Genomic DNA, 113,523 nt, shown 5'->3' with positions numbered 1-113,523 from the left:
AACCGGCTGATCGACGACGGGGTGATCCGGGGGTTCAGTGCCAGGGTCGACCATGAACGGGCCGGTCAGGGGGCTTCCGCGTACATCACGCTGAAGATCGTCCAGAACTCCTGGCGCACGGTGCGCGAGCAGCTCCAGCAGTTGCCGGGGGCCACCCATATCGCTCTGGTCAGCGGGGACTTCGATGTCCTGCTGCTGGTGCACACCGCGGACAACAGGACCCTGCGCGAGCTGGTGCTGACGCGGCTCCAGTCGATTCCGGAGGTGCTGTCGACCCGTACGCTGCTGGTCTTCGAGGAGACGGACCTGGACCCGGGGGCGGGGGCCGGAACGGGCACGGCCGGCGGCGTGGCGGAGGACGGCCTGCCGCCCCTCTAGCGGTGCGGACGTACCCGGGTATCGGGGGAGGACGTACGCGGCCCGCCGCTAGGACGTCCGCAGCCCGTCGAAGGCCAGCCGTACGACGGCGTCGGCGACCTGGTCGCGCCCGTAGCCGCCGGCGGCGTGCGGCCGGTACCACTCCACCAGGGAGTTCACCATCCCGAAGAGCAGCCTGGTGGCCAGCTTGGTGTCCACATCGGCGCGCAGATCCCCCTCGGCGACGGCGGCCCTGAGGAGTCCGGCGACCCGCTGGTCGAACTCCCTGCGCCGTTCCATGGCCCAGCGTTCGGTCTGGGTGTTGCCTCTGACCCGCAGAAGCAGCGTCACATAAGGCAGCTCGGCGATGAGGACCCCGACCATGCGCCGGGTGACGTACTCCACCCGGTCCACGGCCCTGCCGCGCGTCGCGCCCTCCTCCTCAAGGATGCCGAAGAGACCGTCCAGGGCACGGTTCACGGCCCTGCGCAGCAGCTCCTCCTTGCCGACCACATGGTGGTATATCGAGGACTTGGAGATTCCGGCGGCCTTGGAGAGGTGCTCCATGGAGGTGCCGTCGTAGCCGCGTTCGTTGAAGACCCGGACGGCCACGGCCAGCAGCGTCTCCGGTGTGTAGGTGTCGCGTTTGGCGGTGGTCATGAACGCCCCTGCTTCGCTTCGGTGTCGGCACGGCGGGTCAGTGCCGTGGACGGGGCGTACCGGCCGCCGGGATACACGCCGTCCATGGCCGACAGGAAGGACCGGACCCACCGGGAAGTGAGCCGGTCGCACCACTCGCCGGGTCCGCCAGGGTAGTTCACGCCGAGCTTCATGGCGGTGTCGATGTCCCGCGCACCGGCCACGGAGCGGCCGGCGGCGTCCTGGGCCAGGTCGACGACGAGGGCGACGGTACGGGCGACGATCATGCCCGGGATGTCCTCGATGACGCTGACCCGCTTGCCGAGCCGCTGGAAGAGCCCGACGGCGGCCCGCAGATCCATGGGGTCGGCGTCGGCGCCGGGCGCGAGGGCGATCCGGGTGCAGGCGCGGTAGTCGAGCGCGAGGTCGACATGGACGGCGGGGCCGGCGGGGTCGGAGGTCGCGCTCGCGCCGCCGGTGAGCCGCAGCGCCGTTCCGCCGGGCAGCAGAAAGCCCCCGGCCGCGTACGGAGCACACCGCTCGTGGCCGCCGTGACCGCGTTCACCGGCGCGTCCCCGGCCCCGTTCACGGTCGCGTTCCGGGGTGACCTTGACGCCCGCCTCCTCGATCATGTCGCGCAGCACGGCGGCGGGCCCGAGATCCCCGTACGCGCCGACCTCCTCCGGCGCCTCGCGGGGCTCCTCGGTGCGCGGTACGGGGGCGGTGGCGCCGTCCCCGTACGGGAACCACCCCCGGCCCGTCTTGCGGCCGAGCCGGCCCGACTCCACCAGCCTCCGCTGGGCGAGCGACGGCGTGAACTTCGGGTCGTGGAAGAAGGACTCCCATACGGAGCGCGTCACGGCCTCGTTGACGTCCTGGCCGATCAGATCGGTCAGCTCGAACGGGCCCATCCGGAAGCCGCCGCACTCGCGCAGGACCGCGTCGACGGTGGCGGGGTCGGCGGCGCCCTCCTCGTACACCCGCAGCGCCTCGGCGTAGAAGGGGCGCGCGACGCGGTTGACGATGAAGCCCGGCGTATCGGCACAGCGCACCGGCGTCTTCCCCCAGGCGCGCACGGTCTCGTACGCGCGGGTCACGGCCTCCGGGCCGCTCGCGTGGCCGCTGACGATCTCCACCAGGGGCAGGAGCGGCGCCGGGTTGAAGAAGTGCGTGCCCACCAGGCGTTCCGGGCGACGCAGCGCGCCAGCGACGGCCGTGACGGAGAGGGAGGAGGTGTTGGTGGCGAGCAGGCAGTCGTCGCCGACGACGTCCTCCAGCGCCGCGAACAGCGCGCGCTTGACGGGCAGGTCCTCCAGGACCGCCTCGACGACGAGCGCGGCGTCGGCCAGCTCGGCGAGGTCCGCGGCGGGGAGCAGCCGGGCCGTGGCGGCGTCGCGCTCCGCCGGGTCGAGCCGGCCCTTGGCCACCAGCCGGTCCAGCCGGCCCGTGAGGGTGGCGGCGGCCCCCGCGGCCCGGCCCGGCACGGCGTCGTGGAGCCGTACGGGGTGGCCGGCGACCAGCGCCACCTGGGCTATCCCCTGGCCCATCGTGCCGCTGCCGACGACCGCGACGACGCGGCCGGGCTCGATTGCTGTCATGGCCGCAATCCTCCTGTGTCGACGGCGGGCGGGTTATCCACAGGATCGCCCGCCTCCCCTTGTCCCGACCGATCGTTCGGTTACTCTAACTCTGTCCGGGGGCGCCTGTCCCCGCGTTCCACGCACCCCTCTCCATCCGCGGGTGCGCCCGCACACGTCCGACGGCTCGACCGATCCGATCGACCCGACTGATCCGATTGACTCGATGAGGAGTTGGTCCACGATGGCCGCCCAGCTCAGCCCCCAGCAGCTCGCCGAGAAGCACCGGCCCACGCTCGACCGGGCCCTGGAGACGATCGGGTCGCGCGGCTACTGGTCCCCACACCCCGAGCACCCCAAGGCGTACGGCGAGAGCGCGCCCGCCGACGGTCTCGCCGCGTTCGACGCGCTGCGCGACACCCGGTTCGAGCTGGACCAGCCCGGCACGGACGGCTGGACCGGCGGCGAGGTCTCGCCGTACGGGCCCGCCCTGGGGATCGAGTACCCGCACGCGGACCCGGACGTCCTGCTGCCCGCCCTGCGCGCGGGCATGGGCGCATGGCGCGCCGCAGGGCCGGAGACGCGGGCCCTGGTCTGTCTGGAGATCCTGGCCCGGATCAGCGCGCGGACCCACGAGTTCGCGCAGGCGGTGATGCACACGAGCGGCCAGGCGTTCATGATGGCGTTCCAGGCGGGCGGCCCGCACGCCCAGGACCGGGGCCTGGAGGCGGTGGCGTACGCGTACCAGGAGCAGACGCGCACGCCCGCTTCGGCCGCCTGGTCCAAGCCGCAGGGCAAGCGCGGCCCGCTGGAGCTGGCGAAGACGTTCACCGCCGTGCCGCGCGGGGTGGCGCTGCTGATCGGCTGCAACACGTTCCCCACCTGGAACGGGTATCCGGGGCTCTTCGCCTCCCTGGCGACCGGCAATCCGGTGCTGGTCAAGCCGCATCCGCGGGCGGTGCTGCCGCTCGCGCTGACGGTACGGGTGGCCCGCGAGGTGCTCGCCGAGGCGGGCTTCGACCCGAATCTGGTGGCGCTGGCGGTCGAGCGGCCCGGCGAGGGCATCGCCAAGACCCTCGCCGTCCGCCCGGAGATCCGGATCATCGACTACACCGGGTCGACGGCCTTCGGCGACTGGCTGGAGACCCACGCGCGCCAGGCCCAGGTGTACACGGAGAAGGCGGGCGTCAACACCGTCCTCGTGGACTCCACGGACGACTACCAGGGGATGCTCGCCAACCTCGCCTTCTCGCTCTCCCTCTACAGCGGCCAGATGTGCACGACCCCGCAGAATCTGCTGATCCCCCGGGGCGGCATCGCGACGGACGCGGGCGAGAAGGCGTACGAGGAGGTGGTGGCCGACCTGGCGGGCGCGGTGGCCGGCCTGCTGGGCGACGACGCCCGGGCCAACGCGCTGCTGGGCGCGCTGGTCAACCCCGATGTGAAGGCCCGCCTTGAGGCGGCCGACACGCTCGGGGAGACCGCGCTCGCCTCCCGGGAGATCGCCCACCCGGACTTCCCGGACGCCGTGGTCCGCACCCCGGCGATCGTGAAGGCCGACGGCGCCCGCAAGGTCTGGGAGCGGGCGGGGGAGGGCGGCGAGGAGGTGGCGTATCTGACGGAGTGCTTCGGCCCTGTCTCGTTCGCGGTCGCCGTGGACTCCACGGAGGACGCGCTGGAGCTGCTGCGCCGCACGGTGCGCCACCAGGGCGCGATGACGGTCGGCGCGTACACGACGTCACCGGAGACCGAGCGTGCGATCGAGGAGGTCTGCCTGGAGGAGTCCGCGCAGCTCTCCCTCAACCTCACCGGCGGGGTGTACGTGAACCAGACGGCGGCGTTCTCGGACTTCCACGGCTCGGGCGGCAACCCGGCGGCGAACGCGGCACTGTGCGACGCCGCGTTCGTCGCGAACCGGTTCCGGACGGTGGAGGTGCGCAGGCAGGCCTGAAGTCCGCCGGAGCCCCTTCCGCCCGTACCGGGCCCCAGGCGCGCTGTCTGCCTAGGGCCTGTCTGACAATTCCCGTCGTCGCCCGGAGGGCGGCCTCGCGGCGTCAGGTGCGTGCTCTCGGCGTGCCGGGCCCTGACCCACGTACTGGACGTACTTGGGTCAGGGCCCGGTGCGGCGAGAGTGCGTGCATGGCGTCGCGAGGCAGGCGGGAATTGTCAGACAGGCCCTAGAGCCCGGGCGGCGGGATCTCCGCGTACCGCTGGATCCAGGCGTGCATGGCGATGGCCGCGGCGGCCCCCGCGTTGATGGAGCGGGTGGAGCCGAACTGGGCGATCGAGCAGACCATGGTGGCGTGTTTACGGGCCTCCTCGGTCAGCCCGGGGCCCTCCTGGCCGAAGAGCAGGACGCAGCCGCGCGGGAGCTCGGTCCGCTCCAGCGCGACGGCGCCCGGCAGGTTGTCGATCCCGATGATCGGCAGCCCCTCGTCCGCCGCCCACGCCGTCAGCTCGGCGGTGCCGGGGTGGTGGCGCACATGCTGGTACCGGTCGGTGACCATGGCACCGCGCCGGTTCCAGCGCCGCTTGCCGACGATATGGATCTCTTTGGCGAGGAAGGCGTTGGCGGTGCGGACCACGGAGCCGATGTTGAAGTCGTGGCTCCAGTTCTCCACCGCCACATGGAAGTCATGGCGCCGGGTGTCGAGGTCGGCGACGATCGCCTCGCGCGTCCAGTACCGGTACCGGTCGGCCACATTGCGCCGGTCGCCGCCCGCGAGCAGCTCCGGGTCGTACCGCTCGTCCACGGGCCAGGGCTCGCGGTGCGGCCCGACCCCGACCGGGGGCCCGAAGCCGTCGTCGTACTGGACCGGCTCCTGGCCCGTGTCCTCCTGGCCCTCGTCCGGTGTCTCGCTGATCACCTACACGAGGGTACGTGCCGGGTCGGGGCTCTCCTGCGCCCGCCCGGCCGGGGGCGCCCCGGCGGGCGCCCGCTTCCGGCCGGGAAGCCGCGCGCGCAGCCGGTCCCGCGCCCCGGTGACCCGGGCGCCGAGCCACACCAGGAAGACGGTCGGCAGGAAGACGGCGTCGGCGGCGATCATGGCGAGGGAGAAGAACGGCAGTCCGAGCAGGACGGCGATCCCGCCGTGCTCCAGCATCATCGCGACGAGCAGGACGTTCTTGACGCGCCGGTTGAAGAGCGTGAACGGGAAGGCGACCTGCACGATGACCGTGCCGTACGACAGCACCATCACGAGGAGCGCGCTGGACGCGAAGAGGCCGGAGAACGCGGGCCAGGGCGAGAAGTAGTCCAGCTTGAGCGGGTAGTAGAGGGCGGTGCCGTCCTGCCAGCGCGAGCCCTGGATCTTGTACCACCCCGCGGTGGCGTAGATCAGGCACACCTCCGCCATGATCACCACGAGCGCGGCGTTGTGGAGGAGGTTCGCCAGAACGTCGAGCAGCGCGCGGTGTCCCCGCCAGGCCGCGCGGCGCCCGACGGTCCACCAGAGCCACTGGGCGACCCACGCGCCCCAGAACAGGAGCAGCAGCCAGGTCTTGATCTCGACCCGGTCGGTGACGGTGCCGATGAACAGCACCGCGCCGCAGACCCCCCACAGCACCGGGCCGACCCGGTCCCGTACCACCGGGGCCCCGGACTCCCGCGAGGCGGCGCGCTCCGTCGCGCGGGCGGCTCGGGCGGCGCGGGCGGCCCGGCGGGCGTCGAGGGACCAGACCTGTCCGCACCGCGTCAGGACGAGGTAGATCGCCATGAGGTGGATGACGTTGTCGCCGCCGTCCCCCATGAAGATGCTGCGGTTCTGGAGCGAGAGCACCCCGAACATGAAGAGCACGGACATGGTGCGGGTACGCCAGCCGACCATCAGCAGCGCGCTGGAGAGCACGGCGACGGCGAAGACGATCTCGAACCAGACCGTGCTCTCCGACCACATCAGCCCGGAGAAGGCGCTGTTCTCCGCGATGAGCTGCTGGGCCATTCCCCAGCTCCAGGGCCCGTCGGGGCCGTACAGCTCCCGGCGGTGCGGCACCTCGCGCAGGAGGAAGAGCAGCCAGGTACCGGCGAAGCCGATCCGTATGACGGCGCTCTGGTACGGGCCGAGGGCGTGCCCGGTGACGCGCTGGAGCCCGTCCGCCAGCCACCGGTCGAGGGCGCGTCGCGGGGGGTGGGCGGGGGACGGCGTGGACAGCGTGGGCGGCGTGGGCGCTCCCGGCGCCGGTATGGATGCCTCTGCCGGTACGGGCACGGGCGCGCGCCCGGCGGCGGACACCGGACCGGCGGGGGCCGGGGCGGCGGGGGCCGGGGCGGCGGAGGGGGGCTCGGGACAGAGGTCGGGGCAGAGCCCGGCGCGGGCGTCCGGTTCGGGGGACTCCGCGGGGTGTTCGCGTTCGCTCACCGGGCCGCCTCCGCGGTGCCGTTCCGTACGCCGCCGGGAAGGTCGGAGGCGTTCACCGTCCACCAGGGATAGATCCGGTAGGAGGGCTGTGTGCTGACTTTCTCCGTGCTCCAGGACGGCGAGGCGACGGCCCGGGTGACCGACCTGACCTGGATGCGCTCCACCGTTCCGCCCAGGTCGTGGTCGGCGAGCCGCAGCATCACGATCCGGCGGACGTAGCTCTCGGAGAGGCGGCCGCGCAGCCCGTTCGGGCGGTTCTGGTCGTCGTGCGATCCGGCGAAGAAGTCCCAGCCCCGGCGCAGCTCGTTCTGGTCGACGTGGCTCGGCAGGGGGTTCCCCTGGATCGCGGCGCCGTCCTCGGCGGAGAGGTCGATCCACGCGGTGGTGGTGCGCGCGCTCCCGCCGGAGCCGACCTCGGCGCGCGCCTCGACGGCGATGTTCTGCTGGAGCGGGTTGGGCGCGAAGAGCTTCCAGTTCTGCTCGAACTCGGGGTAGATCCACGCGTCGACGGCCTTGCCGTGCTGCTTGGTGAGCGTGTTCGACGGGGCGACGTGCAGGAAGACCATCCCGAGGTGCACGCAGGCCAGCACCCCGATGACCGCGAGCGACACGGCGGCCACCACCTGATGCCGGAAGGAGAGCCCGGCTATCCCCGTCCCGGGTGGCGGTCCGGCCTTCCCACCCTGGTCGTCGTACGAATCCATCCCGCCCCGATCCCCGTCGTGTCCTGGTCAGTTGAGCCGGTTGTCCACGGTCAGTTATCCACAGGGTTGACACCCTACGGGCCCCCGCCCCACCATTGAAGTCCACAAACCGAACGATCGGTCGGTAAGGGTCCGCGTGACGGCCGTGACCACGGGGGCCGCGGGGGCAGCCGCGGAGACGGCAGAGGAGGCGACGATGCAGGAGACGGCGGTAGGGGGCACGACAGCGCGAGGGACGGCGACACGGGGGACGACCGCACCGGAGACGGCGCAGTCCTTCGAGGCGGCGTTCGACGCGGCCGTGGCCGCCGACGAACGGATCGAGCCACGCGACTGGATGCCGGAGGCCTACCGGGCCTCGCTGGTCCGCCAGATGGCCCAGCACGCCCACTCCGAGATCATCGGCATGCAGCCGGAAGCCAACTGGATCACCCGCGCGCCCTCGCTGCGCCGCAAGGCGATCCTCATGGCCAAGGTCCAGGACGAGGCCGGACACGGCCTCTACCTCTACAGCGCGGCCGAGACGCTGGGCACGAGCCGGGACGAGCTGCTGGACAAACTGCACAGCGGCCGGCAGAAGTACTCGTCGATCTTCAACTACCCCACGCTGACCTGGGCAGACGTCGGCGCTATCGGCTGGCTGGTGGACGGCGCCGCGATCACCAACCAGGTCCCGCTGTGCCGCTGCTCCTACGGCCCGTACGCACGGGCGATGGTCAGGATCTGCAAGGAGGAGTCGTTCCACCAGCGCCAGGGGTACGAGCTGCTGCTGGCCCTGAGCAACGGCACCGAGGCGCAGCACGCGATGGCGCAGGACGCCGTGGACCGCTGGTGGTGGCCCTCACTGATGATGTTCGGCCCACCGGACGACGAGTCGCCCCACTCGGCGCGCTCCATGGCCTGGAAGATCAAACGGCACTCCAACGACGAGCTGCGCCGGCGCTTCGTGGACATCTGCGTCCCCCAGGCCCGAGCCCTGGGCCTGACCCTGCCCGACCCCGAGCTGCGGTGGAACGAGGAACGGGGACGGCACGACTTCGGGGCGATCGACTGGACGGAGTTCCACGAGGTCCTGAAGGGCAACGGCCCCTGCAACGAGGAACGCATCACCCAGCGCCGCCGAGCCCACGAGGAGGGCACCTGGGTCCGCGAGGCCGCTGCCGCCTACGCGGCGAAACACCACCCGGGGACCCCCAGGACGGAGGCGACGGCATGACCGACGGCACGCGAGGCACGGACGACTGGCCGCTGTGGGAGGTGTTCGTACGGTCCCGGCGCGGACTCTCGCACACCCACGCCGGAAGCCTGCACGCCCCGGACGCGGAGTTCGCCCTGCGGAACGCGCGGGACCTCTACACCCGGCGCGGGGAAGGCGTCTCGATCTGGGTGGTGGAGTCCGCGGCGATCACCGCCTCCTCCCCGGACGAGAAGGACCCGTTCTTCGAGCCGTCCGCCGACAAGCCCTACCGGCACCCGACCTTCTACCAGATCCCCGAGGGGGTGAAGCACCTGTGACCGGCACCCCGACCCCCACACCGACCACAACGGCGGACGACACGACAACGGCGGACACGCCCCCCGCCCACCGGACGGACCACGCCGAGACGCACCGGCCCCCGCACCACACGGCGGCGCTCGCGCTCGGGGACGACGCGCTGGTGCTCTCGCACCGGCTGGGGGAGTGGGCGGGGCACGCCCCGGTCCTCGAAGAGGATGTCGCGCTCGCCAACATCGCACTGGACCTGCTCGGCCAGGCCCGGTTCCTGCTCTCCCTGGTCGGGGACGAGGACGAGCTGGCATATCTCCGCGAAGAGCGGGAGTTCCGCAACCTCCACCTCGTCGAGCGGCCCAACGGCGACTTCGCGCACACGATCGCCCGCCAGCTCTACTTCTCCACCTACCAGCTCCTCCTCTACCGCCGGCTCGCCACCGGCGCGAGCGAGTTCGCCCCGCTCGCCGCCAAGGCGGCCAACGAGGTCGCCTACCACCGGGACCACGCGGAGCAGTGGACGCTCCGGCTCGGGGACGGCACCCCCGAGAGCCATGAGCGGATGGCGCGGGCCTGCCGGGCGCTCTGGCGGTTCACCGGCGAGATGTTCCGGCCCGTCGCAGGGCTCGACATCGACTGGACGGCGCTGGAGGAGAGCTGGCTCGCCTCCGTCACCGATGTGCTGCACCGGGCCACCCTGCCCGTGCCGGACGGGCCACGCAGCGGCGCCTGGACGGCGGGCGCGGGCCGCCAGGGAGTGCACACGGAGGCGTTCGGCCGCATGATCGCCGAAATGCAGCACCTCCACCGCAGCCACCCGGGGGCGTCATGGTGACCGACCAGGCCCCCCGACCGGCCCCGGCGACAACGGCACGGACCGGGGAAGCCGCCCGGACGGCCAGGTCCGCGCACCCAGCGGAGACGACACGGACGGCGGGGGCGACGAAGCTGGAGGAGGAGCTGCGCGCTCTGGCCGGCGCCGTACCCGACCCCGAGCTTCCGGTCGTCACCCTGGCCGAGCTGGGCGTGCTGCGCGGGCTGCGCCTAGCGGGCCCCGGGCGGGTCCGCGTCGAGCTGACCCCCACCTACACCGGCTGCCCGGCCATCGGCGCCATGTCCGCCGACATCGAACGCGTCCTGCACGAACACGGGGTGCCCGAGGTCTCGGTCGTCACCGTCCTCGCCCCCGCCTGGTCGACCGACGACATCACCGCCGAGGGCCGCCGCAAGCTCGCCGACTCCGGCATAGCCCCACCCCGCCCGCACCGCCAGGACGGACCCGTGGAGCTGACCCTCTCCGTACGCTGCCCGCACTGCGGCTCGACCGGCACCGAACTCCTCAGCCGGTTCTCCTCCACCGCCTGCAAGGCGCTGCGCCGCTGCACCGCCTGCGGTGAGCCGTTCGACCACTTCAAGGAGGTGTAGATGTTCCATCAGCTCCGGGTCAGCGCGGTCGAACCGCTCACGGACGACGCGGTCGCCCTCACCCTCGCCGTCCCCCCCGAACTGCGCGAGGCGTTCCGGCACACCCCCGGCCAGCACATCGCCCTGCGCCGCCGCACCGCCGACGGTGCGGAGATCCGGCGCACCTACTCGATCTGCGCCCCCGCCGGGCCCGAGCCGGTGGTGCGGGTGGGGATCCGGCTGGTCGAGGGCGGCGAGTTCTCCACGTACGCCTTCAAGGAGCTGGCCGTGGGAGACACGGTCGAGGCCATGGCGCCGACCGGCCGCTTCGTCCTGGAGCCGCGCGCGGGGCACTTCGCGGCGATCGTCGGGGGCAGCGGCATCACCCCGGTCCTCTCGATCGCGGCCACCCTCCTGCTCCGCGAACCCACGGCCCGGTTCACCCTGATCCGGAGCGACCGCACCGTGGCGTCCACGATGTTCCTGGAAGAGGTCGCCGACCTCAAGGACCGCTACCCCGACCGCTTCCAGCTCGTCACGGCCGTCTCCCGGGAAGAACGGCAGAGCGGGCTGCCCTCCGGCCGGCTGGACCGCGAACGGCTGACCGGACTCCTGCCCGCACTGCTCCCGGTGACCGAGATCGACGGCTGGTACCTCTGCGGGCCGCTCGGCCTGGTCGCCGGCGCCGAGCGCGCGCTGCGCGGCCTCGGGGTGCGGCGGAACCGTATCCACGAGGAGATCTTCCACGTCGACGAGGCACCCGCCACCGCCGCGACGCCCCCGCCCGGCGCCCGGACGCCCGCGCACACCACCCTCACCGCCACCCTGGCGGGGCGCTCGGGCGCCTGGCCGGTCCAGGACGGCGAATCCCTGCTGGAGACGGTGCTCCGGGCCCGCGCGGACGCGCCGTACGCCTGCAAGGGCGGCGTCTGCGGCACCTGCCGGGCCTATCTGGTCGCGGGCGAGGTACGCATGGACCGCAACTTCGCGCTCGAACCGGAGGAGACCGACGCCGGATACGTGCTGGCCTGCCAGTCCCATCCGGTCACAGCGGAAGTCGAGCTGGACTTCGACCGCTGACCCCTCGCCCCGGCCCCCGGCCACCCGACCGCCCGGCGGTCAGAGCACGAAGGCCGGGGTGTCGTTCTCGGCGACCATCGGGCGCCCGGCGCCGTCCCAGGCGAGCATGCCGCCCGACACATTCACCGCGTCGATCCCCTGCCCCACCAGATACTGGGTGACCTGCGCGGACCGACCGCCCACCCGGCACATCACAAACGCCCTGCGCCCGTCGGCGACCGCCTCCGTGACCTCACCGAAGCGGGCCGCGAAGTCGCTCATCGGGACGTGCAGCGCGCCCTCGACATGACCGGCCGCCCACTCGTCGGCCTCCCGGACATCCAGCACCAGGCCGTCGGAGGGCACGGCCGCGGCGTCCACGGAGGGCAGCGGGGCGAAATTCATGGGCATGGCCTTCTCTCGTACGGAACCGGGGGCGGCACCGGGTCGGGCCCGGACCGGGCCCCGGAAATCTACTGCACCAGTGTGGCAAGCTCCGCCTCACGTGCGGAGACCTCCGCGAGAAGCTGCTCGGCGATCTCCTCCAGCAGCCGGTCCGGGTCGTCGGGCGCCATCCTGAGCATCGCCCCGATCGCGCCCTGCTCCAGTTCGTGGGCGACCAGCGTCAGCGACTCCTTGCGCTGCGACAGCCACTCCAGCCGCGCGTACAGTTCCTCGCTCTCGCTCAGCTCGGCCGGCCGGGGCGCGGGCCCCGCCGCCCACTCGGCGGCCAGCTCCAGCAGTTGGGGCTCGTCGCCCCGCCCGTAGGCGGAGTTGACCCGGGTGAGGAACTCCTCGCGCCGCGCGCGCTCCGTATCGTCCTGGGCGAGATCCGGGTGCGACTTGCGCACCAGATCGCGGTAGATCCTGCGGGCCTCGTCGCTCGGCCGGACCCGCTTGGGCGGCCGGACGGGCCGGTCGGTCAGCATCGCCGACGCCTCCGGCGAGAGACCGTCGGAATCCAGCCAATCGTGGAACAACTCGTCCACGCCCGGCATCGGCTGCACCATCGCACGGGCCTCCCGCGCCTTGCGCAGGTCCTCCGGGTCCCCCGAGCGGGCCGCGCGGGCCTCCGCGATCAGCGCGTCCAGCTCGTCCAGCCGCGCGTACATCGGGCCCAGCCGCTGGTGGTGGAGGCGGGAGAAGTTCTCGACCTCGATCCGGAACGTCTCCAGGGCGATCTCGAACTCGATCAGCGCCTGCTCGGCGGCGCGCACGGCCCGCTCCAGGCGCGCCTCGGGCCGCGCGTCGAAGGCCTTGGCTTCATCCAGCGCGTCGCGCACGTCTCGTACGTCCTGCTCGTCGTCGTTACGGATCGTCGGCTCCCCAGGGGCGTCGTGCATCACCCGCCCAGCGTACGGGCGATCGCCCCACCCCTGCTTCTTCCGGCCTCTTACGGGGGGCTTCCCCCCTCCCCTCCCCTCCCCTCCCCCTCCCCTCCCCTCCACCCCCTTTCCTTTCCGCCCCGCCCCAGGCCGCCGCCGCCTCGCTGACTCCCGCTCCTCCTCGCCGACCTGCGGCGTGTGTCCCGGCGCATGTCGTGGCGCGTGTTCCGGCGTATGTCGCGGCGTATGTCGTTTGTCGTGGCGTATGTCGCGGCCGGCTCGGCGGTGCCGTCGGCTCAGACGCCCAGTTCGGCCGGGATGCGGCCGGCGCGTATCGCGGTGAGCAGGTCCGCGTGGTCCGCTTCCGTGCGGTCCGCGTAGGCGACCGCGAACTCCGCTATCGCCGCGTCCAGTTCCTCGTTCTTGCCGCAGTAACCGGCCAGCAGCCGTGGGTCCGCGCTGTGTGCGTGGGCCCGGGCGAGCAGCGCGCCGGTCATCCGCGCGTAGTCGTCCACCTGGTCCGCCGGAAGGGCCGTCGGGTCCACGCTGCCCTTGCGGTTCCTGAACTGCCGTACCTGGTAATGCCGGCCCTGGACCGTCGTCCACCCCAGCAAGTTGTCGCTCACCACCTGCATCCGCTGCTGCCCGAACACCACCCGGCGCCCCTCGTGCTCCTCCTCCGGCGGCTGGAAACCGACGGCTGGGAGATACGGCAGCAGGGCGGACGGCCGCGCCTCCTTCACCTGGAGCACCAGCGGCTGGCCCCGGTGGTCCAGGAGCAGCACCACATACGAACGGGTCCCCACACTGCCCGTACCGACGACCCGGAACGCCACGTCGTGGATGGCGTACCGCGCCAGCAGCGGCAGCCGGTCCGCCGGGAGGGTGGTCAGATACTCCCCCAGCGAGGCGGCCACCGCCGCGGCCTCCTCGTCGGGCACCCGGCGGAGCACCGGTGGCGCGTCCACGAAGCGGCGCCCGGCGGCGCGCTTACCGGCGGCCCGGGCGCTGTCGGGGCCGCCGGCCGGGGGCGCCTCGCCCGTGCCGTCCACCGGCTCGGTGGAGCGGGCCGCGAATCGTGCGCTGGTGTTCCTGCGGGCCTTCTCCGAGACCCGTTCCAGCGTGCCGGCGAGATCACGGGCGTCCGTGTGCGAGACCAGTTCCTCGTCGGCGATCGCGTTCCACGCGTCCAGCGCCGGGAGCTTCGCCAGCAGCCGCATCGTCCGCCGGTACGCCCCCACCGCGTCGTACGCCCCGCCCCGGCATATGTCCTCGTCCGCCCCGGCCTCCCGCCCGGCCAGCACCAGCGAGACGGCGAGCCGCTTCAGGTCCCACTCCCAGGGGCCGACCACCGTCTCGTCGAAGTCGTTGAGATCGATGACCAGTCGGCCGCGCACGTCCCCGTAGAGCCCGAAGTTGGCCGCGTGCGCGTCCCCGCAGAGCTGCGCGCCGACCCCGGTGACCGGGGTGCCCGTCAGGTCGTGCGCCATCAGGCCGGCCGAGCCCCGGAGGAAGGCGAAGGGTGTCGCGGCCATCCGCCCGACCCGTATCGGTGTCAGCCGCGCGACCCGGCCCCGCCCGGACTCCTCGACGGCCCGCAGCGCGTCGGGCCGCCCGGTCACCGGCACCAGCCCGGCATGCGCCGACCGGGGCACCAGCTTCCGCAGCGCGCGCCCCCGCGCCTTCGGCGCCGGCGTCCCGTCCGCCTCTCTCGGGGCCGCACGCGGTGCGAACCCCGGCACCTCCGGGATCCGTACCGCCCCGGTCAGGGCCCCCGGCCCCGCCGTCCCCCACATCGTTTCCTGCCCGACTCCGCCCATGGCGCGCCGCCTCCCCCGCTGCTCATCGCCCGCACACCCCGCCGTGCGAGATCACGAGATCAACTGATCGGTCTCTGTTGGTCGGTCCCTGCTGATCGATCCGTCATGACCGTACCGCCGGATCAGAAAGGCCGTCGGAGCCTGTGGATAACTTCCCGGCGCCCCCGCCCGCACCTCGGCGGCACCCCCGCCCGCGCTCGGCGGAACTCCGCTGCGGAGAACGATAGGCGCGGCCTATACGGGGCATCGGTTTTTGGTCGTGGACCCCCGCCGGGTCCCCCGGTTCACTGTGGCGGAAGCCGGCACGGGCCGATCGGGCCCGGTACCGCGCGAACAGGGAGGGCTGCAATGACGCATACCCCGGGCGGCGGACGGGCCGAGCAGGCCGTGCGGATCGCGGCGACGCCGTGGTACCGGCAACTGTATGTCCAGGTGCTGGTGGCGATCGTGATCGGCGTCGTGCTGGGCTGGCGGTGGCCGGATCTGGCCACCGCCATGGAGCCGATCGGCACGACGTTCATCACCGCGATGAAGATGCTGATCGGACCGATCGTCTTCCTCACCGTCATCGGCGGCATCGCCGGCGTCGCCGACCTGAGGAAAGTCGGCCGCACCGGCGTCAAGGCCCTGGTCTACTTCCAGGCCGGCACGCTCGTCGCCCTGCTGACCGGGCTGGTGGCGATCAACCTCTTCCGGCTCGGCGACGGCGTGCACGCCGACCCGGCGGCCCTCAGGACCTCCGGGGACGCGAGCCGGTACATATCCGAGGGCGAGCACCAGCACTGGTGGCAGTTCCTCACCACCATCGTGCCGGACAGTTTCTTCGGCCCGTTCGTCGAGGGGAACATCCTCCAGGTCATCTTCCTCGCCGTCGTCTTCGGCATCGCCGTCAAGCTGGTCGGACAGACCGGCGAGCCGGTCACCGCGGCCGTCGGGCGGCTGACCGAAGTGGTCTTCAAGGTCCTCTCCTTCATCATGAAGGCCGCGCCGCTGGGCGCCTTCGGCGCGATGTCGTACGCGATCGGAAAGTTCGGCCTGTCGACGCTGACCAGCCTCGGCTCGCTGATCGTGCTGTTCTACGTCACCTCGGCGCTCTTCGTCGTGGTCCTGCTCGGCGGGGTGCTCGCCCTGTACGTACGGCTGAACATCTTCCAGCTCTTCCGCTACTTCAAGGAGGAGTTCTGGCTGATCCTGGGCACCTCCACGGCCGAACCCGCCCTCCCCGGGCTGATGCGCAAACTCCACTTCCTGGGCGCGGAGCGCTCCACGGTGGGCCTGGTCGTGCCGACGGGGTACAGCTTCAACCTGGACGGGGCCGCGATCTATCTCTCGCTGGCCACCCTCTACATCGCCCAGGCCACCGACACCTCCCTCTCCCTCGGTCAGCAGCTCGGGCTCCTCGCCGTCATGCTGCTGACGTCCAAGGGCGCGGCGGGCGTCGCGGGCGGCGGGTTCATCGCGCTCACCGCGACCCTGTCGACGGTCGGCTCGGTGCCGGCCGCGGGCATCATGCTCATCTTCGGCATCGACAAGTTCATGTCGGAGTGCCGGGCTCTGGTGAACTTCTTCGGCAATGCCGTCGCCACCCTTGTCGTCGCCAGGTGGGAGCGCGGCCTGGACCTGGAGCGGGCCCGCGCCGTCCTCTCGGGCCGGGAGGGCGAGCCGCCGGCCCAGGCCCCTGCCCAGGCCCCCGACGACGCCACGCAAGTCCCCGCCCAGGCCCCCGTACAGGCCCCCGGCCAGGTCCCCGCCAGTGCCGTCCAGGTCCCCGTACAGGACGCCCAAGCTCCCGCTCAGGACGCCCGAGCCCGGACGGACACCGACAAGGCTCTGGACACCCGATAAGTTGGCCCCGCCCTGGTGGAGAGAGCGATCGGCGGAGGCACGGTGGACGCTCGGCAGTTGGAGTACTTCCTCGCCATCGTCGAGCACGGCGGCTTCAGCAAGGCCGCCGCCGCCCTCCATGTCGCCCAGCCGTCGCTCTCCCAGGCGATGGCGAACCTGGAGGCCGATCTCGGGCTCGCCCTCTTCCACCGGGTCGGGCGCGGCGTCGTGCTCAGCGAGGCGGGGCGGGAACTGCTGGAGCCGAGCCGGCGCGCGCTCCGCGATCTGACGGCGGTACGGGACACCGCCGCCGCCCTCACGGGGCTGCACGGCGGCACCGTAGAGGTCGCCACCATGCCCTCGCCCGGCATCGAGCCGCTGACCACCCTCGTCCACCGCTTCGCCGGGCTGCATCCGTCGGTGACCGTGAGCACGCACGCCGCCTTCACCCCGGACGAGGTCATCGCCCTGGTGAGGGGCGGCTCGTGCGAGCTCGGCCTGCTGGGCGCCGCGGCCCCCGTACACCCGGCCGGGCTGGATGTCCTGCACGTCGAGGACCAGCCCTTCGTCGTCGTCGCCATGCCGGGCGGGGCCTTCGAGGACGACGTCCCGATCCGGCCCGACGGACTCGCCGGGGAGAAACTCATCGCCTCCCGTACCGGCAGCCTCATGCGTCACATCGTGGACGACATCACGGCGGGCGGCGCAGGCACCGAGATCGTGACGGTCGTGGACCACCGCACCTCGATCCTGCCGCTGGTCCTCACCGGGGTCGGGGTCGCCGTCCTGCCGTCCTCCTGGACCCGGCTGGCCCGCCGCTGCGGTGCGGTCGTCGCCCCCATCGAGCCGACCGCGCATCTCCATGTGGCCATGGTCAGCCTCCCCGCGCACCTCACCCCGGGCGCCCGCGCCTTCCGCGCGCTGACCGAGTCCCTCGCCCGCCGTCGGACCCGCGACGCCGGATCCGCGGACGCCGGATCCGCGGACGCCTGACGCGGGACCCCTGCCCCGGGGCCACTGACGCGCGACGCCTGACCCGCGGTCCCTGACCCGCGGTCCCTGACCCGCGGTCCCTGACCCGCGGTCCCTGACCCGCGACGCCTGACGCGGGACCTATCGGCCGTGCCTATATGTCGCATCGGAAGCAGGTCTTGGACGCCTGACGACCACCCTGTGTTGACTCGGTCGCGTTCCCACCCAGCGAGCCGGAGGCACCACCCATGACCAGCGACGCACCCCGGACACCCGCCGCGCCCCCCGCGTCCCCCACACCCCTCGTGTCCCCCTCTCCCCCCACTCCCCCCACGCCCAGCGCGCCCCGTACGTTCCGTATCGCCGCCATCCCCGCCGACGGTGTTGGCAAGGAGGTCGTCGCTGCGGGGCGCGCCGTTCTGGACGCCCTGGCGGCGGACTCCGGCGGGGCGTTCGCGTTCGACTGGACGGAGTTCCCCTGGGGGTGCGAGTACTACGAACGTACCGGCAGGATGATGGACGAGGACGGTCTCGACCGGCTCAAGGACTTCGACGCCCTCTACTTCGGCGCGGTCGGCTGGCCCTCCGTCCCCGACCATGTCAGCCTCTGGGGGCTGCGCCTGAAGATCTGCCAGAACTTCGACCAGTGGGCCAATGTCCGCCCCGTCCACTTCCTCCCCGGGGTCCGCAGCCCGCTGCGCAAGGCCGACGACACGGAGCTCGACTGGGTCGTCGTCCGCGAGAACAGCGAGGGCGAGTACGCGGGGCTCGGCGGCCGCAACCTCTCCGCGCGCGGCCGGGGCGGCGAAGTCGCCGTCCAGTCCGCGCTGTTCACGGAGGTCGGCTGTGAACGCATCATGCGCTTCGCCTTCGAACTCGCCCGTACCCGGGCGCACAAGAAGGTCTCCTCCGTCACCAAGAGCAATGCCCAGCAGTACGGCATGGTCCTGTGGGACGACGTGTTCCGGCGGGTCGCCGCCGACTACCCGGATGTCGGGACCGAGAGCGTCCTGGTCGACGCCATGTCCGCGAAGTTCGTGCTGCGGCCGGAGGAGCTCTCGGTGGTCGTCGCGTCCAACCTGAACGCCGACATCCTCTCCGACCTCGGCAGCGCGCTCGCCGGCAGCCTGGGCCTGGCCGCCAGCGCCAACCTCAACCCCGAGCGCCGCTTCCCGAGCATGTTCGAGCCCGTCCACGGCTCGGCCCCGGACATCGCGGGCCAGGGGCTCGCCAACCCGGTCGGCGCGGTCGGCAGCGCGGCCCTGATGCTGGACCACTTCGGCCTGCCCGGCCAGGCGGCCCGCCTCCACCGGGCGATCGAGGCCACGACGGCCGCCGGGATCCTCACCCGCGACGTCGGCGGCACCGCGTCCACCGAGGACGTCACCAAGGCCCTCATCGACGCCCTGGGCGCCTGACAGCGGCCTCGCAGCGCCCGACAGCGGCCTGCCGTACTGCTTGCGCTGGCGCGCCCGGAGCGTCCGCCACGTCCGCCGCATCCGGCGTGTCCGGCGTGTCCGGCGCGCCCGGAGCGTCCGCCGCATCCGGCGCGTCCGGCGCGTCCGGACCGGCGAAGCAGCCGGACCGGCGAACCGGCCGGAGCGCCCGCTGAGCCGGCTGTGACGTCGCGTCTACGCCGGGCGGCGGGTGTTCTGGTGGCGGTAGTCGCTGGGTGGGAGGCCGTAGGCGGTGCGGAAGGCGCGGCTGAAGCCTGCGGGGTGGGTGAATCCCCAGCGGGTGGCGATGGTGTGGATGGGGGTGTCGCGCAGCAAGGGGTCGGTGAGGTTGTGGCGGGCGCGCTCCAGGCGCCGGCGCCGGATCCAGGAGGTGACCGTGGTGTCCTCTTGCTGGAAGAGGCGATGCAGGTAGCTGAGGGAGATGTGGTGTGCGGCGGCTATCGAGCCCGGGGTCAAGCCGGGGTCGTGCAGGTGCTGCCGGATGAACGCCTGAATACGCAGGGTCAGAGCTCGCCGACGGGCTTCCGGCGTCAGAGAAGTGTCGGTACCGAGCGTATGGGAGAACAGCGCGGCGACCAGCTCGACCGCCACCGTCCCCAGCCGGGGCGCGTCGTCAGGGGCGTACTGGCCGGTGTCACTGGTCAACTGGGTCAGGAACTGGGCCAGCAGCGCGCCTATGCCGTCCCTCGCCGACATCCGCCGCCCGATCACCCGGTCGGCCCGGCCTCTCGACAGGGGCAGGTGCGTCTTGGGGAACTCGACTCCGACGATCCTGGTCTGCTCCTGGCCGGTCCATGTCTCGGACGGCCGCGAAGAGTCGTTGGAGTGGAACTCGTAGGCATCGCAGGTCACTTCCTGTCCGCCCAGGCTGTGTCTCCCGCTGCCTTTCAGGACGAGGGTGAGCTGGTAGACCTCGGGATCGGACTGCCGGATCAGCTTCGGCGTCCGCCGGAAGACCAGAGGCTGGAATTCACCCGGCCACACCGACACCGGACCGAGCCCGATCAGACGCTGGTGCGCCCGGAAGTCCGGCGCATGGTCGCTGCTCAGCTCCATCGGCGCGTAGGCCCGGTTCATGAGTTCCCGATAGCACTCGAACCGGTCCGCCGCCGGCACGTCCTCACTGCGGAACACCGTCTCGCCCAGCATCTCCCCACACCATCCTTCATCGAGTCCGCGACCGGCTGGCACGCGTCTCCCGCTTCCTCGGACGACAGACCGGTCGGCCGGTAGTCGAACGGGTCGGTACGGCCGGTCCCGGCAGGCCAGACACTATCGACGCAGGGTCCGACGGCCACAAGGAAGAGCACCCGCTTTCTGCGTTCGGGGGCCATGTGCTGCCGGCCCTCGGGCGGGGGCGGGGGGGTAGGGGCTGGATCCGGCGGAAGTACGACGGCGAGCGCCTCCAGCGGGTCGGCGCCCGCCCCGCCGTACGTCTCGTGCCGCTACGCGAAACCGACCAGGGCTTCGAAGCCTCCTACGCGTGCGCCCGCCGCCTGTGCCATACATTTCTCGCCAAAATCGATCCCTCACCTCTGCCGAAGGATCACCGGCCGGTCTTCGACGACCGCACCGACCGGCTCGGCACCCAGGCCGGACGCTCCCGCGCCCTCATGATCGAACAAACCGCGCGGTCCCGGCACCGGAGCGCGTCTCCCGCTCGCCGGCCCCGAGCCCACCCCGGCCGGCGTCTGAAACCTCACAAAAAACAACCGGAACCCGGCCTCCGCAAACGCCAGACCCCACACGCCAACCGCCGGCCCGCCCGGACGCCGGCCACCCCGCCCCCGCCGGTGCCACCGGTCCCACCAGAGCCCCAAGAAAACGAAAAGGTGCCTCTGCTCAGCGACTTTCGTCACTGAGCAGAGGCACCTTCCGTCGGTGCTTCGCTGTGCGCGAGGGGGGAGTTGAACCCCCACGCCCTTTCGGGCACTGGAACCTGAATCCAGCGCGTCTGCCTATTCCGCCACCCGCGCATTGGGTGTGCCGTCCGGTGCTTCACCTGCTCTGTTCCGCTGGTGTGCGCTCCTGGCGACATCGAGAAGATTAGCACGCCGCAGGGGGTGGGATCACATCCGTTTGTTTCGACGGTTCGCGGCCGGAACAGGGAACGGACAGAGGTCGCCACCCACTCCTCCTGAGTGCACCCGGGGTGCGGGACACTGGCGTGACGCCGCCTCTACGATCCGTGTGAGAGGTGACACTCATCGACGGGGCAGACAAGGGGAACCAGCCGATTTCCCGACGCGTGGATACGATCAGTAAGCAGTACCAGGACGGCAACGACGGAGGAGGTGCCCCATGGGAGTCATGAAGCGTTTCGAGCAGCGTCTCGAAGGTCTGGTCAATGGCACCTTCGCGAAGGTGTTCAAGTCCGAGGTCCAGCCGGTCGAGATCGCGGGTGCCCTCCAGCGCGAGTGCGACAACAACGCGACGATCTGGAACCGCGAGCGGACCGTCGTGCCCAACGACTTCATCGTGGAGCTGAGCACGCCGGACTACGAGCGGCTCAGCCCGTACTCCGGGCAGCTCGGCGACGAACTCTCCGGGCTGGTCCGCGACTACGCGAAGCAGCAGCGGTACACCTTCATGGGGCCGATCAAGGTCCACCTGGAGAAGGCCGAGGACCTCGACACCGGGCTCTACCGGGTCCGCAGCCGCACCCTGGCGTCGAGCACGTCCCAGGACGGCCCCGGCGGCCCCGGCGGCCCCGTGGGCGTCGCCGGCCACGCCGCGGCCCCCGCGCCTCCCCGGGGCGCCCCCGGCGGCTACGGCTACCCGCCGAGCGCCGTGCCCCCCATGCCGTCCTCCGCGCCGCCCGGCGGCCCCGTCGGCGGCCGCGGCCCCGGCACGATGCCGGGCGGCCAGACGCGCCGCTGGATCGAGATAAACGGCACACGCCACCAGATCTCCCGCGCCACCCTCGTCCTGGGCCGCAGCACGGACGCCGACGTACGGATCGACGACCCCGGAGTCTCGCGCCGGCACTGCGAGATCCGGGCCGGATCGCCCTCCACGATCCAGGATCTCGGGTCCACCAACGGCATCGTGGTAGACGGACAGCACACCACCCGCGCTACGCTCCGCGACGGCTCGCGGATCGTCGTGGGCAACACCACCATCGTTTTCAGGCAAGCCGAAGGGTGAAGCGGGGGCAATGTCAGAGCTGACCCTGACGGTCATGCGGCTAGGTTTTCTGGCCGTTCTGTGGCTGTTCGTGATCGTGGCCGTACAGGTCATCCGCAGCGATCTGTTCGGAACACGCGTCACCCAGCGCGGCTCACGCCGCACCGCGGACGCCCGTCCCCAGCAGGGACGCCAGTCCGCGCCGCCCCAGCAGCGACAGCAGCAGGGCCAGGGGGGAAGGCAGCGCAGGGGGGCGCCGACCAAGCTGGTCGTCTCCGAAGGGTCCCTGACCGGCACCACGGTCGCGCTCCAGGGTCAGACGATCACGCTGGGCCGCGCCCACGATTCGACCATCGTGCTGGACGACGACTACGCGTCCAGCAGGCATGCCAGGATCTACCCGGACCGTGACGGTCAGTGGATCGTCGAGGACCTCGGGTCCACCAACGGCACGTATCTCGACCGGACCCGGCTCACAACCCCGCAGCCGATCGCACTGGGCGCTCCGATCCGCATCGGAAAGACCGTCATCGAGCTGCGGAAGTAGTACGACAATGAGCGAGCGGAGCGAGCGAGCCACGACGGTTCCCCCAGCGGACCGCAGCAGGCTCCCGACCGGAGGGTGGGCAGGGTGGCTCGACAGTCGACCGGCGAGCCGACGGGCGAGGTGCGCATGAGTCTTTCTCTGCGCTTCGCCGCCGGCTCCCACAAAGGAATGATCCGCGAGGGCAACGAGGACTCCGGCTACGCCGGCCCCCGGCTGCTCGCCATCGCCGACGGAATGGGCGGCCAGGCCGCCGGTGAGGTCGCCTCGTCCGAGGTGATCTCCACGCTCGTCCAGCTCGACGACGACGTGCCCGGCTCCGACCTGCTGACCTCGCTCGGTTCCGCCGTACAGCGCGCCAACGAACAGCTCCGCGTCATGGTCGAGGAAGACCCCCAGCTCGAAGGCATGGGCACCACGCTCACCGCCCTCCTCTGGACCGGGCAGCGCCTCGGCCTCGTCCACGTCGGCGACTCCCGCGCCTACCTGCTGCGGGACGGCGTGCTCACCCAGATCACCCAGGACCACACCTGGGTGCAGCGCCTCGTCGACGAGGGGCGGATCACCGAGGAGGAGGCCACCACCCACCCGCAGCGCTCCCTGCTGATGCGCGCGCTGGGCAGTGGCGACCATGTCGAGCCCGATCTCTCCATCCGCGAGGTACGGGCCGGCGACCGCTACCTGATCTGCTCGGACGGCCTCTCCGGCGTCGTCTCGCACCAGACGATGGAAGAGGCCCTCGCCGGCTACCAGGGCCCCCAGGAGACCATCCAGGCCCTCATCCAGCTCGCCCTGCGCGGCGGCGGACCCGACAACATCACCTGCATCGTCGCCGACGTCCTCGACGTCGAGGCCAACGACACCCTGGCCGGGCAGCTCAACGACACCCCGGTCGTCGTCGGCGCCGTCGCCGAGAACCAGCTCCCGCTCAGCTCGGCGGAGAACGCCGCGGCGATGCAGACCCCGGCCGGACGCGCCGCCGGACTCGGCCGCTCCGTCCCCCAGCAGACCGGCGCCTTCGGCCCGCCCGGCAGCGGCGGCGACACCGACTACGGGTACGGCGGCGCGACCCCCTCGGGGGGCGGCTTCGGCGCGTACGACGACAGCGGCGAGACCTTCCTCAAGGAGCGCCCGCGCCACCGCTGGCTCAAGAGATCCCTGTACTCGGTGCTCGCCCTCGCCGTCGTCGGCGGCGGTCTGTACGGCGGCTACCGCTGGACCCAGACCCAGTACTACGTCGGCGCCAACGACCAGCACGTCGCGCTCTACCGGGGCATCAGCCAGGACCTCGCCTGGGTCTCGCTCTCGAAGGTCGAGAAGGACCACCCCGAGATCGAACTCAAGTACCTGCCGCCGTACCAGCGCAAGCAGGTCGAGGCCACCATCGCCGGGGGCAGCCTCGCCGGCGGCCAGCGGAAGATCCAGGAACTCTCGGTCCAGGCGTCGGCGTGCAAGAAGGAAGAGCAGCGCCGCACCGCCGACCAGCAGGCCGACGTGGTCACGGGCGAGGGGCAGGCCGGCGGAGCCTCCGGTACCGCCACCCAGAAGCCGGACGCCGGTGAGAACCCGTCCGCGGACCAGACCTCGACCGCGGACCAGACCTCGACCGCGAGCCGGGCGTCGGCCGCGAGCCACATCTCGACCGCGACCCACACGTCGACCGCCGTCCACCCGAAGGCCGCGACGCCCACTCCGGGCCCCAGCCTCTCGGAGGACGAGCAGAAAGTCGCCTCGAACTGCGGTAAGCAGTAAGCCGGCCGTAGGGGGCCCTTCACCACCATGAGCGTAGTCACCAACACGACGACCATCGGCGCGATCGAAGCACCGAGCCGCCGCAACACCGAACTGGCCCTGCTGGCCTTCGCCGTCGCCATCCCCGTCTTCGCCTATCTGAACGTGGGGCTCGCCCTCGACGGCAAGGTCCCCGCGGGGATGCTCGGATACGGGGCCGGGCTCGCCCTCCTCGCGGGCATCGCACACCTCGTGGTGCGCAAGTTCGCGCCGTACGCCGATCCGCTGTTCCTCCCCCTGGCCACGCTCCTCAACGGCCTCGGCCTGGTGCTGATCTGGCGCCTCGACCAGTCGCCCCGGCTGATCCAGCGCGCGGAGAACCTGTACGGCGCCTACGTCCCCGACGCCCCCAACCAGCTCATCAACTCCGCGATCGGCATCGCGCTCTTCGCCGCCGTCATGGTCCTCCTCAAGGACCACCGGATCCTCCAGCGCTACACGTACATCTCGATGGCGCTCGCGCTCTTCCTGATCATCCTGCCGATGTTCTTCCCGGCCCGTAACGGCGCGAAGATCTGGATCAGCCTGCCCGGTCTCGGCTCCATCCAGCCCGCCGAGTTCGCCAAGATCATCATCGCGGTCTTCTTCTCCGGCTATCTGATGGTGAAGCGCGACGCCCTCGCGCTCGCCAGCCGCCGCTTCCTCGGCCTCTACCTGCCGCGCGGCCGCGACCTGGGCCCGATCCTGGTCATCTGGGGCATCTCGATCCTCATCCTGGTCTTCGAGACCGACCTCGGCACCTCGCTGCTCTTCTTCGGCCTCTTCGTCGTCATGCTGTACGTGGCCACCGAGCGCACGAGCTGGATCGTCTTCGGTCTGCTGATGTCGGTCGGCGGGGCCGTCGGCGTCGCCTCCTTCGAGTCGCACGTCCAGGCCCGTGTCAACGCCTGGCTCGACCCGTTCTCGTGTTACGAGACGAGCAACGCCTGCGAGCAGATCGGCCAGGCGCTGATGTCCTTCGGCTCCGGCGGCACCCTCGGCACCGGCCTCGGCCAGGGCAACTCCGACCTCATCATGTACGCCGCCAACGCCGACTTCATCCTCACCACCGTCGGCGAGGAGCTGGGCCTCGCCGGCACCATGGCGTTCCTGATGGTCTACGCGCTGATCATCGAGCGGGGGGTGCGCACCGCGCTCGCCGCCCGCGACCCCTTCGGCAAGCTCCTCGCGATCGGCCTCTCCAGCGCCTTCGCCATCCAGGTCTTCGTCGTCGCCGGCGGCGTCATGGGCCTCATCCCGCTGACCGGTATGACCATGCCGTTCGTCGCGTACGGCGGCTCCTCCGTCCTCGCCAACTGGGCCCTGATCGGGATCCTCATCCGTATCAGCGACACCGCGCGCCGGCCCGCACCGGCGCCCGCACCGTCCCCCGACGCCGAGATGACCCAGGTGGTCCGACCGTGAACAAGCCCCTGCGCCGTATCGCCATCTTCTGCGGGCTGCTGATGCTCGCCCTGCTGATCCGGGAGAACTGGCTCGGTTTCGCACGCGCCAACGAGCTCTCCAGCCAGGAGCACAACCGGCGGGTCCAGATCGAGCGGTACAGCAACCCGCGGGGCAACATCATCGTCGACGGGAAGCCCATAACGGGCTCCACGAAGACCGAGAGCACGGACTTCGCGTACAAGCGCACCTACACCGACGGCCCCATGTGGGCGCCCGTCACCGGGTTCGCCTCGCAGGCCTTCGGCGCCAACCAGATCGAGTCGATCGAGGACGGCGTCCTCACCGGCAACGACGACCGGCTCTTCTTCGACCGCACCATGTCCATGTTCACCGGCGGCGACAAGAAGGGCGGCAACGTCGTCACGACGCTCAGCACCGCCGCCCAGAAGGCCGCCTACGAGGGGCTCGGCAAGAAGAAGGGCGCCGTCGCCGCGATCGACCCGTCGACCGGCAGGATCCTCGCGCTCGCCTCCACCCCCAGCTACGACCCGTCGTCCTTCGCCGGCAACACCAAGAACGACACCAAGGCATGGGTCGCGCTCGGCAAGGACAGCAACCCCGACGACCCGATGCTCAACCGGGCGCTGCGCGAGACCTACCCGCCGGGCTCCACCTTCAAGGTGCTGACCGCCGCCGCAGCCCTGGAGCACGGCAAGGTCACCGACGTCGACGCCAACACCGACACGCCCCTCCCCTGGATCATGCCGGGCACCACCACCCCGCTCCCCAACGAGGGCAACATCCCCTGCAAGGACGCCACCCTGCGGGTCGCCCTGCGCTACTCCTGCAACACGGTCTTCGGCAAGCTCGGTGCCGACCTCGGCAAGGACAAGATGCTGGAGACCGCGAAGAAGTTCGGCTTCAACGAGGAGCAGTTCGTCCCGGTCCGCGCGGCGGCCTCGGTCTTCCCCGAGGAGATGAACACCTCGCAGACCGCGCTCTCCTCCATCGGCCAGTTCGACACCCGCGCCACGCCCCTCCAGATGGCCATGGTCGCCGCCGCGATCGCCAACGACGGCAAGCTGATGAAGCCGTACATGGTCGACCGGCTGGAGTCCCCCAACCTCGACGTGCTCAGCAAGACCGAGCCCGAGGAGCTGAGCCGGCCGCTCACCCAGGAGCACGCCCAGGCGCTCCAGAGCATCATGGAGACGGTCGTCCAAGAGGGCACGGGAACCAACGCGAAGATCCCCGGCGTCACAGTGGGCGGGAAGACCGGCACCGCCCAGCACGGCGAGAACAACAGCAAGAACCCGTACGCGTGGTTCATCTCGTACGCCAAGACGGGTGACGGCTCCCCGGTTGCCGTCGCCGTCGTCGTCGAGGACAGCGACGCCAGCCGTCAGGACATTTCCGGTGGTGGTCTCGCGGCCCCCATCGCGAAGGACGTGATGCGGGCGGTCCTCGACAGCAAGAAGTGACCCCGGCAGCGGAAGTGACGCCCGTCACGACTCACGTCCATACCCGCACAATGCGATACCGGTCGTATATCAGCTCACCGTTACGGGCCAACCCCGTACGGCGTGCCCGGTAGCGTAGGCGCGAACAGCACACCGCCGGACCACTCGCCGGTGCGGTCGGGACTGACGGAGAGGGCTGGAACGTTATGGAAGAGGCGCGTCGCCTCGGCGGCCGGTACGAACTGGGCTCGGTGCTCGGTCGTGGTGGCATGGCGGAGGTCTACCTCGCCCATGACACCCGTCTCGGCCGGTCCGTAGCCGTCAAGACGCTCCGGGCCGATCTCGCCCGGGACCCGTCGTTCCAGGCCAGGTTCCGCAGAGAGGCCCAGTCGGCGGCCTCCCTCAACCACCCGGCGATCGTCGCGGTCTACGACACCGGCGAGGACTACGTCGACGGGGTCTCCCTCCCGTACATCGTGATGGAGCACGTCGACGGCTCCACCCTCCGGGAGCTGCTGCACTCCGGGCGCCGGCTGCTGCCCGAGCGGACGCTGGAGATGACCGTCGGCATCCTCCAGGCGCTGGAGTACTCGCACCGCAACGGCATCGTCCACCGTGACATCAAACCGGCCAACGTCATGCTGACGCGGACCGGCCAGGTCAAGGTCATGGACTTCGGTATCGCCCGTGCGATGGGCGACTCCGGCATGACGATGACGCAGACGTCCGCCGTGATCGGCACCGCCCAGTACCTCTCGCCGGAGCAGGCCAAGGGCGAACAGGTCGACGCCCGCTCCGACCTCTACTCGACCGGCTGTCTGCTCTACGAACTCCTCACGGTCCGGCCGCCGTTCATCGGGGACTCGCCGGTCGCTGTCGCGTACCAGCATGTCCGGGAAGAGCCGCAGGCGCCCAGCGTCTTCGACCCCGAGATCACCCCCGAGATGGACGCGATCGTCCTCAAGGCGCTGGTCAAGGATCCCGACTACCGCTACCAGTCGGCCGACGAGATGCGCGCCGACATCGAGGCGTGCCTCGACGGGCAGCCGGTCGCCGCGACCGCCGCGATGGGCGCGGTCGGCTACGGCGGCGGGTACGGGGACGGCCAGGCGACCACCGCGATGCGGGCGGGCGACGCGGCGGGCCAGACCACCATGCTGCCGCCCGCCAACTCGGACGACGGCGGTTTCGGCGGCTACGACGACCGCCCCGCCCGCCGCCGCCAGCAGCCGAAGAAGTCCAGCCTCTCCACCATCTCGCTCGCCATCGCCGGGGTGCTGGTGCTGGTCGGCGCGATCCTCATCGGCAAGTTCATCTTCGACAAGAGCGGCAACGACGCGAACTCCAAGGTGGCCGCCCCGCAGCTCGTCGGGCAGACCTTCGCCGAGGCGCAGAAACTCGCGGACAACGCCTCCGTGAAGGTCGCCCAGTCCAGCTCGGAGCGGTGCGACCAGCCCAAGGGGTCCATCTGCAGCCAGAACCCCGAGGCCGGCCAGGAGATGGCGAAGGACGAGACGATCAATGTGGTCGTCTCCGAGGGCTCGCCGCAGATCGAGGTCCCGGACGTCACCGACAAGCAGAAGGACAAGGCGGCCGTCCAACTGGAGAACAAGGGCTTCAAGGTCAAGTACAAGGAGGAGGAGTCCGACCGGGACCCGGGCACCGTCATCGACCAGGACCCCGCGGGCAACTCCCAGGCCGAGAAGAACTCCACGGTCACGCTGACGATCGCGACGAGCACGCTGATCAATGTCCCGCCGGTGACCGGCAAGTCCGTCGACGAGGCCGAGGCTCAGCTCAAGACGCTCGGTTTCCAGGTCGTACGGAACGATGTCGACTCCGACCAGCCCGCGGGCACCGTCGTCAAGCAGGACCCGGCGGGCGACAGCAAGGCCGCCCAGGGCGCCACGGTCACCCTGGACGTCTCCAGGGGCCCGCAGCAGGAGAAGGTGACCATCCCCAACGACATCCTGAGCAAGCGGCTCGGTGAGGTCAGGGGCACTCTCCAGGGCCTGGGCCTGAACGTCTCCGTCGCGGGCAACTCCAACGACGACAACTCCATCGTCATCAACAGCGACCCGCGCCCCGGCACCGAGGTCAACAAGGGCGACACCGTCACCCTGAACACCTTCGGCGGCGGGAACGGCGACAACGGGGGCAACAACAACGGCGGGGGCAACAACAACGGGAACAACAACGGCGGCTTCTTCGCCGGCGTCAACGGGGCCTCGTACCGTAACGAAGGCGAGTAACGCCGTACGGCGCGGAAATGCCCCTGGCCCCCATCCCGGTGGGGGCCAGGGGCATTTCCGCGCCCTGTCGTGCCCTGTCCGCGCCCTGTCGTGCCCCTGAGGGCCGGAGGAGGCGCCTTGAGGGACCGCGGGCCTCAGCCGCCCTCAGGCCGCCCCCAGGGCCGCCCTCAGCCGCGCAGCTCCGCCGGCGGGGTGCGGTCCTTGTCGACCTTCTCCGTGCGCTCCAGCTCCGCCCAGACGATGTAGCGGAAGTCCGAGGTGTAGACCGGCGTGCAGGTCGTCAGCGTCAGATAGCGGCCGGGCTCCGTCTTCCCGGACTCCTTCGGCACCGGGTCCAGCACCTCCACGTTGTACTTCGAGGTCTGCGGCAGTTCCTTGAAGACCTTGTAGACGTACCAGGTGTCCCGGGTCTCGAAGACGACCGCGTCGCCCGTCCTGATCTTGTGGATGTTGTGGAACCGCGCCCCGTGCCCGTCCCGGTGCGCCGCCAGCGTGAAGTTGCCCTGCTTGTCCCAGGGGAGCGCCGACTTGACCGGTTCCGTGTAGTACCCGGCGACGCCGTCGTTGAGCAGGGACGTCCCGGTGCCCTTCTTCACCAGCACCTCGCCCTCGCCCATCGCCGGTACGTGGAGGAAGCCGATGCCGCCCGCCGCGTCGAAGGTCTTGGGGTCCGAGCCGGTCGCCTCGCGCGCCCAGTCGCGCCGTACGTCGTCGCTCTGCCGGCCCGCCGCCCGGTCCGCCAGTACGTTCGTCCACCAGAGCGAGTAGACGACGAAGAGGCCCAGCACCAGCCCCACCGTGATGAGGAGTTCGCCGAAGACGCTGACGGCGGCGGCGATCCGGCCCCGGGGGCGGCGCGCGGGGGCGGGGGGCGGTCCCGGGTCGGCGGCGGGATCCCCGGGCGGCGCGTACGGCGGTGCGCCGGCCCGTTCGGCCTGCCCGGTCCGTCCGGCCCGCCCTTCGTGCCCGGTACTCGCTGCCACGGCGCCCGCCCCGTCCTGTCGTGGGTTCCGGCCGGACCCGCTCCGTACGTACGTCGCGTACGTCCTCTGGACGCACGTACGTACGTGCTCGGGTCCCCGTCGGTCTCAGCCGACGAGCGCGTCGGGCTTCCCCTTGCTGCGCGGCCGCTCGTCCACCATCTTGCCCCACACGATCATCCGGTAGGTACTGGTGAATTCCGGCGTGCATGTCGTCAGGGTGATGTATCGGCCGGGCTTGGTGAAACCGGACCCCGGGGGCACCGGGGTGATCACGCTGACATTGGAGGGCGGGGTCTGCGGCAGGATGCTGGTCATGTCGTACGTGTAGTACGCGTCCTGGGTCTCCACCACGATCTTGTCGCCCGGCTGGAGCCGGTTGATGTAACGGAACGGCTCCCCATGGGTGTTGCGGTGCCCGGCGACCGCGAAGTTCCCCTGCTTGTCGGAGGGCATCGCCGTCTTGAGGGAGCCCTCCGCGTAGTGGCCGACCATGCCGTTGTCGAGCACCTTGGACTTGCTGATGCCCTCGGCGATCGGCACGACGACATCGAGCTTCGGGATGTACATGAGGGCGAAGCCCTGTCCCGGCTGGAAGGCGTCCGGCTTGCGCCCCTCCGCCCAGCTGCTCTGGATCTTGTCGGCCTCTTTGCCCGCGAACTGTCCGGCCGCCACGTTCGTCCACCAGAGCTGGTAGGTGACGAAGAGCAGCATCAGCACACCGACGCTGATGAAGAGTTCACCGATCGCCCGGCTCGCGATGACGGCGGGGCTCTCCTTGGCGGCGCGCGCCGCGCGCCGTGCCTCCATCCGCGAGAGCGGCCGGCCCGTGGGGGCCCGTACGCCGTCCTCCTGGGGCGTCCCGGCGGCCTCGGGGGCCTCGGGCGGCTCCGTGGCCGTCTCGCCCCGTCTGCGGCCCCTGGCGCCCCCCTTGGCCGCTCTGCGCCGCTCGGCCCGGCCGCCGGCCGGGGGCGGGAGCTCGGGCGCGCGCGGGGCACGGGGCCGGGGCACGGCGGCCGGGGCGGGCGCCGTCGCCGGCTCCGCCTCCAGGTCGATCACCGGCATGGGCTGCGTCGCGAACTCCGCCGGGGCGGCCGGGGAGGCGGCCCGAGGTATCCGCGCCGGGGCGGGCTCGGCGGGCGGCGGCGGACCGGGGTGCGGGCCCGGGTGGGCCGGTGGCGGCAGGGGCGCCTGGACCGGCGACTGCGGCTGGGCCGGTGGGCGCGGCTGGACCGGCCCCTGCGGCGGTACGGGCGCGGGCGGGGCCGGGGTCTCGCGGCTCGGGCCCCGGTGCCGCCCCGGGCGCCGTACGGGCGCCTCCGGCGGCTCGGTGCCGGGCAGCGGGTCGGTCAGCGGGTCCGCGAGGCCGCTCACCGCCGCCTCGAACGCGGGGTTCCGGTACGTCCCCGGCTCGGGGCCCTCCGGGCGGTACGGCGCCGGGGCGTACCCCTCGGGCCCGTACCCCTGCCGTCCGTAGCCGTCCTGGCCGTACGCCTCAGGGGCGTACGGCTCGCTGCCGTACGTCTCGCTCCCGTACGCCTCGGCCGCGTACCCCTGCGGCTGGTACGCGCCCGGTTCGTACCGTTCCGTCTGTTCCGGTTCGTACGCGCCCCCGTAACCGGCGTCGTGCTCGGGGCGCAGCGCGGTCACGCGAGCGCCTTGCCCACCACCGGCGCCAGCCCCGTCGAGCGGTCCACAGCGCCCGGATCCCCGCACCGCGCCAGCCAGTTGGCGAGCATCAGGTGGCCGTGTTCGGTGAGGACCGACTCGGGGTGGAACTGGACGCCTTCGACAGGCAGTTCACGGTGGCGCACCCCCATGATGATCCCGTCCTCGGTCCGCGCGGTGACCTCCAGCTCGGCGGGGAGCTCGGCGGGCTCGGCGGCGAGCGAGTGGTACCGGGTGGCGGTGAACGGCGAGGGCAGCCCGGCGAAGACGCCCTGGCCCCCGTGGGTGACCAGGGAGGTCTTGCCGTGCAGCAGTTCGGGGGCGCGGCCGACGACGCCGCCGTACGCGACGGCCATGGACTGCATGCCGAGGCAGACGCCGAAGACGGGCAGGCCGGCCGTGGCGCAGTGGCGCACCATCTCGACGCAGATCCCGGCCTCTTCGGGGGTGCCGGGTCCGGGGGAGAGCAGGACGCCGTCGAAGCCGTCCCCGGCGTGTGCGAGGGTCACCTCGTCGTTGCGGAGGACCTCGCACTCGGCGCCGAGCTGGTAGAGGTACTGGACGAGGTTGAAGACAAAGCTGTCGTAGTTGTCCACGACAAGAATGCGCGCGCTCATCGGGCGGCTCCGGCTCCGTCGACGGTCACATCGTTGAACGGAAGCAGCGGCTCCGCCCAGGGGAAGACGTACTGGAACAGCAGATAGACGACGGCGAGCGCCAGTACGAGCGAGATCGCCGCCCGTACGAACACGTTGCCCGGCAGATGCCGCCAGATCCAGCCGTACATGCTGTCCCTTCCGTTGGATGCCGCACCAGGCGGCACGGGATCCAGAGTAAGGGTCGGCGGGGACGCGTGGGCGGTGCATGGACGAGGTGCGCACAGGTTCGGACTTGGTCTTGGTCACTCCCCGTGGAGGACGCGCCGCGCCCGTACCGCCCCGTGCCGTGTCCCGTGCCGTGTCCCGTGCCGTGGACCGTCGGGTCAGCCGGCGGGCTTGGCGTCGTGCAGGTCGATGGTGCCCGCGTAGCCGGGCAGGGTCTCTTTGCGCAGCTCATCGACTTTCCAGCCGAGGCCGTACGCCTTCACGTAGAGCAGGTAGTTCTGGATCGCGGGGGAGTCGTCGAGCGCCTTGCGGAGCGTGTCGCGGTCGCCCACAGCGGTGATCTTGTACGGCGGCGAGTAGACGCGGCCCTGGAGGATGAGGGTGTTGCCGACGCAGCGGACGGCGCTGGTGGAGATCAGCCGCTGGTCCATGACGCGGATGCCCTCGGCGCCGCCCTGCCAGAGCGCGTTGACCACGGCCTGGAGGTCCTGCTGGTGGATGACGAGGTCGTTGGGCTGCGGTTCGGGGTAGCCGGGGTTGGCGGTGGCGTCGGGCGGGGCGTCGTCGAGGGTGACGGTGAGTCCTGGGCCGGTGACCTTCTGGGTGCCCGCGGCGTCCGCCAGCTCGCGCAGGGTCCGTTCCTCGGCGTCCGTGGCGCCGTGGTCGCGGCTGACGAGGCGGTCGTTCGCGGCGCGTATCTCGGCGGTGGTGGCGCCGAGTTCGGCGTTCTTGCGGTCGCGCTCGTGGATGAGGTCGGAGAGCTTGAGCAGGGAGGCGTCGGTCCGGATGTCGGTGCCCTTGGCCGTGTTGAAGCTGGTCACGAAGATCAGCCCGGCGAGGGCGAAGACGGCGCCGGTGAGGAGCCGGGCGGGGCGCGGGGCGTGGAACCGGTCCGGCCGCCGGGCCTGCCGGTGCTCCGGCCGGTCGACCGGCCCTGGGGGAGAGTCGGCTGAATTGCTCAACGTACCCTTATCTCCTTAGGCGCCGCGGAAGCACTACGCTAACGGACGCCCGCGGGCGGCGGTTCCCCCTGCTCTCCGCCCCGGGACCCGGTAGTCAGTTCCCTGCGCGGTAACGCAGCGCATCGACAGGAGAGTCCCTCGTGCCGAAGTCACGTATCCGCAAGAAGGCCGATTTCACGCCGCCCCCCGCGGCGCGGCAAGCGACGGCCATAAGGCTCACCAACCGGAGCTGGGTGGCTCCGGTCATGCTCGCCATGTTCCTGCTGGGGCTGGCGTGGATCGTCGTCTTCTATGTGACCGAGGGCGATCTCCCGGTGCGGAGCTTCGGCAACTGGAACATCGTGGTCGGCTTCGGCTTCATCGCCGCCGGCTTCGGCGTCTCCACTCAGTGGAAGTAGCCCCCTCGACCACAGACCGTCAAGCTCTCCCCATGCTTGTCCACATTGTTATCCACAGGCAGGGGAAAAGGTCAGAAGATCTGTGGATAACCCCACGGGTCGTTGACGCCGGTGTGACAGATCCTGCCACCCCGATGATGTGATTGCCCCTTGTCTCCGCTGGTCAGACCCATACCGGCGACAAGGGGCACACACGTTCCCAGCGCCGTGCACAAGATCCCGTATGCCTGTGGACAACTGTGCGGACAGCACCCGCGCGCCCGGCTAGCCGAGCTGCATCGTCCGTACGACGATCAGCCCGATGGTCACCAGCAGCACGACGGCACAGGTCCCGGACTGCACCAGGGTGCGGTGCTCGCGGGGCGCGTGGACCATCGCCATGGCGATCGCGACCCCCGCCACCAGCCCTCCCACATGCGCCTGCCAGGCGATGCCGCTCCAGGTGAAGGTGAAGAGCAGGTTGAGCGCGAGCAGGGCGAGGACCGGGCGCATGTCGTAGTTGAGCCGCCGCATCAACACGGCGGTGGCGCCCAACAGGCCGAAGACGGCGCCGGACGCGCCGAGGGTGAGCTGGTTGGGCGCGGCGATCAGATAGGTGAGGGCGCTGCCCGCCAGTCCGGAGATCAGGTAGAGCGCGAGATAGCGGGCCCGGCCGAGGGCGGCCTCCAGGGGGCCGCCGAGCCACCACAGGCCGAGCATGTTGAAGGCGATGTGCCAGATCTCCTCGTGCAGGAAGACCGAGGTGAGCAGCCGGTACCACTGGCCGTCCGCGACGCCGATGAGCTGGCCGTCGTCGTCGTACGCGATGCCGATCAGCCCGAGGTCGAGGGCGAGCCGGTCGTGTTCGCCGACGGCGAGGACGGCGAGGAAGACCGCGATGTTGATGCCGAGCAGGATCTTGGTGAGCAGCCGGGGGTCCTCGGCGATGGTGCCGCCGGCGAGGGTGCGCGGCCGGCTCGCGGTGGCGCCGTGCCCCGTGCCGGATCCCTGCCGGACGCATGCCGGGCACTGGAACCCGACGGCGGCGCTGATCATGCACTCGGGGCAGATGGGCCGTTCGCAGCGGGTGCACCGTATGCCGGTCTCCCGGCCGGGGTGGCGGTAGCACTCCGGCAGGGCGTCGGTGGCGGCGGTCTGGTCCTGGCCTCCGTGGCTTCCAGGCGGATGGTCCATCGGTCCCCTCGGTTTCCTGCGTGGCGGCGGGCCGGACGCGGCGCACCGCCCCGCCCGCCGGGTATGTAACCACTACGGACGGGCGGGGTGCGAAGGTTCCCGTACGGCTGACCGGCCGGTCAGCGGGTCGCGACGACGACCGTTTCGATGACGACGTCCTGGAGCGGCCGGTCGGTGCCCGGATGGGTGGGGACGGCGATGATCGCGTCGACGACCTTCCGGCTCGCGGCGTCGGCGACCTCGCCGAAGATGGTGTGCTTGCGGTTGAGCCAGGCGGTCGGCGAGACGGTGATGAAGAACTGCGAGCCGTTGGTGCCGGGACCGGCGTTGGCCATGGCGAGCAGATACGGCTTGGTGAAGGCCAGCTCGGGGTGGAACTCGTCGGCGAAGGTGTAGCCGGGGCCGCCGGTGCCGTTGCCCAGCGGGTCGCCGCCCTGGATCATGAAGTCCTTCATGACGCGGTGGAAGACGGTGCCGTCGTAGAGCGGCCTCGTGGTCTTCTCGCCGGTCGCCGGGTCGGTCCACTCGCGCCCGCCCTGGGCGAGTTCGACGAAGTTACGGACCGTCCTGGGCGCGTGGTACGGCAGGAGCCGCAGCTCGATGTCGCCCTGGCTGGTCTTGAGGGTGGCGTAAAGCTGCTCGGCCACAACGTGCCTTCCGTGAGTCGTCGCTGACGCTCACGATCCTCGCACGGGCATGCCGGAGCGACGGACGTCCGGGATGACACGGATGCCCGTAACGCGTGCCGGGTCCGTCACCGGCAGGCATGATTCCGGAAAGGGTGGACAGGCGACATACCGAACGCCACCGAGGAGGATGATCCTGTGACTCGCATGAACAACGTGCGTGCCGCTACGAGTTCGGCGAAGGAGAGCGCGCGGCAGGCCGCGGTAGCCGTGGCCCCTTATGCCGACACGGCGAAGGAGCAGGCCGCCGTGGCGAAGGAGCAGGCGGCTCTCTACGCCCGCGAGGCGCGGGTACGGCTCGCGCCGGCCGTGTCGAAGGCCGCGGAGCAGGCTCGTGTGCAGTACGGCGCCTATGTGGCGCCCCGGGTACCCCCGAAGATCGATGACGCGGCGCACCGGGCCGCTGTACGGACCCGCAAGGCCGCCCGTCAGGCGGCGGATTACACGGTGCCACGGGTGGAGCTGGCGGTGGCCACGGCGCAGCCGGTGGCGGAGCAGGCCGCGGCGCGCTCGGCGGCGGCGCTGGCGGCGCTGCGCGGGCAGGTGACGGCGGAGGAGATCCGGAAGCTGGTGCGCCGGAACGAGCGGCGGGCGAGGGCGGGCCGGGCGGTCAAGGGGCTCGCGCTCCTCGGCGTGCTGTCCTGCGGCGCCTTCGCGGCGTGGAAGTGGTGGGACAAGCAGGCCAACCCGGACTGGCTGGTGGAGCCGCCGGCCGCGACGGAGGTCTCCGAGCGCTCCCCGCTGACGTCGGTGGACGGGAGTCCGCTGGAGGGCAGCCATGTGGCCGATCCGCTCGACCCCGAGGTACGGGCGAAGCAGGCGGAGGCGGAGGAGCGGGCCGCCGAGCGCGACCGGAACCGGGGCGACCTGCCCTGACCGGGACGGCCGGGAACGGGACGGCCTGGATCAACGGACCGAACGTTCCGAACGGGCCGACCGGGACCGTACGGGCGCCTCACGCGGCGGCGAGGGCCGCGTCGGCGGCCGGGGTCCTGGCCGGGGTTCCGTCGTCGGCGCCGTGCCCGGCGCCGTGCCCGCCGTACGGGGTGAGGTCGTCCGGGGCGAGGGCGGGCAGGTGGCGGACCGACGGTGACGAACCGTGTGCCTCGGCGCGGATGCGCTGCTTGATGGTGGGCGGCAGGGAGCGGGCCCGGGGCAGCGAGCGGGTGAACGTCCCGGTGGCGGCGGCTCTCGGAGCCGGTACGGCCGCGGGTGCGGGCGCCGGCGCCGGTGCGGGTGCCCGGGTCGTGGCGGTCGCTCCGGCGGGGCGGCCGTCCTGACGGTCGGTGGGCTGGTCGGCGGGGTAACCGGCGCGGCCGGTGGCGGCGGCCGGGGCGGCGAGCCCCAGGGAGGCGAGCACCGCGAAGAACGCGGTGAGGAAGACGGTCCACAGCTTCTTGACCTTGAGGACGGCCATGACCCCTCACTTTCGTTGATGTGGTTTTCGGTGTTTTCGCTCTAGCTGTTCTTGTTGTTGCGCTGTTGTCGTTTGGGTGGATCTACATACCTTCCTCATGATCAGGACGCATCCGGAGAAAGCCCGGAGCTACGCCGCCACTCCGCAGTTCTTCGGATGAACACCACTCGTATGGCGGAGGTGGGCCATGGTTCTGCGGACCGTCGGTACGGCCACGGGCGGGGCCACCGCCCGCGAGGAGGTCAGTCCCCAGCAGTGGCGGTGGTCCGTGCTGGCTGGTATGGCGTCGTATCTGGACGCCGGGTCGATCGTCGCGCTCGGCGCCGGGCTAGCCCTCTTCCAGTCCTCCCTGGAGCTGACCAGCACCGTGGTGGGCGCGCTGGCCGCGATCGGGCCGAACGCGATCGGCTGCGCGATCGGGGCGTTCATCGGCGGCAGGCTGGGCGACCGGCTGGGCCGTAAGCGCATCTACAAGTACGACCTGCTGGTGTACGCGGCGGGCGTGCTCTGTGTCGCGCTCTCCGTCGAGCCGGTGACGCTCTTCGCCGGGGTCTTCGTGATCGGGGTGGCGGTCGGCGCGGATGTGCCCACCTCGCTGGCGCTGGTCGGCGAGTTCTCACCGCCGAAAGCGCGCGGCCGGCTGCTCGGTTTCACCCAGGTGGCCTGGTCGCTCGGGCCCGTCGTGGTCCTGGTGCTCGCGCTCGCGCTCGCGCCGCTCGGTCTGCTGGGCATCCGGATCGTCTTCTTCCACCTTTTGGCCGTCGCCCTGGTGACCTGGGCGCTCCGCCAGGGGCTGACCGAATCGCCGCGCTGGCAGGCCGCGTCCGCCGCCGCGGCGTCCGCGCCCGCCGCCGCCCGCCACGCCCTGCGGGACCTGTTCTCGGGGGCGCATCTGCGGGCGCTGCTCTGGACGGGGACCATCTACGTCTTCTGGGGGCTGGCGGCCGGGACGGCCGGGATCTTCACGCCGTACTTCGTCAGGACGCTCGGCGCCGGGGGCCAGGCGGCGAGCGTGGCGCTCTCCTGCGGGGGGTTCGTGGTCAGCATCGTGGTGACGGTGCTGGTCTTCATGCGCCACGCGGACGGGTCGTACGCGACGCGCAGGGTCCTGTGGGGGGTGGGGGCGGTGCTCCAGATCGTGGCGTACGGGCTCTTCGTGGTCCTGCCGTTCACGATCCCGGTGATCGTCCTGAACATCGTGCTCTTCAGCACGGGCGGGGCGCTCGCGGGAGAGGCGTTCTACAAGGTCTTCAGCCAGGAGCTCTTCCCGACCCTGCTGCGCGGCACGGCGCAGGGGTTCACCTTCGGGGTGGCGCGGATGGTCCTCGGCGTCTGGAGTTTCTTCGTACCGGCGCTGGCACAGGCGGGAGTGGCCGCCGTCGGTGCGCTGCTCTCGCTCTTCCTGCTGGTCAGCGGGGTGGTCGGGGTTCTCTTCATGCCGGACACCTCCGGCAAGACGCTGGAGCTGATCGAGGCGGAGCGCGCGGGGGCGGGTGGGGGCGTGCGGGCGCGTGGTGCGCGTGAGGGCGCGTGAGCACGGGAAGGCAGGGGGGCATGACCGAGACCCGGCGCCCGGCCCCGGCCCCGCACTCCCCGTACCTCCGGTACTCCCCGCTCACCCCGAACCCCTCGCACGCCCCGAACTCCCCGTCCCCCCGGATCGGCCCGGAGGCGGGTGAGCTGCTGGCGCGGTTCACGGATCCCGGTGCCGCGTACACCCCGCTGCCGCTGTGGTGGTGGAGCGGCGGGCGGGTCACCCGGGACGGGGTGCGGCGGCAGATGGCGGCGCTGGCGGCGCAGGGCGTGCGGCAGGCCGTGGTGATGTGCCTGGCGCCCACGGGCCCGATGTTCGGCTCGCTCGCCGACGACCCGCCGTTCCTCTCGCCGCGCTGGGTGGAGCTGCTCGACGGGGCCTGCGAGGACGCCCGGGAGCTGGGCTTCCACCTGTGGATGTACGACCAGATCGGCTTCTCCGGGGCGAATTTCCAGGGCCGGCTCACCGCCGCGCGCCCCGAGTTCGCCGGTCTGGCGCTGCACCGGGGGCCCGACGGGGTGATCGGGGAGCGGGTCAGCGGCTTCGACTACTTCGGCGTGGCGGCGTGCGCGGCCCTGCTCGACCAGGTCCACGGTGAGCTGGAGCGGCAGGTGGGGCGGTGGTTCGGGACGGTGATCCCCGGGTTCTTCCAGGACGAGCTGCCACCGATGCCGACGTGGGGGCGGGAGTTCGCGGCGACGTTCGAGAAGGCGTACGGCTACGACCTGGTGCCGCTGCGCGGCGCGCTCTTCGCGGACGGGGCCACGGGGCTCGACGGTCCCGGGCTCGGCGGCCCCGGGCTCGGGGGCCCCGGGCCCGGCGGCCCCGGGCTGGGCGGCTGCGGGCTCGGCGGCCCGGAGGCGGCGCGGGTGCGGCGGGACTACCACGCGCACCGGGCCACGCTGGCGCGCCGGGCGTTCTTCGACCCGCTGGACGCGTGGTTCGCCGAGCACGGCCTGATCTGCGGTTTCGACCAGGCGTCCCCGGCGCGGGAGGGCGATCCGGTGGGCGGGGTGCGGCTGTACGGCGACTATCCGGGCACCCATCGCGGGTACGGGGCGCCCGGCAGCGACCACTGGGGCGATCCGAAGGCGCACAGTTCGCTGGCGCACGCGCACGGGGCGGAGCGGACCTGGATCGAGGCGTTCCACTCCTCCGGGTGGGGCGGCACGCCCGAGGAGACGTACGACTGGCTCGCGCCCTTCCTGCGCCGGGGCGCCACCCTGTACGACCCGCACGCCGTGTACTACACGACGGCCGGCGGCTGGTGGGAGTGGGCGCCGCCGTCCACCTGCTGGCGGCAGCCGTACTGGCCCTCGTACCACCAGTTCGCCGGCGCGGTGACCCGGCTCTGCGCGGTGCTGACGGCCGGGACGCATGTCTGCGACACGGTGCTGCTCTCGCCGACCAGCACCGCCCAGGCGTATCTGACGCTGGAGGGCCCGCTGGAGCCCGCGCGGCGCGCGGCGGCCGCGTACCACGAACTGAACGGCGTGAGCGCGTGGTACGCGGAGCGGCGCGGGGTGCTGGAGCGGGCCGGGGCCGACCACGACACGCTCGACGAGGCGACCGTGGCGGGCGGTACGGTCACGCCCGGCGGCGGGCTCCGGATCGGCGCGGAGACGTACCGCAACGTGGTGGTCCCGGACGCCGCGCTCCTCGACCCGGCGGCGGTCACGCGCCTCGCGGAGTTCGCGCGGGCGGGCGGCCGGGTGGTCTGCGTGGGCCCCGTGGACCCGGCCCTGACCGGCCTGGCGGTGCCGGTCGCCACGGCGGCGGAGGTGCCGGGGGTGCTGCTGCCGGGGCCGGTACGGGTACGGACGGATGTCCCGTATCTGCTGCGGCGGCTCGGCGACACCTGGGTCCTCCTGCTCACCGCCCACGACGAGCACACCGGCACCCGGGCCCCGCTGGTGCGCCTCCCCGGGCTGTCCGTGGCCGACTGGCCCGAGGAGGGCTTCCCCTGGGACGAGTACTGGCGTCAACTGCGTGAGGACGGCTACGACTTCGTCCCTTCGGCCGACCGGCGCACCCGGGTGACGGTGGAGGGCCTGCCGCCGCTGCGCGCCCAGCGCTGGGACCCCCGTACGGGGGCGCGCACGGAGCTGTGCGCGACGCGGGGGGCCGATGCCGATGCCGCCGGGGTGGCTGGGACGGCTGGGGCGGCCGGGGCGTGGGAGGTGGAAGTCGAGTTCTCGGACGGGCCCGTGGTGCTGCTGGTGCTGGGGGCGGAGCTGCCGCCCGCCACCCGGGAGGCGCTGGGGGCACCGGTGGCGGTGTGGCCGGTGGCGGGGCCGTGGCGGGCGGAGGCCCGTTCGACGCTGGACAACCGCCACGGCGATCTGGCGGCGGCGTCACGGACCGGGGTGCTGCCGGTGGAGGTGTGGCGGATGGAGCACCGGGCCGGGGCGGGGGGCGAGGCGGGGCCGGCGGCCGGGGCCGGGGCGGATCGTGGCTGGGTGTCGGTGGTGGCCGGGTACGGGCCGTTCGCCGAGGTGCGGGATCCCGGTTCCACCGTCTGGCGGCCGGCCTGCTGGTCGTTGTCGCGCGGGCTGCACAAGGACCCGGTGCACCAGGCGCCGCTGGGGCCCAAGGGGTACGTACCGGAGGAGTTCCTCGACTGGCGCGAGGTGGCCCGGGGCGCGACCGTCGCCGTACGGACCCTGCTCGACCTGCCCGAGGCCGCCGAAGACGGTGCGCCGCTCTTCCTCGCCGTCGGGTCGGGGGCGGCGCGCCGGGTGTGGGTGGACGGGGCGGAGGTGGCCGCCGAGGGCGCGGGGTACCAGTCGTTCAGCCCGCTGCCCGCGCGCCGCACGGGGCGGCCGGGGCCGGCGGGGCGGCCGGGGCGGGGCGTCGAGGTGGAGATCGCGTTCACCGCCGAGCGGGACGGGCCGCTGCGCGCCTCGTTCGCTGTGGTCACCGACCCGGCCGCGTACCGCAGGCCCGAGTGGCTGACCGGCGCCGAACCGACCCGTATCTTCCGGCTGGACCGGGTGCCGGCGGAGGCGGAGATCCTGGTCGGCTGCGAGGGCGCCTGCACGGTGCTGGTGAACGGCGTGGAGGTTGGCCGGCAGGGCGACTTCAACCCGTATCCGGGACACCGCGAGATCCGCGTCCACCCGTACGACCTGCGCGCCGTGCTCCGCCCCGGGGTGAACACGCTGGCGCTGCGGCTCGGCGAGGGCGGCGCGGCCACGGTGGACTCGGCGACCCTGGATGTGCTCAGCGGGCCCGGCTGGGTGTCCGCCGGGCTCCGCCGCACCCATCCGCGCGACCCGCGCTTCCTCTGCGCCCGGGTACGGCCGCATCCGCTGCCCGGGGCGCACTGGCTGGAGCCGGGGGCTGCGCAGGGCGGGACCGTACTGCCGCTGGTGCCGCGCGCGCCCTCGGGGCCCGGGGCGGCGGACGGCCCCCGGACGGAGTGGCTCCGGTTCTCCGCGCCGCTGGGGACGACGGCGCTCCGGATCCCGACGGGGCTGGCGGTGGCGGTGTCGGCGGCGGGGCATCCCGCGCAACGGCCCGGGGCCGATGGGCGGGTGGTCTTCGGCGCGCCGCTGGACGCCGGTACGGAGGTGACGGTGCGGGTCACGGCGACGGACGGGCGGAGCGGGGGCGCGCTGCTGGACGCGGCGGTCGAGGCGGAGGTGGCGGAGGCCCCGGCGGGGCTGGTCTCCTGGGAGACGCTGGGGCTGCGCGCGCTGGGCGGGGAGGTCCGGTACCGTACGGCCTTCCGCGTACCGCCCGGTGGTGACGGCGTACGGCCCGGTGGGCGGCTGGTGCTCGATCTGGGGGAGGTGCGGGGCACGGCGGACGTGGTGGTCAACGGGGCGCTGGTCGACCGGCTGGTCTGGGGGCCGTGGCGTACGGAGATCACCGGAGCGGTGCGGCCCGGGAAGAACGACCTGGAGATCGTGGTGCGCGGCACCCTCGCCGGTTATCTGGACGACGCCTCGCCGACCCGGGCGATCGTCGCGGGACAGGTGCGTACGGGGCTCTTCGGGCCCGTACGACTGGTATGGCACAGCGAGTGACCACGTGGGTGACCAGGTGAGTGACCACGTGACCAACAGGTGCCCCCGGGGAGTGGGACTCCCCGGGGGCACCGTAGGACGAGCGTCACCACATGAGGGCGTCGTCCCTGTCCGCCTGCCAGTAGGTGACCTTCAGGGTGTCGTCGATGTACACGCCGCCGGAGGGCAGCTTCGGGGTCGCGCCCTTGCCGACGCTCTCGACAGTGTTACGGCCCTGGAAGTAGACGGTCAGGTTCTTCTCCGTGCTGCCGTGCTTGCCGCTGCCGTCGGCGGCGGAGAGGGTGATGCCGGCGTAGCCCGACTCGCCCGGGGCGAGGGTGACGACCGCCTGCGGCTTGGAGTCCTCGATGACCGGCGGCACCGACTGGGCCTCGCCGAAGCGGACCGCCGGGTAACCGTAGAGGTCGCAGGACTTCTTGCTGACGTTGGTGACCGTGAGCAGCATGTGGTTCACGGGACGGTTCACCGGCGTGGCGACCGTCTTGGTGTTGGAACCCTCGCACGGGACCGACTTGGCGGCGCTCGCGGTGGTCTTCGCCACGGGGGCGGCGGAGGCGAAGGCGGCGCCGTAGGTGGTCAGCGAGAGCGCGGCCAGGGCGACGCTCGCGGCGGCGGAGACGAGCCGGGTACGGGAGCTACGGGAACGGGCGGTACGGGTGGTGGACATGAGGTGTCGATTCCTTCTGTTATCGGTTTGCCGCCCGGAACGGGCGGTTGGGCTGAGTGGTCGGGCTGGCTGGTGGTGCGTCACCACGTGAGGGCTTGGTCCATTTCCGACTGCCAGTAGGTGACCTTGATCGTGTCGTCGACGTACACGCCGGCGGCGGGAAGCTTCGGGGTCGCGCCCTTGCCGACGCTCTCGACGGTGTTACGGCCCTGGAAGTAGACGGTCAGCGTCTTCTCCGTGCTGCCGTGCCCGCCGCTGCCGTCGGCGGCCGAGAGGGCGATCGCGGCGTAGCCGGACTGGCCCGGGGCGAGGGTGACGACGGCCTGCGGCTTGGAGTCCTCGATCACCGGCGGCACGGACTGCGCCTCGCCGAAGCGGACCGCCGGGTAGCCGTAGAGGTCGCAGATCTTGTTGCCCGTGTTGGTGACGGTGAGCAGCATGTGGTTCACGGGGCGGTTCACCGGGGCGGCGACCGTCTTGGTGTTGGAGCCCTCGCAGGGGACTCGCTTGCTGGGGTCGTCGTCCTGCGTGCCGGCGTTCGTGGCGGACTTCGAACCGCCGGAGCCGCCGGCGGTGCCCGAGGTGCCGGAGCCACTGGCGGTGCCCGCGGAGCCGGAACCGGAACCGGAGGCCCCGGAAGCGGAGTCCGAGGAACCGGAGCCGGACTCGGAGGAGCCGGACGTGCCGGAGGCGTCGGCGGGGTCGGCGGAGGAGCCGTTCGTACCGGCGGTGGCGGACGTCGCGCTCGCGGTGGCGTCCTGCGAGGAACCCGCCGCCTCGTCGGTGCCGTCGCACGCGGTCAGGGAGAGCGCGGCCAGGACGACACCTGCGGCAACGGTGACGAGACGGGTACGGGAAGTACGGGCGGTACGAGTGGTACGGGAGGTACGGGTGGTGGACATGGAGGCGTCGGTTCCTTCTGTGGTCCGGTGGCCGGATCGGCGTGCCGCTGGGATGCGCCGCTGTGCCGCGATGACCGCTGCGGTGCTGCGATGACCAGAGAGTGCGAGATGATCCGTCCCAGCCGCCACAACAAACGCCGAGTTGGGAACGCCGGAACGCCGAAAGCCGCTCTGAACAGGGGGGATGTGTGTTCCCTGGAACGGGCGGATGGAACGCGGAGAGGATGAGGAAACGGGTGTCCGTGACAACAGGGGCCGGCGAGACGGACGAATTCGCTTCCGTGCTGCGGGGCTTGAAGGAGCGGTCGGGGCTGAGCTACGGCGCCCTGGCGAAGCGGCTGCACATGAGCACGTCGACGCTGCACCGCTACTGCAACGGCACGGCCGTGCCGAACGAGTACGCCCCGGTGGAGCGCATGGCACGGGTCTGCCGCGCCACCCCGGCGGAGCTGGTGGAGCTGCACCGCCGCTGGATCCTGGCGGACGCCGCCCGGGAGCGGCGGGCGGAACAGGCCGCGGCGGCCCGAAAGCCGACGAACGGACGCGGCGAGACCGGGGGGACGGCGGCAGCGGCGGGGGCACGTCCGGATGCCGGGGCGGGTTTCGGCGCCGGGGCGGGCGCGGGAGCCGGGGCGGAGGTACGTCCGGATGCCGGGGCGGGTTTCGGCGCCGGGGCGGCCGACGGAGCGGGAGCCGGGGCGGGGGCGTGGCCCGGCGGCGGGGCGGGCGCGGGGTCCGGGGCCGGGCACGCGGCGTGGCCCGGCGGTGGGCCGGGTTCCGGGGCCGGGGCGGATGCGGGCGTGGTGCCCGGAGCGGATACGGGGCGCGCGGCGGCACCGTACGGGCACGGCGGGGAGAGCACCCCGGGCCGGAGCGTTTCGGGCGGGGGTGGGCCGGCCCCCGGGGTGGACGGCACCGGGGCCGGTGACGGGGAGGCCCTCCGGGCGGAGGACGGGACCAGGACCCGTGACGGTGGCCCAAGGGCGCACGGGGGTCGGCCCGGTGACGGTGGCTCGGCCTCGTACGGTGTGGGGCCCGGTGACAGCGGTTCTCCCCTGGGCGGGGCCCGGGACGGTGACAGTGGCCTTCCCTCGGGCGGCGCGCGGCCCGGTACCCGCGCTCATCCCGTGGACGGAGCCCCGGACGGGGCCCGGGACGGAGCCCGGGACCGGGCCGGCATCGGCGGCCCCCGAGGACCCGTGCCGCCGGAGCCGGGATCCGGGCCGGGATCCGGGCCGGGATCCCTGCCGCCAGGGCCGGGATCCCGGCCGGGGGCGTGGCGGCAGCGCCGTACCGCGCTGATCGCCGCGTCCGTGGGCGCCACGGTCAGCGCGCTGCTGGCGGGCTTCCTGTTCCGTGGCGTCCCCGCCGGCTCGGTCGCGGCGGGCGACGGGCCGTCCGCCGGTTCCCTCGGCACGGCCGACGCCCCGCTCGACGCGGGCGGGTCACCGTCCGCCGGGCCATCCCCGAGCGGAAAGAGCCCCGGCCCCGGCACCTCGCCCTCGCCCTCCGTCTCCCCCACCGCGTCCGACCGGTCCACGGCGGGCGCCGGGGAGCCGGGGCCCGCGAAGAGCACGAGCGGCGGGCAGGGCGGCGAGGACGGCAGCGCCGGCGGCACCGGTGGCGGCAGCGGCGGCGCACCGTTCACCGTCGGCGTCCGCCCGTACGTCTACGAGAACCCGTGCAGCCAGCACTTCCTCGTCGACAGCGAGCCCGAACAGGTCGGCCCGCCCGCGGGCGAACAGGACGCGCCGCGCTGGGCCGACGCGTACGGCGCGGTCTCCTCGGACGACCAGATGGTCGGCCTCACCCTTCAGGGCACCGGCAAGGAGACCGTCGTCCTGGAGGCGGTGCATGTCCGCGTCATCTCCAAGGGCGCCCCGCTCGCCTGGAACGACTACGCGATGGGGAACGGCTGCGGGGGCGGCGTCGGGACCAAGTCGTTCGGTATCGACCTGGACAGGGGGAACCCCGTCGTCACCCCGAAGAACGGGCAGCGCGGCTTTCCGTACAAGGTCAGCGAGTCCGACCCGGAGGTCTTCTACATCTCGGCGCGCACCCTCGCGCACGATGTCCGCTGGGATCTGAGCATCGACTGGTCGAGCGGATCGCGGCGCGGCACGATCCGGATCGACAACAAGGGGCTCCCGTTCCGTACCAGCGGTGACGCCGACCGCCCCGGATACGACTATCCGCCGGGGTACACCGAGTGGCTCGTCCGGAAGGACGAGAAGCACTGACCCGGCCGTACGGGTCGGCTCTCCCGCTGAGGGCACAGCAGGGGGCGCCGCAGGGGGACGCCAACCGGGGAGCGCCTACTGAGGAGCGCCTGCCAAGGGGCGCCTACTGAGGGGCGCTGCTGCCGCTGTGGGCGGCCAGGTTCGCGACGAGTGCGACGAGTTCGGGCTTCGACTCGAAGTTCTGCCGCTGCAACTCCGCGATCCTGGCGCCCAGTTCCGGGTCGGGCGCATCGCTGATGTCGAAGCTCTCGAACTTCTCCATCAGGGGGAAGGCGACCAGCTCCGACCGCGTGTGCAGCGGGTGCTTGAGGTACTCCTCGTACCCGTCCAGGTCCTCCAGGACGAAGATCGCCGACCAGTCGAACTCGCTGTTGTGCTCGGGACCGAAGATGAACGACTTCACCGCGGGGATGCCCTTGCCCTGCTCCTCAAGGCAGGTGAGCGCCTCCTGGAGCTGCTCGGCGGTGACGTCTTCCCTGAGCTTGCAGCGGTTGCCGTGGTAGATCATGGCCCCTCCTCGGGGTGGGTACGTGGGGCCGGACGGGTACGTGCGCCGCTCGGACAGCCCCTGAACTTACGCACGTAAGGCTACTTCCGTCAGGTGACGGGGATCAAGAGGCAACGCCCGTAAGTTTCTATCCGTAAACCGATCCACCCACCCGCCGGCAGCCGAGTCCCTCCGAGCCATTCCCGCGGCTGTTACGTTCCTACGATGACGGGGAAGAGGACGACGAGGGCCGGGACGAGTGCGGACGCGATGCCCGCCATGACGAACAGCCAGCGGACGGCATGTTGCTGTTCTTCGGTTCGTGTGTTGCCGATGATGAGCGCCCCGCCGATATGAACGGGGCTGATGGCCACCACCATGGTGCACATGACGACGGCGATGATGACGGCAAGCGCTTCACCCGGGGAATGCTGAGCGCCCTGGAGACCGATGGGGACCATGACGCCCAGCACGACGAGGGCGGAGGACTCCATGTTGGACACGATGGCGGTGACGTAGCAGAGGACGACCAGCAGCAGGACAGTGCTGTCGATGTGACCGAGAGCGTCTTCGATGCTCTTCATGGTGCCGATGGTCTCCAGGAGGTGCAGGTAGACGATCAGGCCCGAGAGCAGCAGGATCACAGGCCAGGGAACCTTGGCGACGATGTCCTTCTCCGGCGGCTGAAAGACCAGTTGAAGCACCATGGCGAGGGTCAGCGCACTGAGGCCGACATCGAGCTGGAAGGCGATCGCGCCGACGATCAGCGCCAGGAGCGAGCCGAGCGAGGCGAGTGCGTAACCACCCGGCCGGCCGTCTCCGGAGTTCGTGACCGGCTCGGACGGCGGCGGTGTCTCCTCGGCGGCGTCGAGCGATCGGCCGCGCCCGACGAACCGAATCCACTTCTCCGCGCCGATGAGCACGGCGGTGGCCACGGCGAAGAGCACGAGCATGATTCCGTAGAGCAGCCAGGGTGAATAGCTGACATCCGCTTTCTGCGCGATGGTCTGCACCAGGGCCCCGGCCGGGCTGAGCGGGGAGAGACCGCCCGCATTGGCCGCCCAGACCACAATGGACGCGAGAACCAGGTAGTTGAGCCGGTAGGTCCTGGCGAGGCGGGCCATGATCGGCACGAGCAAGCTGATGGGTGCCGCCGGCAGCGCGCCGATCGACGAGAGGGCGGCGCTTGCGGCAAAGGCGACCCAGGGAATCACCCAGCGTCGGTGCCCGATGGGACGCAGGGCCAGCTCGACGAGCCAGGAGATGGCGCCGCTGCGTTCCGCATGGGCGAACAAAAGGGCAACACCGATGATGAGGACGACAAGTTTGGCAGGGAAGGCACCGAGCGCCTCATTGGGGTCGATATCGGCGAGGAGCGCGATGCCGAAGGCGCCCGCGTAGCCCAGCAGACCGATGTTGGTCTTCTTCCAGATCGACAGAGCGACGATGCAGGCCAGGACGATCAGGGATGTGGTCTGAAGAGGCGTCACGGCCTGACACCTCCCCTGCGGGAACCGAGGATCGCGGGCCGGGCCGGGCCCGAAGGGCTGGACATCGTGATCTCCTCGTTAACTGAATGCACATCTGTATACAGTTCAGAGGTCAGATCTGTATAGCCCCGTGTATAGACCTTGCCGAAGCCGACCGGGATTCGGCGGCGGGAGAGCGGAACGGGCATCGCGACCCCCGTAGCGGCGGCGACGCGCGACAGGGACGCCCAGGTCTCGGCGGCGATCTCGATGCCCGAGGCGGACAGGCGCTGTGCGCTGCGGGCCTCCGGCTCTCCCGGTACCAGGATCTCCGCCGTTCCCGGCGCGAGCGGGGTGGACTTCGTCTCCTCGATCAGCGCCCCCATCCGCTCTTCGAACTCGGCGGGGTCGGCGATCGCCTTGATGTCGATACAGAGCAGGAGATGTCCGGCGCCGCTGCGTCCGTGCGGTGAGGAAGGGCCGACCACCGCGGCCCCGAAGGCGCTTCCGGTGAGAACGCCCGTCAGGATGTCGAAGAGAAAGGAGATGGCGTAGCCCTTGTGGCCGGCCATGGGCAGGAGCAGCCCCTCGATCGCGCGGGCCGGATCGGTGGTCGGCGTGCCGTCCGCCCCGGTCGCCCAGGTATCGGGAATCGGCTCGCCGCGCTCCGAGGCGTGGTAGATCTTGCCCCGTGCGACAGCGGTGTTGCCGATGTCGAGCACGACCGTGCCGTGCCGCCCGCCAGGGGCTGCGATGGACCAGGGATTGTTGCCGACCCGCTTCTCCCGGCCGCCCCAAGGGGCCATGGCCGGACTGGTGTTGGTGGCGAACAGAGCCACGCACCCCCGCTCGGCGGCCTTGCGCGTGAAGTACCCGACGGTCCCGAAGTGGCCCGAACCGCGTACGGCGACACAGCCGATGCCGTACCGGCCCGCGCGCTCCACCCCCCATGCCACCGCCCGGTCGGCCACCACCTGCCCGAGCCCGTCGCCGCCGTCGACGACGATCACCGCACCGTTGTCCGTCACGATCCGGGGAACCGCGTCCGGCACCGTCGCGCCCGTCTCGATGCGCCGGAGGTACCAGGGCAGCCGGAGCATGCCGTGCGAGGAGTGGCCCCACAGCTCCGCGGCCACCAGCGTGTCAGCGAGGAGTCCGGCGTCGGCCTCCGGGACACCGTGAGCCTCGGCGGCGGCAGCCGCGAAACGCAGCAGATCGGGGGCTGTCACGGTATGCGACATGCGGTGCTCCTTCATCCGTTGTGGGCGTCCAGGGCCGCCATGACCTTGGGGGGTGTACCGACCGAGGCAAGTTGAATACTGTTATGTATACAAGACTGCCTCGCAACGCGCGCCGTCCTCACCGACGCCCGCGCGGGAACGGAAGACATGACACCCGAAGACGAGTTTCTCTCCGGCCGGCGCACCACGAACGATCTCGCCGACGAACTGGGCGATGCGGTGCGCTCCTGCGACACCCAGTTCCGTCAGTACGGAGCCGTCCGTCGCTTCTGCGGCCCCGTGCGCACCGTCCGCTGCCGGGACGACAACGCGCTGATGCATGCGACGCTGGCGACTCCCGGCGCGGGAGCGGTGCTGGTCGTGGACGGCGGCGGATCCGTGCACACCGCTCTCATAGGCGATGTCATCGCCGGACTCGCCCTGGCCAACGGGTGGTCGGGGGTCGTCATCAACGGAGCGGTGCGTGACAGCCCGGCGCTGGCGCCCCTCCCGATCGGGATCAAGGCCGTGGGGGCCAACCCCCGTAAGAGCGCCAAAGCGGGGACCGGCGAGGTCGACGTACCTGTCTCCTTCGGCGGGACCGAGTTCGTACCCGGTGAGACCCTGTACTCGGATGAGGACGGCGTCGTGGTGGTGGGCTGACCGCCCTCGTGGCAGCTTTCCCGGGCGTGGATCACAGCGGAGAACCGTGGCCCACTCGGCCCGGAGGCCGGCTTCCGGCGCGTGTCCGGCCGGCGCGCGGAAGCCGGTGGAACGCTGTCCCCGTCTGCGTACATGGTGACCCGGCCGGCCCGCCTCCACCGGCTGGGACGGCCGCCTCCACCGGCTGGGACGGCCGTCTCCACCGGCCGGGGCGGCCGTCTCCACCGGCTGGGCGCGGCCCGTCTCCGCAGGTCCGAGCGGCGTGACGGAGCCATGCGGTCGGGGCGCTAGACGGCGACGAAGCCCTTCATCAATGGGCGCGCCGTACGGAACAACGACGCGCTCACCGCGTGCACCCCTCCCCCCTCGACGGGTTCGACCTTCGAACCCGCGGTCAGCACGCCTGACGGACTGGCCAGGTGGATCGGTGCGCCGTGTCCGGCCGGAGCGATGTCGTGGAGGAGAGTTCCCGGAACGCGGGCGGCGACCGCGGAGCACAGCGCCGCGGTGCCCGGCAGCGCCCGGTGCAACTGCCCCATGGAGACGACCCGGATGGCGATGTCGGCCTCCGCCGCCGTCACCTCACGGCCGTCCAGCAGTGTGTAGGGAGCGGGCGCGGCGACCACCGCGATCTTGGGGGCACCCAGCGGGGCGCGGGAGGGATCGTCGCACATGCCCATGGCCGTGGCCGCTGCCCGCCTGACGCAGTCGAGGCGGGCCATCACGTCCAGCCGTGCCTCGATGCTGTCCGGGCTTTCCGTTCCGTCCAGGCCGAAGTCCGCTGCCCGTACGAACACCATCGGGTTCGTGGCGTCGACCATCGACACCCGGAACGTCCCGGACGGCGTGGTGAGGTCCTGTGCCGGGAGGCCGGTTGGGAGGAGCGCGCCGGTCCGCGTCCCGGCGGGTTCGAAGTACTCCAGCTCGACAGGGGCCCCGGTTCCGGCGACACCCGGCAGTGCCATGCTCCCGTCCGTTTCGGCGACTCCGTCCCGGACCTCGAAGGTCGCGTGGATCAGCTTCCCGGTGTTGGTGTTGTGGATCCGCACGGTGGTGGTTCCGTCCTCGCGCGGGCACAGCCCCTCGTCGACCGCGAACGGGCCCACGGCGGAGGACAGGTTGCCGCAGTTCGCCGCATAGTCGACAAGGGCGCTCTTCACGTCGACCTGGCCGAAGGTGTATTCCACTTCGGCGTCCTCGCGCGAGGACGGTTCGATGATCATCACCTTGGACAGGGACGACTGCCCTCCGCCCATACCGTTGAGCTGACGGCCGTACGGGTCCGGACTGCCCATCGCGGAGACGAACACCGCATCACGGTCGGGGCCCGCGGCCGGCAGGTCCCGACCGTGGAAGAAGAGTCCCTTGCTCGTCCCGCCGCGGGTGAACACCGTCGGAATCCAACGTTGCGCCATGCGTGTCCCTCCATCGCCCTTGGTATACAGATAGAAATACAGTACGCCCGGACCGAGAGAAGTGACTGCGGAGAAGTCACTGCGGAGACGAAGCATGGCCGGAGGAGGAAGGGGGGTCCGGTTCCGCTCACGGGCAGAGTGGCGGTGGGGCCACCCGGTAGCCTGTATACAAGCTGGTGTGCGACAGGACTGACGAGGAGCGGCATGGTCCGGGCGACGGGCAAGAGCGAAGCGGTCTACGCGCGGCTGAAGAGCGACATCGAGTCGATGCGGCTGCGGCCCGGGGCGAAGCTGAGCGAGGTCCAGTTGGGCGAGGAACTGGGAGCTTCGCGCACCCCGGTGCGCGAGGCCATCCGCCGCCTGGCGCGCGAGGGGCTGGTCGACTTCGTGCCGGGCGAGGTGGCGCGGGTGGCCGCGCTGTCGCTGGGCGGCGTGCGCGCGCTGTTCGAGTTCCGGATGCTGCTGGAGCCGCGCGCCGCCGCCCTGGTGGCCGCCGCTGGGGCGGCCGACGAGCCGGTGCTGGTTCCGTTCCGCGGGCTGCTGGACCGGCTGGAGAAGTTCGAGCGGGCCTTCCATGAGCTGGACGCGGCCACGCAGGCACGGTCGTACCAGGACTTCTACGAGCTGACCGAGGAGTTCGACCAGGCGGTGATCGCGGCCTGCCGCAATCCGTACCTGGCCCGTACGATCGGCGACCTGCGCAGCCAGACGGCCCGCCTGCGGCACCTCTCCCACAGCGGTCCGCGCCGGATGCTGACATCGCTCGACGAACACCGCGCCATGGTGCAGGCGATCGCGCGCGGGGACGCCCAGTCGGCCGAGGCCGCCTCACGCCATCACCTCGCACAGACCCTCCAGGCGCTCATCGACAGCTTGACCACTCTGGATTCCATGGCGGGCGCCGAGATCCAGCTCGACACCCTTCGCTGAACCCGTCGTCACCCACTGAACCCGTCGTCGCCCACTGAACCCGTCGGCACCCGCTGAACCCGTCGGCACCAGGGCCATGGTTTCTTTGGCGGCATTGCTGTATACAGAACTGGATACAGGATGCCCAGCACTGCTCTCCGAGACGAGGACCGCCCCATGCCTCATACCGTCGGCGCCGCCGACCTGCTCCGGTTCGCTGCCGCCGCCACCGAGGCGAAGGGGGTTCCGCCGGCCGACGCCCGCCTGCTCGCCGACACGCTGGTGACCGCCGAGCTGTGGGGGCACCCCTCGCACGGCATGCTGCGCCTGCCCTGGTACCTGGAGCGCGTCGAGTCGGGCGCGACGGCGGCCGTGGCCGCCCCGGAGACCGTGAGCGACAACGGTGCGGTGCTGGTCGTGGACGGCCGGGACGGCCTGGGGCAGGTGCTGGCCGACCGTGCGGTGGGCTGGGGTGTGGAGCGCGCCCGACAGCACGGGATCAGCGCCGTCGGCCTGCGCAACTCCGGCCATTTCGGCACCGCCGCGTACTTCACCCGCAAGGCCGCCGCGCAGCACTGCGTGGCGCTGCTGATGACCAACGCCAGCCCGGCGATGGCGCCCTGGGGCGGGCGGGAGAAGCGCGTGGGGACCAATCCGTGGTCGATCGCCGCGCCGGGAGGACGCTACGGCACGGTCGTCATGGACATCGCCAACACGGCGGTGGCCCGCGGGAAGATCTACCACGCCAAGGAGCGGGGACAGCCGATCCCCGAGGGATGGGCCGCCGGCCGCGACGGGGTGCCCACGACCGATCCGCGCCGTGCCATCGAAGGTCTGATCCTTCCCATGGCAGGCCACAAGGGCTACGCCATCTCCTTCATGTTCGATGTCCTGGCCGGGGTGCTGACCGGCAGCGCCTTCGGGACCTCGGTCGTCGGCCCGTACCGCCCGGCCGGCCGCAGCGGGGTGGGCCACCTGCTGATCTGCGTCGACATCCGGGCGATGGCCGACCCGGCCGAGTTCGAGCGGCGCATGGAAGCCCTCGTCGAGGAGACCAAGGCCACCCCTGCCGCTCCCGGCGTCGCGGAGATCTTCGTCCCGGGCGAACCGGAGATCCGTACCGCCGAGCGGCTGGCCGGCGAGGGCATCACGGTCGTCGACGACACCTGGGCCTCCCTCGCCCGTATCGCCGCCGCCACCGGAACCCCCCTGCCCGCCCCGATTCCCGCACCCGTACCCGGACCCGCGTCCGCACCCGCACCCGAGGAGCTTTCCGCATGATCACGCTGACCGTGTCCCTCCAGGTCGTCCCCGGCTGCCGCGCCGCCTTCCTGACCGCCATCGGAGAGAACGCCGAGCGTACTTTCACCGACGAGCCCGGCTGCCGCTCCTTCGAGGTGGTCTGCGACCTGGCGGACGACCACCACTTCGTCTTCCACGAGAGCTACGACGACGAGGCCGCGGTCGAGGCGCACCGCGCGGCGCCGCACTTCAAGGTCTGGCGGGAGGCCGCGAGCCGCTACGTCGTGCCCGGCAGCCAGGTGAACACCCTCTCCCGCCGCCTCTTCCACCACGTCTGATCCGCCCCCGAGAACGGAAGGTCCGAGCCGCATGCGCGCCAGGCCCACTTCACCGAACCTGCTCATCCACCCTGCCGAGGTCGAGCGCTTCGACCGCGGCGGCGGCGTCGCCACGATCCCCTACGTCGGGAAGTGGAACTCGGCGACGGCCGCCGTCACCACCGGTCAGACCGTGTTCCAGTCCGGTACCGGACTGCCGCTGCACAGCCACAACGTCGAGGAGTCGGTGCTGATCCTGGAAGGTGAGGCGACGGCGGAGATCGACGGAGAGCTCTTCGATCTGGAGGCCGGGCAGGCCACCTGGGTTCCCGCCGGTATCCCGCACCGCTTCTTCAACCGGGGCGCGGGCGCCCTGCGGATCTACTGGGTCTACGGCGGCCGGGACGTCACCCGCACCATCACCGCGACCGGGGAGACCTTCGAGCACCTGTCCGAGCACGACAGGGGAGGGGCGCCCACCGTATGAGCGGCACCATCGAAGTCGTCAGCCCCGCCACGGGCAGGCCGGTGGCGACGTACGAAGCCTGGGGCGCGGACCGTGTCGACGCCGCGGTGGACCGTACGCGGGCCGCGAGCCGGGCCTGGGCCCTGGTGCCGGTCGCCGAGCGCGCCGCGCGGGCCGCCGCTCTCGCCCGCGTCCTGCGCGAGCGCGGGAACCGCCTCGCGGCGCTCGCCGTCACCGAGATGGGCAAGCCCCTCGGAGAGGCCGAGGGCGAGGTCGAGAAGTCCGCGGTCACGGCCGACTACTACGCGCAGGCCGGCCCCGGCATCCTCGCGGACGAGCACGTGGAGATCGACGGCGCGCGGGCGTGGGTGGCTTATGAGCCGGTCGGCGTGGTCCTGGCGGTCATGCCGTGGAACTTCCCCGTCTGGCAGGTCATGCGCTTCGCGATCCCGTCGCTGGTCGCGGGCAACGGCGTGCTGCTGAAGCACGCCTCGAACGTGATGGGCAGCGCGCTGGCCCTCCAGGACCTCTTCGTGGAGGCCGGGTTCCCCGAGCATCTGGTGACCGTCCTGCACGTCGCGGACACGGACGTGCCCGGCACCACCGCACGGCTCATCGAGGACGACCGGATCGCCGCCGTCACGCTCACGGGCAGCAATCGAGCCGGGGCCGCAGTGGGTTCGGCGGCCGGCCGCGCGGCGAAGAAGTCCGTCCTGGAACTCGGCGGCTCGGACGCCTTCGTCGTCCTGGACGACGCCGACATCGAGGCCGCCGCCGCTGCGGCCGTGAAGGCGCGCTTCACCAACTCCGGGCAGAGCTGCGTCTGCGCGAAACGGTTCATCGTCAGCGCGGCGGTCGCCGACGCCTTTACCCGGGCGTTCGTCGCGGGCGCCGAGGCCCTGCGGGTCGGCGATCCGTTCCTGCGCGACACCCAGATCGGCCCCCTCGCCCGCGACGACCTGCGCACCGCGATCCATCGGCAGGTCGAGGAATCCGTCGCCGCCGGGGCCCTCCTGCTGACCGGGGGCAAGCCGCTGCCCGGCGACGGATTCTTCTACCCGCCGACCGTCCTCGCCGGCACCGGGCCCGGCATGCCCGCCTTCGACGAGGAGACCTTCGGCCCGCTCGCCGCCCTCACCGTCGCCGCCGACGACGAGGACACCGTCCGCCTCGCGAACAGCAGCGTGTACGGGCTCGGGCTGAGCGTCTGGACCGCCGACCCGGCCCGCGGGGTGGCCCTGGCCCGGCGCGTCACCAGCGGCGCGGCGTTCGTCAACGCGATCGTCGCCTCCGATCCCCGGGTGCCCTTCGGCGGCACCAAGCGCAGCGGATACGGCCGGGAACTGGCAGCCGCGGGCATCAGGGAGTTCACCAACACCCGCACCTACTGGGTGGCCGACTGACCATCCGACCGGCACGGACACACGCTCCGGGTCCCGGCTGCCCCGCACGGGCGGCCGGGACCTGCTGCGTGGGGCGCCCGCTGTCAGCGCTTCCGCGGAAAGACCGACCCCGCTTCCCCACTTCCCCGCTTCCCCACTTCCCCGGAGAGACCAACTCCTGTCGACACAGCTCTATACAGAGATGAATGCAGCCCTGTATACAGAGATTGTTTCCGGCCTGTAGAAGGGATGAAAATGTCCAGCACTCCGAGGACGTCCGCAACGGCGCGCGGTGTCGGATACTGGCTGCGCCAGTTGTGGGTCCAGGTCCTGATCGGTGTCGCGGCGGGCATCGTGGCCGGCGCCGCGTGGCCGGACACCGCCGTACAGATGCAGCCGTTCAGCGACGGGTTCGTCGCCCTGATGAAGATGATCGTCGCGCCCGTCATCTTCTGCGCCGTCGTCCTGGGCGTGGGCAAGGTGGACTCCATCGGCCGGGTGGGCCGGGTGGGCGCCAAGTCGCTGCTCTACTTCGTCGTCCTGACCGGACTGTGCATGCTCGTGGGCCTGGCGGTCGCCAATGTGTTCCAGCCGGGCGCCGGAATGCACATCGATGCCTCGTCCCTGAGCACCGACGACTTGCCCGACGGCACCACCAGCACCCACATCGATCTGCCGGACTTCGTCCTGTCGATCATCCCGACCACCATGTTCAGCGCCTTCACCGAGGGCGAGATCCTGCCGGTCATGCTGGTGTCCGTGCTGTTCGGCATCGGCATCAAGGCCGTCGGCGAGCCCGCCGACGGGCTGCTGCGCGGTGTGGAGAGCCTTTCCCGGGTCGTCTACAAGGTCGTCGGCTGGGTCATGCGCACCGCCCCGCTCGGCGCCTTCGGCGGGATCGCCCTCACCGTCGGCAAGTACGGCATCGGCACCCTGCACCAACTACTGGTCCTGATCGCGCTCTTCTCCGCCACCTGCGCGGTGTTCATCCTGGTCGTCTTCGGAGGGCTGCTGCGCTACACCGGCCTGAGCCTCTTCAAACTGTGCCGCTACCTCAAGGAAGAACTCCTGATCATCCTGGCCACGTGTTCCAGCGAAGCCGTACTGCCCCGCATGGTCGGCAAGATGGAGCACCTGGGCGCCTCCCGGCCGGTTGTCGGCCTCACCCTGCCGGCCGGCTACTCCTTCAACCTCGACGGCACCGCCATCTACCTCACGATGAGCTCGCTCTTCCTCGCCCAGGCGCTGGACATCCACCTGTCCCTGGGCGCTCAGATGGCGATGCTCGGCATCATGATGCTCACCAGCAAGGGAGCGGCCGGCGTACCCGGCGGCGCGTTCGTCGTCCTGGCCGGCAGCATCGGCATCATCGGTCATGTGCCGATGGCGGCCCTGGCCCTGATCGTGGGCATCGACCGGTTCCTCAACGAGGGCCGCATCCTGACCACCGTCCTCGGCAATGCCGTGGCGACCATCTTCATCGCGAAATGGGAAGGCGAGTTCGACCTCGAACGCGCCAAGGCCGTCCTGGACGGCAGACCCGTCCCCTCCATCACCGGGCCCGGGTCCGGGTCCGGGACGGGCGCCGGGTCCGCCCCGAACCAGGACCTCGTCCACGTTGTTCACGAACCGACCACGCCATGACGGCCCCGGCCGGAGAGGGCTCACCGCACCGGTGCGGCCGTCTCCGGCCGCGCACCGGATGCCCGCCGCCGACCAGCCCTCTTCCCCCCGGCGGCGTTCACCGGTCGGCTTCGGCGGCGAGCCCAGGAGCGATCCGCGCGCACCGGGCGGCGTACGCCTCAAGGTGACGGGCCCGGAACCGCTCGGCGTCCCAGGTCTCGTCGCGGACCTCGCCGCCCCGCCAGACATAGGCGAGCCCGCTCCGGCCCGAGGTGAGCGACACCTCACGCACGTCGTAACGGTCGTCCTCGAAGGCGTCGAGGACGGCCCATTCCCTCCGGCTGAGACCGGTGAGCAGCACCCCGGGAGCCGCGGAGCCGGGAGCCGCCACGAGCCCCGGATAGACGCGCCCCTCCAGCGACGCAGCACGCCAGCCGGGCGCGACGGCCGGTACGCGGTGCGGTATCCGCCCGAGCAGCGCGTCGAGGACGGCACCGAACCGGAGTGTCCCGTAAGCGAACAGAAGCGCGGCGTCCGCCGGAAGTCGGCCCCGGCCGGCGGAGTCCGCCGGAAGGCGGTCCCTGCCAGCGGAGTCCGCCGGAAGCGGGCCGCGCCGCGGGGTGGTGTGGTCCATGGCCGTTCCTGCCCTCACACACATCGCCGCCGCCCCGTACCAGCGCGGTGCGGCGGAATCCGGTGCCGTCGCCCTTCATCGTGGCGTCTCCGGACCGGCAGCGGAACACGGGGGTCGTCGCTTCGACGCCGGCTTCGGCCGTGTCCGCCGTCGCGGCGGTCGGCCCGGCGCCCGACTCCCCGCCCACTCGTCGCCCGCCCCCCGCCCGCCGAAACACGGACAAGACCCCCTCCGTCCCGCGTTTCCGCAGGTCGGAGGGGGTCCGAGAAAGTGGAGCCTAGGAGAGTCGAACCCGAAATTGTTACCTTTCTGACCTGCGGTTTCACCAGAGAATCGGGACAAAAAGCCCTGTTTCCATCCCCCTGAGTCCGGCCGAATCCCCGTCGATCCGCCCTCCGTGCTGACACGTCAGCACGGCCACGCGTCTCATCGCAGGCGCAAATCAGGATCACGATAGCCCCTTATTTCATGGGCCTGCCCCAACATCGGTGATGTTTGCACCGCAACGCTGCCAGCCGTATCCGCAGCCTGACCGCCCTCACATCAGCACCGTTCCCGTGGCCACGACAACGGCATGCCCTGCGAGTCCTCATCGTCCCGCCGGAGGCTCGCGGGAATGGACACTCTCGCAGTGCGGTGGCCCTCAGTGACTGAGCGGGTGGCCGGTTGAGTCATGCGGAACTCGTGAAGGCTGCCGAGTCCGCCGCCAAGCAGGCCATCCTGGAAGGTGCCGACATGATCGACGATCGTCTCTTGCTGAATGCCCTGGGTGAGCGGCACGCCTCGCCCCCTGCCTGAACCGCACCCCTCTCCCAGCACCCCGCGCCTCCTCGTCTCGTGGCGGATCCGGACACTGCGCCCCAAGCAGCCCAGGCCAGCAATGGGCGGCGGACGCCTCGCCGACCGTTCGGCCGACCGGCACAGCCATGTCTCCCGTCTGGTCAACGGCCTGGATCAGGCTCGCGAGGAGGCAGTGGACATCAGCGACGAGGTTCCGCCGCCATACCGGGCGGACGGCTTCGCAGTCCGATTCGAGGCCGCTGTCGGCCATGGTCTCAAGCTGGATGCACTCGACAGCTCCGGCCGGACGCTGATGAGTGGGCACCCACAGGCCGACGAGCGCCCTTAGGGCGCCCTGGTGTGGCGGGTGACCTCCGCTCGCGCGGAGAGGACTCCGAGACCAAGGCCAAGGAGGACAAGGCGGCCGGGTGATCTCCGCTCGCGCGGAGAGGACTGCCATGTCCTGGTTCATGCTGTCCCCGTTCCCGGGTGACCTCCGCTCGCGCGGAGAGGACATGTCCTCGATGAGGCCGGCACTCGGCCGGACCGGGTGACCTCCGCTCGCGCGAAGAGGACGGGTCGCCCTTCCACTCCCCGAGCACCCAGCCCGGGTGACCTCCGCTCGCGCGGAGAGGACGCCGCCGGGGTGTACTCGGCCAGCTCGTACGGCGGGTGACCTCCGCTCGCGCGGAGTGGACGTCTCCAACCCGATCACCACGCTGAACATCGTCGGGTGACCTCCGCTCGCGCGGAGTGGACGCGTCGGGCCCCTCGATCGCTGCCTGGCCCGACGGGTGACCTCCGCTCGCGCGGAGTGGACGGGGTGGCATCGACGGGGGTCCTGTCCTCGATCGGGTGACCTCCGCTCGCGCGGAGTGGACCGAAACCGTCTGCGTGGCCCGGGGGCTGAAGCCGGGTGACCTCCGCTCGCGCGGAGTGGACACCACGTTGGTGTTCACGAACCCGCCGAAGTCCGTGTGACCTCCGCTCGCGCGGAGAGGACGGTCACGTCGGGCAGGTCGCTTCCGTCTGGCGCGGGTGACCTCCGCTCGCGCGGAGAGGACGCCGTCCTCGCCCTCGCCCTCAACACGCCCGGCGGGTGACCTCCGCTCGCGCGGAGAGGACCGGCTGAGCGTGTCCCCGATGACCATCAGGGACGGGTGACCTCCGCTCGCGCGGAGAGGACACTTCCTGACCTGCGGCGTTAGAAGGGGTTTGCCGTTTCTTGACCTTGTCGCTGGAAGGCGATCAGGACCAAACCGTCGAAGTCCATCGTTTCGCGGCGGCGGGTGCCTGCCGTGCGCAGGGTGAAGCCCTGTTCGTTGTCTGTTGGGTAGGCCAGGACGGCCATTCCGTCGTCGGTGCAGGCGGCGACGGAGGACCAGAGTTCGTCGCGGACGCGGGCCGAGACCGTGCCTACGTACAGCTCTGGGGTGACTTCCAGGAGCCAGCGGGTCAGGGCGCCTCGGAGGTGGTCGGGGACGGCGGTGGCGGAGAGGACGATCATTGAGGACATGGGCGGGGTCCTCGGGGCGTGGTGGTCATAAGTCAGTTCCGTGGTTGATTCCGGCCTGGACGGTGCCGGCGATCGGGTCCCAGAGGTCGACGAGTTGTTCTTCCGGGTCGGGTACCTCGTACGTGGTGTCGGGGTCCAGGAGGTGCTGGATGTCGGCGACGATGCGCGGGAGGAGCTTGAACAGGCGTAGTCCTTCGCGGAAGGAACGGCGTGCCGCTGCCTCGGGGTTGCTGGAGGCGTGGAGCGAGAAGGCCAGAGGGATGGTGAGTTCGGCCTTGTAGAGGTCCGCGATGTCGTAGACGAAGGCCTGCTGGTTACCGCTGTGGACGTAGCCGAGGGCGGGCGAGCAGCCCAGGGCGGTGATGGCGGCGTGGACGATGCCGTAGAGGCAGGTGTTGGCGGAGGAGAGGGCGAGGTTGACGGGGTCCTGGGTGTCCCAGGAGGCAGGGTCGTAGGCGCGGCGGAAGCGGCCGATCTTGTACTGGCGGGCGAGGAGTTGGTAGTGGGCCCTGACCCGCTGGCCTTCCAGGCCGCGGAGTTGGGCGAGGGTGGTGCCGGCTGGGACGGTGCCTCGGCCGAATCGCTGCTCGTACATGGCGGTTGCCACGGCCAGGCGGCTGGTGTCGTCGGCCCAGGAGCGGGTCTGGCGCTCCAGCCAGGTGGTGGTGAGCGAGTCGGGCACTGTGGCTGCGTAGCAGCGTACGCCTCCGGCGCCGGTGACGACGACGGTGGTGCCGTGGCGCGCGAGGGTGGCCAGGGCTCGGGCGGTGATGGAGGTCCCCGGGCCGAGCAGGACACAGCTGAGAGCTGCCGTGGGGAGGTAGACGGTCTGGGTTCCGTGGCGTTCGCTGGTGACTTCGGCGCAGACTCCGGTGTCGTCCTGGTGAATGCGGACGATGTCCAGGTAGAGGAAGGACAGTGAGTCGGCGATGCGGGGCAGCATCGCCACAGTGGGAGCCGCGAGCCGTCGGCGGCCTTCCGAGGGAGTGCGTTCGGAGGCCGCCGCCGTGGTGGGCGTCATGCGGTTCCTCGTGCGGGGGCGATGCTGAGAAGACCGCATCCGTACGGTTTACCGCGTCCGATGCCTTCGGTGATTTTCGTACGGAGAAGGTCGGGATCGATGATCGCGGCGGTGCCGTCGAAGCGGGTTCGGGCGTGGCGGACGCGTTGCCGTGCTGCCGGGCCCTGTGCACCTCGTTGGCCTTGTACGGCGTCGAGAGGCTGGGAGTGGAGGGTGAGCGGTTTGAGTCCGCTGGCGTCGGACTGTCTGGACCACCACTCGTCGGCCGCTTTTCCGGTCAGGGAGACGACCGGGGGCAGCTTGTAGAGGGCGCGGGTGGTCGCCCCTGGTTTGCGTACGGGGCTGGCGACGCAGCTATAGCGAATGGTCAGTCCGGGTTTCAGGGCGTCGAGGAGCGGGGTGAGCGGCCGGGTGAGAGAGGTGCCGTAGTTCTCGGGAAGGCGGTCCAGGGCGGGTTCGACGGAACTCTGTAGCAGGATCTGCGGACCCGTGGGGGTGTCCTCCAGCCGGAAGAGGACGCCGAAGCGGGCGCGGGGGTCGGGGCCGGCGTCGGAAGGGAAGAGCGACATGAGGCGTCGGTGCAGGTGGATCGCTCCGCCGGGGCCCCTGGTGTCGCGTCGGGCGTCCGCGGAACGCAGGTCGGGGACGACGCGGGTGAGCCAGAGAGTCAACGGCCTTTCCCTTCGGTGCGGGCCGGGTGGTCGGTCAGGTGCTCGGACAGGTAGGTGTCGAGCGCTGCGAGCTGCTTGGCACCCAGCCCCGCGTAGGGGGTTTCGGGCAGGTGGAGGGTGCGGCGATAGAGGGGACGGTCCCGGTAGGCGCGCCGACGGGGGTGGAAGGAGAGCGGTTCGTCGTTGACGTTGCTGGAGGGACGTGTTCCGTCGTCATCGGCAGGCCCGATGAGCTCGCTGGGGACGGGAAGCCGGTCCAGGGGCCGGTCGGAGAAGAATTCGACGGTGCCCGGGGTCTTGGGCTCGACTGCCGCAAGGGGCAGGTGGAGAAGGTGGTGCAGGGCGTCGTCGGAGGTGCCGAGCAGAACGGGGCCCTCGGGCGGGCAGGAGCGGCGGCCGAGGTAGAGGGGCCAGCGCGGCCTGTCCAGGGCGTGTGCGCAGCGGGCGAGCAGATCTGTCTGGGCCATCGCTTCGCCGCCGCGCTCGGATGTCGCGGTGAGGGCGACGGTGAACGCGGCGTCCGCGAGGTAGTAGCGGTGGGAGACGAGGGTTCCGGTGTCGCCTCCGCGCTTCTTTCCCTCGGCGGTGGTGACGGTTTGTTTCGGGAGCAGACCGCCGCCGACGGTGTGCAGGTCGCGCAGGAGTACGCCGGGCCGGTCGGCGCGTACGGTGAGCGAGAACCGGGCGAGGTCGTCCGCCGGCTGGTCGCGTCGGCGGCCCAGGGCGGATGCGAGCAGTCCGATGACACCGGACCTGGTGGGGAAGCCGGCGGTGTCGCGCTGGTTGAAGTGGCTGCGTTCGCCCCAGGACTGTAGGGGGCCGGTCAGACGCAGCAGCAGCCCTGGCTGGGGTTGGGGGCGGGTGGGGCCGGTCACGCGGTCGCCTTGGTGGGGGCCTGCCCGAGCGCACTGTTCAGGGCGGTGGTGATGAGCTCCGCGAAGGAGTCGTGCCGGGCGCCGAGACCGGTCAGTTCCTTGGACTCCACGCCCGTCCAGCCGGAGGTGAGGACGCGGTCGGCGCCGAGCAGTTTGTTGGCGGTGGTGGCGTAGGTGTTGAGGGTTTCGACGGAGCGGGCGGCGAATCCGCCTTCAGCCTTGGCTCGTACGGGCTCCTCGAAGGCGGCGGCGTAGGAGAGGGGGCGGTCCGACCGTACGGAAAGGTGGACGAGGTCGGGGATGGTGTGCGGGGCGGTGGAGTTCTTCTTCGCCTGCGGCAGGGACTCGATGAACGTGGCGAGGAACGTGCCGGCCAGTTCACGGAGGGCGGAGGGTTCGTCGCCGATGTTAGCGGCGAGGTCGCGCAGGTCGACGGTGGCGTAGCGGTAGAAGGTCCCTGCGCTGAATTCGGCGTTGCCCATGTGGCCGCTGCCGGTCGAGTCGTCCCAGAGATCGGTGAGGTCGTCGACGGCTGAGAAGTAGTCGAGTTCGATATCCGTGCTGTGGGTGGTGAGGGCGTGGGCCACTTGGACGGCGCCGTCGACGCCCGCTTCGTCGATTTCGGCGAGCATACGTCCGAAGAGGTTGATGACGGCGTTACGGGTACGGAGCACCGCCTCGATCCGGTCCTTCGGCAGGACGCTCTTGTCGGCGGGCTTCTTGATGTCCTTGGCCCCGGCCAACTCTTCACGGTGCTCTTCGGCGATGTCGGTGAGTTCCATGACGGCGCTCTCCGGTACGTAGACCATCGCGTTGGTGATCACCTTGTTCGGGACCGTCTGCTTCGGGTTGGCACGGTCCTTGCTCAGCTCGAATTTGATGCTGCTGCCTGCCGCGATGTGTGCCCCGGCACGCTGCGCGAGGTCCGGGGGCCAGCCCCGGCCTTCGAGTTCGAGAGTGACACGTTCACCGATACGGCGGGTACGCAGCGCCGCTTGGCCGATCTGCTCCTGGAAGAGGTCGCGGGTGGCCTTCTTCCAGGACTGGCTGCTGACGCGAGTGCGCCACACGTTGCCGTACTGCACCGTTTTGACGGAGTCGGTGTCGTCCCGGTTGAGGTTGGCGAAGGGGACGGACTGCACGATGTGGACATCGATGAAGCGGGCGGGCGCGGACATGGAGGATGCTCCTTCAACAGTGCGGGGATACGTGGTGTGTGACGGGCTGGTGACGGGACAGGGCCGAAGGGCGTCAGGATGCTTCGAGCGGCTGTTCCTGTTCGTGGTGGCCGTCCTCGTCCACCCGCTTTCGGGCTTCCTGTTCCCGTAGCCGGTAGTAGTCCTGGAGCCAGCGGCGCGAGATCTCCCCGGAGCGGTGCGGCCAGGCGAGCAGGTCGGACAGGAGCTGGGCCCAGTCGACGGGCACTTTCAGTTCCCGCAGGTAGCCGACGGAAGCGGGAAGATGACGGTGCAGGCCCTGGGCGCTCTGCCGGGTCAGCAAGTTGAGGCGGGCCTCGGCAGCGGAGTCGCGCATCGCCCGGTCCCTGTCGGAGGCGGTGGTCACCGCCATGGCGAAGGCGGTACCGAGGCTGGGACCGTAACGCTGGAGAGGTTTCTTCGCGGCGTCCGCAGACGGCGCCCCGTCCTGCCCGGCGCTTTCACCGGTCGGCTCGCCGCCGCTGCCGAAGCCGGCTTCCTTGTTCACGGCGTGAGCGCTGGGCGCCTCCGCTGTTTCGGCCGTCACGGTTCCAGCCGCTCCGGTCGCTTCCGACGATTCGGTTGTTTCGGTGTCGTCCTCGTCGTCGGTCTCCGCGAACGTGTGGCGCGCCTGCGCCGCGATCATGGAGGCGACGGCGTAGTAGGGCAACTGCCGGTCTCCGGAGAGAGAGTTCGGGACCCAGACGGCGACCAGACGGTGCATGGGCTGCAACTGCACATCGTTGATGCCCCGGCGCAGCCCGCTGCGGAGGGCACGGCGGGCTCCGGGGTCCTTCTTGCAGATCTGCTCGATCCACGAGGTGAATTTCGCCAGGCGTTCGCGGTACGCGGCGGCCGGATCGTCGGGCCGGGCAGCGGTCGTCATGAGCGCACTCTCCGTCGTCGTGTCGGGGGTCGGTCGTGCTGGGGAGGGGATGTCAGCCGGATTGGCTGCGGCGCCGAGGGCGGCCGTAGAGTTCGATACGGGCCTCGTTGACCGCCTTGGCGCCCCGCTGTGTCCGGGTGACGGATCGGGTCACCTGGTCGTAGGCGGCTTCCGCGAGACGGAGGAACGCCCTGCGGGTCGCAGCCTGGTCCAGTCCGGCGCCCAGGATCTGACCGGTCCGGTCCAGGAGGCGGAAGCGGGTCCAGAACTCGGTCTCGGCCGCCGGCCAGTACCGTGCCCCCGCCTCCTCGATCCACTTGCCGGCATCGGCTTTGGGGTCGTCCTTGTAGGCCGCCCATGCCTTTCTGAGCGCCCGGTCGAGGTTGCGGCCGTGGTCCTCCCCGAGCTTCCGCATGAGCCCCACCGCGGGAGCTGTCCGCGCGTTCACCTTGGTTTCGACGTACCCGAGAACGGCAGGTGTGGAGGCGTCGATGAACTGGGTGTCCTTGGCCTGGCCCTCCTGCTCGAAGCCCAGCGCCCTCACTCGCAGTTCCTCAGAGACCTCGAAGGCCGAGTTGAAGACGGCGGGCCGGCGGGCCTGCGCGGTGCCACCCGGTTGCTTCAGCAGCAGGGCGTCGAGGTCGCGCCAGAGAGCGCGGCTGGAGTCGGCGGGCCGCGGGTAGCGGTTGCCCTGCTGGCTGATCTGCCAGATCAGGTAGTCGTCGTCGCGTGGAATACGGCCACTGCGGTAGGCCCAGGTGATGAACGCGTCACGGACCCGGTCCATGTTCTCCGGGTCGGGTACCAGGAGCAGGGCGTGCTGGGAGCAGGCGGTCAGGCGGGAGCAGGGTCCGCGCGGCGGGCGGGGCGGGGCGTCGGGGTCGGGCAGTTCGTCCCATTCCCACGGGCAGCGGTCCGTCTTCCGCCGGACGGTGGTGTCGGGCCGTACCAGACCCGCCAGCAGCGTCTCGAACAGAGTGTCGCCCTCCGGGTGGTAGGAGAGCGCCGTACGCAACGGCCCCGCCGTCATGCTGGCACTCTTCACCCCTGCGACCTCGCGGGCCGAACAGCGCCCCGAAGGGCCGTAGTAGTGCCAGGTCAGGAGGTTGAAGACGGCCTCGGTCGTGGTGGGCAGATCGGGCCGGGCGTCGCTGCCGTGGCGGAACCAGGCATGGTTGTTGCCCGACGGCCGGGTCACGATCAGCTTGTTGACACCGGCGGTGTTGTCTGGATCGCACTGGTCGGCCAGGCGGGCGTCCTGCATCCAGGGGCGGCCACCCTCGGGGTCGTACAGGAAAAAACGGTCGGAATACCGGGCGAAGTACTCCTCGATCCTCCCCGCGTCCAGCCGCTCCTCGTCCAGCGCCTCCGCGCGTCTGTCTCCCCAGTCGCCCGAGCCCGTCTCATCGAGACCGGTCACGCGCGCGGTGAGCGCGTAGAGGATACGGAGCAGCGCCGAGTGTGCGGGCGGATCGGCCACCGCGAGCCCCTTGATCCGCTCGCTGGACAGCAGGAGATTCCGCAGACCGGTACGCGGGGGCAGCGGTTCACCGGCGGCGCGCTGTGCCTCGGTGGTCCAGAGGACCGGAATCCACGGTTCGTCGAGCAGGCTGTAGGAGCGGTTCGTGGTCGGAGCCGGCGTCGGGGTCTGGATCGGCGGCGGGGTAGGCAAGGGGTTCCTTTCGTGGGCCGCTGCCCTCTTGTTGACTGCCCTGGCCGGTAGGGCGACAGGCCCGATGGGGCATTGACCGGCGTGAGCACAGCCGAAATCGACACTCGGAGTGGGGACTTGGTGCAGCCATAGGCACTCTAGGAGCGTCTGAGGCCCAGAAGATGAAAAGTGCGGAATTGATCAGCTTGCCTCCAGACCGACATCGGAGATGGTGATCGTCTTCGCACCGTCAGGGCAGGCCCAAGAACCGTCCGGCATGGACCGCATGCGCAGAAGGACCACGTCCCGCAGCGCTGACTGCTTGTCCCAGCCGCGCGGTGCCGGGAACCCGGCCGACCCGTCCCGCAGCCACGTACCGGGGACCGGTGCGACATGTTCCATGACCAGGGCGAGCGCGTCGCGGGTCAGTCCGTGCCTGCCGGCCTTCGGCAGCGGAAGTTCGCCGTCCGGGTCGAGCGTCATCGCGCCACCGGGCTGTTCGTACACGCACAGCACCCGTCCGCTGTCGGCCCCGAGCCGGGTCGTCACGAGTTCTTCGGTGACACCCGACTCGCGTCGGCTGAGTTTGTTCAGGTCGTAGGCGATGTCCGCGGGGGCACGGATACCGACCAGGTCGGCCATGTGTACCTGCGCCATTTCCGAGGCTTCCCGCTCAGCGTCCATGTGCCGAAGCTGTTCCTGGACGGTCGCGTCGAGCTTGTCGACGAAATCCTCCGCGTACACGGCGTCGACGAGCCGCTGCACATCTCCCGGTACCGCGATCGTCCCGGCCGCCTCTTCGCGGAGGAGGAGCGCGGTACGGTGCAGCAGTCCGGCGTCGTAGACCGTGCCCCACATACGCGGCACGGACGTCTCTCCCGCACCGTCGACCGGTTCCAGTACCGCCAGGCGGGGCCGGTCTTCCGGGCGCGCCCACTCCGGCCGTCCCTTCGTCCCCCGAGGGTGCCGACGACCACGACCGGCTCGCTGGAGAAGCTGGGCCAGCGGGGCGAGGGAAGTGACGACCAGGTCGAAGTCGAGGTCCATGGACTGCTCGACCACCTGGGTGGCGACGAGGACCGACGCAGGGCGGGGACGTTCCGTATCCTCCGGAGCGCGCGGCTTACCGTACCCAGCCTCACAGGCGGCGGTGATCTCGCGCCGTACCTTCGCCGGATAGCGCGAGTGGAGCAGCCGCAGACCGCCCCGGCTCGCCGCCAACTCGGGGAAGGCCGCACGCAGATCACGGAACGTACGCTGGGCCTCGGCCACCGTCGTACAGCACACCAGCGCCGTACCCCCCTCCTCGGCGACGGGCGCGAGCAGGTGCCGCAGCGCCTCTCGTCGGCCGCCGGCGCGGGGAACGGTGCCCGGCGCGTCCTCCGTGTCCCAGACGACCCGGTCCACCGATACGTCCAGGGTGCGCGTACGACCGCTGCCCACGGACCGGGGAGCGGAGACTCTTCCGCTGCCCGCGTCGGTGAACAGCCACCCCGGGTAGCGGGGCTCGACCTCCGAGGGGTCCAGGTACCCGGCGCCGCGACGGTAGGCGTCGACCAGCGAGGCCGCCGTACGTCCCGTCAGCGTCGCGGAGAGCAGAACGACCGGCGCCCGGAAGGATCCCAGCCACTCCAGCAGACGGGTCAGGAGCTTGTGCATCCACGGTCCGTACGCATGGGCTTCGTCCACCACGAAGACCTTGTCGGAGAGACCGAACAGACGCAGCGCGTTGTGGGTGAGCGGCAGTACGGCGCTCAGGGCCTGGTCGATGGTGCCCACGCCCAGCGGAGCGAGCAGCCCTCGCTTCGCGCCACGCAGCCACGCACCGGCCTCCGTCGCGGTGCGGGCGTCGCTGCTCATCCCGCCGTCGAGCGAGCCGGCCTCGGCCGCCCCTTGTCCGGCCCCGGCGACGGCGTCCTCCCCCGCATAGCCCGTCCCGGCGTACTTCCCCGTATAGACGGGGCTGAGCCATGCCATGGAGTGCAGCAACGTCAGAGCGCGTTCACCCGCCAGCGCGGTGCCCGCGAACGCGTCGACCCTCGGCAGCATCGCGTCGGCGGTCGCCATCGTCGGCAGGGCGAAGAACAAGCCCCGTGCCCCAGCAGCCCTTCCCAGAACGGAGGCGGCGAAAAGCGCGGCCTCCGTCTTCCCGTCGCCGGTGGGCGCCGTCACCAGCAGCAGCCCCGCGCCCCGCTCGGAGACCAGCTCCGGCAGACGGTCAGCAAGATCTTCCTGGAGTGGATTCGGCCGGAACGGGAACATCTCGTCGAACCGCTCGGCCCTGAACTCAGCGCGGCCAAGTTGCGCCGCCTTCACCAGACCGGGCGCCGCCGCTTGTGCCCGCCGCCAGTGCTCGTCCAACTCGTCCGGGCTGCTCTGCCAGTTGGCCCCCGGCATGAGCGCCTCGATCGCGTCGGTCTGGCTGGCCAGCCAATCCGCGACGACCACCAGGCCGGTCACCACCACGGCCAACTCGGCCGGCAACCCGTGCGCCGGAACGGCATCGGCCCCCAGGGCCCGCCGTACGGCATCGAAGTGCGCCGCGCGCTGCTCGGCCCATCCGGACTCGCCCAGGCCGGGCTGGTGCTCGCTCGCCACCGCGAGTTTCCCAGGCTGCAAAACCTCACCGAAGCACCCATGGTGACCACCCAGCAACTGAGCGACCTGATGGCTGACAGCCAGTCGCAACAGCCGCCGCTTACCCTCTGAGACCCCCGGATACCCAGCCGACGCGAACAACGTGGCCAGCGCCCAATGCGTCGCCATCTCATGCCGGAACGCCCGCTCGTTCTCGGCACCCGGCGCACTCAGGTACCCCGGATCGTCACGAACTCCCTGATACGCCGCGGGAACCTGCGCCTGAAACGGAGGGCTGATCTTCCCCACGTCGTGCAGTCCGGCCCAGAAGGACAGCACCACCCGCGTCTCGTCCTGCGCCAGCCCCAGGGCCCGAGCCATCCGCTCCCGCATCCGCTCCCCGAGCAGATCGCGCCACAACACCCCGAACACGGCAGCCGTGTCGAGCAGATGGCACACCACCGGATAGGGCGCCGACAGCCCCTTCTCCTTGCCCCACAGGCGGACATCCAGACGCCCGTCTGCTGGACGCGCCTTCTCACGTTCAGCCATGCAGCTAGAGATAGCAGTCGCCACTGACAACGCGGACTAATCCCAGGTGAAGCCCCCTTCTGAGCGATAGCCCCTCTACACTGTCGAGGCGCATCAGCTCGAAGAATCGGAGGCCACCATGGCGACCGGTAAAGAAACGGCAAAGCCCTCCTAACGTTGCAGGTCAGGAAGTGTCCTCTCCGTGCGAGCGGAGGTCACCCGTCCCCGATGCTCTTGGACGCGGTGTCGACGTTGTCCTCTCCGTGCGAGCGGAGGTCACCCGACCCGTGGGCCTCGGCCCCGAACACCACCACCGTCCTCTCCGTGCGAGCGGAGGTCACCCGCTCCTGGAGGAGGCGACCGAGGCGGTCGAGGCGTCCTCTCCGTGCGAGCGGAGGTCACCCGGGCCCCGTCGACTTCGTGATCAACACGGTCTAGTCCTCTCCGTGCGAGCGGAGGTCACCCGCCCTACCTGGCCCATCCCCACATCGCCTCACGCGTCCTCTCCGTGCGAGCGGAGGTCACCCGGTGAGCGTGCCGGGGCCCGCCGGGATCACGGTGTCCTCTCCGTGCGAGCGGAGGTCACCCGGATCTCGTCCTGGACGATCGCCGCGTTGCGGGGTCCTCTCCGTGCGAGCGGAGGTCACCCGCTTCCTTGGCCCTGGGCCTCGGCGTCTCAGCGGTCCTCTCCGTGCGAGCGGAGGTCACCCGGAAAGAACGGCGCGCTGATCTACCGGAGCTGAGTCCTCTCCGTGCGAGCGGAGGTCACCCGTCCGGTGGTCTCCCTGTCCGCAATACAGGAGGGTCCTCTCCGTGCGAGCGGAGGTCACCCGCCCCTCGTAAAAGTCCTTGAGGGGCTTCGGGCGTCCTCTCCGTGCGAGCGGAGGTCACCCGGAATGCGCGCCGAAGGCGCTCCCTCCTGGTCCGTCCTCTCCGTGCGAGCGGAGGTCACCCGAATCGAGCGGCAGTGACATCGGCGGCCCACTCGTCCTCTCCGTGCGAGCGGAGGTCACCCGATGTACGGAATCGCTCCGCTGCGGTTGTAGGTGTCCTCTCCGTGCGAGCGGAGGTCACCCGTCCCGCAGATGGTGGCCGGGCTGGTCGGTGCGGGTCCTCTCCGTGCGAGCGGAGGTCACCCGGCACGGCGGCCGCGTACGAGCGGACGGTGGTGGTCCTCTCCGTGCGAGCGGAGGTCACCCGTCCACCGCCTCCAGGACGACCAAGCTGGGATAGTCCTCTCCGTGCGAGCGGAGGTCACCCGCTTCTGCGGCCCGAGCTGGCGGTGGCCATCAAGTCCTCTCCGTGCGAGCGGAGGTCACCCGCCCTGCTCGGTGATGGCGTAGCGGGCGGTCGCGTCCTCTCCGTGCGAGCGGAGGTCACCCGCGACCCGCAAGGGTGCCAGCGGCATCGACCGCGTCCTCTCCGTGCGAGCGGAGGTCACCCGCACTTCTCGAAGCAGTACGCGGGGTTCTCCGAGTCCTCTCCGTGCGAGCGGAGGTCGCCCGTACGCGGGCGCGCCCGCGCTGACCGTCGTACGGTCCTCTCCGTGCGAGCGGAGGTCGCCCGTCCATGGCCGCCCGGGGCTGGTTCGGCGTCACGTCCTCTCCGTGCGAGCGGAGGTCGCCCGTCGAGATCACGTTCAACCGGAAGGAAGATGAGGTCCTCTCCGTGCGAGCGGAGGTCGCCCGTTAGCAGCCGGCGGGGGCGCCTTGTCCCGAGGGAGTCCTCTCCGTGCGAGCAGAGGTCACCCGTCCCCCATGGACGATCACAGGACCGGATCGACTGTTCTCTCCGTGCGAGCGTTGCCTACCTCCGCACCATTGCACGCAAGAGCGCTAGAACCTTTGCACGTTGATTTACCAACGGTAAGTTGAGCGATTTTGGCGACAACATCACACAACCGGAGTCGGGTAGCCACCAGGCCAGCCAGATCCCCCAAGCGTGACCGAAAACACAAAGACGCAAGTCACCCTCGAACCACTCCGAAGTTGCCGCAACACACCTACACCAAACAAGGGATTCTCCTGACATAACCCCTTACGGTGCACCATCATTCAAACTTAAACATCTCGAATCCATAACGGACTCGATGTGCATGCAACGAGCTTGAAGCGTCCACATCAGAGCACAAAAGGCCAGTCCAGAAGTCCAACTCGACTCATCAGCAAATGATCTAACCCACCCTCACAAGGCGTAACCACTTGCGAGCCACGAAGATTGATCACGCTCATCAAGTCGAGCATTCCCAGAGCCGTCACGTACTGTCCAAAGCGGTTCCCAAAGGCTCCACCGAGGCAACTCAGCGACACTTCATTGCACGTTCACTTACGTGATGCCCACGCCGGTCAGGGCGATCTAGCGATCTCCACCAAACACCTCAAGGGCCTTTTACGAGGTGTGCAGACATGTCCGGTCGCGATTGTTTCGGAGTGTCGTGGGAACCGGACGTCATCAACATGGGCGCGGCGGCGCCCCGGCTCGCGGGGGAGCCATCACCAGCCGGTTGAAAGGGTTACCCAGTGAGGTTGGAGAAGCGTGGTCGAGGCGCGGCGGAACCGGTGGTTCCCGCACAGGGCGGGGGTCGTCGGCGGCGGCTCGGGCGCTGGCGCACAGCCACGAACCGGACCGTGGAGCGGGATCTGCACCGTCTGATCCGGCGTGAGCTGCAAGATCTCGGGGTCACTCCCCCTCTCGACGTTGCCGAACTCTGCCAGTCCCTGAGCCGTCGACGCGGGCGCCCTCTGTTCCTGCGCGAAGCTCCGCTGCCTAAGCCGGGGCCCTCGGGCATGTGGGCGGAATACGACACCTACGACGTGATCCTTTACCAGCAGGAGACAACCCGCCTGCATCAGGAGCACATCATCCTGCACGAGGTCGGGCACATCCTCGTAGCGGAGAACGAGGCCGCCGAGGGCTCATCCGGCGTGGAGGCGGACACGGCGGTCATCGACCCTGATGAAGAGGCGGCGAGCGTCGAAGTGGAGGGTTGGGCCGCCCTGCTGCCGGTGTTCGGCGTCGAATCGATCAAGCGTGTCGCCCAGCGCTGCTCGTACGACGACGGCGAGGAGTGCTCCGTCGAACTCGTGGCCACGATCATCCTGGAGTGGTCGGCTCTGCTCGCAAGCTCTACTCCTCCGGCTGATGACCCGGCTCTGCGACGGGTAGAAGCAGCTCTCGGCGACCGGCGAGGATGGCTGTAAAACGTGGAACTCCTGCTTCTAGGGCTCCTGGCTGCTCTGATCTGGAAGCTCTACCAGTGGAAGCGAAGCCCGCACGACGCACCTCTTCGCTCGGTCACCCTCTGTCTGCTCTGTGCCGCGATCTCGTACCCCGTAGCGATGCCCGGCGGGGCGTCTGGCGTCGACACCGTCGCCGGACACGGAACGGCGAAGCTGATCCAGAACGTACTGCTGCTCCTGGCCGTGTACTTCCTGATGTGCTTCTACCTCTACTCCGCCGCCGACGAGGAGGCGGGCCGACGCCGGGCCCGTAAGGAAGCCGTCCTCGTCGGGATCGTCACCGTAGCGATCACCGTGGCTGCCGAGTCGGTTCCACACGAAGTCTTCGCCGGCTCCTTCAGCACGGCCGACATGACGACTCCGCCGATCGCGTTCTTCTACGGTGGCGCCGGCCTGTACCTGATGTACGCGCTCGGCATGGCGTGCCGGTGGACTCGCCGGTATGCCCGCATGTCCCGGCGCCCGCATTCCACGGGGCTCTGGATGACCGCCGTGGGTCTGGGGGCGATGGCGGTGGCCTGCGCGATCCGCGCCGTCATCGTCACCGTTCGCTCTGCGGGCGTGCAGGTTTCCGAACCGCTGATGGCCGCCGTCGCCTTCCTCCTGGTGGCGTCCATCATGCTGTTCGCGGCGGGCATCACGTACTCCGGAGCCCGAGCCCGGATCTCGTCCATACGCCTCTGGCTCCAGCACCGGCGCGATCACCGCCGTCTTGCCCCGTTGTGGGAGCTGCTGGCGGAGACGTACCCGGACAACGTGTTGAGGCCGGCGTCCTCGGCCACACTGGACCGGTGGCGAGCGCGTGGCGTGCACCGGCGCTACCACCGCCGCATCGTGGAGTGCCGCGACGGCCTCGTGGACATCAGCCCTTACCTGCTGGACGAGGGGGACAACAGCGCCGTCCTCAACATCGATTCCGCAGAGCTCGCCGCCCGGCTCCGCCGGGCCTCCGCCCGGATCGAGAAGGGCGTGCCCGCGCCCCGCCGGGCCCTCCCCCTCGCGATGGCGCTGGGCAGCGACCGGGAGTCGGATGTGAAACAACTGATTGCGGTATCCGACGCACTGCGCACAGCCGCATGACCGCGCATGATCAAGGAGTCACGATGCTGATTACCGGTGAAAGAGTGCTCGTCGACTCGGGGACCTATCTGGAAGGCGGCGCCGTTCTCATCCAGGGCGAGTCGATCGCCGCTGTCGGGCCGCGCGAGGAGATCGAAGAGCGGATTGGGGACGATGTTCCTCGCTTCGAGTTCGGGGGAACCGTCCTGCCGGGCCTCATCGACGCCCACGTGCACCTGGCCTTCGACGGCGGGCCCGACCCCGTATCCACCCTCCAGGACTCGACGGACGATGCCCTGTTCGAGAACATGCGTCGTCGCGGCGAACAGCTTCTGCATAGCGGCGTCACCACGGTCCGGGACCTCGGAGACCGCAACGGACTCGCGCTTCGCCTGGCCTCCGAGATCAGCGATCGCCGTACGGCCGGACCACGGATCGTATCTGCGGGTACCCCGGTCACCACGATCGGCGGCCACTGCCACTTCTTGGGCGGCGAGGTCTCGGGGGAAGCCGAGACCCGTGATCTCGTACGACGCAACCTCGCGGCTGGAGCCGGCGTCATCAAGGCGATGGTGACCGGTGGCGGCCTGACGAAGGACGGCCCCAAGAGCCACCAGTCACAGTTCACGGCCGAGGAACTTACCGCCCTGGTGGAGGAAGCACACGCGGCCGGCGTACCCGTCGCAGCCCACGCGCACGGTGCCGACGGCATCGCCGCGGCCGTCGAGGCGGGCGTCGACACCATCGAGCACTGCACCTGGATGTCGAGCGACGGCCTGGACTTCCGGCCCGGCGTGGTCCAGCAGATCATCGCGAAGGACATCACCGTCTGCCCGGCCGTCAGCCCGCACTGGCAGATGCTCCCCCGGTTCTTCGGTGAGGAGCGCGCTCGCGCGATGTTCGACCTGGTGCGTCAGATGGCCGACGCAGGTGTCCGCTTGATCGCCGGAACGGACGCGGGCGTGCAACGCGCGGGCTTCGACGGCCTGATCCCGGCGCTGTCGTTCTACTCGCACCTGGGCCTGCCGAACGCCTCGATCATCGACATGGCGACGTCGCAGGCGGCTGACGCCCTGGGCCTGGGGGACGTCACGGGCAAGGTCGCTCCCGGCTACCGCGCGGATCTCCTCCTGGTCGACGGTGACCCGCTCGCGGACCTCTCCGCGCTGAACGGAGTCCGGACAGTGTTCGCCTCGGGCCTGCGCTACGAGCCGAGCGGCCCGGGCCAGTAGAAAACGCACGCCAGTGCTCTGTTCCCCGGCCCTTCTGGGTTCGGGGAACAGAGCACTAGCTGTTGGCGCCTGGACCAGCCTTCTGGTCCAGCTCGCCAGCGAGGTCGTTCAGGATCGAGAGGACATCGGCCGGCAGCCCTTCAGCGCCCATCCCGCGGGCCCGGACCCGGCCCACCTTCCCCTGCTTGGCCGCCTGCATGAGGCGGAGCCCTTCGTAGACCTGCTGGGCGACGGACTCGTTGGGCTCGAAGTAGAGCTTCGAGACGTCGAAAAACTTGGCTAGACCTTCGAGGACGACGGGCACCGGGGCTTCCTTCTCCCCTGTCCGCAGGGCCTCGATGTCTGCGGCCGAGGTGACCGCCGAGCCCGCATAGGCGTTGACCGAGTCCGCGATCTCTTGGTCTCCAGGTGAAGGGCGCCCCGGATACGAGCGTTCCAAGAGGAGAGTGATCTTCTCGGCCAGCGTCTCGGGCGCCTTCTCGGGCTGGGTCTCTCCGAAAGACCGCGCCTGCGCGCGCTTCAGCTCGTCCTCCGTCACGCCGTACGCCGAAGCCAAGGCCGGGACGTACTTGTCCTTCAGGGGACGGACCCCCTGTTCGGCGCCCGCCACCGGTCCGTCGCTCTTGGTTCCGATGACCGCCCTCGTTTCGTACCGGTAGAGGCCGGCGTCGCACCGCAGGTCGCTCAGGTCGGGCAGGCCGTCTCGCGGGAACAGCTCGTCCAGGTCTCGGTTGAGCACCTTGGCGAGAGCAGGCAGCTTCTCCTGATCGGGGGCCGTCGCTCCGGTCTCCCACCCAGCCACGGTCGAATCCGCAGCGCCGAGAGCGGACGCCACGTCGGCCTGCGAGACATTCGCAGCTCGACGCACCGCACGCACACGTTCTCTGTCGAATCGGCGAGCTGGCATCGAACCTCGTTTTTTGGACGAACCGAGGAAACCTCGGACTATTGACTTTTTACATGAACCGAGATAGCTTCATCTTAGCGAAAAACGAAGGGGGTTCGCACCCCTCTCCGTCTTCGCACACCCGCCGTCCCATCATGGGCCGGTCTGGTGGGGAGGGAGCATCGCGCATCGTGACACTCCCCCCTCAAAACGCCATCGGCGCCCGAGAGTTCGCACCTCCCGGACGCCAAACAGCTCATGATCTGCGGCCCCCTGACAGGGGTTGCCGATCACTCGCCGGCCACTCCATGTCCTTTCGCACGGCACAACGGAGCGGCCTACCACATAGAGGAGTGTCGCATGTCCCCTACTGCGGACTGCAACCCGAAGGTGGAGATCCCTTCGGACCCGGCGGAACGGTTGGCGGCGCAACTGGCCTCCATGCTGCCCGAGGCCGCCGTCGTACAGGTGCGCCTTCGGGGCCCTCAGACCCTATGGCCCCACCTTGGGCTTACCGCCGTGAACCACCGAGGACACGCCCTTCGTGTCCCCCGGGCGAAGGCGCTCACCATCGCCCGGTGGATCATCCGCTCGTTCCCCCAGGCTGGATGGGCGGCCACCGGCGGGCATGCCTTCGACCTGCGCACGGCTGAGCTGAGCGGGCTGGAAGCGTGATGACGGCCGTGGCACCGGCGAGCACGGGACCGGCCCTGGACTTGCAGGGGCTCGCGACCGTGGTCGACTTCTTGGCTCAGGCCGGCGGGCTGGATGCATTGTTGGGCAATCGGGCAACGGGCTCCCCCGATAAGCGTCTGCACATCGGATACAGCGAGGCTGCCGAACGGCTGAATATTCCCGAGAAGTGGCTGCGTGAGCGCATATCAAGCCTCCCGCACCGGAAGCTCGGGAAATTCGTTCAGTTCACGGAGGAAGACCTCCGATCGATTTCCGACATGCACTTTGTCAGCCCTGGCGCAAAGGCACAGAGGGACGATAATTCGGCCCTGATTCCGCTTCAGCCTTCCCAGCGCTCTCGCAAGCGTTCCTGATCTCCTCTCGCGCCCGATTACAAAATCAGCGGCGCCGCCAACATCGCGAGACACAAATGAGAACTGACATATCCAGCCTCATCGAGGCTGCACGCCAGGGAAATTGGCTGCCTCTGTTGGAGGAGTCAAAGAAAGCCCCAGGTAAGCATTGGGCGGAATCTGCCCGATGCACAAATCAAGACATCAACATCTTCGTACCTCTCGTTGACGGCCCACGCAAAGATCCCGACTCGGTGAAGGCCAAGTTGGGGACTTCCCTCAATCGGGCACGCAATCTCTGTACGTCATGCCCGTTGGCTGTCGCTGCCCGATGCCTGGTGGAATCTCTCAAGAGTGACGACGAGTTCGGAATCCGAGCCGGCCTGCTGGCATCGGAGCGTTCAGCGCTGCGGTGGGCATGGCAGAAGCGTGCCGATGAGAAAGCCGTAGATAACGCGCTTCAGGGGTGCACCATGGCGCTGAACAAGACCGACCGGGACGCCGTTATCGCGCGCTTCGCCACTGATCCCTCGTTGGACGCCACCGTCGTCGCTCGTGGGCTCGGCATAACGCACGAGTATCTGCTGAAACTCGCCCGTCGCTACCGAAAGTCGCAGGCCGAGCAGGGTACGCCCGTGCTCGACATCGCCCCCGACGCGGCCTGACATCGCCCTCGAAGAAGCGATTCTTCAACAAGGCGACTGCGTTCACGGAGTTCTCCCCATGCATCAGAACAATCCCTCCGGATTCCGGCGCGAAAATATCACTGCCGCGATCCAAGAAATCACACCTACAGTCGCACTCGTACGCATCTATCCCGTGCGACGCCCTGTTACCCACCTCTTCGAATCGGATTTCTACCGCATGCTCATCGACCGCACGGCCGAAGAGGAAGTAGCTCGCATAGTCAGGCGCAGTTTCGGTAATTCCGCCGACTGGCGCCTTGCTCACGATTTCTATCTCCCTACCGAAACGCTTTACCTCACTCCGGAGCCTCATCAAAACGGCTACATCCCGGAAGACGACCGCTCTTTCGGTCTTTCCCTCAGCCGTCGGGTAGCGGAATTTGGTGGCGAGCACTGATGAGCGACATAGCGACCGAACTGATCTGGTCACAATCAAAGTCGTGCAGGGGTTCGCGCCTAGTCATGCTGGCGTTGGCTCGCGAGGCAGGCGACGACGGCAAGGTCACTCTGACCTTGGATGAAATATCTACGCTTACCCGCCTCACACCTCGCTCGATAACGAAGTGTCTTGGAGAGTTGACAAGACTCGGAGAACTCAGCCACAAGCGGGGAGGAGGAGCCTCCAACCCGAATACCTACTCGATACTCCTACGTGATGACGCCGTTACGGACCGCGCCAGTCCAGAGAAAGAACTTCCTACTCTCCACCCCGAGAAGTCAGAAGTCGGAGGGAAGATCCAGGAAATTCCTTCCCAGAAATCTGCCCCAGGAGGTGAAAGCGGGAAGTTTCAGCACGCAAATCCGGAAGTTTCTTCCTCCCGCATGCGTGGTGGTAATACTCCCTATGGGAGTATTACCACCAAAGAGCAAGCTAGCTTGCCAGGGGCGCACCGAGAGAACGTCCCCGCGCAAGATCCGGTGAAGGTTCCGGACGGAGCCAAAGACCTGGTAACAGCCATAACAAGCGCTGGAATGCTGGTCGGCTGGCGACTGACCGAATCCGAATGGGATCGGGTAACAGCTCTCGCGGCACTTTGGGGAAATGAACGGCTGGTCGAGATGGTGTCGCGGAGATGGAATGCCGACCGACCGCCACAGTCCGCCCGCTACCTGCTGCGCATTTGGGCGGATCTCCCCTCGCACGCTTCCGCAGCGACCTCCCAAGGGAATGTCGTGCCGTTGCGCCGACAGTCGGGGGGCTGGATTCCCTTTCAGAACACCGCTTCCCCCAGCGCTTACCAGAACGGATTTTGATCATGGCAGAGCCGGAACGCGCGGGCAGCGCCAGGTCAATACGTGCCATCGAACGAATACTTGCCGCGAGAGGACTTCAGGTCGTGCCGGTCGCCGATCCCGCAGGCGAGGCGACAGAAGAGAACCCGGGAGACCGCGAGTGGCACTCCCGGGCTCGGGCCGACTACGCCCTGACCCGCTGGCGGAGGGCAACCCCTCCCCGGTTCCGCGATGCTGAGGCCACGCTGCCGGAGGTCATCGAGTGGGCCGACCGGGCGCTTGCGGACAACGGTGCCGCTGGTGCTCTGCTCCTCACCGGCCTCACGGGGACGGGCAAGACGCACCAGGGGTACGGGGCTCTGCGGAGGATCGCGGCCGGCGCACCGGACCGGTATGAACTGATCACCGTGAACTCGGCCGACATGTACGGCAACCTGCGCCCTTCACAGGTCATGGGCGCGGCAGAACATGAGCTGCAACGGCTCAGCCGGGTCCAGTACCTGTTCCTCGATGACCTCGGTACGGCAAAAGCTTCGGAATGGACCGAAGAAGTGACGTACAGGCTGATCAACTACAGGTACAACCACTGTTTGCCGACGATCATCACGTCCAACCTTCCTGCGCGGGATGAGAACGGACGGGACCTGACCGACTTCGTCGGGGCCCGCGTGGCGAGTCGCCTGGCGGAGATGGTCACGACCCTCGTGCCGATGATCGGCGCCGACCGGCGCCGAGGCGGGAGGGCGGCCTGATGCCCGTCCGCCTTCGCGGAGCGTCCCGCGATGCCGCAGCACTGTCCACAGCCTGTGTGTACGTCGGCCCCCGCAGCCGCTACGCGAACCCGTTCACGGCCGGGGCCCCGTCCCCGCTCGGTCCTCCCCTGAGCGCTGAGGAGTCGGTGGATCTCTTCGCAGCCACGCTCCGGGGGCCGGTGGGCCGTCACTACGCCGCGCGCTTCGCCCGAGCGCTGCGGGGACTCGACCTGATGTGCGCATGCCCTCTTGATGGTCCGTGTCACGCGGACGTCCTCCTCCACCTCGCCAACAAGCCCGGCGCCGACACCGCACACCGCACCACCGATCTTCTGGAAGGCCCCCGATGAGTCACCCGATCATGTTCGCCGCGGCCAAGCACCTCACCACCGCAGAAGAGCGGCGCAAGACCGCCCGGGAGGCCGCGTTCCACACCTGGGGGCCAAGGTCGATCACCGCGGCGTCGAAGTACGCACGCGCCCTTCTGGGGGACGCCGCCGTCACGCTCGACTGGGAGGTGCTGGGGCTCCTCAGCTTCGAGGAACACCTGCAAGCCTTCGCATCCCTCGACACGACCGGGGGTCAGCACCTGGAGCTCTACTACACCGACCAGGGCGGTACGGAACACATCCTGCTCCGGGTGTCGTGCGTGAGCTGCCCGAGTCAGCATGTCCACGAGGTGACGTCATTGGAACAGCTCGGACAGCTCCTCTCGCAGACTCCGGCTTGGCAGGACATCAACCCGCGCGGCAGGGGCAACCTCTGATGGCCGACGCGCACATAGACACGGCGGCGGAGACGGATTGGCGGGAGGTCTACGGCCTGCGCGGCATGACGGCCTGGGACCGTTCCGCGATCATCCTGCTCGGCGCGGCCGGCTTCGCCTTCTCCTACGACGCGCTACGTCAGATCGCGCTCGCCATCCACGCCAGAGAAACCTTGTCCTACCTGTTCCCCGTGTTCATCGACGGGTTCATCGCGTACGGCGTCCGGGCGATCGTGCTCCTTCGCCACCAGCGCTTCGCGGCCCGGGCCTACGCCTGGTTCTTGTTCCTCGCCGCGACCGGGGCGAGCCTCGGCGCGAACGCGCTGCACGCGATCACGCTCAACGATGCTCCGGAGGCCGGACGGTCCGCGCTGCACCTCACGGACGGCGTCGTCGGGCTGCTGTCGATGCTCGCGCCGCTCGCGCTGGCGGGATCGGTCCACCTCTACATCCTGATGGCCCGGACAGCCGAGCGGGCGGTCCCGGACGGCGCGGGCGCTGGTCCCGGACCGGTCCGGGAGAAGGTCCCGACGCTCGAACGTGTCGCAGTACAGCACGACCCCCGTCCGCCGGAGGCGCCGGCTTCGGCGGCGCCACGACCGGTGACAGGTAGTCCGTCCGCACCACAGGGGTCCGCTTCTCCTGTCGTTGACCTGCGGAAGTCCGAGGCCGTGTCCGAGGAAGGGCGGCCTACGGACGAGGCGTCGGCCTACTCGTCCGCAGAGGCGGACAGCGAAGGCGCGGTCGGAGAGACGGCGGACGGACTGGACGCCCAGCCTGCGGGCGGCGCGGCGGCTACAGAACCCCCGACAGGCACCACCCCCTCCCTACGCGGGACGGTCCGCGCTCCTGCGGACGGCGAAGGGCCGTCCGTCCCGGACGACTCCGAGCACGCGCAGGACCGGGAGGCCGACGACGACTGGTTGGAAGAGCTGCTGCCGATCGCGCGGGCTGCTACCGAGCGGGCCGGACGGGTCAACCGCGAGGTCGTCGCGAGCGCCATTCGCAAACACCAGGCGATCGGTAACGACCGACTCGGCCCCCTGCTCGCCCGTCTGAAGGACGAGGACAGCAAGCCGGCGCAGACACCCGCCGATGCGTCCAGCGCCCTCTGGTGATGTCATCTCATGAGTGGCCCGGTGCCTGTGCGGCTCACGCCGTACAGGCACCGGGCGGCCAGTTCGATCAGGAAGGAATGGCCATGCGGTCCCGCCGACGCAACCGGACGGAGGACGCCGTCCCCGATGCCGTACAGGCAGCAGCCGCCCTCGCGGCTCACCTTCAGGGTGGAGGCGATCTCCTGCCGGTACACGTAGACGGCCTGGCCCTGGTGGACGGTGAACTCGCCTTCGCGGACGTGACGTGCGCCGCCGCCCGTTTCTACGGAACAGACGTTGTCTATCCGTCCTCGACCAGTGGGTACTTCGAGGACCACCCGACTTTCGGCCGGCGCTGGGTGGCCAACAGCCGCCTGGACGCGCGTCGGCGGCGAGAAGCGGAGGACGCCGCCCTTCCTCAGTGGCGCGACCACACCATGACCCGAGTGGTGCTCACCTCGATCGGAGTCCGACTCCTGCCGGTGGGATCGCGCGACTGGATGCCGTTCGACCACACTCTCCTGACCGGCATCACTCACGAACAGTCCGCGGTCCTGCTGTCGTACAGCGTGTGCGCGCCCCTGTTCCTCTCCGGCCCCGCCGCACCGTGGCTGGGCACAGCGATCGGGCACTTGCGCGGCAGTGACTCCGCATAGAGCAGAAACCCCCTCCGCAATAAAAGCCGGAACTTAATTCCTGGAATTGAGTTCCGGCTTTTTTGCTGGTTCGAGTTGTCCGCGAACCCCTGCAAAGATTCAGGCACGGTCAACGCCACAAGGCATTTACCGGCCCCGAGAATCACTTCGTGATCTCTTTCGAACCGCGCAAGGGGTTGATGGCCTTGAGATGAGTAACGTCCCTGACGGCTCAACCATCGCATGCAATCGAGCGAGTTGAAGCCGGGCACGGAATCAGCTTCGACGCGAGACGCGATCGAGAACTCCTCGAATTCTTCGGCAATCGCCGATAAAAGCCCGCAGGAAGAATCCCCCCTTCTCCTGCGAAGGGGCGGCGCGGCGTCCAGCTCCCGCTGGGGCCGCGTCGCCCGCACTTCCGGAATCCCCTGCACCAAGGTCGTGGCTCCCGCATGCCTCAATCATGCCGTTTTCTACCTATATCAGCAGCAATAGGAGTAGCTGGCTCCCTGGTCCTCCTGTCGGCTGGGTGCTCCGGCCCGGCCAGCGGCGCACCCGAGCCCTCGACGGCACAGCCGCGCTCCGTCTCGCTGGACATCCCGGAGACATCCCCGCCGAGCGCCACGTACGCCGCATCCGCACCAACCACCGCTCTGCCGAGCGACGTTGAGCGCGTAGCTCGCGCCTTCACCACGGCCTACGCAGAGCACGACGCGCGCGACGGAGCCGACCGCTCGTACGCGGACGCCGGAGTTCGGGCAGCCCGGCTGGCATCAGGGGAACTCGCCGGCGTCCTCGCCCAGAAGCGTCCGGGGCAGGATGCCGCGTGGGCAGCCCTGCGGGCCGAGAAGGCCCGCCAGACGGTCACGGTCACGTCGGCTGTCGTCCCCGACGGCGCGCCCGCCGTGACGGCTTCCTCGGCTCTCGTGCGAGTGAGTTACACCCTCACGACTACTTCCGGGGCCGGGCCCGCGCAGAGCAGCGGCGAACAGCTCGCCCTCCGCCTGGAGCACACCTTCAAGGGCTGGCGCGTCACCGCCTTGCCCTGGGCCTGACGGGGCCCCGATGAACAAAAGCGCGCAAGTCGGCCTCGGGCTCATCACGGCCGGGCTCCTCTCCGGCGTAGCCCTGCTGACCACGTACGGCGGCGCCGACAGCGCCTCGGCGCAGGAAGCCGGGCCTGGCGGCGGCATTACGGCGGACGCACCCGTTCCGGGCTGGGTCCGCGTGCTCATCAACCAGCACGCGGGGGAGTGTCCGCAGGTCACAGCCTCGCTCCTGGCCGCTCAGCTCTACAACGAAAGCAAGTTCAACCCCAAGGCGGTGTCTCCCGTCGGAGCTCTCGGCATCGCCCAGTTCATGCCGGCGACCTGGGCCGAGCACGGCAAGGACGGCGACAAGGACGGGGTCAAGGACATCTGGAACCCGGCCGACGCGATCGCCGCACAGGCGGCGTACGACTGCACCCTGGCCGAAGAGGTCAAGAAGGTGCCGGGCGACTCGACGGACAACATGCTGGCCGCGTACAACGCCGGGGGCGGCGCGGTGATGAAGTACGGCGGCGTCCCGCCGTACGCCGAGACACGGACGTACGTGCGCGACATCCGCGATCTGGCCGCGAAGTGGGCAGAAGCCGTCCGGTCTGACGTCCCGGCCGGCAAGGGCGCCGCCCGGGCGATCACCGCCGCGAAGACCGCCCTGGGCTCCTGGTACCGGTGGGGCGGCAACTGCGTCATGCCGTACGAGGGCGCGGGGGGCTGCGACTGCTCCTCGCTGACCAAGATGGCCTGGGCCGCAGCGGGGGTGAACCTCCCCAGGATCACCTACGACCAGGCCCGCGCCGGAACCGCCGTCACGAGCGTTTCCCAACTCGTCCCGGGCGACCTGCTGTTCAGCGTCCCCGGCAGCGCCGGACCCGAGCACGTCGGCATGTACATCGGCGGCGGACAGGTCATCGACGCCCCGCACACCGGGGCACAGGTGCGGATCAAGCCGCTCAGCTACTGGAAACCGCAGATCATCGCGATGCGGCACGTCGGCTGAGTATCACAAAACCCCCATAAATGCTTCTTACGGAAATAAGGGACCCAACATGCACAACCTCTTGTCCGCCGCTGCCGATCCTTCCCTTCACCCGCCCCTCGCCGCCGGGATCGATGTCGTGTCCGGGGTGAAGCCCGACTGGGGTCCCTTCGGGAAGCTCGGCGGCACGGCGAAGGTGTTGCTCGGCGTCATCGCCGCCGTCGTCCTCGTCATCGGCGGCGGCGCCTTCCTGGCGGGCGTCGGCAAGTCGAGGGGATGGTTCGGCGAAGGCCACAGCACCATGGACAGCTCACGCGGCAAGGGCATGATGGTCGGTGGCCTGGCCTGCGTCTTCCTCGTCGCCTCCTTCGGCACCATCTTCGCCATCACGTACGGCATGGGTGTGTGAGCCATGGCTTCTCAATCTCGGCGGAGGAGCGGTCCCGCCCGGAAAGGCAGTGGAACGCGCCGGTCGGCGGCGACGCTGTGGGGCATTGCCGCCGGTGGGGTGGCGGTGGTCAGCGCGGCCGGGGTGATCGCCGACGTGGCCACGGGCGATCCGGCCGGCCCCGGCCACGGTCCCTCCGTATCCGCGTCCGCCCGCTCGGCGTCACAGGCGGACGAGCGGGGCTTGCCTGAGGTGGACGGCGTCCCGGTCGGTTATCCGCGTACGGAGGCCGGGGCCAAGGCGGCTGCGGCGAACTACGTCACGTTCAGCGGGGGTTCCGCCTTCCTTACGGACACGGGCGTTCGGCACCGTGCTGTCTCGGCAATGGCGGCCAAGGGCAGCGCCGGAGCGGAGGGGAAGAAGGCCGACCACGCGGCCCGTGAAGCGATCGGCGATCTCCGGGGCGACGCCCCCAAGGTCTCCGCCGCGAAGACCGTCGCACGCACCGGTGTCCTCTCCGCTCGTGCCCTGGGCTTCGACGCGCGCGGGGCGATGGTCCGGCTGTGGACGGTCACGGTGCGCGGCAGTACAGCCGGACACGCGACGCCCAGGACGGACTTCCGGTCGGTGACGGTGACGCTCACCTGGGAGTCCGGCGACTGGAAGGTGAAGTCCAGTGCGAGCACGACGGGGCTGGTCGCTCCGGTCGACGTACGGCAGGCGTCCAACGTCGCGGGGGACTTCTCCGACTACGTTCCGGCCGCTGCGGAAGACCCCGTCCTGAGCGGCGCCGTCGATCAGGACGGATTCCCGGCACCGTACGGACGCGATGAGCGCGGCGCCCGTGCCGCCGCCGTCAGCGCCGTCATGCTCTACGGCGACCCCCGGTTCTTCACCGACGAGGGCTGGCGGCACCGGATGCTGAAGGCCACCTCGGCAACGAGCGTGCTGGCGCCGGTCACTTCGGACACGGACGCGACGGCCCGTCTCGTCATGGAGAACCGCGGAGTCGGTCCCGACGGCAAGGCGGCCGACGGCAGCGAGCTGATCACGCGGACGGCGGCTCTGGCCACCCGCTCCATCTCCTACTCCGACCAGGCCGCGAGCGTCGAGCTGTGGACCGCGTCCGTGGGCGGGGTCGCGGGCAAGGACGAGACGCGGCGTCCGCAGGTCGCCTTCCTCCGGATGACCGTGGACCTGGTCAGGGAAGGCGGCACCTGGAAGACGACGGCCGTCACGCCGTCGCAGCCGCTCGTCCCCTCGCCGCCCGCCCTGCAAGAGGCCGACTCTGCCGAACGCTTCGCGGACGTAGGGGGTGCGAGCAATGCGCCTGCGACCGCGTGACGACGCCCCCGGCCTGCTGGCCGTCGAGCGGGGCGCCCCTGGCCGCTGGGGGAGGCGTGTTCGTACGGCGGCCCTGGCCAATCTGGTCGTCGGGTTCCTCTTCGTCCCCGCCGCCGTCGCCAACCCCTTCTGCTACATCCCCATGGTGTGCGAGGCGAAGGAGGCGATCGACTTCGTCAAAGACCCGCTGGGCGCCCTGTTGCAGAAGCTCACCGAGGCGAACATCTGGTTCCTGCGCAAGATGCTGGAAGTGATCCAGAGCACGTCGAAGACCGACCTGACCTCGGCCGGCTTCTTGAAGCAGTACGCCCTCATTTTCGCGGCCTCCAGCCTGCTCACCGTGGCCCTGTGGCTGATCGCCGTGGCCAAACGGGCGGTCCGTGGGGTCGGCGTGACCACTGCGGTCTCCGAGGCGGTCGGCTTCCTGCTCCTCCAGTTCGTGGTGAACGCGATGACTCCGGGCGCGATCGCCCTGCTGATGAGGGCGATCGACGACGTCACGGCGGTGTTCGAGCCGTACGCGACGAGCAACCTCAAGCCGTTCCTGGAAACCCTCCTCACCGCGATGGCGACGAACCCCACGGACGGCGTGGGGCAACTGATGGTCGTCAACCTGATCATGCTCTGCGGCGCTCTGCTGATGTGGATCGAGCTGCTGATCCGCAGCGCGGCGATCTATGTGGCCGTCGCGCTCGGCCCCATCGTGAACGGAGGGATTGTCGACCGAGATCTGTGGGGCAAGAGCAAGAAGTGGTTCGGCGCCCTCTTCGCGATCGGCCTGAGCAAGCCGGTGCTGTTCGCCCTGCTCGGCCTCGGCGGAGCGATCCTCAGCGACGCCTCGGGCACCATGTCCGATGTCGTCTCCAAGACGCTCGTCGGCGCGCTGATCCTCCTGCTCGCCGTCTTCGCCAGCGCCACGCTCTACAAGTGGGTGCCCGCCTTCGGCGACGAGATGGCCCAGCTCCACCACGACCGGAAGAACGCCCAGTCCTCGGGTCCGGCCGCCGCTATCGACGGTCCCGGCCAGCACGTCAACCGGGCGATGGGCTCCCGCGTGCAGGACTCGCTGGTCGGCGGCGGCGCGAAGTCGGCCGGGGCCAAGGGCGCCGGTGCCCGGGCCTCGGGCGCCAAGATGGGCGGCGGAACCGCCGCCGCCGGGCCGGTCGCCGCCGGGCTGGCCGTGGCCAAGGCCGGAGTCGACATGGCGAAGAACAAGGCCACCAGCTCACCCGGCATGCAGGGCGCCGACGCGGCGGGCAGCGGCAGGCCCGAACAGCCGGGAGGCCGACAGGGCAGGGGCGACTTCCCTCGTACGTCCGGCCCATCCGGTACGGCCACTCCGTCCAGTACGTCTGGAGCATCCGGTACGGCCGGCACATCCGGTCGTACGGCCGGTGCGCCCGCAGCGGCTCGCCCGGAGGGAGCGGCCTCCGGCCCAGTCGTCGGCTCTCCCCCTGACTGGCACTCGGCCGGCAGCCACGGAGCCTCCGGGCGTCCCTCAGGAACCGGCGGAGCCCCGGGTGCGGCGCGGGCGCCCGCACCACCGGCCCGGGGCCCGGCCGCGCCCTCGCCGCCGCTCCCCGCCTCCCCCTCTCCCCCTTCCGCATCAGGAACCGCCTCGGGCTCCGGCCCCTCCGTCACGCCCGCGCCGACCCCGCCGCCGCCACGGCCGGCGGGTGACCACACGCTCCGCCGCCCGACTCCCCGCAAGGACCCCTGACCCATGTCGACTCGTACGTATCAGTTCGGAAAGCACCGGCCCACCGGGCTGGTGGGCCGCCGCGACCTCGGCGAACAGGTCGTTCTCGGCGGAGGCGCACTCACGGGCATCCTGCTCGGCTACCTCTTCAACGGCGCTACGGCCCTCGCGGCGGCGTTCCTCGTTCTGCCGATCCTGCTCGCCCTGGTCATCGTGTACGCCCCGTACCGGCCCAAGGGCACCTCCCAGCGCCGCACCCTCTACCGGTGGTGGCGGATCAACCGCTACCACCGCCGGGCCCTCCGCCGTACCGGCGGCGTCTGGGTGTCCCCCGCCGTCGAGGCGGGCGTACGCCGCGACGGCACCCCGCCAGACGCCGCCCTGACGGAACCGGAGGGCATCGCGGGCATGACCTGGGTGCCGGTCGCGGTCCGTGGCCGGAAGGCCGTCGTCGTGCTCCAGCCGGAGGCCGGGTGCGTCACGGCCACGCTGGAGATCGCCTCCCCCGGCCTGGGCGGCAAGGAGGTCGGGGAACAGGTCGTCGCCCTGGAGCGCTGGGGCGAACTCCTCGACGCCTTCGGCAATATCGAGGAACATCCGGTGAAGCGGGTCCAGGTCCTCGCCCGGCAGATGAAGTCCGACCCGTACGCGCACCAGCGGTTCATCGCCCGGCGCGACGAGTCGGCGGCGACGGCCGGCTCGCCGCAATGGCTGAAGGACTCGTACGACGTGCTGGCCGACGCCGTGTCCACCTCGGCGGAGGAGCACCGCTACTACATCACCATCCACGCGAAGTTCACCCGCGACCTGGCCGCGGAGGGCGCGGCCCGGGGCCGGGGCGACGCGGGTATCGCCGCGGCCATGGCCGCTTACCTGGACGAGTTGTGGTCCCGCGCGGAGGACGCCGATCTCTCGGTGATCGCGCCCCTGGACGAGGGAGGGATGGCGGCGTTCATCCGCAACAGCTACGACCCCGACCACGCCATCTGGGACACCAGCCTGTCGCGCGCCCACGCCTTCCCCCGCAACGTCGATGTCCGCGACGGGGCCCACGTCGCCACCCGCGCGGCCGGCTCCACCGAGAGCTGGTTCCACGCCACCGCCGCCGTCGTCGGCTGGCCCACCACCCCCGTGGGCCCCGACTTCCTGTCGCCCCTGCTGATCGGGATGCCCGACGTCATCCGCACCATCTCGATCACTCAGCAGTTGGAGCCGAACGACAAGGCCGTGGAGCGGATGCTCGCGGAGGACACGAACAACCAGGCCGAGATGGACCGCGACCGTCAGCGCGGCAAGAACATCGACCCGCGCGACCGGATCGCGGCGGACGCCACCGGATCGCGGGGCATGGCCCTGGCCTCCTCCGGCGCGGCCGGCTCCGCCGTCGTCGGCTACATCACCGTCTCCGCGCGCGACGCAGACGAGTTGGAGCGCCGGAAGCGTACGACCGCTTCCCGGGCCCGCAACGCCCACCTCCGTATCGAATGGCTCGACCTCGAACACGCTCGCGCCTTCGCCACGACCCTCCCCCTCGCCGGAGGCATCAAGTGACCAGCCTGCTCGACCTCGCCCCGCTGGCGCCGATGTACGAGACCGTACGGCGCCCCCTCCACACGGAGACGACCACCAGCCAGGCCCTGTACCTGCCCATCGCGCCGCCGACGCTCGGCACCGCGGGCGCGATCATCGGCCGGGAGCTGTACTCGGGGAAGGCGTTCATCTACTGCCCGTTCTCGGCGTTCGGTGACGGGCTGCCCGGCGGGAACATGATCGTGATGGGCGACACCGGCCGGGGCAAGTCGGCGCTCACCAAGACGTACACGGCGCGGCAGATCCGGCTCGGGCGGCAGGTGGTCGTGCTCGACACCAAGGAGCAGAAGGAGCGGGAGGAGGGCGAGTGGGCCGCGCTCGGCCGCTCGCTGACCGGCAAGGCCCCGGTGAAGTTCGCCCCGGGAGGCGTCGCGGGCGCCTCGTGCATCAACCCGATGGACCCGGCAATTGCGGGCAAGCGGCAAGTGGAGCTGGTGCGCACGATCGTCGAACTCGGTCTCGGCAAGCCGCTGGGCGAGTTCGCGGGCTCCGCTCTGCGCATCGCGATCCGCCGGGCCCATCTGCGGGCGGGCGACCTCGGCCGTGCGCCGGTCCTGGCGGACGTCGCCGCCGCGCTCCGTTCCCCCAACGAGTCCGATGCCGCGGCCAAGCAGCGGACACGGGACGAACTCCTCGGTGACGGCCTGGAGGCGTCGTACGTCCTGGACCGGCTCTGCGGCAGCGAGCAGGACGCGACCGGCGACCTGGCCGGGATGCTCGACGGGCCGACCAGCCTCGGTGTGGACCTCGGCGCCGACATGGTCGTCTTCGACCTGACGAAGGTCCCCTCCGGCGGCGTCGCCATGACGATCCTCGTCGCGGTGATCTCGGTCTTCCTCGAAGAGGTCTGGCTGCGCCCGCTCTGCGAGTGCGGGACCGAGCCGGGGCAGCACGACCGCGTCGTGGTCGACACGGGCTCGGGCGCCTGGGAGCTGGGGCCGAACCCGGACTCCGGCTGCCGCCGCTACACCCAGCGCAAGCGCATCCTCGTGTGCGAGGAAGCGTGGCACATCCTGGGCACTCCCCAACTTGCCGCGCTGCTGGAGAAGTTCCTCAAGTTCGCCCGGGGGTACGGCCTGAGCTGCATCTTCATCGTCCACCACCTGTCGGACATCGATGACAGCCCGGAGACGCAGGCGGCGCTGAAGATGGCCGACACCATCGTGATCTACAGCCAGAAGAAGGCCGAGGCGGAAGCGACGGTGGCCCGGCTGGGCCTGCCGTCCTGGACGGCGGAGCACATCATGCGCCTGCGCCGGGGGATCGCGCTGTGGAAGGTCGGCGAAGTCATCTACCCCGGTGTGCAGCACCTCCTGGTCGAGGCCGAACAGCACCTGTGCTTCTCCTCCGGCTCGATGACCGACCTGACCACCACCTCCCCGGACACCGAATGAACCCGGACCTCCACTCCTCACCCACCACGCCCTTCCCCACAGATCCGGAACATCCCTCCCCCATGCCCCCAGCCTCCGACCACCGCACCACGCCCCCGGCCGACGACCGGACGGTGCGGGAGACCATCGACCAACTGCACGCCGAAGCCCTCGGCCTCGCCCGGCGCACGAGGACGCTGGCCGTCCTGCTGGACCACGGCGACCACTCCGCCGCCGGAGGCCGCGTCCGTACGGCCGTCGCCCACCTCTGGCGCGCGGCGGAAGACCTGCACAGCGCCTTCCACACCGCCCCGCCACGCCACGCCGGCCCCGACGCGTCCCTGTCCCGGCTGTGCGGCCGGCGCATGCGGTACCTGGCGGCCCGCGTCGCACGGCGGGATGCCTGATGGACCTCGACCTCGTGCCGAGCGGAATCTCCCCGGTCTCCCTGGCCCTGTACGCCGCCACCGCCGCCTGCGCGGTGGCCCTGGCCGCTATTTGGATCCTGACGAACCGGGCCCGCCGTAACGCCGGGTTCGCCTCCAAGTCCCAGCTCAAGCGCCACATGTCCGCCAAGGCGGTCCTGAGGGCCACCGAGATCCGCCCCTCCCTCACCGGAGGCAAGGGCCGACCCGTCCGTACCTCGGCGGTGAGCCTTGCGAAGGACCGCGCCACCGGCGCCTGACCCGCTCTTCCCTGCTCGCCCCGTCTTCCCCCTTCTCCTTCTCGCGCCGGAGCCCGTCATGCACCACCATCCACGCACCACCCCTCACGATTTCGGCTACTCGCTCGGGACCTCCCAGCGTCCGAAGGGCGTGGAGCTGTGGTCCCGGGCCGACAAGGCATGCCGGGTCATCGGCCCCATGGGCAGCGGAAAGACCCTGCGCTTCTTCGCCCCGACCATCCGCGACTGGGCCGGTCCGGTGCTCGCCACCTCGACCAAACCCGACCTGGTCGAACTCACCCTCGACGCACGGCGGCGCGACGACCGCCCCGTCATGGTCTTCGACCCGCAGAACCTCGCCCCCTCCCTCCCCAAGTTCCGCTGGACGCCGCTCGCCGGCGCGTCCGATACGGAGGTGGCGATGACGCGGGCCAAGGCGTTCGTCGCCGGTTCCCGGACCCCCGGGGCCGCGACGCAGTCCAGCGAGGGCAGCGCCTTCTACAAAGGGCAGGCGGCCAAGGTCCTCGCCGCGCTCTTCCACGCCGCCGCCCTCGACGGAGCCGGCCTGGACCGGGTGCTGAAGTGGGCCCGCAAACTGACCGACCCGGCGCCCCTCGGCATCCTCGACGCCCACCCCGGCGCCGGTCCCGGCTGGGCCGACCTGCTCCGTACGGCCACCACGGGCGACAGCCGTACGGTCGGCAACACGGCCAGCACCCTCGACGCGGCCCTCGAACCCCTGATGCACCAGTCGGTGATCAACGCCCTACAAGGAGGCGGAGAGGACCCCACGGACATCCGCGAGTTCCTGGACGCGGGAGGCACCCTCTACCTGCTCGGCAAGGACTCGGAGGTGAACAGCGTCGCCCCGCTGACCACCGCCGTCACCGAGGACGTACTCGACCTCGCCGAGGCCCACGCCGTCGCATCCCCGGCAGGACGGCTCGACCCGTCCCTGCTGGCCGCCCTGGACGAGGCACCGAACATCGCGCCGATCCCCTCGCTCCGCCAACGCGTCGCCGACGGCCGGGGCCGGGGCATCACGGTGATCTACGGCCTCCAGGGCTGGGCCTCGGCCCGCGCCCGCTTCGGCGAGGACACCGCGAACGAGCTGGCCTCGTTCACCAACCACGTCGTCGTCTTCGGCGGAGCGAAGGACCCCGCGTTCCTCAAGGACATGTCCGACCTGTGCGGCCAGGTAGAGCGCGTACGTACGACGAAGACCACCACCGGGGGAGACCGCAGCGGCCACTCGACCGCGACCCACATGGCACTGGAGCCCGTCCTGCGCGGCGACGAGATCAGGGCCCTGTCCGACGGACACGCCCTGGTGCTCGCGGACAACCTCCCCCCGGTCGTCACCCGCCTCGACGGGATGTGGACCTGGGACTCCTGGCCCGAGATCCAAGCCCATGTCCACGACCTCCGAACCGCCAACGAGGCAGAACGCGCACGCCAGTCCGCCGCACAGAAGAACCGGGCCATGGCCCACGCCGCCACCTGGGCCGCCCGCGACACGGCGACAGCCGCATGACACACCCCCATGCCCACTTCGAACCCTTCGCCCCCTTCCCCGAACCGCCCGCGCCCGTCCTCGAACACATAGCGGCACGCAGCGTGGAACACCCGATGGCCGACAGCCCTCCCCCGTGGGACCTCGGCGCCCTGCCATCCGAGCTGTCCGAACCGCTGCCCACCTGGCTCGACTCCGTATGCCGCTGGCTGAACGGGCGTTACGCCTGGCAGCCCCAGGACGTCATCCCGCCCTGCTGGCCCCAGCACGAGGGCCTGGCCTACGAAATCGCCGCCCTGGCCTTCGCCAGAAGCGACGCGTACACGGACCCGAGCTCGACGGTGGTGTGGCACGAACAGTACGACCGCTTCCTCACCCGGATGCACAAATCCCTCGGCAAAGCGGGCGACGACTGCCGAGCCGGACGCCACGACGACCGCCCGGCCCGCTTCCAACTCGCGGCCTGGCCAACGCGAGCGGACGGGAACACCGGACAACCAGAGCCGGCCGTTCCCGGGCACGTCAAGGAGATGGGCAAGCGATGACGAACCTCAACATGGTCTTCTCGGCAGACCCCCGTCATGGGTTGATCGCGCGGAGCGACTGGGAGCAGGAAGAGGCTCGTACCGTGCTCCGCGATCTGGGCTGGGAATGGGAGGAACAACTTCATGCCCTCGTCCCGCCAGAAGAGAAACCGAAGGTCGACGCCGGGGTTCAGGCAGTGGAAGAACTGCACCTACGCGGCTATCGCACCGGGTACGCGGTCCGCCCGTACGGCACGATACGGCTGACACTGGACCGCGCGGAGCAGGTGCTCACGAAGGCCATCATGCGTGACGTCTCGCATCTGCCGCCTGCTGGGCAACTTGCCAGAGCAGACCTGCATCGCCTGGCGTACGGTGACACGTCTGCTTCAGCGGCATCGGTTTCACCGGAAGAGCCTGAGCCCCCGGCGATCTGACTACGCGGTACCCGAGCGGTTTCCGCCCGCGCGCCTCGTGGCGTCTCCCTGCCGCTGATCAAGCGGAGTACGCTCCACCCCTCCACAGGTACGGCTGGACGAGAAGGCTCGCCGCCCCCCGCATTGGCCGTGGGGGGAGGCGAGCCTTCTCGGTCGGTACGTCGTGCGGGTCAGACGTCCAGTTCGGAGGCCGCGAACTGAGCGAAGGCGGCGAACCCGGCGGGGGCGAAGGTCAGGGTGGAGCCGTCAGGGTCCTTGGAGTCGCGTACGTGGACCGCGCCGGCCGTCTCGGCGATCTCCACGCACTGGCCTTGCTCCCCGCCGCTGTAGGACGACTTTCGCCAGACCAGCCCGGTGATCGTGCCAGTGCGGTTGTTACCGGTCATCAGAACTTCTCCTCAAGGTGCGCGTTGATGAGGTCCCGCGACTTGTCTGCGGGAAGTGAAAGCTCGGCGATCTTCTCGAACATCACGGAGAGCGCGCTCACTTCGGCGGGGTCGTCCAGGAAGTTGCCGCCCAGGGAGTTGTCGATGGAGACGGTCGCGGGCCAGGGGTGGCCGAAGCCCATGATGGTCATGGCCTGGTTCGCCGCCGCGTAAGCGGGGACGTCCGCAGGGACGATCTGGATGGTGATGTTCGGCCGCTCGGCGTCGTCGGCCAACTTACGGAGCTGCTCCTTCATCACCCCCGGCGCGGTGGGGAACCGGTGCAGCAGCGCAGCCTCGGAGACCAGGGCGTGCAGGTGGACGGAGTCTCCGGGCCGGTGAAGCACTTCCTGGCGTGCCATGCGAACGGCGCTCAGCATGCCGGCCAGACCGCGGTTGTCCGGATGGAGCGGGCCGTTGAAGAGCTCCCTGACGTATCCCGGCGCTTGAAGCAGGCCGGGGATGATCGACGGGTGCTGAACCTGGATCTTCTTCGCCTTCGACTCCACGATGATGAAGTCGAGCAGGGCGTCGGAGATCTTCCCCATGTAGGCAGCCCACCAGCCTGAGCCCGGAGCCTCGTTGGAGGCTTCAGCCAGCTCACGGACCGCTTCCTCGTCGTCGTGGATGCCATACGTCTCCAGCATCTTGCGGACGTCGTCGATGGCAACCCTGTAGAGGCCCCGCTCGATACGCCCTTGCCGCGTGGAGTCCCAGCCGAGTTTCTTGGCGGCCGCGCCTGGTGCCAGACCCGCCTGTTCACGGTAATCGCGCAGCAGGCTACCAACGCGGCGCCTCATGACCGGCGGAGGGAGCTTCTTTTGAGTCATAGGGAGCAGTCTGTCAGTCACGAGACCAACTGGCGATAAAACAAGCGTTCTCTCTTTTCAGCAATTCGATGCTCGATATTGCGCACCGATGCTCGATGGGAGCATGCTGTTTGCTCACGAGGTGGCGCGCAGTCACATCGTGCTCACTCAGTGACGTGTGTTCGCTCGCCGGTGTGGCCTCCCCCTCCCCTCAGTGGGGCGCGCCGCGCGGCGGGGCCGCGTCCTCCGACGAAGCCGAGGCCAGTAATGCGCCAGAGCATCACCGCTCGCCGGGCCCCCGACTGGATGGACATCGAGCGGGAGTACGAGGCGAGGCGGAACCCGGACACAGTCCGGGTCGAGCCCAACCCCGCAGCGCGGCTCGCCGCGTTGAGGTCCGACAACCTGCGGCAGGTGGTCGCCCAGGTCCGGGCCCGGGGCCGAACCCCCCGTGTCTGCCGGTACGCGCTGTCGGTAGGCGGCCACCGGCCCGCCAACTCCCTGGCCGCCGTGACCGCCTTCGCGGAGCGCAGAGCCTGGCACGTCGGTGAGGAGCAGACCTTCATCGACCACCAGAGCACGGCCGCCCCGCAGTCCCGTCCCGGCTGGTGCCTCGTACGCCGGCAGATCCGTGCCGGATACGCCGACGGCGTCGTGGTCACCACCACCGGCGTCATCAGCCCCCACCTCGGCCCGTACGAGGAGGAGCTGCGCTGGTTCGAACTGCACCGCGCGTTCATCGCCGTGGTCGCCCCGACAGCCCGGACAGGGCGCCTATGACGCCCCCGCCTACATCCGCGCCCCCGGCCCCGACCTCCTCCGACCGGGGTGTACGGCAGAACGCGGCGACCGGCGCCCACCACGCCCCCTTGCCCACCACCGCTCCGGCCCGGGAGGACCCGATGAGCCCTGACACCAGCGTCGCATCGGCCTCTGCCACACCATCGGCGCCCAGGACGCGCGGTTTCGAGGTGGTCATGACCCCGAACCGGGCCCGCGTCGGGCAGATACGGCGCATCACCGTCGCGCACCTGCGAGCGTGGGCCGTCCCCGCCCCGCTGGTGCAGGACGTGCGACTCGTCGTCTCCGAACTGGTCAGCAACGCCGTCGAACACGGCCGGGGCACCGTCCTCCTTCGGATACAGCACGCCAACGGCCGGCTCCGCATCGAGGTCCGCGACGAGAACCCGGCCCCCGCCTGGCTTCAGAACGCCGATGCCGAGGACGTGTGCGGCCGAGGACTGTTCCTCGTCGACGCCTTGGCCTCCATGTGGGGAGTCAGCGACGACGGCCGCGCCACCTGGGCCGTCTTCGCCCTGCCCGGGGGGACGTGATGACCGTCGTCATGCACGAGACCTCACTGCACAGCGACTACGCCAACGACGACGCGACGGCCCGCAGGGTCTTCTTCGGCCTGCTGCGCCTCCTCGCCGCCGAGGCGATCACCGACGAACTCTACGAGGACCTGGAGACCGCACTCGGCGAGTTCGCCACCCGCCCTTCCCCGGCCGAAGCGGCCGTCACCGCCGACCGGCTGAGAGACACCGCCACCAGGCTCGTGGAGGTGGTCCCGCGCCTCATCCAGCCCTACCCCGTCGGCCAACAGCGCTACACCATGAACCAGTTGAACACCGTGATCAACCTGAGCGCCGAGCAGCCCACCCCCGAAGACGCCCACGGACATCTCGTCCGCCTCGCCAGCTCCATCCTCACCCTCCTCGACCACCTCGGCGACGTCGCCTCATAACGCCCCCTCCCCCTCCCACCGCCATCGCGCCACATCCACCGACGGCCCAGGCGTGCCCGCCCCATACCCGCAGGAGCTGAACAGTGACCTCCCGAACCTTGACACGCGTCATCCTCACGCCCCGCGAGCGACAGGTCCTCCAGGGCCTGTCCGACGGCAACCCGCTCGCCGCCGTCGCCCTCGGCCTCAACATCCGTGAGAACACCGCAGCCGGATACCTCAAGCTCGCCAAGAGCAAACTGCACGGGGCACACAAGACAACCGAGGCCATCGCCATCGGCTACGCCACCAGGGCCATCGCCCTGCCACCGCCGCTCTGCCCCGAAACGCTCCGCATCCCGGACCAGGAACGCGACCTGATCCCGCTCATCGCCCGCGGCCTGGGAAGCGCCGAGATGGCCACCGAGCTGGACCAGCCGGTCCCCCGCGTACGGGCGGACGGCCGCGCCCTCCTCAAAAACCTCAACGCCCGCAACCGCAACCACCTGGTCACCCGCGCCTGGCAGGCCCAGATCCTCACCCCCGACCTGGTCACCACATGGCTGCGCTGAACCTAACCACTGGCAAAGCCCTTCAGCGGTGGGCGCTCCCGCTACCGAGCGGAGACCGGGCAGATGGGGGGGCTTCGAGGTCGTGCCCGAGCGCACACAGGCGAGCCTCCCCCTCGAAGGAATGGCGCCGTCCGTACAAAACAATCACGGATGCCCCGTTATCGTCTCCGCAGGCATCCCTTGGAATGGATCATCTAGAGCAGCCTAATCAGCGCTGCTCCAGTTTATCGACTTTGAGGATTTCTGACAGATAATCGGCGTGTAGGTGAACTTCGGCGAGGGGCGGCACGTAAAAGATGGGTATGGAACCCTCACTTCCCGCTTCTCCGCCGCTGGAACGGACACACGCCGCGCCACCACGGCTACCCCCATCCGGTGCGCAAGCCAGTCCGTCACGGGTGGGCTGGCTGGATGCTTTGCGCGGTATTGCGGCACTTGTCGTGGTATTCGACCACTCGTCTTACTCTTTCATGGCGGAGTTCAGACGGGAGCTGATGCCGGAGTTCAATACCAGCCGGTACGGCATCATGGTTTTCTTCCTGGTGAGCGGCTACATCATTCCCGCGTCACTTGAGCGCCGGGGTTGCATCCGGACTTTCTGGATCGGACGGATATTCCGCATTTACCCACTGTGGGCTGCTGTAGTCTCAGCCGTCCTGACGGTCAACGTGTTGGGCTTTGCGGAGATTCCCGACTTCGGCCAGCAGAGCGTCGTTACTGTGACCGTCGCCCATGTCACCTTGCTCCAAGAGCTGCTGGGGACGCCCAATCTCCTTCTTGTCCTGTGGACACTCTCTTATGAGATGACCTTCTACCTGCTGTGCGTTGCTCTTTTTACGATCCGCCAGAACCGGCGATCGGCAGCGGTCGCCGTCACCCTGGCCGCGCTCGCCGCCGTGAGCATGATGTCAGGGGCCGTCACACTGCCGGTCTCCGCCGTCTCTGACAGGCTCGGCACGGGCCCGCTGGTCGCGCTCGCCTCAATGGCTATGTTAATCGCCATCTGCTGTGCAAGCGTTGGGGCAACTGCGCTTCGCGTATTCGGAGGCGTATTGGGAGGGGTGCTGGCACTCTTCCTGGTCGCTTTTAACGGTACAGTTCCCATGTGGGAGGGTCTGGTGATCCTCGCCGTGATGTTCCTCGGCACCGCCGTCTACCGAGCCGAAAACGGTCAGAACACCTGGCGAAACGCGACCTGCACGGCGTTCGTGGTGGTTGCTTGTTCCGTGGGGAGTGCGTACTGGTACGGCGACGGCTCCCACTTCACACGCCGTGGCTGGATCGCGGCATTCCTGCTGGCCGGGCTCACCTTCGGTGTCGCGCTGGCGTTGCGCCGCCTATGGATACCGCGCTGGCTAACCGGACTAGGAACGATCAGTTACTCCGTCTACCTTGTGCATCCGGTACTGCTGGCCGTGAGCGACGGCACGATCGGCCGATGGCGGCGGGACAATCTCGCGCTCGAAGCCGCATTCTATGCAGTGTTGCTGCCGGTGTGCGTGCTGACCTACCGTTACATCGAAAAGCCGAGCCAGACCTGGGGCAGGAAGCTGGCACGCCGTGTGCAGCGACCGTGACGAGCACCTTTGTCGGGCCGCCTGAAATTCCCATTGAAGTACGTCACGATGCCCCAGACCGATTGATGTCTGGGGCATCGTGACAACGGCTTTCGATGGCCCGATCAGTCTTTCCTCCGGCTTGTCACCAGCGGGTTATTATCCAGCTCTGGTTGGCCTTGCTGTCGCAGCTAAACTGAGCCGCACTTGCATTGACTGCCTGACTCGCACCCGAAATGCCCAGGCACATGCCGCTCTTGCGATTCTTCAACGCGTAGTGGGTGCCACTGACAATGTAGACGTCCCAGTCCTGGTTGAGATCGCCAGCCGGATTGGCCTGGATGGCTGCCGCACCGGCCGAGGTGCTGCCGCCGTCGATGCCGAGGTTCTTGCCCGAGCCGATATTCTGATAGCTGACGAAGCCGTTGTCCTGGACCGGAAGCCATCTCTGCGTAGTTGAGGTGCTCGACGAGGTAGCCTGGATGATCTTGGCTCCGTTGGCTGTACTGCCGCCCGAGGGCGCCAGGACCAATCCGGAGTTGTAGTTCTGGATCCGAAGAGGCTCAGCGGCGGCGATTGCAGCCTTGAGTTCCGGCATCGTCAGAGGGGTCGGGTCAGCACCCCGTGACGACTGTGCATGAGCGAGCGTCGGACTGGCCGTCGCCATCAGCATCCCGGCCAGAATCACCGCGAAGACATTCTTAGTTCCTGTGGTGCGCATGTCACGTCTCCTAACGTTTCGTGTCTTGAAGGTCACGAGGAGTACTTAAGCAGTCCGCTTGGCGAGGGCGCCAGATCGTTTAGATACTTAGGCCGAAAGCGCTCACTTGACGACGGGTGCATGCGCGCCACCAGACTCCAGCGTGGACTGATCGTGGCGAAGAGCCGACCATCGCAGGTCGCCGCCTTTGCCCTCGGTCGCAGGCAGTTCGTAGGCGCGGACCTGGTCGTAGGTCAGCAGCACTGACCGCCCGCCCGGTGCAGTGGGAGGTGGAGGCGCTGTAGCCGGCCGAGTAACAGCGCCTGGTTCTCGCCGCGTTGGCCCCGCGCCCGCTGAAGTACCCCGTCGACCACCGTCATACCCATAGGGGTGGCCTTGGCGGGTCGCGGGACAGCACGCATCGAAGGAACCTCCGGCGCCCCTCCTATATCGGTGGCGTGTCCGGGGATTGTTGAAGTTGGGGGTAGTCCGTCGTCGTGCGGTTGGCGTACGACGACTCAGGTTTCAGGTCGTGCGGCGTCGGAGACTCTTCGACGTCGCCCCGCCGCCGGCCAGGTTGAGTGCGGCGTGCGAGCTCGTCTTGGAGTCCGGCTTCTCGCCTTTCGGCGTTGCGTGCGGTGCTCCGTATCTTGGATGCTTCCGCTCGTAGCTGCCCCGCGTCTTGGTTGTCCTTGTCCTGAGCACGTCGCAGGAGAGTGGTTGTCTCTCGCTGTGGCATGTCCACTTCGGCGAGCACAGCTTCGAGTTCACCGACAGGCCCCGTCTTCTCGACGGCTTCACTGAGCCGCTTGTTCAACTGCTCCAGTTCGCGCCCGGCCTCTTCGTACATGCGAAGCAGTTCATCGCGGTCGGCCTCGGCCATGCCCCGGGCGTCCCCTCGAAGCGCCGAACGCCCGAAACGACCAGTCATGGTCAGCCGCTGTTCGAACCCTTCGAGCCGTTCCTTTGTACCGCGCAGATCAGCGGTTCGCTCGGCGATCGCGCCGTGCAGTGCTCGGACTTCACGTATCGCTTCAGCGCGGTTGGCGATGTCCTGGTGTCGACGGTTGAGGGCGAGCACGTTCGGACCGGTGCCCGCCGCGGCTTGCTGTCCAGCATGGTCGGCTGCTGTCTCCGCCTCCTCGGCTGCCGCCCTGGTGGCCCGGGTGGCCGAGGCGGCCTTACGGAGCGCGTCTCGCAGGGCCGTGTTGCTGAGATGCGCGTACGGACGGACAGTGCTCGGCACAGTGGCGGAGGTGGAAGCGGAAGGCCGCTTCACGGCGTTCAGGGCTTGTCGGGCCTGGTGCTGCGGGGTGTCCTGGGAGTCGTTCTCCTCGTACGGTTCGTGCGTCCTGGGGGTGCGCGGGGTGGGGAGGTCGGCTACGGCCTGACGGACGTGGGCGGGAACGGCGTCCTTCGGGAGTTCGGTGAGGATCATGCGCTCCTCGGTGCCGTTCTCGATCTCGCGGATGAGGCCCGCGACGGCGCGGTCGAGTTCTTCCTGCTCGGTGAGGGCTTCTCCGCTCCGGGCGCGGTCGGCGTCGGTTTCGTAGACCGCCAGCGGCAGGAAGAGGTGGGACTCCTTCTTGTCGCGGCTCAGCATCGTGTAGAGCGCGTTCGCCCGCGCGCCGGGGCCGTAGACCAGCGCCTCCTGGACGCTCAGGCCCTGGGACTTGTGGCCGGTGATCGCGTATCCGAGGCTGAGTCCGCCCTGCGCGATGTAGTCGGCATCGACCCATTCGGCCACGTCGCGGGGGCCGTCGGCGGTCTCCTCGCGCCACTCGACCAGGACGCGGCGCTCGGCGTCCACGGCGCGTACGAGTCCGCGGTAGCCGTTCAGCACGTCCTCGTTCTCGCCTCGGCTCCGCTGACGCCGGTAGTCGTTGGTCCGCAGGAGGACCTGGTCCCCGACCGACAGCCTCAGCTCACCGCCGCCGGGCAGCGCGTAGACGTGTTCCGGGCCCGTGAGGTCACCGTTCGCCTTTCGCAGGGCGCGGGCTCCGACGTTCAGTTCCTCGACGATCTCGTTGGTGGCGGCGAGCATGAGGAGCTGCCGCACGGCCGTGTGGTCGTCGGTGTGTGCGGCGCGCTTGTCTGCCCAGAGGGTGAGCATCGCGGCGAGGGTCGCGTCCTTGTCCGCGAGGGCGTGTACGCGGCCGGTGCCGACGAAGGCGCGGAGCGCTTCCACCCTGTTGTCGTCGCGCCACAGCTCCAGTGCCCGGCGCTCGATCGCGTCCTTCTGCCGGAAGTTCTGGCTGAGGGCGAGTCCGCCGACGAGATGGTGGACGGCGGCGAAGGACCCGCCGATGCCGGGCGAGTGCAACTGCTTGGGGTCACCGATCCCGACGACCTTCGTGCCGGTCCCGGCGGCATGGGCGAGGAGTTCGGCGATGTCGCGGTCGTCGCACATCGCGGCCTCGTCCACGACCAGGACGTCCACTCCGTCGAGTCCGGCGCCGCCGGTACGGATGCCGGTGAGCCAGGAGGCGACGGTACGGGACTCGATGCCCGCCTCCGCCTTGAGGTTCGCGGCGGCGACGGCCGCCGTACTCGCACCCGCGACGACGAACCCCTGGGCCTCCCACGCCTGCCGGGCGGTGTCCATGATGGTGGTCTTGCCCGCCCCGGCGATGCCCACCACGGCGTCGATGCCGTGCCCGGCGCTCAGCAGCCGTTCGAGGACAGCGCGCTGCTCGCCGGAGAAGGCGAAGGCGCCGCCGTGCTGGGCCTCGACGGAGGACAGGGCCATGGCGACCGTATCGCCGCTGACGACGGCGGCCCGGCTGCCGAGACGGTTCGTGGCCTCGGAGACGATCAGCGCCTCCGCCGCCACGACATCCGCCGTCGTGTAACGGTCGGCGTGCGTGAAGTGCTGCGCGCCCTTCGGGTCCAGCCTGACCGCGTACCCCGCGTGCCGGAGGACGGAGTCGGTGAGCTCTTCGGCCTCCTGGGAGTCCGCGACGCCGTACGGGAGGGCGTCGAGGACGGCGGCGATGGCGGCGGCGTGGGTGAAGTCCTTGCTGTGGCTGGTCAGGCCGGTCCTGGGGTCGAAGACCTGGGCGCACAGCTCGTCCAGGCCGGGGTTCCGCCTCGGGCTGTCCCGCCGTATCGCGCCCTCCGCGATGGCGTCGGGGTCGTCACCGGCGGCGCGGCCTTCGGCCTGCCAGTACGCACGCAGTACGTCGTCCCCGACCCCGGCGGCCTCGCCGTTCTTCGCCGCCTTGGACGCGGTGGAGGCGGCCGTGCGCTCGCGGGTGGTGGCGCTGTCGTAGTCGATGCCGAGCTTGGACAGCAGGGCCCGGACCTGACTGTCCCGCTTCGAGAACAGCCGGATGGTCGCCTCGGGGATGGCGGCGATCTCCCAAGCGCCGGTCCGCTCCTCACGGCGGAAACCGATACCGAACGTGTCGGTCAACTCCCTGCGGATACGGGCGTTCATGAGGGACTGGGTCGCACGGGCATGCCGGTGGAGGTCACGGCCCCCGCCGGCCATGGTGGACCACTTGCCGTCAGTCCCCTTGACCATGTTGGCCAGCGTGAAGTGCAGGTGGAAGTGGGGGTCGCCGTACGGGGCGCCGTCCACGGGCCGGGCGGCGCGGTGCACCATCATCCAGCCGGAGAAGCCGCTCGTCCCCACGGTCTCCGCCTCGCCGCCGTCACCGTGGTGACCGCGCATGGCGTACGACGTCCAGCGTTCGAGGGCGGCGATGGACTCACGGCCGGCGGAGGTGTAGATGCCCTCCACCTGGGCGGCGATCTCCTCGGGCGCGTAGGCGAGGAACGCGGACTTCGACTTCGCGAGATCCAAGGTGACGTCGGCGCCGAAGTTGCCGACCTGCACACGTCCTTCGAGGAGGGCGGCCTTGATCTCCTCGGCGTCCCAGACGTCCTCGGGCGCGAGCCCGGCGGCCTTGGCCATGGCGACGGCTTCACGTACGTCCATGGGCAGGTCCCGGAGCCGCCGTTCGCCCTCGCCTGCGGTCTGCGCGTACCGGCGCTTCATGGACACGGCGGCGAACAGGTCGGCGGGCCGCTGCCCGGTGTCGGCGGCGCGGGCCTCGACGGCGCGGAGGAGGGCACGAGCATCGAGGCGCCCGCCCGCCTCGGCGGCCACGGCCTTCTCCAACGCGTCTTCGCCGTACAGGCCGACGGCGTCGACACCGGCAGCATCGGCGAGCTTGAGCAGGGTGGAGGCGGGGACGCGGTGCGATTCACCGAACCGCTTGAGCTGGCCCTCCATCCTGCGGAAGGCGTCCCGCTTCCGCTGGGAGTCCAGCAGGGCCTGGGGGTTCACCCCGCGTTCGGCGGCTGCCCGGCGGATGGCGCGGGCCAGCGGGGCGGCGGGGAGTTTCGCGGCCGGGGCGACTGCGAGCTTGGGCTCCACGAGGGTGTGCCCGGTCCGGGGGTCCTCGCCGTGCATGAGGCGACGGGCGGCCGGGAAGTGCTCCGGGACCAGCACGCTGCCGGGAGCGATGCCGAACTCGGTGAGCCCGCCACCGATCCAGATGAGGGGGCGCTCGCCGGCGTCCAGGTGATAGTCGACCTGCCCGTCGACGGCCGGTCGCGGGAGGGCCACCTCACCGTACAGTTCACGGGCGTCGAGCCCGGCCGCCGCAGCGACTTCGACGGCGTCGAACCCGGTGAACCGCGCGGCTCCCTTGCTGCGGACCACTCCGCGGGCGCGGAAGAAGGCGCGCTTGGCCTCCCGGGAACCGAGCAGGGAGGCGACGGAGGCGCCTGCGGCTTCGGCCTTCGCCTCGACGGCGGCGAGAAGGGGGGCCGCGTCGACCGTGGTGGACTTCCCGCACCCGTGACCACCGGTGAGGCGGTACTCAACCTGCTCGTCGGACGGGCCGATCATGGTCACCCAACCCATCGACCCGCTCACCCCCCGCTCACAACCGGCCAGATTTGGCCATCTTGGCTGATTGTATCGTCACGGAGTGACGATACCTTGGTCCTCTCAATTCAAGATCATGATCAACAAGGGAGCCTCAGGCGCTCGGAGCAGCCTGGTCGCTTCTGCGGATCAGGCTGCTGAAGACTGATGCCCTGTTGGACTGTTACCTCTGTGCGAGGTGCGCGGGCTGGGGAGCCATAGCGCCTGGTGACATGACGAAGGTCCTCGCTCCGGGCGGAGCGAGGACCTTCGTCATGCTGGCCATATGGCCTCTCGGCCGACGGCTATGTGTTCAAGGGCCACTCGCCGAACGGCACCGGCGCCTGCCCCCGGGCTTCGCGCACGGCCTCCTCCGTACCGCACGGCGCGCAGATGAAGACCTCGCGGTCAACCGTCAGCCGGGATCGCGCGGGTCGTTCACCGAGCGGGCCGCCGCAGCGCGGACAGCGGGTGTCGGGCACGGGTTACTCCTCGGGGTGTTCTCGGGCGGACTTGAGGATCAGGTTCCAGGTGGGACGGGAGTAGGTCTTCTCCGTCTGTCCCTGGAGCTGGGGGATCAGTTCGGCGTTCGTCGCTCCGGGGTTCGCCGCGAGGGCGTGCCTCGCGAGCGTGAGGCGTTCGTCGCCCTGGTAGGGGTACGCCGCTCCGCGGCGACCCTTGGGGCGTCCGCCGGCGTGTCCTCGGCCCTTCCGTTCCGCGAGGTACTGCCACAGCCTCCAGCGCTTCCACTTCGGACGGCGCCGGGTCGGAAGTTCGTCCCAGTCGTCCGGGGCCGGCCATCCCTCGGGCGGGTTCTTGACGTAGTGGGAGACCGTGGCGGAGTCCGCGAACCCGCAGACCTTCGCCGCTTCGGCGGGGCCGACCATCTCTTCGGGGTCGCCGTCGAGCCTCGGCGGGTTGGTGGTGCTGGCGGCGGCGCGCCGTCGCTGGAATTCGTGGTGCCACGTCGCCCAGACGTCGCCGTCCCAGTGCATGACACCGTCGATGACGTCCGCGACGGGCGGGTGGCCGTTGTTCTCCCGGTCGGTCCACAGGTTCTGAAGCGTCGGCGCACTGATGCCGTGGACCTTGCGCAGGTCCGCGCGTGAGTAGAGCGTGCGGCCGGTCTTGCGGGGCACGGTCGCCTCCTGATTCTTGGTCGGGGGTGTGATCGCTCGGCGGGGTCACTGGATGTCGTCCGGGTCCGCGGCCGGCGTCCACGTACGGCTGCCCGCCGGTTCGAGCCGGGTGAGGGTGGCTATGTCGCCCAGGGGGACGGCGGCGGCCCAGTCGGCACGGCCGGGGTGGTCGGCCGGCAGGTTGAGCACGAAGTGCCGGCCGGTAGGAGGGAAGTCCTCGACGATGACGAAGCTGTCGATGGGATCGGCGCCGATGCTGTTACCCCTCGTGAGCTGGGCGATGTCGCCGGGCCGGGGATGGTCGGGGTGTCGTTCGCATACCATGGTGTGGTCTTTCTGGTGAGAGAGACACCGACGGCCAGCGCCTGTTGCCCATAGAGCGCTGGCCGTCATCTGTTGTCCGGGATGCGCGGCGCCCGTGGGGCGCGCGGCCGGTCGGAGGTTGCCCCCTCCGCGACGGCGGGGTAATTAAACCACCTTTGGATTGAGCAGGGTGGGGCTCTGATCGGGAGGGCGACGGTCATCAGAAGAGGGCCCGCTGATCTGGGAAGGGTCTGTCCCGGCTGCTCGGTGGCCGGGGGATGCGGAGTTCGTAGCGGGGGCGTCCCGCGTGCGGCGGAACATGGGCTTCGCGGCGGTACCGGCTCCAGGCCACGATGGGAGCGCCCTGGTCGACCCAGCCCTCCGGGTACTGGGAGGTGAGCTGAGCCCAACGGTTCCGGCTCTGCGGTACGGCCCATCGGTCCTCGACCCTGGTGATCGGCGGCAGTGTCCGCCAACCGGGGAAGGCGTGATCGTGGGCGTCCTCGACGGCCTCGTTGTCTCCGTCGCCGTACCCGCCGCCACGGTGGATGGGCCCCTCCCAGTGGCAGATGAGACACCCGCCGCGGAACTCCTGTTCGTTCCCCCGGCGGCCGGTCGGCTTGCTGCGGGAAAGCAGGGTCGGGGCGTGGTGTGCGGGCGGGGACAGGTCGTGACCAAGGTCGCTGTATGCGCCGCCGGGGTGTCCGGGCCGGATGTGCCACTCCTCTGCCGCGCTCGTGGGAGGCCGGGGTGTCCGTGCGTTGCGGACCCGCCAGTAGTACGTCTGCCGTGCGCGTGCTCCGGTCGGCGTGCTGGTGGTCTCGGTCACGACGTTCTGCCCCTGGCGGCAGCGAGGATTTCACGGAGAGGGGCAGCGAGCACGGCCTGTTCGTCGGGAGCGTCGAGGAAGCGCGGCCCGTACGCGCGACGCACGGCGCGGCGGGCGTCCTGATGGCGTTCGAGTTCGGGGTAGTACGGGGACCGGTCGAGTACGTCGTAACCGTGCTGAGTGAGCACGTCGGCGATGAGCGTTCGGACCTGTACGGGGCCGAGGGTGGTGAGGTCGGTCTCCACCGGGACCGCGAGGAGTACGCGTATCAGCTCCATCGCGCTGAGCCGGGGGTGAAGGGGGACGCTGAGCCGGTGGACGCCGTCCCTGCTGGGGGTGGCGGCTCCCCGGCGGCTCGGCGCCTTGGCGGTGCTGCGGGAATCTGTCGTCTCCATTGTTCTGGCCTTCGATGTCTCGGGGTGATGGGTGGACTGAATGCCGCTCAGAACAGGGCGTGTTCGGCGGCGACGGCGGCGGCGCGGAACACGCGGGCTGCGTCGGTGGCGGTGCGGCCGGGCTCGGCGCTCCACCGGTCGATGACCTCGCGGTGGAGGGCTTTGGCCACCGTGGGGTCGTCGGCGTCGACGGGGTGACCGGTGAGGGTTTCCGCAAGGACGTCGAACGCCTGGTCGCGGGCGCGGCCGATGCGGTCCCAGTCGTACGTCCGGCCGGCGGCTCCCCGCCCGTGGCCGGCGGCGACTTCGAGGGCGCCGCGCGGCCAGCACGGCAGCGTGGCCGTGCGGCCGGGACCGGCGAACAGGTGGGGGCCCTGGTGGATGCCGACGTGTTCGATGTGGCGGGCCGCCCATTCCAGGATCGCGACCGGGGTGTCCGCGATGACGACGCTTTCGGGGGTGTGGCGGGTCGGCACGGTGTTGTCCTTCGGGAGATCGGGGGGCGGCGGCGCGCAGCCGCCGCCCCCCGATCGGGCTGCTAGTGATAGGCGGGGATCAGTCGGCGGACCTTGTCTTCTCCGATGCACCCGCCCGTGTGACGGCGCGCGCTCGGCGGCTCCCCGTTGCGCCCGCGAAGGTGGCTCCAGAACTTCGGGCCTTCCCAGCCGCACAATTCGCAACTGAGGTGCCAGTGGTTGTCGCTGCCGGGGAATCCGGTGAGGAGTGCCCGCCAGTGATGGGCCCGGAGTCCCCGGAACGCGATCTGGGCGCCCTCGATGTTGCGATCGGTGACCGGCATCCTCGGGTGCAGGAGAGACACCGGCCCGTACAACGGCGTGGGAGCCTCGGCGAGCACCTGGTCCAGGGGCACGGCGCCGATCCGACCGGCGGCGTACTCCTCCGCGAGATGGGCGGCGGCCATGTCGGTGCCGGGTGTCCCCTTCGGCGGGCGGCGAAGGTTGCGTTCGCCTGCCGTGGTGAGGACGAGCCAATCCCGGTGCCACCTATAGGCGCGGCCGATGACCTGGTCTTCGTCAACGATCACGGGGTATCGGCACTGGATGTCGGGGGAGCCGACGCGGTACGTCGGGATGGCGGTGGTGCCCTCGGTCGCGGGGACGATCAGCCTGCCCGCTTCGGTGTCGGCGACGGTGACGGTCGCGGGACGTTCGAGAAGTTGCGTGGTCATAGTGGTGCCCTGTTCTGGTGAGAGAGGGGCCCGCCTCCGGAGCGCTCGGCTGCCGGAGGCGAGCGGGGCGTGGTTACGCGGCCTCGGCCGGGGCCTGCGGAGCGGCGGTCCAATTACGGCGCGGGGTGATGCCCAGGTCTTCAAGAACCTGGTCCAAACTCCCGTTGTCCGGGACCCATTCCCAGTCGGCGCCCTCGGTGCCGGGCCGATCGGTCCAGGTCAACATGTACGAGCGGCCGGAGGTGCGGGCGTCACCGCACACGGCCTGGGCCTCGCGACGGGTCATCGCCCACAGGGCGCACCTGCGGGAGCGGCGGGAGTGCTTCGAGGTGATCAGCACCAGCGCCATGCCCTCCTGCCGGTTCGCACCGTCAGCGGGGGCCGTCACCGGGGCCGGCGTCTCAGTCGGTACCGCCTCCTGGATCGGCCGGGACTGCTCGGCCCGCTCCTGGTGTTCGGCGGTCTGGACCTGGGGCGGCTGCCGCATCTCGTCGGCGCTCTTGCGCCCGGATACGTCGTCGTACGGGGCCGTCCACGTCCAGTCGTCGTGCTGGTTGCCGGTGGCTCGGACGAGGAGCTTGCCGATGCCGTTGTGGATGTGGGGGATGGTCACCGACTTGGGGTTGACCCGCAGGACCTCGTACCAGGAGCCTCGGTAGAGAACGAAGTCCCCACGGGTGAAGTCGGCCTTCGACCAGATCTTGACGCCCCCGGCCTCGGCGTCCTTGATGACCTGCTCCCAGTGCTTGATCTCCTCGGTCAGCTCCTCGTGCCGGATCGTCAGCTCGGGGTCGTCGGGGTTGCGGGAGTAGCCCTTGGCGGACTCGCCGCGCTGCCACTTCTCGACCGCGCGGAGGTCGGCCCGCAGCCGGTCGAGACGGCGGAGTGTGCGTCCAGGGTTCTTCTTGAACTGCTCGTAGTTCGCGGCGGCCTGCGCCCGGCCGGTCCAGTGCTCGGCGCGGTCGCTCTCGCCGATGCTCTTGCGCATCGCGTCGTCCATCCGTGCGTGATCACGACGGGCTCGGCCCTCGGAGTGGTGGCCGGTGATGATGGGCTGCCCTCCGGCGAACCGCTCGGATATGTCGTGGCTCTTCTTCCACTCGGCCTCGGAGTTCCGGGCGGCGGTGGCGGCGTACCCGCCGAACCTCTCCGCCCGGCCTTCGGCCTTCTCCTCCCGCTCCCTCTCGGCCTCGGCGAACGTACGACGGTCGGCGTTGTCGATGGTCAGGGTGGTCTCGAAGCCCGCGTCGCGGAGGCGCTGCGCGAGGAGTTCGAGCGAGGGGGGGTAAGTGGCGTGATCGCGGCTGTGGGGGAGGTACCAGCAGTCGAGGTTCCTGCTCCAGCGGAAGGGCTGGCGCTGGGTGCGGCCGTATTCGCGCAACCGCAGGATCTCGGCTGATCCGTCACCCCGGCTGGTGCCTTCGATCAGGGTGCCTTCACGGCGGGTGTGGGTGATCTCGATAGTCACTGAACTGGTCTTTTCTGGTGAGAGTTTGTGGTCCGGCCATAGGGCGGACCGTGTGTTGGCAACGGCGCCGCACCACGGGCGCGGGCCGTGAGGGACGATCGGCCCGCGCGCCGTCGCGCCTGCGCGACGGCAGGGGCAGCCGCGCCCCCGCGGGGCGCGTCCTTCGCGGTCCGGTGCCCGTCGTCGGACGACGGAGTCGGCCGGCGGCGGTGAACGCACCGGACCTGTCCTGCCACCCCGAAGGGGTGTCCGCTGGGGGTACTGGGGCCCGCCGGTCCGGAGGTGTTGCCCTCCCCCGGACCGGCGGAGCCGTGGTCAGTCGCGGTGGAGCGTGTGCCGCGCGGCCGGGTCGGCGTCGGCCAGTCCGGTCCGCTCGCGCCATGCCTGGCGAACGGCGGCGCGGAACGCCTCCCCGTCGTCGTAGGCGAAGCGCCCCCGGCGCAGACCGCGCACGATGTCGCGGAAGACGTGTTCGTCCATCGTCGTCAGCGTGTCGTCCAGCGGCGTCAACTCATGAGGGAACATCGCCTGGACGGTGTCGCCGGGTTCCGGGGCACCGAGGGTGAAGTACCACACCACGCACATCGTGGCCGTGCCCTCGAACTCCGGTCCGCCGAAGGGACAGACGACGACAGCGGGGCGGGCCTCGAACTGGTGGCTCCGGAACCAGGGTCCGGCCAGTACGAGCGCGGCGGTGGGAAAGTCCTCGACGGTGGGCTTCCGGTCGGTGGTGAGCATGTCGGGTCCTGTCTGGTGAGAGGTTCCGCCGGGGCCGGTCGGCCCCGGCGGAGTGTCGGATGGGGGGTTGCCCTCCCCCTTCCAACTCATTAATTAAACCACGTTATTCGTCTTGGATCAACCAACCGGGGCAAGTTCACGGCGGCGCTCGGCGGCGACGGAGACGGAATGAGCGATGGCGCGGCCGGTCTCGACAACACGGACGGCGGACTCATGCACTGGAGGCTTCTTGCCCTGGGTGACGACGCCCGCAAGCGGAGGCATGACGGCCAACCCCGGTACGACTCCGAGTACGAGCGCGGCGACATGGGCAGCCGATGCGACTTCGGCGGCGTGCTGGCCGGGAAGTGGGGCGGCAGCCTCGGTGATGCGTCGCCACGCGTGGCCGTACAGCAGGATACGGACGGCGTTTTCGGGGGCTTCCCTCGTGAAGTCGAACCCTCCGGCCTGCTCTGGATCCTCGCCGTACCACTCCCGGTACTGGCCGACCAGAACATCCCGGATGACCTCGGCGGCGAGCGGGGCAGAGACGGGCGACTCATAGGCGTCACCATCAGTCTGGGAGATGTCGAACACGGGCCCGGCCTTATATCCGGACACCCGCCGCCCCTCCCCCTCAGCGGCTTCACCGACAGCCTCGTGCTGGCCACCATCGACGGTCGCCGTCGCGGTAGCGGCCCCCTGGGCGCCTTCGGCCCGGCGCTTGATCGGCGTCCAAATGCGGATCGAGGTCGACCCCTTGACCGGAAACCGTCCGACCTTGCGCCAGTCACCGGAACTGAGCACGCGAGTGGCATGGGGGCATTGCGCGGCGATGGCAATGGAGTTGACGGGGCTGCGGTCCCCCAGGGTCGCGGCCGTACGCAGGAAGGCGGTCCAGAAGTCTTCGCTGGCGACCATCGCGCCGTACGCGCGCTCCATTACGGCTTCAAGCTCACCCCGCATCCGGGCACTGTAGGCGCGGCGCTCTTCGTCGGTCATCTTCGGCTTGCGGGACATATCAATTCTCCTGGTGAGAGGTCCCGCCGGGGCCGGTCAGCCCCGGCGGGGTGCCGGCCAGGGGGTTCCCCCTTCCCGACATCACTAATTAGGCCACGTTCCAAATTACTCGGCGATCCTTACATCCAGTACAGCCCTTCAGCATGACTCACATCGCGGTATGCCGCTATCACTTCGTTCTCTATTTCCGTACAGCGTTCACGGATAACGGGGTCGTCTCCCCCATCGCTGACCGCGCCCTTGCCCCTGTTCCATTCGATCGCGATTTTGAGCGTGCGGAGATACGATCGAGTCAGCATCCAGCGCCCGGAATCCGGGAGTTGACCCCCGTAGGCCATATCCAGGGCATTATTGATATCCACGGTGCCGGACCATACATTTTCCGTCGCCTGGAGGGCAAGAGCCCGCTCAAGGATGCACCGGAGATGCGAGGCTTGGACCGACCATCGGGGCAGAAGGACGATTATGTCAGCACTCATCGCGTGACCTTTCATTAGGGAGAGGAGAGATGCCGCACCGAAATAGCGCGCCACCTGGGGGGGGTTCGGGAGTTAGAGGGCTTACCTGTCGACATATTCGCCGTGCCCGCGACGTTCACCTTCTTGGCCACCAGGGCGACAAGAGTGCGCCATTACCTGAGACAGTCGCACAGTTACGAAGTCATGCGGACCGGAGATGCGCGCCTTCAATCCGCAGCGACAAACGAACTCGGCGCAGGTTGACCCCGGAAAGAAGCGCAGAACGGCACGTCGAACCTTCTTTATAAACATAATCCTGCTCCTGGTGAGAGGGATTGTCGGCGGCCGGTCGGCCTACCGGTGTCGGCCGGGGGTTGCCCTCCCCTTCCGGCATGACTAATTAAACCATGTCCCAGGGGGTTGGGGCAACCCAGAAATAGCCCCTGACCTGCCCTTTCTCTTCTCTGTCGACCCGCACCCACCCGACCGGGCCCGCCCACAACGAACCTGGGCGGGGTTCCCTCCTCGGTCGGACAGCTCCGCCGTACCAGGGTTCCGGGCGCGGCGTCCAGGCTCGCGAAGCGACCGCGCAGCGGCCCGGCCTGGACGCCGCG

At 70.1% G+C, this 113,523-nt stretch carries 107 protein-coding genes, 1 tRNA gene, 1 pseudogene and 2 CRISPR repeat arrays (1 of these 111 only partly in view); of the genes and pseudogenes, 60 read left to right on the top strand and 49 right to left on the bottom strand.

The window, feature by feature from the left end:
* A protein-coding gene (locus tag AB0O07_RS30750) for an Lrp/AsnC family transcriptional regulator (RefSeq protein ID WP_365639454.1) crosses the window boundary here: on the top strand, positions 1-378 show its 3' portion. Its footprint begins 165 nt before the window's first position; only the last 378 of its 543 coding nucleotides appear in the window; the start codon falls outside the window, past its left edge; its stop codon occupies positions 376-378.
* Between the two features lie 48 nt (positions 379-426).
* On the opposite strand, the gene AB0O07_RS30745 is transcribed toward AB0O07_RS30750, so the two are convergent.
* Positions 427-1,017, bottom strand: coding sequence for a TetR/AcrR family transcriptional regulator (locus AB0O07_RS30745; RefSeq protein ID WP_365639452.1), 591 nt, complete (start codon positions 1,015-1,017; stop codon positions 427-429).
* A complete protein-coding gene (locus AB0O07_RS30740) occupies positions 1,014-2,594 on the bottom strand; it encodes a 3-hydroxyacyl-CoA dehydrogenase (RefSeq protein ID WP_365639449.1) in 1,581 nt (526 codons plus the stop codon). Before AB0O07_RS30740 ends, AB0O07_RS30745 begins: the two co-directional genes overlap by 4 nt.
* Before the next feature lie 223 nt (positions 2,595-2,817).
* Between AB0O07_RS30740 and paaN the strand changes: the two genes are divergently transcribed.
* On the top strand, positions 2,818-4,524 hold the full coding sequence (gene paaN / locus AB0O07_RS30735) for a phenylacetic acid degradation protein PaaN (protein ID WP_365639635.1): 1,707 nt from the start codon (positions 2,818-2,820) through the stop codon (positions 4,522-4,524).
* A 226-nt stretch (positions 4,525-4,750) separates the two neighbouring features.
* On the opposite strand, the gene AB0O07_RS30730 is transcribed toward paaN, so the two are convergent.
* The 3 genes from AB0O07_RS30730 to AB0O07_RS30720 all read right to left on the bottom strand — a co-directional run bounded on the left by AB0O07_RS30730 (position 4,751) and on the right by AB0O07_RS30720 (position 7,635).
* A complete protein-coding gene (locus AB0O07_RS30730) occupies positions 4,751-5,440 on the bottom strand; it encodes a TrmH family RNA methyltransferase (protein ID WP_365639446.1) in 690 nt (229 codons plus the stop codon).
* A complete protein-coding gene (locus AB0O07_RS30725) occupies positions 5,441-6,724 on the bottom strand; it encodes an HTTM domain-containing protein (RefSeq protein ID WP_365639633.1) in 1,284 nt (427 codons plus the stop codon). It lies immediately after the preceding gene.
* A gap of 203 nt (positions 6,725-6,927) precedes the next feature.
* Positions 6,928-7,635, bottom strand: coding sequence for a DUF5819 family protein (locus AB0O07_RS30720; RefSeq protein WP_365639445.1), 708 nt, complete (start codon positions 7,633-7,635; stop codon positions 6,928-6,930).
* A 196-nt stretch (positions 7,636-7,831) separates the two neighbouring features.
* Between AB0O07_RS30720 and paaA the strand changes: the two genes are divergently transcribed.
* From paaA to AB0O07_RS30695, 5 genes are read left to right on the top strand one after another with little or no spacing between them, the layout of a single operon-like run.
* Positions 7,832-8,851: a 1,2-phenylacetyl-CoA epoxidase subunit PaaA gene (gene paaA, locus AB0O07_RS30715; protein WP_365639631.1), complete on the top strand. Its 1,020-nt coding sequence runs from the start codon at positions 7,832-7,834 to the stop codon at positions 8,849-8,851.
* Positions 8,848-9,150 (top strand): 1,2-phenylacetyl-CoA epoxidase subunit PaaB, encoded by a 303-nt coding sequence (gene paaB / locus AB0O07_RS30710; RefSeq protein ID WP_365639442.1) that lies wholly within the window; start codon positions 8,848-8,850, stop codon positions 9,148-9,150. The genes paaA and paaB overlap by 4 nt, the downstream gene beginning before the upstream one ends.
* Positions 9,147-9,959 carry a 1,2-phenylacetyl-CoA epoxidase subunit PaaC gene (paaC, locus tag AB0O07_RS30705; RefSeq protein ID WP_365639441.1) on the top strand — a complete coding sequence of 271 codons (813 nt, stop codon included), beginning with the start codon at positions 9,147-9,149 and terminating at the stop codon, positions 9,957-9,959. The genes paaB and paaC overlap by 4 nt, the downstream gene beginning before the upstream one ends.
* Positions 9,953-10,549: a 1,2-phenylacetyl-CoA epoxidase subunit PaaD gene (gene paaD, locus AB0O07_RS30700; protein ID WP_365639440.1), complete on the top strand. Its 597-nt coding sequence runs from the start codon at positions 9,953-9,955 to the stop codon at positions 10,547-10,549. Before paaC ends, paaD begins: the two co-directional genes overlap by 7 nt.
* Entirely contained in the window at positions 10,550-11,608 is a 1,059-nt protein-coding gene (locus tag AB0O07_RS30695) for a 2Fe-2S iron-sulfur cluster-binding protein (RefSeq protein ID WP_365639438.1), read from the top strand.
* Positions 11,609-11,647: 39 nt separating this feature from the next.
* Here the strand turns inward: AB0O07_RS30695 and AB0O07_RS30690 are convergent, their stop codons facing one another.
* From AB0O07_RS30690 to AB0O07_RS30680, 3 genes are all read right to left on the bottom strand, one after another.
* Positions 11,648-11,992 carry a rhodanese-like domain-containing protein gene (locus AB0O07_RS30690; protein WP_365639435.1) on the bottom strand — a complete coding sequence of 115 codons (345 nt, stop codon included), beginning with the start codon at positions 11,990-11,992 and terminating at the stop codon, positions 11,648-11,650.
* A 68-nt stretch (positions 11,993-12,060) separates the two neighbouring features.
* Entirely contained in the window at positions 12,061-12,933 is an 873-nt protein-coding gene (locus AB0O07_RS30685; protein WP_365639433.1) for a J domain-containing protein, read from the bottom strand.
* Between the two features lie 275 nt (positions 12,934-13,208).
* Positions 13,209-14,708: a DUF2252 domain-containing protein gene (locus AB0O07_RS30680; protein ID WP_365639629.1), complete on the bottom strand. Its 1,500-nt coding sequence runs from the start codon at positions 14,706-14,708 to the stop codon at positions 13,209-13,211.
* A 372-nt stretch (positions 14,709-15,080) separates the two neighbouring features.
* On the opposite strand from AB0O07_RS30680, the gene dctA (AB0O07_RS30675) reads away from it, so the two are divergent.
* The 3 genes from dctA (AB0O07_RS30675) to AB0O07_RS30665 all read left to right on the top strand — a co-directional run bounded on the left by dctA (AB0O07_RS30675) (position 15,081) and on the right by AB0O07_RS30665 (position 18,946).
* On the top strand, positions 15,081-16,577 hold the full coding sequence (dctA, locus tag AB0O07_RS30675) for a C4-dicarboxylate transporter DctA (RefSeq protein WP_365639432.1): 1,497 nt from the start codon (positions 15,081-15,083) through the stop codon (positions 16,575-16,577).
* Between the two features lie 42 nt (positions 16,578-16,619).
* Positions 16,620-17,549 carry a LysR family transcriptional regulator gene (locus AB0O07_RS30670; protein WP_365639430.1) on the top strand — a complete coding sequence of 310 codons (930 nt, stop codon included), beginning with the start codon at positions 16,620-16,622 and terminating at the stop codon, positions 17,547-17,549.
* A gap of 227 nt (positions 17,550-17,776) precedes the next feature.
* The gene (locus tag AB0O07_RS30665) at positions 17,777-18,946 is read left to right on the top strand and encodes a tartrate dehydrogenase (RefSeq protein ID WP_365639428.1); all 1,170 of its coding nucleotides are present in this window, start codon (positions 17,777-17,779) and stop codon (positions 18,944-18,946) included.
* Positions 18,947-19,159: 213 nt separating this feature from the next.
* On the opposite strand, the gene AB0O07_RS30660 is transcribed toward AB0O07_RS30665, so the two are convergent.
* Positions 19,160-20,134, bottom strand: coding sequence for a helix-turn-helix domain-containing protein (locus tag AB0O07_RS30660; protein WP_365639426.1), 975 nt, complete (start codon positions 20,132-20,134; stop codon positions 19,160-19,162).
* A 743-nt stretch (positions 20,135-20,877) separates the two neighbouring features.
* Positions 20,878-20,961: transfer RNA gene (locus tag AB0O07_RS30655), tRNA-Leu, on the bottom strand.
* Positions 20,962-21,286: 325 nt separating this feature from the next.
* Between AB0O07_RS30655 and AB0O07_RS30650 the strand changes: the two genes are divergently transcribed.
* The 6 genes from AB0O07_RS30650 (at position 21,287) to pknB (ending at position 29,544) form a co-directional block, all read left to right on the top strand.
* Complete coding sequence (locus AB0O07_RS30650; RefSeq protein WP_365639423.1) at positions 21,287-22,132, top strand: DUF3662 and FHA domain-containing protein; 846 nt, start codon at positions 21,287-21,289, stop codon at positions 22,130-22,132.
* Between the two features lie 10 nt (positions 22,133-22,142).
* Positions 22,143-22,658: an FHA domain-containing protein gene (locus AB0O07_RS30645; protein WP_365639421.1), complete on the top strand. Its 516-nt coding sequence runs from the start codon at positions 22,143-22,145 to the stop codon at positions 22,656-22,658.
* A 126-nt stretch (positions 22,659-22,784) separates the two neighbouring features.
* Positions 22,785-24,407: a PP2C family serine/threonine-protein phosphatase gene (locus AB0O07_RS30640; RefSeq protein ID WP_365639418.1), complete on the top strand. Its 1,623-nt coding sequence runs from the start codon at positions 22,785-22,787 to the stop codon at positions 24,405-24,407.
* Positions 24,408-24,434: 27 nt separating this feature from the next.
* A complete protein-coding gene (locus AB0O07_RS30635) occupies positions 24,435-25,850 on the top strand; it encodes an FtsW/RodA/SpoVE family cell cycle protein (RefSeq protein WP_365639416.1) in 1,416 nt (471 codons plus the stop codon).
* Positions 25,847-27,313: a penicillin-binding protein 2 gene (locus AB0O07_RS30630; protein WP_365639413.1), complete on the top strand. Its 1,467-nt coding sequence runs from the start codon at positions 25,847-25,849 to the stop codon at positions 27,311-27,313. The genes AB0O07_RS30635 and AB0O07_RS30630 overlap by 4 nt, the downstream gene beginning before the upstream one ends.
* A gap of 185 nt (positions 27,314-27,498) precedes the next feature.
* A complete protein-coding gene (pknB, locus tag AB0O07_RS30625; protein WP_365639410.1) occupies positions 27,499-29,544 on the top strand; it encodes a Stk1 family PASTA domain-containing Ser/Thr kinase in 2,046 nt (681 codons plus the stop codon).
* A gap of 167 nt (positions 29,545-29,711) precedes the next feature.
* On the opposite strand, the gene AB0O07_RS30620 is transcribed toward pknB, so the two are convergent.
* The 5 genes from AB0O07_RS30620 to AB0O07_RS30600 form a co-directional block, all read right to left on the bottom strand.
* On the bottom strand, positions 29,712-30,383 hold the full coding sequence (locus tag AB0O07_RS30620; RefSeq protein ID WP_365639627.1) for a class E sortase: 672 nt from the start codon (positions 30,381-30,383) through the stop codon (positions 29,712-29,714).
* A gap of 249 nt (positions 30,384-30,632) precedes the next feature.
* The gene (locus AB0O07_RS30615; protein WP_365639625.1) at positions 30,633-31,898 is read right to left on the bottom strand and encodes a class E sortase; all 1,266 of its coding nucleotides are present in this window, start codon (positions 31,896-31,898) and stop codon (positions 30,633-30,635) included.
* 272 nt (positions 31,899-32,170) lie between these two features.
* Positions 32,171-32,809, bottom strand: coding sequence for an aminodeoxychorismate/anthranilate synthase component II (locus AB0O07_RS30610; protein ID WP_365639408.1), 639 nt, complete (start codon positions 32,807-32,809; stop codon positions 32,171-32,173).
* Entirely contained in the window at positions 32,806-32,979 is a 174-nt protein-coding gene (locus AB0O07_RS30605; RefSeq protein ID WP_365639406.1) for a hypothetical protein, read from the bottom strand. The genes AB0O07_RS30610 and AB0O07_RS30605 overlap by 4 nt, the downstream gene beginning before the upstream one ends.
* A gap of 195 nt (positions 32,980-33,174) precedes the next feature.
* Positions 33,175-33,978: a DUF881 domain-containing protein gene (locus AB0O07_RS30600; protein ID WP_365639404.1), complete on the bottom strand. Its 804-nt coding sequence runs from the start codon at positions 33,976-33,978 to the stop codon at positions 33,175-33,177.
* Positions 33,979-34,118: 140 nt separating this feature from the next.
* Between AB0O07_RS30600 and crgA the strand changes: the two genes are divergently transcribed.
* Positions 34,119-34,376 (top strand): cell division protein CrgA, encoded by a 258-nt coding sequence (gene crgA, locus AB0O07_RS30595; RefSeq protein ID WP_365639402.1) that lies wholly within the window; start codon positions 34,119-34,121, stop codon positions 34,374-34,376.
* A 264-nt stretch (positions 34,377-34,640) separates the two neighbouring features.
* Here crgA and AB0O07_RS30590 read toward each other — a convergent pair whose 3' ends face one another.
* Together AB0O07_RS30590 and AB0O07_RS30585 are read right to left on the bottom strand one after the other, a co-directional pair.
* Positions 34,641-35,549 (bottom strand): rhomboid family intramembrane serine protease, encoded by a 909-nt coding sequence (locus AB0O07_RS30590; RefSeq protein ID WP_365639400.1) that lies wholly within the window; start codon positions 35,547-35,549, stop codon positions 34,641-34,643.
* A 119-nt stretch (positions 35,550-35,668) separates the two neighbouring features.
* Positions 35,669-36,196 (bottom strand): peptidylprolyl isomerase, encoded by a 528-nt coding sequence (locus tag AB0O07_RS30585; RefSeq protein WP_365639397.1) that lies wholly within the window; start codon positions 36,194-36,196, stop codon positions 35,669-35,671.
* A 177-nt stretch (positions 36,197-36,373) separates the two neighbouring features.
* On the opposite strand from AB0O07_RS30585, the gene AB0O07_RS30580 reads away from it, so the two are divergent.
* Positions 36,374-37,111 carry a DUF5324 family protein gene (locus tag AB0O07_RS30580; RefSeq protein ID WP_365639394.1) on the top strand — a complete coding sequence of 246 codons (738 nt, stop codon included), beginning with the start codon at positions 36,374-36,376 and terminating at the stop codon, positions 37,109-37,111.
* Between the two features lie 79 nt (positions 37,112-37,190).
* Here AB0O07_RS30580 and AB0O07_RS30575 read toward each other — a convergent pair whose 3' ends face one another.
* Positions 37,191-37,652, bottom strand: coding sequence for a DUF6344 domain-containing protein (locus AB0O07_RS30575; RefSeq protein WP_365639391.1), 462 nt, complete (start codon positions 37,650-37,652; stop codon positions 37,191-37,193).
* Positions 37,653-37,839: 187 nt separating this feature from the next.
* Here AB0O07_RS30575 and AB0O07_RS30570 point away from each other — a divergent pair, with 187 nt between their 5' ends.
* On the top strand, positions 37,840-39,186 hold the full coding sequence (locus tag AB0O07_RS30570) for an MFS transporter (RefSeq protein WP_365639389.1): 1,347 nt from the start codon (positions 37,840-37,842) through the stop codon (positions 39,184-39,186).
* A gap of 20 nt (positions 39,187-39,206) precedes the next feature.
* Positions 39,207-43,217: a hypothetical protein gene (locus AB0O07_RS30565; RefSeq protein WP_365639388.1), complete on the top strand. Its 4,011-nt coding sequence runs from the start codon at positions 39,207-39,209 to the stop codon at positions 43,215-43,217.
* An 85-nt stretch (positions 43,218-43,302) separates the two neighbouring features.
* Here AB0O07_RS30565 and AB0O07_RS30560 read toward each other — a convergent pair whose 3' ends face one another.
* Together AB0O07_RS30560 and AB0O07_RS30555 are read right to left on the bottom strand one after the other, a co-directional pair.
* Complete coding sequence (locus AB0O07_RS30560; RefSeq protein WP_365639385.1) at positions 43,303-43,884, bottom strand: DUF4232 domain-containing protein; 582 nt, start codon at positions 43,882-43,884, stop codon at positions 43,303-43,305.
* A gap of 80 nt (positions 43,885-43,964) precedes the next feature.
* On the bottom strand, positions 43,965-44,786 hold the full coding sequence (locus AB0O07_RS30555; protein WP_365639383.1) for a DUF4232 domain-containing protein: 822 nt from the start codon (positions 44,784-44,786) through the stop codon (positions 43,965-43,967).
* Between the two features lie 242 nt (positions 44,787-45,028).
* Between AB0O07_RS30555 and AB0O07_RS30550 the strand changes: the two genes are divergently transcribed.
* Positions 45,029-47,026, top strand: a complete 1,998-nt coding sequence (locus tag AB0O07_RS30550; protein ID WP_365639381.1) for a helix-turn-helix transcriptional regulator — start codon at positions 45,029-45,031, stop codon at positions 47,024-47,026.
* A gap of 103 nt (positions 47,027-47,129) precedes the next feature.
* On the opposite strand, the gene AB0O07_RS30545 is transcribed toward AB0O07_RS30550, so the two are convergent.
* The 3 genes from AB0O07_RS30545 to AB0O07_RS30535 all read right to left on the bottom strand — a co-directional run bounded on the left by AB0O07_RS30545 (position 47,130) and on the right by AB0O07_RS30535 (position 50,223).
* Positions 47,130-47,534: a Dabb family protein gene (locus AB0O07_RS30545; protein ID WP_365639379.1), complete on the bottom strand. Its 405-nt coding sequence runs from the start codon at positions 47,532-47,534 to the stop codon at positions 47,130-47,132.
* A 191-nt stretch (positions 47,535-47,725) separates the two neighbouring features.
* Entirely contained in the window at positions 47,726-49,003 is a 1,278-nt protein-coding gene (locus tag AB0O07_RS30540; protein ID WP_365639377.1) for an SLC13 family permease, read from the bottom strand.
* Positions 49,000-50,223 (bottom strand): Ldh family oxidoreductase, encoded by a 1,224-nt coding sequence (locus AB0O07_RS30535; RefSeq protein WP_365639374.1) that lies wholly within the window; start codon positions 50,221-50,223, stop codon positions 49,000-49,002. The genes AB0O07_RS30540 and AB0O07_RS30535 overlap by 4 nt, the downstream gene beginning before the upstream one ends.
* Before the next feature lie 147 nt (positions 50,224-50,370).
* Here AB0O07_RS30535 and rraA point away from each other — a divergent pair, with 147 nt between their 5' ends.
* Positions 50,371-50,865: a ribonuclease E activity regulator RraA gene (rraA, locus tag AB0O07_RS30530; protein WP_365639372.1), complete on the top strand. Its 495-nt coding sequence runs from the start codon at positions 50,371-50,373 to the stop codon at positions 50,863-50,865.
* A gap of 287 nt (positions 50,866-51,152) precedes the next feature.
* On the opposite strand, the gene AB0O07_RS30525 is transcribed toward rraA, so the two are convergent.
* The gene (locus AB0O07_RS30525) at positions 51,153-52,280 is read right to left on the bottom strand and encodes a PrpF domain-containing protein (RefSeq protein WP_365639369.1); all 1,128 of its coding nucleotides are present in this window, start codon (positions 52,278-52,280) and stop codon (positions 51,153-51,155) included.
* 204 nt (positions 52,281-52,484) lie between these two features.
* Between AB0O07_RS30525 and AB0O07_RS30520 the strand changes: the two genes are divergently transcribed.
* The 6 genes from AB0O07_RS30520 (at position 52,485) to dctA (AB0O07_RS30495) (ending at position 58,240) form a co-directional block, all read left to right on the top strand.
* A complete protein-coding gene (locus tag AB0O07_RS30520; protein WP_365639367.1) occupies positions 52,485-53,210 on the top strand; it encodes a GntR family transcriptional regulator in 726 nt (241 codons plus the stop codon).
* 156 nt (positions 53,211-53,366) lie between these two features.
* A complete protein-coding gene (locus AB0O07_RS30515) occupies positions 53,367-54,470 on the top strand; it encodes an Ldh family oxidoreductase (protein WP_365639365.1) in 1,104 nt (367 codons plus the stop codon).
* A complete protein-coding gene (locus tag AB0O07_RS30510; protein ID WP_365639363.1) occupies positions 54,467-54,769 on the top strand; it encodes a putative quinol monooxygenase in 303 nt (100 codons plus the stop codon). Before AB0O07_RS30515 ends, AB0O07_RS30510 begins: the two co-directional genes overlap by 4 nt.
* Before the next feature lie 31 nt (positions 54,770-54,800).
* A complete protein-coding gene (locus AB0O07_RS30505; RefSeq protein ID WP_365639361.1) occupies positions 54,801-55,235 on the top strand; it encodes a cupin domain-containing protein in 435 nt (144 codons plus the stop codon).
* Positions 55,232-56,617: an aldehyde dehydrogenase family protein gene (locus AB0O07_RS30500; protein WP_365639358.1), complete on the top strand. Its 1,386-nt coding sequence runs from the start codon at positions 55,232-55,234 to the stop codon at positions 56,615-56,617. Before AB0O07_RS30505 ends, AB0O07_RS30500 begins: the two co-directional genes overlap by 4 nt.
* Before the next feature lie 234 nt (positions 56,618-56,851).
* A complete protein-coding gene (gene dctA / locus AB0O07_RS30495) occupies positions 56,852-58,240 on the top strand; it encodes a C4-dicarboxylate transporter DctA (RefSeq protein ID WP_365639355.1) in 1,389 nt (462 codons plus the stop codon).
* A 97-nt stretch (positions 58,241-58,337) separates the two neighbouring features.
* Here dctA (AB0O07_RS30495) and AB0O07_RS30490 read toward each other — a convergent pair whose 3' ends face one another.
* Positions 58,338-58,853 (bottom strand): gamma-glutamylcyclotransferase family protein, encoded by a 516-nt coding sequence (locus AB0O07_RS30490; RefSeq protein WP_365639353.1) that lies wholly within the window; start codon positions 58,851-58,853, stop codon positions 58,338-58,340.
* A gap of 880 nt (positions 58,854-59,733) precedes the next feature.
* On the opposite strand from AB0O07_RS30490, the gene AB0O07_RS30485 reads away from it, so the two are divergent.
* Positions 59,734-59,982: a hypothetical protein gene (locus tag AB0O07_RS30485; protein ID WP_365639350.1), complete on the top strand. Its 249-nt coding sequence runs from the start codon at positions 59,734-59,736 to the stop codon at positions 59,980-59,982.
* Positions 59,983-59,997: 15 nt separating this feature from the next.
* Positions 59,998-60,819: direct repeats of the CRISPR family, unit length 29 nt; unit sequence CGGGTGACCTCCGCTCGCGCGGAGAGGAC.
* A gap of 18 nt (positions 60,820-60,837) precedes the next feature.
* Here AB0O07_RS30485 and cas2e read toward each other — a convergent pair.
* The 8 genes from cas2e to cas3 form a co-directional block, all read right to left on the bottom strand.
* Positions 60,838-61,149, bottom strand: a complete 312-nt coding sequence (gene cas2e, locus AB0O07_RS30480; RefSeq protein WP_365639348.1) for a type I-E CRISPR-associated endoribonuclease Cas2e — start codon at positions 61,147-61,149, stop codon at positions 60,838-60,840.
* A gap of 25 nt (positions 61,150-61,174) precedes the next feature.
* Positions 61,175-62,170 carry a type I-E CRISPR-associated endonuclease Cas1e gene (gene cas1e / locus AB0O07_RS30475; protein ID WP_365639346.1) on the bottom strand — a complete coding sequence of 332 codons (996 nt, stop codon included), beginning with the start codon at positions 62,168-62,170 and terminating at the stop codon, positions 61,175-61,177.
* The gene (gene cas6e / locus AB0O07_RS30470; RefSeq protein WP_365639343.1) at positions 62,167-62,841 is read right to left on the bottom strand and encodes a type I-E CRISPR-associated protein Cas6/Cse3/CasE; all 675 of its coding nucleotides are present in this window, start codon (positions 62,839-62,841) and stop codon (positions 62,167-62,169) included. The genes cas1e and cas6e overlap by 4 nt, the downstream gene beginning before the upstream one ends.
* On the bottom strand, positions 62,838-63,716 hold the full coding sequence (cas5e, locus tag AB0O07_RS30465) for a type I-E CRISPR-associated protein Cas5/CasD (RefSeq protein ID WP_365639341.1): 879 nt from the start codon (positions 63,714-63,716) through the stop codon (positions 62,838-62,840). Before cas5e ends, cas6e begins: the two co-directional genes overlap by 4 nt.
* Complete coding sequence (gene cas7e, locus AB0O07_RS30460) at positions 63,713-64,894, bottom strand: type I-E CRISPR-associated protein Cas7/Cse4/CasC (RefSeq protein ID WP_365639338.1); 1,182 nt, start codon at positions 64,892-64,894, stop codon at positions 63,713-63,715. The genes cas5e and cas7e overlap by 4 nt, the downstream gene beginning before the upstream one ends.
* A 73-nt stretch (positions 64,895-64,967) precedes the next feature.
* Complete coding sequence (gene casB / locus AB0O07_RS30455; protein ID WP_365639336.1) at positions 64,968-65,798, bottom strand: type I-E CRISPR-associated protein Cse2/CasB; 831 nt, start codon at positions 65,796-65,798, stop codon at positions 64,968-64,970.
* Positions 65,799-65,850: 52 nt separating this feature from the next.
* Positions 65,851-67,470, bottom strand: a complete 1,620-nt coding sequence (gene casA / locus AB0O07_RS30450; protein ID WP_365639334.1) for a type I-E CRISPR-associated protein Cse1/CasA — start codon at positions 67,468-67,470, stop codon at positions 65,851-65,853.
* A 180-nt stretch (positions 67,471-67,650) separates the two neighbouring features.
* Positions 67,651-70,578, bottom strand: coding sequence for a CRISPR-associated helicase Cas3' (gene cas3 / locus AB0O07_RS30445; protein WP_365639332.1), 2,928 nt, complete (start codon positions 70,576-70,578; stop codon positions 67,651-67,653).
* 172 nt (positions 70,579-70,750) lie between these two features.
* Positions 70,751-72,370: direct repeats of the CRISPR family, unit length 29 nt; unit sequence GTCCTCTCCGTGCGAGCGGAGGTCACCCG.
* 814 nt (positions 72,371-73,184) lie between these two features.
* Between cas3 and AB0O07_RS30440 the strand changes: the two genes are divergently transcribed.
* From AB0O07_RS30440 to AB0O07_RS30430, 3 genes are read left to right on the top strand one after another with little or no spacing between them, the layout of a single operon-like run.
* Positions 73,185-73,757: a hypothetical protein gene (locus AB0O07_RS30440; RefSeq protein ID WP_365639330.1), complete on the top strand. Its 573-nt coding sequence runs from the start codon at positions 73,185-73,187 to the stop codon at positions 73,755-73,757.
* Between the two features lie 3 nt (positions 73,758-73,760).
* Complete coding sequence (locus AB0O07_RS30435) at positions 73,761-74,876, top strand: MAB_1171c family putative transporter (RefSeq protein ID WP_365639327.1); 1,116 nt, start codon at positions 73,761-73,763, stop codon at positions 74,874-74,876.
* A 23-nt stretch (positions 74,877-74,899) separates the two neighbouring features.
* Positions 74,900-76,087, top strand: a complete 1,188-nt coding sequence (locus tag AB0O07_RS30430; protein WP_365639324.1) for an amidohydrolase family protein — start codon at positions 74,900-74,902, stop codon at positions 76,085-76,087.
* A gap of 55 nt (positions 76,088-76,142) precedes the next feature.
* Here AB0O07_RS30430 and AB0O07_RS30425 read toward each other — a convergent pair whose 3' ends face one another.
* Positions 76,143-76,994, bottom strand: coding sequence for a helix-turn-helix transcriptional regulator (locus tag AB0O07_RS30425; RefSeq protein WP_365639321.1), 852 nt, complete (start codon positions 76,992-76,994; stop codon positions 76,143-76,145).
* A 498-nt stretch (positions 76,995-77,492) separates the two neighbouring features.
* Between AB0O07_RS30425 and AB0O07_RS30420 the strand changes: the two genes are divergently transcribed.
* The 23 genes and pseudogenes from AB0O07_RS30420 to AB0O07_RS30310 all read left to right on the top strand — a co-directional run bounded on the left by AB0O07_RS30420 (position 77,493) and on the right by AB0O07_RS30310 (position 94,724).
* On the top strand, positions 77,493-77,648 hold the full coding sequence (locus tag AB0O07_RS30420) for a hypothetical protein (RefSeq protein ID WP_365639318.1): 156 nt from the start codon (positions 77,493-77,495) through the stop codon (positions 77,646-77,648).
* The gene (locus AB0O07_RS30415; RefSeq protein WP_365639316.1) at positions 77,648-78,022 is read left to right on the top strand and encodes a helix-turn-helix domain-containing protein; all 375 of its coding nucleotides are present in this window, start codon (positions 77,648-77,650) and stop codon (positions 78,020-78,022) included. Before AB0O07_RS30420 ends, AB0O07_RS30415 begins: the two co-directional genes overlap by 1 nt.
* A gap of 56 nt (positions 78,023-78,078) precedes the next feature.
* Positions 78,079-78,399: pseudogene (locus tag AB0O07_RS30410) on the top strand (WhiB family transcriptional regulator); the annotation flags it as partial.
* Positions 78,400-78,474: 75 nt separating this feature from the next.
* Complete coding sequence (locus AB0O07_RS30405) at positions 78,475-78,666, top strand: hypothetical protein (protein ID WP_365639659.1); 192 nt, start codon at positions 78,475-78,477, stop codon at positions 78,664-78,666.
* Positions 78,667-78,724: 58 nt separating this feature from the next.
* The gene (locus tag AB0O07_RS30400; protein ID WP_365639314.1) at positions 78,725-79,084 is read left to right on the top strand and encodes a hypothetical protein; all 360 of its coding nucleotides are present in this window, start codon (positions 78,725-78,727) and stop codon (positions 79,082-79,084) included.
* A complete protein-coding gene (locus AB0O07_RS30395) occupies positions 79,084-79,941 on the top strand; it encodes a hypothetical protein (protein ID WP_365639311.1) in 858 nt (285 codons plus the stop codon). Before AB0O07_RS30400 ends, AB0O07_RS30395 begins: the two co-directional genes overlap by 1 nt.
* Before the next feature lie 2 nt (positions 79,942-79,943).
* Positions 79,944-80,672, top strand: coding sequence for an ATP-binding protein (locus AB0O07_RS30390; protein WP_365639308.1), 729 nt, complete (start codon positions 79,944-79,946; stop codon positions 80,670-80,672).
* On the top strand, positions 80,672-81,022 hold the full coding sequence (locus AB0O07_RS30385; RefSeq protein ID WP_365639306.1) for a DUF4326 domain-containing protein: 351 nt from the start codon (positions 80,672-80,674) through the stop codon (positions 81,020-81,022). The genes AB0O07_RS30390 and AB0O07_RS30385 overlap by 1 nt, the downstream gene beginning before the upstream one ends.
* The gene (locus AB0O07_RS30380; RefSeq protein ID WP_365639304.1) at positions 81,019-81,438 is read left to right on the top strand and encodes a DUF6195 family protein; all 420 of its coding nucleotides are present in this window, start codon (positions 81,019-81,021) and stop codon (positions 81,436-81,438) included. Before AB0O07_RS30385 ends, AB0O07_RS30380 begins: the two co-directional genes overlap by 4 nt.
* Positions 81,438-82,556 (top strand): DUF2637 domain-containing protein, encoded by a 1,119-nt coding sequence (locus AB0O07_RS30375; RefSeq protein ID WP_365639302.1) that lies wholly within the window; start codon positions 81,438-81,440, stop codon positions 82,554-82,556. Before AB0O07_RS30380 ends, AB0O07_RS30375 begins: the two co-directional genes overlap by 1 nt.
* Positions 82,557-82,639: 83 nt before the next feature.
* On the top strand, positions 82,640-83,191 hold the full coding sequence (locus AB0O07_RS30370) for a hypothetical protein (RefSeq protein ID WP_365639299.1): 552 nt from the start codon (positions 82,640-82,642) through the stop codon (positions 83,189-83,191).
* Between the two features lie 911 nt (positions 83,192-84,102).
* A complete protein-coding gene (locus AB0O07_RS30365) occupies positions 84,103-84,225 on the top strand; it encodes a hypothetical protein (RefSeq protein WP_365639296.1) in 123 nt (40 codons plus the stop codon).
* A 10-nt stretch (positions 84,226-84,235) separates the two neighbouring features.
* Entirely contained in the window at positions 84,236-85,213 is a 978-nt protein-coding gene (locus AB0O07_RS30360) for a bifunctional lytic transglycosylase/C40 family peptidase (protein WP_365639294.1), read from the top strand.
* A 49-nt stretch (positions 85,214-85,262) separates the two neighbouring features.
* Positions 85,263-85,601 carry a hypothetical protein gene (locus tag AB0O07_RS30355; RefSeq protein WP_365639292.1) on the top strand — a complete coding sequence of 113 codons (339 nt, stop codon included), beginning with the start codon at positions 85,263-85,265 and terminating at the stop codon, positions 85,599-85,601.
* A 99-nt stretch (positions 85,602-85,700) separates the two neighbouring features.
* Complete coding sequence (locus AB0O07_RS30350; RefSeq protein ID WP_365639290.1) at positions 85,701-86,924, top strand: hypothetical protein; 1,224 nt, start codon at positions 85,701-85,703, stop codon at positions 86,922-86,924.
* Positions 86,905-88,644, top strand: a complete 1,740-nt coding sequence (locus AB0O07_RS30345) for a hypothetical protein (RefSeq protein ID WP_365639288.1) — start codon at positions 86,905-86,907, stop codon at positions 88,642-88,644. The genes AB0O07_RS30350 and AB0O07_RS30345 overlap by 20 nt, the downstream gene beginning before the upstream one ends.
* A 3-nt stretch (positions 88,645-88,647) precedes the next feature.
* Positions 88,648-90,174, top strand: coding sequence for an SCO6880 family protein (locus AB0O07_RS30340; RefSeq protein WP_365639285.1), 1,527 nt, complete (start codon positions 88,648-88,650; stop codon positions 90,172-90,174).
* Entirely contained in the window at positions 90,171-91,607 is a 1,437-nt protein-coding gene (locus AB0O07_RS30335; RefSeq protein WP_365639283.1) for an ATP/GTP-binding protein, read from the top strand. Before AB0O07_RS30340 ends, AB0O07_RS30335 begins: the two co-directional genes overlap by 4 nt.
* Before the next feature lie 62 nt (positions 91,608-91,669).
* Positions 91,670-91,993 carry a DUF6238 family protein gene (locus AB0O07_RS30330; RefSeq protein ID WP_365639282.1) on the top strand — a complete coding sequence of 108 codons (324 nt, stop codon included), beginning with the start codon at positions 91,670-91,672 and terminating at the stop codon, positions 91,991-91,993.
* A complete protein-coding gene (locus AB0O07_RS30325) occupies positions 91,993-92,271 on the top strand; it encodes a hypothetical protein (protein WP_365639279.1) in 279 nt (92 codons plus the stop codon). The genes AB0O07_RS30330 and AB0O07_RS30325 overlap by 1 nt, the downstream gene beginning before the upstream one ends.
* A 58-nt stretch (positions 92,272-92,329) precedes the next feature.
* Positions 92,330-93,784 carry a TraM recognition domain-containing protein gene (locus tag AB0O07_RS30320; RefSeq protein ID WP_365639276.1) on the top strand — a complete coding sequence of 485 codons (1,455 nt, stop codon included), beginning with the start codon at positions 92,330-92,332 and terminating at the stop codon, positions 93,782-93,784.
* Entirely contained in the window at positions 93,781-94,308 is a 528-nt protein-coding gene (locus tag AB0O07_RS30315; protein ID WP_365639274.1) for a hypothetical protein, read from the top strand. Before AB0O07_RS30320 ends, AB0O07_RS30315 begins: the two co-directional genes overlap by 4 nt.
* A complete protein-coding gene (locus AB0O07_RS30310; protein ID WP_365639271.1) occupies positions 94,305-94,724 on the top strand; it encodes a hypothetical protein in 420 nt (139 codons plus the stop codon). Before AB0O07_RS30315 ends, AB0O07_RS30310 begins: the two co-directional genes overlap by 4 nt.
* 170 nt (positions 94,725-94,894) lie before the next feature.
* On the opposite strand, the gene AB0O07_RS30305 is transcribed toward AB0O07_RS30310, so the two are convergent.
* Positions 94,895-95,110 (bottom strand): DUF397 domain-containing protein, encoded by a 216-nt coding sequence (locus tag AB0O07_RS30305; RefSeq protein ID WP_365639268.1) that lies wholly within the window; start codon positions 95,108-95,110, stop codon positions 94,895-94,897.
* A complete protein-coding gene (locus tag AB0O07_RS30300) occupies positions 95,110-95,949 on the bottom strand; it encodes a helix-turn-helix transcriptional regulator (RefSeq protein WP_365639265.1) in 840 nt (279 codons plus the stop codon). Before AB0O07_RS30300 ends, AB0O07_RS30305 begins: the two co-directional genes overlap by 1 nt.
* Positions 95,950-96,225: 276 nt before the next feature.
* On the opposite strand from AB0O07_RS30300, the gene AB0O07_RS30295 reads away from it, so the two are divergent.
* The 5 genes from AB0O07_RS30295 to AB0O07_RS30275 all read left to right on the top strand — a co-directional run bounded on the left by AB0O07_RS30295 (position 96,226) and on the right by AB0O07_RS30275 (position 99,833).
* Positions 96,226-96,738 carry a hypothetical protein gene (locus AB0O07_RS30295; RefSeq protein WP_365639263.1) on the top strand — a complete coding sequence of 171 codons (513 nt, stop codon included), beginning with the start codon at positions 96,226-96,228 and terminating at the stop codon, positions 96,736-96,738.
* 197 nt (positions 96,739-96,935) lie between these two features.
* Positions 96,936-97,292: an ATP-binding protein gene (locus tag AB0O07_RS30290; RefSeq protein WP_365639260.1), complete on the top strand. Its 357-nt coding sequence runs from the start codon at positions 96,936-96,938 to the stop codon at positions 97,290-97,292.
* Positions 97,293-97,303: 11 nt separating this feature from the next.
* The gene (locus AB0O07_RS30285; RefSeq protein ID WP_365639258.1) at positions 97,304-97,705 is read left to right on the top strand and encodes a DUF6415 family natural product biosynthesis protein; all 402 of its coding nucleotides are present in this window, start codon (positions 97,304-97,306) and stop codon (positions 97,703-97,705) included.
* Positions 97,706-97,788: 83 nt separating this feature from the next.
* Positions 97,789-98,256: a LuxR C-terminal-related transcriptional regulator gene (locus tag AB0O07_RS30280; protein WP_365639256.1), complete on the top strand. Its 468-nt coding sequence runs from the start codon at positions 97,789-97,791 to the stop codon at positions 98,254-98,256.
* Positions 98,257-98,654: 398 nt separating this feature from the next.
* Positions 98,655-99,833 carry an acyltransferase gene (locus AB0O07_RS30275; protein ID WP_365639253.1) on the top strand — a complete coding sequence of 393 codons (1,179 nt, stop codon included), beginning with the start codon at positions 98,655-98,657 and terminating at the stop codon, positions 99,831-99,833.
* A gap of 124 nt (positions 99,834-99,957) precedes the next feature.
* Here the strand turns inward: AB0O07_RS30275 and AB0O07_RS30270 are convergent, their stop codons facing one another.
* The 13 genes from AB0O07_RS30270 to AB0O07_RS30210 form a co-directional block, all read right to left on the bottom strand.
* Positions 99,958-100,533 (bottom strand): RICIN domain-containing protein, encoded by a 576-nt coding sequence (locus tag AB0O07_RS30270; protein WP_365639251.1) that lies wholly within the window; start codon positions 100,531-100,533, stop codon positions 99,958-99,960.
* A gap of 102 nt (positions 100,534-100,635) precedes the next feature.
* Positions 100,636-100,776, bottom strand: coding sequence for a hypothetical protein (locus AB0O07_RS30265; RefSeq protein WP_365639249.1), 141 nt, complete (start codon positions 100,774-100,776; stop codon positions 100,636-100,638).
* A gap of 181 nt (positions 100,777-100,957) precedes the next feature.
* Positions 100,958-105,373, bottom strand: coding sequence for a MobF family relaxase (gene mobF, locus AB0O07_RS30260; protein WP_365639623.1), 4,416 nt, complete (start codon positions 105,371-105,373; stop codon positions 100,958-100,960).
* A 503-nt stretch (positions 105,374-105,876) separates the two neighbouring features.
* The gene (locus AB0O07_RS30255) at positions 105,877-106,530 is read right to left on the bottom strand and encodes a hypothetical protein (protein ID WP_365639248.1); all 654 of its coding nucleotides are present in this window, start codon (positions 106,528-106,530) and stop codon (positions 105,877-105,879) included.
* Between the two features lie 45 nt (positions 106,531-106,575).
* Positions 106,576-106,854 (bottom strand): DUF6211 family protein, encoded by a 279-nt coding sequence (locus AB0O07_RS30250; protein ID WP_365639247.1) that lies wholly within the window; start codon positions 106,852-106,854, stop codon positions 106,576-106,578.
* A 199-nt stretch (positions 106,855-107,053) separates the two neighbouring features.
* The gene (locus tag AB0O07_RS30245; RefSeq protein WP_365639245.1) at positions 107,054-107,662 is read right to left on the bottom strand and encodes a DUF6349 family protein; all 609 of its coding nucleotides are present in this window, start codon (positions 107,660-107,662) and stop codon (positions 107,054-107,056) included.
* Complete coding sequence (locus AB0O07_RS30240; RefSeq protein ID WP_365639243.1) at positions 107,659-108,057, bottom strand: DUF6181 family protein; 399 nt, start codon at positions 108,055-108,057, stop codon at positions 107,659-107,661. The genes AB0O07_RS30245 and AB0O07_RS30240 overlap by 4 nt, the downstream gene beginning before the upstream one ends.
* A 47-nt stretch (positions 108,058-108,104) precedes the next feature.
* Positions 108,105-108,533 carry a DUF6197 family protein gene (locus tag AB0O07_RS30235; RefSeq protein WP_365639241.1) on the bottom strand — a complete coding sequence of 143 codons (429 nt, stop codon included), beginning with the start codon at positions 108,531-108,533 and terminating at the stop codon, positions 108,105-108,107.
* 62 nt (positions 108,534-108,595) lie between these two features.
* On the bottom strand, positions 108,596-109,246 hold the full coding sequence (locus AB0O07_RS30230; protein WP_365639239.1) for a hypothetical protein: 651 nt from the start codon (positions 109,244-109,246) through the stop codon (positions 108,596-108,598).
* A gap of 73 nt (positions 109,247-109,319) precedes the next feature.
* Positions 109,320-110,714, bottom strand: a complete 1,395-nt coding sequence (locus AB0O07_RS30225; RefSeq protein ID WP_365639237.1) for a DUF3560 domain-containing protein — start codon at positions 110,712-110,714, stop codon at positions 109,320-109,322.
* A gap of 315 nt (positions 110,715-111,029) precedes the next feature.
* Positions 111,030-111,452 carry a DUF6409 family protein gene (locus AB0O07_RS30220; RefSeq protein ID WP_365639234.1) on the bottom strand — a complete coding sequence of 141 codons (423 nt, stop codon included), beginning with the start codon at positions 111,450-111,452 and terminating at the stop codon, positions 111,030-111,032.
* A 117-nt stretch (positions 111,453-111,569) separates the two neighbouring features.
* Complete coding sequence (locus tag AB0O07_RS30215) at positions 111,570-112,451, bottom strand: hypothetical protein (RefSeq protein WP_365639232.1); 882 nt, start codon at positions 112,449-112,451, stop codon at positions 111,570-111,572.
* A gap of 119 nt (positions 112,452-112,570) precedes the next feature.
* A complete protein-coding gene (locus tag AB0O07_RS30210; RefSeq protein WP_365639230.1) occupies positions 112,571-112,813 on the bottom strand; it encodes a hypothetical protein in 243 nt (80 codons plus the stop codon).
* Between the last annotated feature and the right edge of the window lie 710 nt (positions 112,814-113,523).

The sequence above is a fragment of the Streptomyces sp. NPDC093085 genome, from assembly GCF_040683935.1.
Classification (GTDB): domain Bacteria; phylum Actinomycetota; class Actinomycetes; order Streptomycetales; family Streptomycetaceae; genus Streptomyces.
The sequence above is the reverse complement of the archived record's forward strand: the minus strand, read 5'-3'. Positions and strand labels throughout refer to the sequence as shown.

Coding starts and splice junctions, on each gene's coding strand:
- AB0O07_RS30745 (WP_365639452.1), bottom strand. CDS start 1,017: ATGACCACCGCCAAACGCGACACCTACACACCGGAGACGCTGCTGGCC.
- AB0O07_RS30740 (WP_365639449.1), bottom strand. CDS start 2,594: ATGACAGCAATCGAGCCCGGCCGCGTCGTCGCGGTCGTCGGCAGCGGC.
- paaN (WP_365639635.1), top strand. CDS start 2,818: ATGGCCGCCCAGCTCAGCCCCCAGCAGCTCGCCGAGAAGCACCGGCCC.
- AB0O07_RS30720 (WP_365639445.1), bottom strand. CDS start 7,635: ATGGATTCGTACGACGACCAGGGTGGGAAGGCCGGACCGCCACCCGGG.
- paaA (WP_365639631.1), top strand. CDS start 7,832: ATGCAGGAGACGGCGGTAGGGGGCACGACAGCGCGAGGGACGGCGACA.
- paaB (WP_365639442.1), top strand. CDS start 8,848: ATGACCGACGGCACGCGAGGCACGGACGACTGGCCGCTGTGGGAGGTG.
- paaD (WP_365639440.1), top strand. CDS start 9,953: ATGGTGACCGACCAGGCCCCCCGACCGGCCCCGGCGACAACGGCACGG.
- AB0O07_RS30695 (WP_365639438.1), top strand. CDS start 10,550: ATGTTCCATCAGCTCCGGGTCAGCGCGGTCGAACCGCTCACGGACGAC.
- AB0O07_RS30690 (WP_365639435.1), bottom strand. CDS start 11,992: ATGAATTTCGCCCCGCTGCCCTCCGTGGACGCCGCGGCCGTGCCCTCC.
- AB0O07_RS30680 (WP_365639629.1), bottom strand. CDS start 14,708: ATGTGGGGGACGGCGGGGCCGGGGGCCCTGACCGGGGCGGTACGGATC.
- dctA (WP_365639432.1), top strand. CDS start 15,081: ATGACGCATACCCCGGGCGGCGGACGGGCCGAGCAGGCCGTGCGGATC.
- AB0O07_RS30665 (WP_365639428.1), top strand. CDS start 17,777: ATGACCAGCGACGCACCCCGGACACCCGCCGCGCCCCCCGCGTCCCCC.
- AB0O07_RS30660 (WP_365639426.1), bottom strand. CDS start 20,134: ATGCTGGGCGAGACGGTGTTCCGCAGTGAGGACGTGCCGGCGGCGGAC.
- AB0O07_RS30650 (WP_365639423.1), top strand. CDS start 21,287: ATGGGAGTCATGAAGCGTTTCGAGCAGCGTCTCGAAGGTCTGGTCAAT.
- AB0O07_RS30645 (WP_365639421.1), top strand. CDS start 22,143: ATGTCAGAGCTGACCCTGACGGTCATGCGGCTAGGTTTTCTGGCCGTT.
- AB0O07_RS30640 (WP_365639418.1), top strand. CDS start 22,785: ATGAGTCTTTCTCTGCGCTTCGCCGCCGGCTCCCACAAAGGAATGATC.
- AB0O07_RS30635 (WP_365639416.1), top strand. CDS start 24,435: ATGAGCGTAGTCACCAACACGACGACCATCGGCGCGATCGAAGCACCG.
- pknB (WP_365639410.1), top strand. CDS start 27,499: ATGGAAGAGGCGCGTCGCCTCGGCGGCCGGTACGAACTGGGCTCGGTG.
- AB0O07_RS30610 (WP_365639408.1), bottom strand. CDS start 32,809: ATGAGCGCGCGCATTCTTGTCGTGGACAACTACGACAGCTTTGTCTTC.
- AB0O07_RS30605 (WP_365639406.1), bottom strand. CDS start 32,979: ATGTACGGCTGGATCTGGCGGCATCTGCCGGGCAACGTGTTCGTACGG.
- AB0O07_RS30590 (WP_365639400.1), bottom strand. CDS start 35,549: ATGGACCATCCGCCTGGAAGCCACGGAGGCCAGGACCAGACCGCCGCC.
- AB0O07_RS30575 (WP_365639391.1), bottom strand. CDS start 37,652: ATGGCCGTCCTCAAGGTCAAGAAGCTGTGGACCGTCTTCCTCACCGCG.
- AB0O07_RS30570 (WP_365639389.1), top strand. CDS start 37,840: ATGGTTCTGCGGACCGTCGGTACGGCCACGGGCGGGGCCACCGCCCGC.
- AB0O07_RS30565 (WP_365639388.1), top strand. CDS start 39,207: ATGACCGAGACCCGGCGCCCGGCCCCGGCCCCGCACTCCCCGTACCTC.
- AB0O07_RS30560 (WP_365639385.1), bottom strand. CDS start 43,884: ATGTCCACCACCCGTACCGCCCGTTCCCGTAGCTCCCGTACCCGGCTC.
- AB0O07_RS30555 (WP_365639383.1), bottom strand. CDS start 44,786: ATGTCCACCACCCGTACCTCCCGTACCACTCGTACCGCCCGTACTTCC.
- AB0O07_RS30545 (WP_365639379.1), bottom strand. CDS start 47,534: ATGATCTACCACGGCAACCGCTGCAAGCTCAGGGAAGACGTCACCGCC.
- AB0O07_RS30535 (WP_365639374.1), bottom strand. CDS start 50,223: ATGTCGCATACCGTGACAGCCCCCGATCTGCTGCGTTTCGCGGCTGCC.
- rraA (WP_365639372.1), top strand. CDS start 50,371: ATGACACCCGAAGACGAGTTTCTCTCCGGCCGGCGCACCACGAACGAT.
- AB0O07_RS30525 (WP_365639369.1), bottom strand. CDS start 52,280: ATGGCGCAACGTTGGATTCCGACGGTGTTCACCCGCGGCGGGACGAGC.
- AB0O07_RS30520 (WP_365639367.1), top strand. CDS start 52,485: ATGGTCCGGGCGACGGGCAAGAGCGAAGCGGTCTACGCGCGGCTGAAG.
- AB0O07_RS30515 (WP_365639365.1), top strand. CDS start 53,367: ATGCCTCATACCGTCGGCGCCGCCGACCTGCTCCGGTTCGCTGCCGCC.
- AB0O07_RS30510 (WP_365639363.1), top strand. CDS start 54,467: ATGATCACGCTGACCGTGTCCCTCCAGGTCGTCCCCGGCTGCCGCGCC.
- AB0O07_RS30505 (WP_365639361.1), top strand. CDS start 54,801: ATGCGCGCCAGGCCCACTTCACCGAACCTGCTCATCCACCCTGCCGAG.
- AB0O07_RS30500 (WP_365639358.1), top strand. CDS start 55,232: ATGAGCGGCACCATCGAAGTCGTCAGCCCCGCCACGGGCAGGCCGGTG.
- dctA (WP_365639355.1), top strand. CDS start 56,852: ATGTCCAGCACTCCGAGGACGTCCGCAACGGCGCGCGGTGTCGGATAC.
- AB0O07_RS30490 (WP_365639353.1), bottom strand. CDS start 58,853: ATGGACCACACCACCCCGCGGCGCGGCCCGCTTCCGGCGGACTCCGCT.
- AB0O07_RS30485 (WP_365639350.1), top strand. CDS start 59,734: ATGGGCGGCGGACGCCTCGCCGACCGTTCGGCCGACCGGCACAGCCAT.
- cas2e (WP_365639348.1), bottom strand. CDS start 61,149: ATGTCCTCAATGATCGTCCTCTCCGCCACCGCCGTCCCCGACCACCTC.
- cas1e (WP_365639346.1), bottom strand. CDS start 62,170: ATGACGCCCACCACGGCGGCGGCCTCCGAACGCACTCCCTCGGAAGGC.
- cas7e (WP_365639338.1), bottom strand. CDS start 64,894: ATGTCCGCGCCCGCCCGCTTCATCGATGTCCACATCGTGCAGTCCGTC.
- casB (WP_365639336.1), bottom strand. CDS start 65,798: ATGACGACCGCTGCCCGGCCCGACGATCCGGCCGCCGCGTACCGCGAA.
- cas3 (WP_365639332.1), bottom strand. CDS start 70,578: ATGGCTGAACGTGAGAAGGCGCGTCCAGCAGACGGGCGTCTGGATGTC.
- AB0O07_RS30430 (WP_365639324.1), top strand. CDS start 74,900: ATGCTGATTACCGGTGAAAGAGTGCTCGTCGACTCGGGGACCTATCTG.
- AB0O07_RS30425 (WP_365639321.1), bottom strand. CDS start 76,994: ATGCCAGCTCGCCGATTCGACAGAGAACGTGTGCGTGCGGTGCGTCGA.
- AB0O07_RS30415 (WP_365639316.1), top strand. CDS start 77,648: ATGACGGCCGTGGCACCGGCGAGCACGGGACCGGCCCTGGACTTGCAG.
- AB0O07_RS30405 (WP_365639659.1), top strand. CDS start 78,475: ATGGCGCTGAACAAGACCGACCGGGACGCCGTTATCGCGCGCTTCGCC.
- AB0O07_RS30400 (WP_365639314.1), top strand. CDS start 78,725: ATGCATCAGAACAATCCCTCCGGATTCCGGCGCGAAAATATCACTGCC.
- AB0O07_RS30395 (WP_365639311.1), top strand. CDS start 79,084: ATGAGCGACATAGCGACCGAACTGATCTGGTCACAATCAAAGTCGTGC.
- AB0O07_RS30390 (WP_365639308.1), top strand. CDS start 79,944: ATGGCAGAGCCGGAACGCGCGGGCAGCGCCAGGTCAATACGTGCCATC.
- AB0O07_RS30385 (WP_365639306.1), top strand. CDS start 80,672: ATGCCCGTCCGCCTTCGCGGAGCGTCCCGCGATGCCGCAGCACTGTCC.
- AB0O07_RS30380 (WP_365639304.1), top strand. CDS start 81,019: ATGAGTCACCCGATCATGTTCGCCGCGGCCAAGCACCTCACCACCGCA.
- AB0O07_RS30375 (WP_365639302.1), top strand. CDS start 81,438: ATGGCCGACGCGCACATAGACACGGCGGCGGAGACGGATTGGCGGGAG.
- AB0O07_RS30370 (WP_365639299.1), top strand. CDS start 82,640: ATGCGGTCCCGCCGACGCAACCGGACGGAGGACGCCGTCCCCGATGCC.
- AB0O07_RS30360 (WP_365639294.1), top strand. CDS start 84,236: ATGAACAAAAGCGCGCAAGTCGGCCTCGGGCTCATCACGGCCGGGCTC.
- AB0O07_RS30355 (WP_365639292.1), top strand. CDS start 85,263: ATGCACAACCTCTTGTCCGCCGCTGCCGATCCTTCCCTTCACCCGCCC.
- AB0O07_RS30345 (WP_365639288.1), top strand. CDS start 86,905: ATGCGCCTGCGACCGCGTGACGACGCCCCCGGCCTGCTGGCCGTCGAG.
- AB0O07_RS30340 (WP_365639285.1), top strand. CDS start 88,648: ATGTCGACTCGTACGTATCAGTTCGGAAAGCACCGGCCCACCGGGCTG.
- AB0O07_RS30330 (WP_365639282.1), top strand. CDS start 91,670: ATGCCCCCAGCCTCCGACCACCGCACCACGCCCCCGGCCGACGACCGG.
- AB0O07_RS30325 (WP_365639279.1), top strand. CDS start 91,993: ATGGACCTCGACCTCGTGCCGAGCGGAATCTCCCCGGTCTCCCTGGCC.
- AB0O07_RS30320 (WP_365639276.1), top strand. CDS start 92,330: ATGCACCACCATCCACGCACCACCCCTCACGATTTCGGCTACTCGCTC.
- AB0O07_RS30315 (WP_365639274.1), top strand. CDS start 93,781: ATGACACACCCCCATGCCCACTTCGAACCCTTCGCCCCCTTCCCCGAA.
- AB0O07_RS30310 (WP_365639271.1), top strand. CDS start 94,305: ATGACGAACCTCAACATGGTCTTCTCGGCAGACCCCCGTCATGGGTTG.
- AB0O07_RS30305 (WP_365639268.1), bottom strand. CDS start 95,110: ATGACCGGTAACAACCGCACTGGCACGATCACCGGGCTGGTCTGGCGA.
- AB0O07_RS30300 (WP_365639265.1), bottom strand. CDS start 95,949: ATGAGGCGCCGCGTTGGTAGCCTGCTGCGCGATTACCGTGAACAGGCG.
- AB0O07_RS30295 (WP_365639263.1), top strand. CDS start 96,226: ATGCGCCAGAGCATCACCGCTCGCCGGGCCCCCGACTGGATGGACATC.
- AB0O07_RS30290 (WP_365639260.1), top strand. CDS start 96,936: ATGACCCCGAACCGGGCCCGCGTCGGGCAGATACGGCGCATCACCGTC.
- AB0O07_RS30285 (WP_365639258.1), top strand. CDS start 97,304: ATGCACGAGACCTCACTGCACAGCGACTACGCCAACGACGACGCGACG.
- AB0O07_RS30270 (WP_365639251.1), bottom strand. CDS start 100,533: ATGCGCACCACAGGAACTAAGAATGTCTTCGCGGTGATTCTGGCCGGG.
- mobF (WP_365639623.1), bottom strand. CDS start 105,373: ATGATCGGCCCGTCCGACGAGCAGGTTGAGTACCGCCTCACCGGTGGT.
- AB0O07_RS30250 (WP_365639247.1), bottom strand. CDS start 106,854: ATGGTATGCGAACGACACCCCGACCATCCCCGGCCCGGCGACATCGCC.
- AB0O07_RS30240 (WP_365639243.1), bottom strand. CDS start 108,057: ATGGAGACGACAGATTCCCGCAGCACCGCCAAGGCGCCGAGCCGCCGG.
- AB0O07_RS30230 (WP_365639239.1), bottom strand. CDS start 109,246: ATGACCACGCAACTTCTCGAACGTCCCGCGACCGTCACCGTCGCCGAC.
- AB0O07_RS30220 (WP_365639234.1), bottom strand. CDS start 111,452: ATGCTCACCACCGACCGGAAGCCCACCGTCGAGGACTTTCCCACCGCC.
- AB0O07_RS30215 (WP_365639232.1), bottom strand. CDS start 112,451: ATGTCCCGCAAGCCGAAGATGACCGACGAAGAGCGCCGCGCCTACAGT.